This window comes from Chryseobacterium sp. Bi04, assembly GCF_918698085.1.
Taxonomy (GTDB): Bacteria; Bacteroidota; Bacteroidia; order Flavobacteriales; family Weeksellaceae; genus Chryseobacterium.
The window spans coordinates 230,686-346,028 of sequence record NZ_CAKKLP010000001.1 but is presented as its reverse complement, the minus strand read 5'-3'; the positions used below and the strand labels follow the sequence as shown (position 1 = coordinate 346,028).

Below are 115,343 nucleotides of genomic sequence, written 5' to 3'. Positions count from 1 at the left end.
GTATTATGTGACCAGAAGCTATGCAACAAGACATGGAAATGGCTGGATGAGTAATGAAAAAGAGCTGATCCTGAGAAATAATGAAGAGGAAACCTGTACCTTTAATGAGTATCAGAAAGGGCTTCGATTTGGCGGGTTAGATTATGACCTTTTAAACTATGCTTTGAAATTAGACGGAGCCTATGTGGAAGCAACAAAAAAGAATCTTGTAGTAACCTGTCTGGATCAGATAGATGAAAAGTTTAAACCTGAAAATCTGAATATTGATTTTGACACTGTGTATGGTTCCTATTCCCCATATTCACAGGATTTCAAAAAGTTTTCTGACGCTTAAAGAAAGAATCAGCAGATAATAGAGACATTAATTTTATTTTTAGGAAAGGAACAGGCAACATAAAAAGATACACATGAAAACAATACAATATATAAAAGGAGATGCAGCTGTTCCCAATACTGAAGGAAATAAAATAATTGCCCATATATGTAATGATATAGGAGGCTGGGGAAAAGGTTTTGTCACGGCTGTATCAAAAAGATGGAAACATCCGGAAAAAGAATACAGAGAATGGTTTAGAAGCAAAGAAAATTTTACCTTGGGAGAAATTCAGATGGTTCGGACGGAAGAAGATGTCTGGGTTTGCAATATGATTGCTCAGCATAAGATTATTACGCATTCAGAGGTTCCACCTATCAGATATATGGCAGCAGAGGAATGTCTATTGAAGCTTACCCATGAAGCTTTGCAAAGAAATGCTTCAGTACATATGCCGAGAATTGGATGTGGTTTGGCTGGCGGAAAATGGGAACAGATAGATGAAAAGTTTAAACCTGAAAATTTGAATATTGATTTTGACACTGTGTATGGTTCCTATTCCCCATATTCACAGGATTTCAAAAAGTTTTCTAACGCTTAAAGAAAGAATCAGCAGATAATAGAGACATTAATTTTATTTTTAGGGAAGGAAAAGATAACATAAAAAAAATACTGCTGAAAAATGAAGTGGAAGTCTATGTTTATGATTTTAATTAAAAATGTACAATGAAAGAATTTGAAATAAGAGCAGATTATACCCGTGATACTATTGTTGTATATCAGGCTTATAATAAAGCCATTGCAAAAGCAGCAGTAGAACATCAGAAGTTTAGCGCTCCTTTTTCATTCAGCAGGATGACATGGATTAAGCCTTCTTTTCTCTGGATGATGGAACGCAGCAATTATGGACAGAAATCCAATCAGGAATGTACTCTGGCAATACATATCAAAAGAGAGTCCTGGGAAAAAGCTTTGCGTATGGCTGTTTTAACCTCTCCTGAAAAGAGAGTCTATCCCAATCCTGAAAATTGGGAAAAAGAGTTTAGCAACGCCGAAGTGTATGTACAGTGGGATCCGGAAAGGAATATTAAAGGAAGTAAATTAGACTATCGTTCAATACAGGTAGGTATTAGCCGCCATTTGATAGAAGAATTTAATGAAGATTGGATTGTAAAAATAGAAGATTACACGCCGTTGGTAAAAAAGATATTGGAGTTTACAAAAGCAGGAGAATATGATAAGGCAAAAAAGATATTGCCGGTAGAAAAAACGTATCCTGTATCTGCTGAGCTTGCTCATACAATAGGATCAATGATGTAAAAAAAGAAATAATGACAAACAAAGGAATGGCAAAAGACACATTGAATATCTTAGCCAATACATATTATATAAATGAAGAAAACGAAAGAATAGATATAAAAAAAGAACTGGAAACCTGTAAAAAAGAAACAGTATTATTCAGTCCTGAACAACTTAATGTACTGACAGAAGCTCCAATCCTTGGCGTAAATTTTGAAACCCGGATTGAAGCCTGGAACTGCAGCTCTTTGAAAGCTATTTTACGATTAATAGAAGAAGAAAATCAGGAAAAACTGATGTGTCTTAACTTTGCTTCAGCAAAAAATCCGGGAGGTGGTTTTATGAGCGGAGCAGAAGCGCAGGAAGAAAGCCTGGCAAGAACTTCAGCATTGTATGAAACGCAATTAATGGCTGAAGATTTTTATAAAACACACCGTAATATGAAATCTTGTTTCTATACAGATAGTATGATTTATAGTCCCAAAGTTCCTGTTTTCAGAAAAGATAAGGGTGAATTGCTCAAAAAACCTGTTGTATGTAATTTTATCACTTCTGCGGCAGTTAATGCAGGAGTCGTAAAAAGACAGGAGCCAGAAAGAGTAGATGACATCATGAATGCAATGGAAATAAGAATGGGTAAAATGCTGTCTCTCGCAGTACATCAGAAAAATGAAGTCTTAATTTTAGGTGCATGGGGATGCGGAGTTTTCAGAAATGACCCAAAAGATATTGCCGGGCTTTTCAGAAAACATCTCCAGGGGAAATATAAAAATAAGTTTAAAAGAGTGGTTTTTGCGGTGTTGACCAAGAATGAAGAGGTGTTCAATCTATTTAAAGGAATATAATGAAACCAACTATTGAATTAATAAAAACAGACATTACAAAGATTGAAGCCGATGCCATTGTCAATGCAGCTAATTCTTCTTTATTGGGAGGTGGAGGCGTAGATGGAGCCATTCATCGTGCTGGAGGACCACAAATTCTGGAGGAATGCAGAGCGATAAGAAACAGGCAGGGCAAATGTAATACTGGAGAAGCGGTGGTAACTACTGCAGGAAATCTTCCTGCAAAATATGTTATTCACACTGTAGGCCCGGTTTGGAATGATGATGCAGAGAAATGCTCAAAACTGCTATCGAATTGCTATATCAATTCTTTACAGCTGGCAGAAAACCTTGGGGTGAAAACAATAGCTTTTCCTAATATCAGCACGGGAATTTATAGGTTTCCCAAAGAACTGGCGGGAGAAATTGCTGTACATGAGGCTAGAAAATTTCATTCAGAGACCATAGAAAAAATTATTTTTGTCTGTTTTGATGATGAAAATGCGATGATTTACAAAAAACTATTAGACTAAAAATAATGAAAAAACTAACCATATTAAGCGGTGCGGGAATCAGTGCCGAAAGCGGAATAAAAACCTTTAGAGACGGAGATGGTCTCTGGGAAAATCATAATGTAACCGATGTGGCCAGTCCGGAAGGATGGCGAAAAGACAGGGCTCTGGTATTAGAATTCTACAACCAGAGAAGACGCCAGCTTCATGAGGTACAGCCTAATGAAGCCCATAAGCTGCTGGCAGAGCTGGAAAAACATTTTGAGGTACAGATTATTACCCAGAATATTGACGATCTTCATGAAAGAGCAGGATCTTCCAATATCCTTCATATCCATGGAGAATTGTTCAAATCATGTTCATGCAACAATAAAGGCCTGATTTATGAACAAAAAGGCGATATCAACCTTGGAGATAAAGCCGAAGATGGCGCTCAGTTGAGGCCGTTTATCGTTTGGTTCGGGGAAGATGTTCCGTTGTATCAAACGGCGAGAGAAGTCGTAAAAGAAGCCGATATTTTAGTGGTGATCGGAACTTCTCTACAGGTATATCCTGCTGCCGGGCTGATTCATGAGATTAGCGACAATTGCCTTCTAATTGTTATCAACCCTAATGAAACAGAATTCGGATATGGAAAAAGAGCAGTGGTTATGAAGGAAACAGCTACACAGGGAATGAAACTGTTGTTTGATAAACTGGTTAATCTTGCCTGATGAAAAATGTAGTTAAAGCCGGAATTTTCGGCGTTTGTACGGGAGATGCTTTAGGTGTTCCTGTTGAATTTAAAAACAGAGAATATCTGAAAAGGTTTCCTGTTAAAGAAATGCAGGAATTTGGCTCGCATAATCAACCCAAAGGGACCTGGAGTGATGATAGTTCTCTAACACTGTGCCTTGCTGAAGAACTTACAAAAGGATACGATCTGGAAAAGATCGGCCAAAGCTTCGTAAAATGGGTGAGATATGGTCATTGGACTGCCCACGGAAGACTTTTCGATATTGGAGGGACTACACGGGAAGCGATTGCAAGACTAATTAAAGGAGAGAGTGCCAGATTTTCAGGAAATATTTTTGAAGAAGATAATGGGAATGGTTCTTTAATGAGGATTCTTCCTTTGGCTTTTTATCTTAAAGATGAAAATAATATTGATAAAATATATCAAACAGTAAAAGAAGTATCAACGGTTACCCATGGACATTTCCGTTCTGTTTTTGCCTGTTTCATTTATGTGTTTTATGCGATCCAGTTAATAAAAGGGAAAAACAAAGCAGAAGCTTATGAGTATATGCAAAAGATGGTTTTGGAATATGCAGAATTACAAGGTTTTAACCCAAGTGAGACTGAACTCTTCCAAAGAATATTAAAAAATGATATTTCAGGTTATTCCGAAGATGAAATCAGAGGAAGTGGCTACGTGCTACACAGTCTGGAAGCCTCTTTATGGTGTTTTTTTAATTCGGAAAGTTATTCAGAAGCTATTTTGAAAGCGGTGAATCTGGGAGAAGATACAGATACAACAGGGGCCATTACAGGAGGATTGGCAGGAATCTATTATGGTTTTGAAAATATTCCTAAGGAATGGATTGATGAACTGGTGAGAAAAGATGATATTGAAAAACTATGTGAAAAGCTAGACAATAAATACACTATAAACCAATGAAGTCCTTGCTAAAAATCCTTACCGAAATGTTTTCCAAATACGATCCTGATAATGATATTCCGGATACAGGTTTGCAGAAATATGAAGGAAGAATTGAAATTAATAAAGTGGTAGAAGTAGGAAATTGTCGTGTTCATTATTCTCCGGATTATTCATTTCAAACACCGGATGAAATATTGAAGATTTTAAATAACAATACTTCACTTTGGGTCGATAAAAGGAATAATTTGCTTGGGTTTTCAAATAATGAAAAAAGCTTAATAATCCCTTTGCGTGATGTGAAAGGATTTGAAATTCAAAACGTACTGAAGGGAAAAGGACCAGGTGAGTCTTATTTTTCAGTTTGCTTACCTAACAGTAAATATTTGATCCTTTCCATCGCTTCTTACACTTATAATTTTGATACATATGCGGCTAAAATCTCCGGAGCTTTAGGAGTAAAAGTAACCTTTGCTCCGGAATTTTATAATTGTTAATGAAACACACCTATGAACGAAATAGAAAAGAAAAAAATAAGTAAATTTTTAAGCCTTATTTTGAGGCACCAACCCGAAACTATCGGCCTGAAGCTGGATGAAAACGGCTGGGCTCACATAGATGAGTTGAGAGAGAAATCAGCAAAAAAAAGAATATATTTTACCCCTAAAGAATTAGATGAGGTAGTAGAAACCAATAATAAAAAGAGGTTTGCCCTTAATGAAGATAAAACCATGATCAGAGCAAGTCAGGGGCATTCTATTGATATAGATCTTGCATTGGAAACCCGCCAGCCTCCTGACTTTTTATACCATGGTACGGCGGAAGGCAATATTTCCTCCATTTTAGATAAAGGGATAGAAAAAAGAAGCCGTCAGCATGTTCATTTAAGTGCTGATAAAGAGACCGCTACAAAGGTAGGAATGCGACACGGAAAACCTGTTATTCTCACCATCAGAACCGGAAAAATGCATGAAGACGGATTATTTTTTTATCTTTCGGCTAATGGAGTCTGGCTGACAGATTTTGTAGAGGCAAAATACATTTCAAAATAAAAATGGGAAGAACATTAGTGATAGGGGATATCCACGGAGGACTTAAAGCATTACAGCAGGTTTTTGAAAGGGCAGAAGTCATGGATGATGATCAGCTGATCTTTCTGGGTGATTATGTTGACGGATGGAGTGAATCTTCACAAGTTATCCGGTTTTTAATTGAGCTTTCGAAAAAACAGGAATGTATTTTTATCAAAGGGAACCATGATGCCTGGGCTGAAGATTGGCTTTCTGCAGGAACCGGACCAGAGGTCTGGCTTTTCAATGGCGGACAAAGTACCGTAGAAAGCTACGCAGACTTTTCTCACCAGGATAAAGAAATTCATCTTGATTTCTTTCGGGAAATGAAAAATTACCATGTGGATAGTCGAAACCGTCTGTTTATTCATGCAGGATATTCTTCTATGCACGGGCCTGAAAAGGAAGTGTATTCCAGCAATTATAGATGGGACAGAACCCTGTGGGAGACTGCGGCAGCAATGGATAAAAAACTGTCAAAAAACTCAGAACTCTATCCTAAAAGACTGCTTTTATATCATGAAATATTTATAGGACATACTCCAACACTTTATATTGGAAGTAAAACACCTGTCAATAAAGCCAACATATGGAATATGGATACCGGAGCCGCTTTTACAGGGGCTCTGTCTGTTATGGATATTGAAACTAAAGAATGCTGGCAAAGTGATGCGCTTCCATTGCTATATCCTGATGAAAAAGGAAGAAATGTATAAAATTAAAAGATGAATAAGATGTTGTCTGCAATCTAACCTCACAGGTGTACAAAACCTATGAGGTTTTAATTTTTTATGGCTGTTTTTACATAATCAAGAGGGTCATTTTTGCCTTTTTACTATTTTGCTTTTCTGCCATAATCATATTTAACTAATTTTAGGCCAGAAAATAAAATATCAATGAAACTGAAATACCTTTTACTCACCTTAAGTTCCAGCTTAGTCTTTGCCCAGAAATCTTTTCAGACTCCTTTTGAAAAAGGAAATGGTAACCAAACGGCTACCTATGACGAAATGAATACCTATTATCAGAATCTGGCGAAGAATTTTAACACCATTCAATACCTTAAAAGAGGAGAAGATGACAATGGGAAACCTATTTATGTCGTGGTATACAATCCTTTTGCTGAAAAAGATGTTGAAAAACTGAGAAAAGATAAAGCAATTCTTTTTGTCAATAACGGAATTCATCCCGGAGAACCGGATGGTATAGATGCTACGATGATGCTGATGCGTGATTTGGCAACAAAGAAAATTAAAACACCACAAAATTTTATCATTGCCGCTATTTCTGCCTATAACATCAGTGGAATGCTGAACAGAGGCTCTTATTCCAGAGCCAATCAGAACGGCCCGGAACAGTATGGCTTTAGAGGAAATGCAAGAAACTATGATCTGAATAGAGACTTTATCAAGGCAGATTCTAAAAATGCAAGAAGCTTTCAGGAAATCTACCAGTGGCTGAAACCGGATGTATTTATCGATAATCATGTGAGTAACGGAGCAGACTATCAATATACATTTACCTATATCTCTACTTTTAAAGAACGCCTGGGAAATACCCTCGGAACTTATTTCTACAATGATTATCAGGCTAAAAACCTTAATGAGATGGAAAAGTTAGGCTATGAAAGCACTCCTTATGTGAATATTCACGGGGATGTTCCGGAAGTGGGCTTTGCTTCTTTTGAAGACTCTCCGAGATACTCAACGGGATATACCTCTTTGTTCAATTCATTGGGAACAGTTCCTGAAACCCATATGCTGAAGCCGTATGATAAAAGGGTAGATGCCACTTACAAATATATGCTGGTTAATCTGGAGAACCTGGATAAGGATTATAGTAAAATAAAACAACTCCGTTTGGAAAACCTGAAGCAGTATCAGGCAGGAAAACCATATGGAATCCGTTGGAAAATAGATTCTACAAAGTTTTCTACCATGGATTTTAAAGGGTATGAAGGAAAATATAAACCCAGCGAAATTTCAGGGAAACCAAGACTGTATTACGACAGGAATAAACCTTTTACAAAGAATATAAAGCTGTTTACCACAGCAGTTCCTACCGGTTACATTACAATTCCCAGATATTATGTGATTCCACAGACTCAATATAGAGTCATTGAGGAATTTAAAAGAAACGGAATTCAGATGAAGCCGCTTCAGAAAGACAGTACTATAGCAGTAGAGTCTTATAAGATTAAAGATTTTAAAACAGTTAAAAATCCTTACGAAGGGCATTATCTGCACTATGAAACGACTGTAGAAGCAGCAGAGAAAAAACATGTTTTTTCTAAAGGTGATTATTTAGTTTCTACTCATCAGCCTGGTGTAAAATATGTTATTGAAACCCTTGAACCTGAGGCTTTAGACTCGTTTTTCAACTGGAATTTTTTTGATGGAATCTTAGCTCAGAAAGAATACTATTCAGCCTATATATTTGAAGATACGGCTGCAGAGCTGTTAAAGAAAGATAAAAATCTGAAAGACGCTCTTGATAAGGCAAAATTATCAGATAAAAAACTTTCTGAAGATGGTGAAATGCAGTTAGACTGGGTCTATAGACATTCACCTTACTTTGAAGAAAAAACATTCAGACAGTATCCTGTATTTAGAGTCTTGTAATGTTTTGATAATGAATAAATAAGCTAAAAAAGACGTTTCAGCCAGAAACGTCTTTTTTTTTATTTTGGAAGACCTCTTTGTAAGGCCAGTTCTGCTCTTTTAACGGCTAACTTTTCTTTCCAGTCCATATATTCTTTTTTGAAATTGGACTTCATAATATCATCAAATTTACGCTGTACCGTAAGATTCCATAAAGAATGTGCCTTTACGGCCCATGATTTATCCCATGCTCTTAATGAAATAGAGAAACTGCCATCCAGATATTTCATCCAGTGCCACCATCCTGTAGGCATAAAGAGTGTGTCCCCATGCTCCAGGAAGCATTCAATACCTTCTACACCCTCCAGTGCCGGAAATTTGGTGAAGTCCGGATTTTCAATATCATAATCTTCCAGGGCATAAGTTGCATACGGAATTTGGTATAGCCTTTCTTTCCATTTATAATCGAAAAGAAGAATGTGTTTCCTTCCATTAAAGTGAGTATGGAAAATATGGGCCATATCAATATCGAAATGAAGAAAGGTTTCAGAACCTTTACCTCCAAAAAACATATTGGGATATTTATCTAAAAAACCACCCATTAGTTCTTTAGGTGAAATATAATCTTCAAGAAGGTTCGGGGCAAATTTTATCGGATCAAAAAGGAAAATTCTAAGGTCGGTAGGTTCCTTCTGAATAAGATCTATATAGTCTCCAAACTTCATCTTTGCGGCGGAAGAATTGATGGGGGCAGAAGGATCTGCTTTTGAACTGTCATATAGCGGAACTTCCACGTCTCCTACAACCTCCTTCATATATTCCATCGTCCATTTTTGGTACGCCGGCCATTTTTTTGCCATATTCTTGATGACAACGGGCCTTCTTGGCTTTAGATACTTTTCGTAGAATTCCTCTTTGGAAATGTCATCTACAATATCTATAGGCTTTAAATTTATTCCCATTATGTAAATTTTATATTACAAAATTATTAAATTAAAGTATAATGAGAAGACTAAGAAAATTATTTTTATCTATGATTGAAATTATTTCCAGCTGTTTAGACTAAATAAAAATAGCAAAATACCATTTAATACCTTTTTATTAACTTTTTTCAAAAGGCATAAATAAATTGCCCTATAAATAATCACAGGGCAATAAAACACAAATAAAATGAATAAGAGTTCATTCCTGCATCTAATGTATCTCTTTTATCTGACAAACAAAATGATATAAAAATTAATAAAATATTTCAAATTTTGTAATAATGTTATTTTAATTCTGATAATAGAAATTATAATTTACTTTTAATATTCAAATATGGATAAGAGTATAATTTTATTAATCCAAAAATTAAATGGATGGATTATTGAAATATTTATAATCTGTGGTTGGCTTATCTCTTTTTCTATCCATTTGATAATATAGTTTTAAGAATAGGGTATTTTTGCCCCAGCATTCTTATCCATGAATATCCGGATTTTAAATGCAAAGTATTTATCTTGTTAAAATATAACTATATTTGTAGTGATATTGATTTAACTTTTCGATTTAAAAATGATCTTTATGAAAAGTGTAACGAAATTCAACAATGATTAACTAATTGGGTAAATACATAAGTATGAAAAAAAATATTTCTTTATTTTTGATGATCTTTATTTCTGTGTTCACTTTTGCACAGAAAACGGTGTCAGGAAAAATTACCGATGATGATGGAGTAGCCATACCCAGCGCAAGTGTAACCATTGAAGAACCCGGTAAAGATGCTATTCTGGCATATGGGATCACCAATTCTAAGGGAGAATATAAAGTAACATTTACCTCTGCAGAATCTAATGTGGATCTTAAGGTGAAAGCGTTTAACCAAAAACCGGTTACCAAACAGATCAGCAATACCGACCAGAACCTGAGTTTTAAAATGCAGTCGGAGGCTACAGAAATCAAAGAAGTGCAGCTGAAGACAAAAATGATCACCGCCAGAGGAGATACCATTTCTTATGACCTTAAAGCTTTTAATAGCAAAAACGACAGAACGCTTGCGGATGTAATGAAAAAAATCCCGGGAATTGAAGTCAATAAAGATGGGACGATCCTTTATCAGGGAAATGCGATCAATAAATTTTACGTTAACGGAAAGGATTTAATGGAGGGTGGATATGGAACGATCAACAATTCACTTCCCAAAGATGCTGTACAGAAAGTAGAAGTTCTTGAAAATCACCAGCCGGTTAAAATTCTTCAGGATAAAGTCCCTTCAGATCAGGCAGCGATTAATATTAAGCTTAAAAATTCTGTAACCATGACCGGAAGAGGAGAAGTGGGAACAGGTTTTGGAGATCCCTGGCTTTGGAATGTAAAGCTGACTCCCATGTTTTTTGGTCAGAAAAGCCAGTGGGTAGTCAATTATAAAACCAATAATATGGGGGAACAGGTGGAAAATGAAGGTAATATTCTCGCTTTTGGAAGCGGATGGGAGGGAAGAAGAAGTAATATCTCACAAAATAACTGGTTAGATGTTGAAAATGCCAGCGTTCCTGATCTTCCGGTAAAAAGATATCTGATGAACAGTGTTCATTACCTCTCAGCGAACTACCTAACCAATATTGATAAAAAGAAGGAGTGGGAACTCAAAGCCAATGCAAACTATACTAACAATGCGGTGGAAAGAGAGTCCAATAGTACCATTACGGATATCCAGCAGGGAACGAAATACACTACAAAATTCCTGAACAACTTCTATACAGATAAAGTAAAAGGAGAATTGATATTTACTAAAAACGCTAAAAAAGGATTCTTTAAAAATACAACTACATTTTCTCAATTCTGGAATGCCGACAGAGCTTTGGCAGAAAGAAGAGGAAGCATTGGAAATGAAGCATTGGAATCTCCAACTTCATCTTTTCAAAACTCTTTAAGTACGATTATTCCATGGAAAGAAAAAATGGTCAATTTTAAGTCTTATATCAGTTATCAGGATGACAAGCAGATCTTAGAAATTTCTCCTGCTGAGTACCTGCAGTTTCCCTACAAAGTATCAGATACTGCTCAGTTAGCTACCATTAAATTTACTCCAGGAAGTACAGCTTTACAGTATTTTAGAATTAAATCTTTAGATACATCACATTCTGCAAACATCAGTTTTTCAACAAAAGGCTGGACTTTTACTCCACAGGTGGGAATTGATTTTTCAACAGATAGGCTGACTACAAACTTCGATGGAATTACTGATGATAATAAACCGGATTTTACAGGTTTTGCCTATGAAAATGATCTGAAATTCACGAAAATCAATCCAAATGCATCCGTGGGGATTAATTATAAATCTGAAGCCTGGAGCTTATTTGCTAATTTCCCTGTCAATTTCAATAATATTAAAGCTGAAGATGCATTCAGAAATGTTTCAAAATCATTAAATAAAACAACATTTACCCCTAATGTCTTTGCTCAATATTCTTTTGCTTCATTTTTTAAAGCAAGCCTGAACGGAAGTATCAGTAATAATTTTGGAGATATCCAAACCGCTTATGCAGGATATATTTTAACCAGCCCGGGTGGATTTAATGTAATGAATCCCAAAAACCCAATACCCCAAACGACGACAAAAAGTGCAGGAGCAAGATTAGAGTATAGAAATCCATTAAACAATATTTTCTTTAATGCAGGATACAGATTAAGTGATGCTAAGAACAACCTGTTGGCCTCAAGTGCAGTAAATGAATTCGGATTCAGTGTTATTGAATATATTGAAAGCGAGAACAAAAGAACGAGCAACAGTTACTATGCAGAAATTGGAAAGTATTTTCCTAAATTTAAAACAAATGCTTCCCTGAATTATAACAATACAAATTCAAAGTCTCAGTCAAGAAGAAATGAACAGGACATTAATACCAGAACTGACGGAAATACATTAGGGTTTAAATTAAACAACACCTATTTTTCGTGGATGAGTGTCGATTTTAATATGACAAAATCATGGAATAAACAATCCAATGGTATTATTCAGGATGATCTTGGAAAAACTGAAGGGTATACCCATAATTTAAATGTGTTTTTCTATCCGTTGGAAAATCATACCATAGGCTTCTATTGGGATCAGATTAACTCAAAATTAGGACAGACCAAATTAAATAATGGCTTTTTTGATGTCTCTTATCAGTTTAGCTGGGCAAAGAAAAAAGTAGACTTTGAACTAAAGTGGATGAATATTGGAGACAGAAAGGTATTTGAAAGGATCAATGTAGGGGATGCAACGATTACACAGACTACAATGCAGCTCCGCCCCAGCCAGGTAATGTTTACAGTAAAATTCAACTTTAAATAAAGTAAAAACCAATCCGAACCGGATTGGTTTTTTGTTGAGATATACTGAAGTATTAAAAGCTTTGCTGATCTGCAGACGGGCCATAGCTTCCGGGAAGAGGAATGTTATTGAGCCTGTAATAAACTCCCAATTGTGCCCGGTGATGAGTAATCTGGTTTAAAGCATGACGGATCGCTCCATACTTGCTCCAGCTTGCCAGTTCATGCCCGTCATTTTTAATCGTCCAGCTTGGATTTAACTGGTCTTCGGAGGCATTTTCTAAAGCTGCTTTTCCGGATTGATAATCGTGATCAAGTTTCTTTAAAAGATCCTCTTTTGTGGAAAGAACAGTGGGCTGGTATCCTCCCTTGGCAAAATCCAGTTCCGAAGTGTTTAAAATAGTATTCGGCCATTCGAAAACTTCCACAAGATGTGTAGCAAGAGGCATCATTTTCATACTTTTTTCATGAGGAGCATAATCATTTTTCCCTTCAGGAAAGAGTTCAATGAATTTTTTTGTTGTTTGAAATTCTCCCTCCAGTTCGGATTTTAATTGTGATAAAGTGTCCATAATATTTTGGTTTTTAGAATATTAAAGATACTTCTTTTAAAACTTGAAATGTTTTAACAAAATCATAATTTTTATAATTTGCCTTTCTGATCAGGCGAAAATTAACCCTCATGAAAATAAAAATGAAGAAAAACTGTAACAAAAGTTCACATCCGATTACTAATTAATAAACTTGATTAAAATGAAAAAGCTATTTTCCATATTCTTTATAGCTCTTTTTGCAGCAGCAAGTGCACAGGAAACAGCTAACCGGTTCTTTTATGAGCTTACCTTTAAGCCCAAGAAAGATTCTGCAAAAATGGATAAAGTGATTACTATCCTGGATATTACAGATAAAAACAGATCTGTTTATCAGGATTATACCGTTATTGCACAAGATTCTATTATGAAAATAGAAATAGAGGCAATGCAGAAGGCCGGGACTATGAAAGACCTTTCAAAAACCATTAAAACGCCAAAGATTTCAGCAAGGATATATAAAACGTATCCAGGTATGGGAATTCAGTATGTTGACAAAATTGCAAATGGTTTTACACCTACCAATATTGGATATAGTGAAAACTTAAAGTTCAACTGGAAGATTCTTGGCGACAAACAAAAGATAGGTGAGTACAATACCCAGAAGGCCACTACAGAATTTGGTGATAGAAAATGGACGGCATGGTTTACAACAGATATTCCTTTCCAGGACGGACCGTACAAGTTTTATGGTCTTCCAGGGCTTATTGTAAAAATAGAAGATTCAGAGAAAAATTATTCATGGGTATTACAGGGGAATAAAAAAGTGAAAGATTATACAGAGTTCTCTTACATTGAACATTTGATGCAGGCTTCAGGAGGAAAGGTTAAAGATCTGCCTAGAGAAAAGTTTGAAAAAACATTCAATGATTTTAAGAAGGATCCTTTTGCTTCTGTAAGGCCAATGATTACCCAGGAGATGATGTCTAAAACAATTCCGGGTATGGACGGGACTATTGGAGACATGATGAAAAAGCAGGAAAAACAGTATAAAGACTTTTATAACGCTAATGATAACCCTGTGGAGCCTCCTTACACCAAATTAAGCGTAGGAGCTGTAGAAAAAGCAGAAAAATAAAAATCAGAACAGACTTCATATCAACTAAATTATATTCAAATCAACCCAGATACAGCAATGTATTTGGGTTGATTTCTTTCATATCTGTTGTTATTTAGATTAAATTTAAATAACGTATATTTGCAACACTAAAAATCAGGCTTTGAAAGAGAAAGGATTACATAAATTAAGTGGATTTCCCAAAAACAAAATGGGGAAGATATTGGGCTATGATAATGACCATCTGAAAATGCCCAATAAAATCATTGAAATGGGGCTTCTTCCGGAGACTTTTTTCAGGATTTTGTATCAGGCTCCATTCAATGGGCCAATGTATGTAGAGTTTGGAGTAGAGAAAAGCCGGATTGCTCTTCGTGAGGAAGAAGGAGATTACATCATTGTTGAAGAATTGAATTAATGCAGGCAAACAAGAAAAAACAAATACTTTTAGTAGGAAACCCGAATGTAGGAAAATCTACGGTTTTCAATACACTTTGTAATAAAAAGCAGAAGACCGGAAATTATGCCGGGGTAACTGTTGCCAGTTATTCCGGGAATTATACCTATAAAAATGAAGATGTTGAGGTAGTAGATCTGCCCGGATCATACAGTGTGTATCCAAGTTCTGAAGATGAGGCTATTTTTTCAAAATATCTTATCGATGAACAGGAAAACTATGCCGGAGTTGTTTATATTCTTGAAGCATTAAGTCTGAAAAGAGGCCTTCTTTTGTTTCAGCAGATTCAGGATCTCGGCGTTCCCATGATTCTGATTGTCAATCAGATTGACCAGGCGGAAAGAAGAGGGATTAATATAGATATTCAACAGTTTTCCAAAGCCTTAGGTATTACGATCATTCAGACAAATGCCAAAGAACATATTGGTATAGATGAAGTAAGAGAAGCCGTTTACAATAACCAATTTGTAAAAGCAGATAAGATTTCATTTGAAACACCGAACGAACACAGGGATTTTATACGGAAACTGGCTTCACATAAAGGTTTTGATAACGAATATAAAGCATGGATGAGCCTTTCGTTAGGTACAGACCTGGGAAGAATAGAATCTGTAATGGATCAGCTTAATGAAGCAGATTCTAAAAGTTTGGTACCTAAAAGATTACAGGTTCAGGAAACAGTTAGGAGATATCAGAATGTAGATAAAATCTTAGAAAATGTAATTACTAAAAAACCTCAGTTCAAAGAATTGTTAACGGAAAAGCTGGATAAGGTTTTGGTTCACAAATTTTGGGGATATGTAGTATTTTTAGCCATTTTATTAGTTATTTTTCAAAGTGTATTTTTCCTGGCAGAATATCCTATGAGCTGGATTGAGGAATCTTTCTCATGGCTTGCAGCCTTTACAGCAGAGCATCTTCCGGAAGGACCTGTCAATTCACTGATTTCAAACGGAATTGTTCCGGGTATAGGAGGAATTGTTGTATTTGCACCCCAGATCGGAATTCTACTGTACTTCCTTTACCTACTGGAAGATTCAGGATATATGGCAAGGGTAGTATTCCTGATGGACAGGCTTCTGCGGCCATTCGGACTCAATGGGAAAAGTATTGTTCCTCTTGTTTCAGGAACGGCTTGTGCAATTCCTGCAGTGATCTCTACAAGGAATATTGAAAACGTTAAAGAAAGATTGCTGACTATCCTGGTGACTCCCTTTATGACGTGTTCTGCAAGGCTTCCGGTATACAGTATCATTATTGGGCTTATTATTTCTGAAGGAACATTTTTAGGGGTAAAATATAAGGCATTGGTGCTGATGGGGATGTATCTTCTGGGCTTTCTGGTAGCATTATTCTCTGCAGCCATTCTTAAAGGATTTATTAAGCATAAAGGTAAAACCTATCTGGTAATGGATTTGCCGGCTTATAAAAAACCGCTCTTCGGATATGATCTTAAGATGGTTTTAGGTAAAGTCTGGGACTTTATTACCGGAGCAGGTAAAATTATTTTCATTGTAAGTATCATTATATGGTTCCTGAGTTACTTCGGACCCAAGCAGCAGCCTGATGAATTTGTAGCAACCAATGTAGAGCTCGACCATTCTTACCTTGCAAAAATGGGTAAAGGAATAGAGCCTGTCATTGCTCCGCTTGGATATGACTGGAAAATGGGAGTTGGAATTCTTACCAGCTTCGTTGCACGAGAGGTTTTTGTGGGAACAATGTCTACACTATACAGTCTTGAAGATGATGCGCCGGAGGTAAAAGTAATTGATAAAATGAGACGGGATGTAAAGCCAAACGGAGAAAAAGTCTTTAGCTTTGCTACAGGAGTTTCAGTACTTTTATTTTATGCATTTGCAATGCAGTGTGTTTCTACACTGGCAGTAGTCTACAGAGAAACCAAAAGCTGGAAGTGGACCGGCTTTCAGGTAGTCATGATGACAGGTTTGGCATATTTTGTGTCGATGATAGCATATCAGATTTTAAAATAATGGATTCATCATTAGTTTTTCAATACGTCATTATCTTTGTAATAGTAGCATTTGCCTGTTATTCTTTATTTAAGATACTCAGAAAGAATTTTGCACCCAAAAAATTCAGTTCCAAAAGAACAAATTGTGATAAAGATTGCGGCTGTTCTTAATATTGAATTAAAATAATTAATTAAAAAAATGTAGTAAATTTATTTTTTTAATTTAGAAATTCAGTTTGAAGCTTTCAAAAGCAATCTTTGTTTTCTTATTTCTTTTCTTTGCGTTCTATGGAAGAGCACAAAGCGATACCACGAATATAAAATCCTATACAGATCAGGTGATGATCCGTGCCAATATTGATACCAATATTGAAAGTTATATTTTTTCGCAGGGAGAAGGAAAAAATGAAAACCAAATGACATTTTCAATCAACAACAAAACAAGGACTTCCTTCTCTGTTGACTATAAAATAATAAGTGCACCCTGTCTTTTTCACCCCATTTTATTTCAGGCAATAACGATGATGAGCTGAAAGGAAAGAGTTCTTATACAGACTTTAGCTTACGGCTATTTCCCAAAAAATTTATTCAGACCCTCTACTATAAAAACGTAAAAGGATTTTATCTGGAAAACATGAAAGATTTTCTTCCCGGCTGGCAGGAAGGGAAAGATGCATATATCCAGTTCCCGGACTTCAGGGTACAAAGTTTCGGAGGATCTACCGCATATGTTCTCAATGAAAATTTCTCAGCCAAAAGTATCTATACCCAGGGAGAATGGCAGAAAAAAAGCAGTGGCAGCTGGGTTCCTTTCCTGGACTATGATATAAGCCTTTTTACCAATATAACAGATGGGCAGAAGAGCAAAGAAATCCAATATAAAATCGGAGCCAATATGGGATATTTCTACAATTGGGTGATTGGTAAAAAGGTGCATATTGCTCCCTATTTAGCATTAGGCCTCGGTGGAAAATTCTCCAGTTATTATGAAAACCTGAGTGATAAATCGCGGGTCAATGCGCAGTATGTAACCATAAGGATGGAAGGAGGACTTCATATAGGATACAATACAGACCGCTTTTTATTCGGAGGAAAAATGAATTTCAGTGCCTATGCCTATGATCAGAAAAATAACCAGACTGTGGAAAATAATAACCTCTATGGTCTGCTGTATATAGGGTATCGTTTTGCCCCTCCGAAAGTTGTAAAAAATACCTATGATAAAATTCAAAAAAAGATTCCTGTTTTATAAGTTCAAGAGTCTTTTAAGTATCTTTGCGTAGAAAAATATAGAAAGAAAACAATCAAACAATCAAAATATAATGTCGTTAATTAAATCTATTTCAGGAATTAGAGGAACCATAGGAGGAAGAGTAAATGATAACCTGACTCCGCTTGATGTGGTGAAATTTGCTTCGGCTTTCGGAACCTGGCTTCAGAATAATAAAAATAAAAAAAATTTAACCCTTGTGATCGGTAGAGATGCAAGAATATCCGGTCAGATGGTTTCTTCTCTGGTTACCGCTACTTTACAGGGGCTGGGTATCAATGTGGTAGATTTAGGCCTTTCTACAACACCTACAGTAGAGATCATGGTACCGGAATTGAAAGCCGACGGAGGAATTATCCTTACCGCTTCTCACAATCCAAAACAATGGAATGCCCTGAAATTACTGAATGAAAAAGGAGAATTCATCAGTGGAGAAAACGGTGCAGATGTACTTGCTTTAGCAGAAAGTGAAGATTTCAACTATGCGGAGGTAGATGATCTTGGGAATTACGAAACAAGAGATGATGCTTTTGATATCCATATTCAGCAGATCCTGGAGCTGCCAATGGTAGATGTAGAGGCCATTAAAGCTAAAAAATTTAAAGTGGTACTGGATGCGGTAAATTCTACAGGTGGGATCGCTATTCCTATGTTATTAGATAAGCTTGGCTGTGAGACCGTTAAACTGTATTGTGAACCTACAGGACAGTTTCCACACAACCCGGAACCTTTAAAAGAACACTTGGGAGATATCTGCGAGCTGGTGATTAAAGAAAAAGCAGACCTGGGAGTTGTTGTAGATCCGGATGTAGACAGATTGGCCCTAATTGATGAAAAAGGAGAAATGTTCGGCGAAGAGTATACTTTGGTGGCTGTAGCAGATTACCTGTTGAAACATAAAAATGGAGTGGCAATTTCTAACCTTTCATCAAGTCGTGCCTTGAGAGACGTAGCTCAAACCCACCATTCAGAATACTTTGCAAGTGCCGTAGGAGAAGTAAATGTAGTTACTTTAATGAAGGATAAAAATGCAGTGATCGGAGGAGAAGGAAACGGAGGAATTATCTATCCTGAACTGCATTACGGAAGAGATTCTTTAGTGGGAGTAGCATTGTTTTTAACCCATCTGGCAAAAGAAAATAAAACAGTATCTGAATTGAGAGCAGGATATCCAAGTTATTTTATGGGGAAGAAGAAAATAGAACTTACACCGGAGATCAACGTAGATGATATTTTAAGCAAAATGGAGCTGGAATATAAAAACGAAGAAGTTTCTATAGTGGATGGTGTTAAAATAGACTTTGAAAACAATTGGGTTCACCTTAGAAAATCCAATACAGAACCGATTATCAGAATTTATACAGAAGCTAAATCTCAGGAGGAAGCCGATAAATTGGGAGATGATATCATCGCTAAGATCAAAAGTTTAATTTAAATAAAACCTAAAGAACGGATGCCATCTAGCTCCGTTCTTTTTTGTATCCCATGTTTGAGCATATAAAAGACAAATTTCCCTTCCCTAAAGAAAAATGGCGGAAGTCTCTGAACACTTTTGAAAGGATCGAAGTTCCGGTCAAAACGCTGTTATTACAAGAAAATGAAGTCTCCTGTAATGCATATTATCTTGAAAAAGGGGTTGTCCGGGCATGGTATAATAATGATGGTAAAGATGTTACCTTTCAGTTTTTTCTTGAAAATACAATGTTTTCTTCTCTTGAAAGCTTTAAAAAAGGACTTCCAAGCATGGTTTCTTTCGAAACAATAGAACCTTGTATTTTATATAAAATCGGAAAGCCTGATGTAGATGCTTTTCTGGAAGAAGTGTATGAATATCCTGAACTTAGGACCCTGTTGATGGACGCTTTTTTTGAAAGAATGTTTGATTATATGAAGCACTTCTTTTCATTTATTAAAGATACCCCACAGCAGCGTTATCTTAATCTGATGAAAGAAAAGCCTGAGATCATCAAAAGAGTGCCCCAGCATTATATTGCTTCATATCTCGGGATTACAACGGTTCATCTCAGCAGGATAAAAAGCAAAATACTGAAAGATAAACCTTTCTGAAAACTATTTTCAGGGATTATTTTAAAACAATAATTACCTCCGGCTCTCTGCGCAATTATTCCAATCTGATAACAAATGTTATTGCTCTAAGCCTTTCTTACGAGATAAATTTGTATAAAATTTAAAACAATGAAAGCAGCAGTAGTATTTGAAAAAGGAAGCATTCCTCAATACACAGATTTTCCGGAACCGGAAATCATAAAAGATAACGACGTTTTAGTTTCGGTGAAGGCTGCATCTATTAAAAACCTGGACAAAGCCAGAGCCAGTGGAAATCACTATTCTGCTGATAACGAGGTGTTCCATCCTAAAATTATTGGCTCAGATGGTGTAGGATATCTTGAAAACGGAACTAAAGTATATTTTTTCAGTAAAAAGGGGAGTGTGGCAGAGAAAGTTGTGGCAGACCGGCAATTGGTGGTGCCCATTCCGGAAAACCTTGATTTTTCTGTAGCTGCAGCATTGCCCAATGCAGTGATGGGTTCGGCAATGGGGTTAAAATGCAAAGCGGAAATGCAGCAAGGAGATACCATTTTAATTAATGGTGCAACCGGAATTACGGGAAGGATAGCCGTTCAGATTGCGAAGCTATACGGAGCAGGAAAAGTGATTGTTACCGGAAGAAACGAAGCCGCACTACAATCTCTGCTTGAGCTGGGAGCCGATGAAGCTGTTTCTTTACTGCGTGATGATGAAAGTTTTAAACAGAAAATTAAAGAGATCCACGCTGAAACCCCTATTGATGTCATCTTAGATTATATTTGGGGACAGTCTGTAGAAATGATCCTGACGGCTCTTAAAGGAGACGGAACATTTTCTCATAAGACAAAATTGGTTTCTGTAGGAGGAATGAGTGGAGACCATATTCAGTTATCTTCACAGATTTTAAGAGGAACAGACATTCAGATTTCAGGATCAGGGCTGGGAAGCTGGACAAAAGAAGAGTCCCAACTTTTATTTTCAGAAATAATTCCGGGAATGTTTCAGGCCGCTACTGAAGGAAAAATTAAAATAGAAACAGAAGTTATTGATTTAGAATATATTGAATCTGCCTGGAATAAAGAAATTCAAAATGGAAAGAGACTGGTGATAAGAATTTAATAACAATTTGATTTTTTTATCCACAATCCTTTTATCTGTTTTCTTTTTTTACTATTTTTATAATAGAAATTACGAAATGGAAAATTCAAAAAAAAATTGCAACTTTGCATAAATATTTGAATATCAGTTTCAGATGTATCATTAATTAATAAGTTTGCCGAGGTCTGTAAGTAAATTCAGGCATCGGACCGACAAAGAGGACACTATTGGAAGAGTATTTTGGAAATGAACTTGTAAAGAAGTTCGAGGAAATGATGGAAAATAATGATGAATTCTACTTTGACACAGAAGAGTTGGAAGACATTATTGTGTATTATTTGGAGCTGGGAGATTTTAATTACGCTGATATGGCGGTTAATTTTGGTCTCAAACTTCATCCCAATTCTTTAGATATCAAGATTAAAAAGCTTGAAATTCTGTTGGAGTGGGAAGAGTATACTACAGCTAAAGAGCTTATCAATGAGCTGAAAGGTTCCTCTATGGAGCATACAGACTTTTTGGTTTGCTATGCCAAATATTATTCGAACTTAGGAAATCCTAGAAAATCCATTGAAATTTGTAAGAAAGCACTTGAACTGGGGGAAGAAGAAAACTTCCTTCACAATTTTATTGCAGATGAATATGTGAATCTTGGAGACCCTTTTAACGCTCTTAAACACTACAGAAAAGCATTGAAAGAAGATCCTACTGATGAATATGCATTAGAAAACTGTATGGTGTGCTTCAGTGATTTGAATAAGAGCGAGGAGGCTATTGCCTTTCTTAATGAATATTTAGATGAGTTTTCCTATTCGGAAACCGCTTGGTTCGAATATGGTCAGTTCTATTTTAACAGAAAGAATTTCGAAGAAGCGATCAGGGGATATGATTACCTATTGGCAATCAATTCCAGTTCTGTGGGAGTATATGCAAATAAGGCTGCTTGTTATGAAGCATTGGGGCAATATCAGAAGTCAATTGAAGTATATGAGGAAATGCTTGAGCTGGAATATACAAAAGCATTCACCTTTTATAAGATCGGATTATGCCATAAAGCTTTAAAACAGCCTATTTTAGCATTAAATTCATTTCAGAAATCGCTAAGAGAAGACCCTCAGTTTTATCTTGCGATGATGGAGCAGTCTTATCTGTATGAAGAAATGGGAGGAATGTCCGAAGCGCTGCATTTTGCTAAAGAAGCGACTCAACTGAATGAAAATAACCTTGATTATCAAAAAAGATTGGCGTTTTTATTCATTGATTCAGGAAAATTCGAAGAGAGCCTTTCCTGTCTTAAGAAGCTGGTAGCGGATGAACCTTCAAGATTTTACAACTGGTATGCATATTCGGAAGTATTGATGCTTTTAGGTGAATATGAAGAAGCAGTAACCATTTTAAACAATGCGATTAAAAAACACTACAGAGCTGAATTATTTTATCAGTTAAGTAATTGTTTTTTCAATCTGAAAGAAAAGGATAAAGGAATGGAATCCCTTCAGAAAGCATTAGACCTGGACCCAAGTCTGGCAAAGGATATGCAGAAAAAATATCCATTCATTAAAGACGAAGTGAAAAAAGTGAAAGCCAGTAAGGTTAAGAAGAATTAAACGAAAAGAATCAGGGATACCCCGGGTTCGGTTGAATAATCTTTACATTTAATCTTAATATAAACAGAAATCCTGCAGCAATGCGGGATTTTTTATGAACGGCCGTATTCGTAAATACGTTTGTCAGAAGAAGTATTGAGGAAATTTTCGTTCAAATCTAATACTGTTTTCCGTTGTAAATTATTTTTTGGGGATAGTTCTCAGGAATATCAATCCGGCAATAATTATCCCTGCTCCTATAAACTGCATATAAGTCAGCTGTTCACCATCTATAATTCCCCAGATAATAGCAACAATTGGCATTACCAAGGTAACCGTAGATGCAAAAAGAGGAGTAGAAACTTTCAGTAAACGATAGTTCATCATCATGGCCAGTCCTGTTCCGAAGACAGATAAGAGACTGACAAATAATAACCCGAGCATATTGTCCTTCGAAAAAGTAAATTCAGAAAAGAATCCTGTACTTGTTAAAGCAATAAGGGAAGGGAAAAATAAGACAAATGAAAAAACAAAAGCCGACAAGATGGTGGAAGATACTTCCATGAGCTTTGATTTTACAGTGGTGGTACTTACGGCGTAGCATAAAGTAGCCAGTAATAACAGCAAAATAGGAATTATTTTTAATTCTCCACTGCTGCCACCTCCAAAAGCCAGAATACAAACTCCTGTGAAGCTTATCAATGTTCCGAAGATCTGTTTTTTAGTCGTTTCAAACTTCCATATCAGTGCACCCACAATAATAACGAAAATAGGCATCATGGAATTGATAATTCCTGCAATACTGCTGCTTACCTCTGTTTCTGCAATCGGAAATAAGAACATAGGAATAAAATTTCCTGTAAAAGCAGCAAGAATAAGCCATTTTAGGTGCTTTTTCGGGAAAAGTTTATAATTGGAAATAGCAACAGGAAGTAGAATAAGGCCTGCAATAAGAACTCTTAATGATCCTACCTGAAACGGATTGAAATGTTCCAGCGATTTTTTAATCAGAATAAATGACGACCCCCAAATAATACTCAGGATAACCAGAAGAACCCATTTTTCTTTATCTGCGTTCATTATTTTTGTGTAAAATTTTTAAAAATTCTTTTTTAGAAATCATACGGGCTCCTAAGCTTTCCAGGTGGTCTGTATGCGTTTGGCAGTCAATTAATTCAATAGTATCTTTATGGTTATGAACAAAGTGAATAAAGCCCGCCTTTGAAGCATTGCTTACCTTGGCAAACATGCTTTCACCACAAAATAAATTCCCGATCTGTAATCCGTAAAACCCACCTACAAGTTCGTCATTCTGCCAGACTTCTATGCTTTTGGCGAGGCCATATTCATGAAGTTTAATGAAAGATTCCATCAGTTCGTCAGAAAGCCAGGTTCCGTCCTGTCCTTTTCGACTGGTTTGCTGACAGCCTTTAATGACACCTCTGAAGTCCCGGTTCTCTGAAAACGTAAAAACATTTCTGTTCAGTATCTTCCGCATAGATTGAGACACTTTTATCTCATCAGGAAATAACACAAACCTTGGATCAGGGCTCCACCATAGAATTTCTTCTCCGGGGTTATACCATGGGAAAATCCCCAATTGGTAAGCAAACCATATCCGTTCCACAGACAGATCGCCCCCAAAGGCAATTAACCCATCCTGACCGTCATACGTTTCAGGGTCAGGAAATGAAATCTCATTTTCGTCTAATCGAACCATTGTAGAAAAAAATCCCACTTAAAAAGCAGGATTTATAGTTGATCTTTATTTCTTAATTAAAAAGGTAAATCATCATCGTCATCTCCGGCAAACGGATTCTCGTTAGAAACAGGAGAAGCTGACTGCTGAGGCATAGCCTGAGTAGGCTCTGATCCATTATCAAAAACTTTTTCTATTTTCCATCCCGTAATAGAGTTGAAGTATTTAGTCTCACCTTGAGGAGAAACCCATTCTCTACCTCTGATGTTGATTCCTACCTTTACGTTCTCTCCTTCTTTAAGATTATCTAATAAACTAATTTTATCAGACAAAAACTCTATGTTTATCGGCTGTGGATACTGTTCTTGAGTTAAAATAACCATTTCTCTTTTTTGAAATCCGCTCGCAAATGTTTGAGCATCAAAAAGTTTCTTTACCGTTCCTTGTAATTCCATATCGTAAATATTAACGATGTAAAAATAAGAAAATGAATCGTAATAATAGCTGCCGGGGAAAAAAAATGTAAAAAAAATATTTTTTTTTCCTGAAAAGTTTGGAGGTAAAGTAAATTGTCCTATATTTGCACTCACAAAAACGAAGCAAGCTCTTTAAAACTTACAATACAAAAAAACCAGCGGATGTGGTGTAATTGGTAGCCACGCCAGACTTAGGATCTGGTGCCGTGAGGCGTGGGGGTTCGAGTCCCTTCATCCGCACTATGCGAAAATAGCTCAGCTGGTAGAGCACAACCTTGCCAAGGTTGGGGTCGCGGGTTCGAATCCCGTTTTTCGCTCCACACCTGCCCTGGTGGTGGAACTGGTAGACACGCAGGACTTAAAATCCTGTGTTCGTAAGAACGTGCGGGTTCAAGTCCCGCCCGGGGTACAAAACCCTCTGTACTTTGTGACGGAGGGTTTTTTGTTTTTATAGAGACTCTTATGTAATTATAAAGTCTTATATTTGTAAGAAATAGAGTTTGTATCTGTGAAAACAGAGCAATACAACCAGCGGATGTGGTGTAATTGGTAGCCACGCCAGACTTAGGATCTGGTGCCGTGAGGCGTGGGGGTTCGAGTCCCTTCATCCGCACTATGCGAAATACTCAATAGGTTGTCTACAGCCTTTGAAAAGATTGGAACTTCAGGTTTGAATCTTTTTTTTCGCTCCACACCCGCCCTGGTGGTGGAACTGGTAGACACGCAGGACTTAAAATCCTGTGTTCGTAAGAACGTGCGGGTTCAAGTCCCGCCCGGGGTACTAAAACCCTCTGTAATATATACGGAGGGTTTTTTATTGTACTATTATTGATAGGGTTTTCCTCTGCAATACCAATCATGAGTGATAATTGTATCTTTTTTATGGATGGTAAGTGGCAATTCTCCCCTTCTTTTTAGTATAATATCACCGTAATCTATTTCATCCGTACCAACACCCCAGTTGTTGTGAACCATAACGCTTGCCCGCCCATTGGTTTCCGGAACATACCCCTCCAGTTTTATCCATGTAAGATCTACCTTTGATTGTGTGACGAAAATATAATATTCATCAGGATAGTATACTTTTTTTACTTGATTACAATCTGCTTCTCGACAGGAATAGAAGAAAAGCATAAGGAGTATATTGAAGAGTCTTTTCATAGTTTTTAATTAATTGTTCGGCTTCATTCTCACCTCATAATTGTGGTATATTCCTTTCCAGTTTTTCCAGTCTCTCAAAAATACTCTCAAAAATATTCTTTTCAGCAGTGGAAACATAGCCCACAATCTTATAAAGCTCCTGTTTGCCTCTATGGTCTGGATTGTTTCCAACAGCATATTGTAAACAGCCATTGGTATGTACTAATAAACGGCTGTTCAAATCACTTTTTACATCTGCTTTATTCAGGAATAAAATATCTCCATACTGATAGGGTGATAACACCTGATTTTCAGTCGTAAATTCATACAGCCAATCTACCGATGCTAATATTTTTTGCAAAACCGTTGTATTTTGAATATTGTTTTCCGGTGCTTTTGTTTCATCGCTATCCTCTATAGCTAATTCCGGGAAAAGCATCAGCTGATTGATATCTGAAACATTGGCTAACTGATGTACCTGTACGGCTTCGATGAGAAGCTTATCAAGACTAAGGTTAAAATGGTTGGCAACCTTTAGTATCGTTTCTATTTTAGGCTCAGCGCGGCCTTCTTCATAAGAGCTTATTACCCCTCTGCTTAAATCAAATAAATCGGCAAATGCCTTTTGGCTTAATCCTTTTGCCTGTCTGATTTTCTTTACATTACTTCCAAAAAAACTCAAATTGTCTAATTTTTTTTGCAAAAATAGAGCATTTTAAAATATATGATGGATAAAAACATTTGCATTTGGAGATTTGCAGCATATCTGTACCCGTAATATTCCATTCTTCTGTATCTGTATCCAAAGGTAAATCCTCCATAATTTTGTTTCATTAAATCATGATATTATGGAAACAACCGTTCAACATCACGGGCAGCTTCAATATGCTGAAGTTTATATTTCAGATATGTTGGCGCTGAAAAAAATATTTCTACAGACACAGAACACTTCAAAGATAAGTCCGGATTTTGGAGTTCCGTTTTTCCTGGCAAAAAAGGGTGATGAAATTGTTTCATTTGCCAGTCTTATTATAAATACAAAAGGAGAAATTGCCTTTAAAATCTATGATAAAAAGGGAATCTCCGAGGCAGAAAAGAAAAGATTTTCTTTAAAAGTGGAAGCTTATTTCAAAAAGAATACAACGCCCAATTTTCGAAATCCGGAACAGTTAAAAAGCAGCATTAAAAGCATGATTAGCTGGCTGGATTTTTAATAAAGCATAGATAAAAGTGTACTTTTACGTAAAACCCTGATCAATGTCTAAAGATGTTTTGTATCTAAAAATAGCCAATGCTGTTACCGAACAGATTAAAACCGAAACCTTGCAGTTTGGAGACAGGCTGCCATCGCTAAGAAGTGCCCAGAAATTGCATAATGTTAGCTTAAACACTGTAAAACAGGCGTATATGGAGCTGGAGAGCCGGTCTCTGGTGGAATCACGCCCAAAATATGGTTATTACGTAAGCCAGACTTCCCAGCGAAAACTGGCCTTACCTTCTATTGCAAAAATGAAAGTTTCAGAAGGACAAAAAACACCGGAAGACCTTATTGGCAAAGTATTCGGAACCATCGCCGGAACAGATGTTACTCAGTTTGCACTGGGTATTCCCGGAAAAAGCCTTCTTCCTGTGGCTAAAATGAAGAAGTGTATGATTAACGTAATGAAGAAGAGCAGTGATAGCGGGACCAATTATGAACCGGTACAGGGAAGTGAAAATCTTCGCCGGGAAATTGCCAAATGGTCGATTGTAATGGAAGGGAAAATTACAGAGGACGACCTTGTCATCACTTCCGGAGCGATGAACGGAGTCTATAACTGTCTGATGGCGGTTACCCAGCCCGGGGATTCCGTAGCCATTGAAAGTCCCGTATATTTTGGAATACTGCAGGCGATTCATCTGCTGGGATTGAAGGCGGTGGAAATTCCAACGCATCCTATCACCGGAGTAGATCTGGATGCTTTAAAAAAAGTACTGCCAAAGATTTCTGCTTGCTGCTTTGTCGTTAATTATAATAATCCGCTGGGATTTCAGATGCCTGATGAGAACAAAAAGGAACTGGTAAGAATGCTTACCGAATATAATGTTCCTTTGGTGGAAGATGATGTTTACGGAAATATTTACTTTGGAGCAGGAAGACCCAAGCCCTGTAAATTCTATGATGAAGCCGGAATTGTAATGTGGGTGGGATCTGTTTCTAAAACGTTGGCCCCGGGATATCGTGTAGGCTGGGTAGCCCCGGGGAAATTTAAAGATAAGATTATCCGTCAGAAACTGGTTCAGACAGTTTCCAGTCCGTCTTTATTTTCAGATGTCATTGCTGATTTCCTTGAACATGGGCGGTACGACCATCATTTGAGAATGTTCAGGAAAAAACTGTATGCCAATTACCTGCAGATTCAGAAATCTGTTACCCAATATTTTCCGGATAACACCAAAATTTCAGAACCGAAAGGAGGTTTTATGCTGTGGCTGGAACTGGATCAGAGGATCTGTACGGAAGACCTTTATGATAAGGCATTAAGCCAGAAAGTAAACTTTGCCCCTGGCAGAATGTTTTCACAATATAACCAGTATCAGAACTGTATGAGGCTGAATTATGCCCTGGAATGGACAGACCGTGTAGAAAGTGACCTGGAGAAACTTGGTAAAATGATAAAAAATAAAATTTAATACACCCATAGAGATGAATGATAATAATAAAGTACAAATTATAGCCTATGAATCTCAATATAAAGAAGCTTTCAGAGCTTTAAATGAAGAATGGATCAGTAATTTCTTTGTGATGGAGCCCGGTGATTATAAACTGTTGGATCATCCTGAAGAACATATCTTGCAGAAAGGAGGTCATATTGCTTTTGCTCTGCTTAATGGAGAAGCCGTGGGAACATGTGCATTAGTAAGAAACAGTAATGAGCTCCTTATTTTTGAACTTTCAAAAATGGCAGTAAGTCCAAAAGCACAGGGAAAGAAAATTGGATATCTGCTGGGAAATACTTTAATAGAGAAAGCTAGGGAGCTAAAGGCTGAGAAAGTGTTTCTGGAAACTAATTCAATTCTGGTTCCAGCCATAAAACTGTATGAAAAACTTGGATTTAAGCATATGCCGGTTACCAATGCAGGATATGACCGTGTGGATGTACAGATGGAATTAGATCTTAAAAACTGATTATAAAAAAATATTAGAACAAGGACATTATATCCGAGTTCTAATATCAAAACTAAATCTAATTGCTTTACTGTTATTTCTTAATGAAGGCCTTTGTCAGTGAGTTTTTACTTCCGCTAAGTTTAATGAAGTATATACCAGCCGGAAGGGGTTCAATATTTATTTTTTCGTTGTAATACCCATTGGAAGATTTCAAATGAAGACTTGAAATAATCATCCCTTTAGCATCAATGATTTCTGCCTTAGATTCCTTATTTTCAGAGGTGTATAGGATGGTTATGCTTGCTGAAGCAGGATTGGGATAGATGGTGAAATCACCAGTATTTCTCCTTATTTCTTTAGCTCCTAAAACACCGTTTGAACAAACTGGAATTCTGTTTATCCCATCAATTCCCCAAGTGGATTGTACCGGAATACACAACCAGTTCAGTACCGTTGGAAAATGATCTGTTTCTCTTGTTGTAGAGGTGTAGTCAAAGATTTTAAAACTGGCGGAGGTATTGACACTATAAGCCGGAGATCCTGTTATGGTCATGTGATTGGAATTGGGACCTGAATCTGTGATGGTATTTCCTGAGGTATGATCACACTTCCAGTTGGCCAGCAGCTGAGAATAATAAGGATGTGAAGGGGTAATATCCTGATGGGCCCAGTTAACGATTACATTATTCGGAAGAGCAGATTTCCAGATTCTGATGTCTTTATAAGATGCGGGAAGGTTGAGTCCATACGTGTTGGTTCCATCCTGATTTAACGTTAATGGAAGACCGGAATCAATATTTCCGATGGTATTCATATTGGCAAAAGTGACCGGAACACCATCTTCATATAAAGTGACAAGGCCATCTCTATCAAAACTGGCGGCAATATGCTTCCACTTATTGGTTTCTACCTTTCCTCCTACCAGGTCAATTCTGTTTGTTCCGTCACCGATATTCATTTTAAATGTCTGTCCGGAATATCCTGAGACCACAAGCCCTTTGTTTTTTCCGCTGGCCCAGTTTTTATTCCCAATCATGACAGGATCGCTGGAATAGGCAGCATTGGGTTTCACCCAAAATTCAATGGTAAAATCCTGGTTTGCTCCAAAGTTGAAAAGATTCTGATTTGTTGGCTTTGCATAAGTTCCAGCCGGGAAACTCAGCTGATTGAAAGTTTTATTGGACTCTAAAATTGTTTTACTGATCTGTCGAGGAGTAAATCCTGGATTGGAATACACGGTAAAAATATTTCTCTCCGAAAGGTTTCCCCCGCCATGCGAGCTATCTACCGCACCGTGATCTGTAGTTAAAACAACCAGCCAATCTTCGTTTTGATAACCGGCTCTGTTTTTCATTGCATTCACTATCTCTCCGATATATGAGTCTGTGGTCTGAATAGAAGATACATATTGCGGAACAGCTGAAGAAAAGCCATAAGAATGCCCTGCATGGTCTACATCATCAAAATCTACAAACAGAATATCAGGGTTGTCATTTTGCAGCGCATTAACTGCTGCGTTTTTCACAGCAAGATCCGTTGCCAGATTAGACTTCACATCTGCATTCTGAATAATTTTATCATTAATAGGCGCCCAATGTGCGAGGGAAATTGTTCTTAAATTAGGGTTGTGGCTTTCTGCTCTCGTCAAAAAGTCAGGATAATTTACATAATTGGGATTGGTAAAATTATTATCCTGCACATTATGTTTGGGGTGCCAAACGCCAGTAAGCATGGTGCTCCATCCGTTTCCGCTCCATGTAGTAGCAGCGCAAAGCCCGTCAAGAGAATAAATAGACTGGTTGATGAGGCTCTTGATGTTTGGAGTATTGGCAGACATCATGACGTCTGCCCGACATCCGTCGATACCAATAAAAAGAACTTTTTGGTCTGAGCTCCAAGGAAGCAGCTCATCACAACAGCCATTGAGAATAGTTTTGTTTTCATGGGATAAGGATTTAATGAAAAGTTTACAAATAGTAATTTATTTTTAACTATTGTAAAATTAGTTTACTATTTGTAAATATATGTAAACGGAAAATTAATTAATTGATAAGTAAATAGTTTATAAAATGTAATCTCAATAAGTAGAAAAATCAAACATTTTTTATAAATAGCCAATCGAAGGAACTAAAATTCCCCCTTTTCCGGAGTGATGACGGAGCGGTTCACTTTTTACTTATTAAAAAACAAACGACACAAAACACTTGTGTCATTTGTATTACATAAAGTTGAAAAAGAAGTTGTTAAAGAATATGTTCAGCTTCAGAGATTGTATTTAGGATATAATCGGGTTTTGCTTTCTCCAGCTCTGTTCTGCTTTGGGCACCGGAAAGCACGGCGATGGTTAGCCCGCATCCTGCATTTTTTCCTTCTTCAATATCAATCACGGAATCACCAGCTTTTAAGACCTTTTTGGGTTCCGTGATATTGAATTTTTTCATAGCCAGATTGATCATCTCCGGACTCGGTCTGCTTTCTGAAACATCATCAGCAGTGATCAGAGCATCAAAATGTACGTTTTCTTTCCACTGCAATTTGTCTAGGAGCTGTTGGGCAATTTCAGCGGTATATCCTGTATTGAGAACCACTTTTTTGTTTTGGGCTTTCATGGCAAGAAGAAAATTTTCTGTACCGTTGATGGGTTTTACATCAAGATCACGGTAAGCTTCCTTTAATTTTTCGGAAAAGTTTTCAAAAATAAAAGGGGCATCATTTCCACTACCCTTAATATCCTTCAAAAGACTTGTGATGGCCTCCAGCTTTTCCATTCCGGCGCAGGTTCTAAGAACTTTTTCCAGGCTCACAGAATAACCGTGGCTGTTGACAGCCTCTGTTAAGGTTTTATACACTACATTGTCCTCATCAATTGTTGTTCCGGCCATATCCAGAACCAGTAATTCTATATTTTTCATTGAATTTTATGCGTAAATTTTTTCTATGTTAAACTTGGAGAATCCTCCGCTTCCGGTCATTCCTTTTCCTCCGATACCCGTTATAATGTGGATATTCGGAGAGGGGCTGTATTCGAAAATATCTTTCGTCTTGCACTGGGAATACACTCCAAACCATCTTCTCTGAATTTCATACGTAGGAAGGTCAATTATTTTTTTTGCTTCATGGATCATGAATTCATCAATTTCCATATTGAGATCATATCCAAGGTCGTCCGCATTTTTAGCATCAGCATACTCATGGGAATCACCAAGAATGATAGAGCCGTCAAGAGCTTGCTTAAAAAGAATATGAACGCCATATTTCTTCTCAAATGAATGAGGATCTTCCAATGATTTGATTTTTTGGAAAGAAGGACATTCACTGAATGATTCATACCTTCTGACGGAAAGTCCGGTAAGAATATTTCCCTGAAGAGAATAAATTCCCTGGGGTTTGGTTTGCAGCATCTGCAGTTTGCTTACTTCCAGGTCGCTTTCATTGAATACTTTAGGGTATAATGTTTTAAATTCATGTCCCCCGCAGATGATAATCCGGGAAGCAGAAAATTCTGTTCCTTCAGCAGTGATCACAGTACATTTCCGGTCATCTTCACCTGTTTCAATAACTGTGGTGTTGTAGAAGATCTCCAGCCCCATTTTTTCCTGTAAAAGCTTGTGAAGGTTTACAATCATATCTGCAGAGTCTACAGAAAGCTCCTGGGGAAAGAACAACCCTCCTTTGCAATAATCCGAGCGTAGGCCGTCAAACTTCTTGATACAGTCATTTTTAGATAATAAAACAGATTCATAATCGTTGTTTCTGTTGATTTCATAGAGTTCTTCAATAAGCTGAAGCTCTTCAGCATCAGAAGCAATGTATACAGAGCCGTTTTGCCTGATAGTAAGGTCTGCCTGAGCATGAAGTTCATTATATATAGCAAGGCTTTCTCTCCCGAAATTCTGCCATTTAAGATCCATTCCGGACGGTACTACCTGTCCAAAGTTTCTTACCGTTGCACCCTGGGGCAGCGCATTTCTTTCCAGTAAAGCTACTTTCAGATTTTTCTTCAGGGCATGATAGGCATGGAATGTTCCTAAGATTCCGCCTCCCACAATGAGTAAATCAAATTTTGTTTTCATTTTACTATAATTTATAAGATTTTCGAAGTATCGAAATTGATGTATTGATTAGAATTAGAATTGGGTTTTGCCTTTTTTTTAAAAGCCAGAAAGGCAATAACCGAAAGAATTAAAACGCTGACCGTAATGATATAATTCAGACTGATATAAAAGCTTAGCCATGAAGTCTGTGCAGAACCGAAATTCTTATACAGTAAGATCAGAACACTTCCCAGATACCCAAAGGAATCTACCATATAGATCAGAAAGCCTACATTGCCCTTAATATCAAATGCGGCAATCATCCTGTCAAAATAAATTCCATTAAAAGGAATATAGCAGATATACATTCCAAATCCGGAGATCGTCATCCATAAAAACGGCGATAATAAATTCTGCTGGAAGAGATAGGTGGAAAGCCCCACCGTTAAAATTCCGGCAAAGAGGATATAGTGATAATAAGCAAAAGCCTTTTTGTTGTTTTTAACCTTTACCATACAGCTTAAAATCAAAAGAACCATGATGGCAATGGGGATTTCTGTCAATGTAAATACAGAACTGTCAAATGTAAAGTGAAGACCGTCCCAGATCTCGCGGTTAAAATTATCTCTGAAATCCCTTAGGACCGTTAAACAGATATAGAGAAAAATTATGCAGACAACAGGGATAAAAAACTGGCGGATAAGTTCTTTCCTTTCTTTTCCGTTAAGAGGCTTTCTTTTACTTTTAAGCTGAATATCTTCTTCAGTAGGTTTCGGAATCTTTTCCAGAAGAATTCCTGAAATAAGCAAAGGGACAATAAAAATCAGCCCGGCAGAAAAAGGCATCCAGAATTCTGAAATAGTAAAAGTATCCATCAAAAACTTTCCTACAGACTTTGTAAACCCCGAAGAAACCACAAAGCTTGAGCACAGAAATAATCCGATAATTTCAGTTGTTTTACGGCCTTCTATGTAGGAAAAAACAATACCCCAGATCATTCCCAGTGGAATACCATTGAGAAACATGAAAAGGATATTATAGGGAGCGGGAATGACCGCGAACCCTAATAATGATAATTCTGCGATGGCAATAAAGGAAAATAAATAATGTAGCCTTTTTACAGGTTTTAATTCGGAAATGAATTTAATTCCAATAAATTTCGAAATGAAATACCCTACAGCCTGTGCAATGATGATCAGGATTTTATAATCTACTCCGAAGTAGGATAGTCCTTCGAAAGAGGCTACGGTAAAAGGTTTTCTGAAACCGTACATGCAGAAGTAAACACCAAAAGCGGCAAAAGCAGCTTTCAGTGTTACCAGTGTTTTTGGATTGATTGTTCTGGCCATTGTTTGGGTTTAGAAGTTCAGTTTTATTCCAAGGTTACATCTTACCCCATAATATTCCACCTGTTCAGGACGGTCTTCATTTTCTCCAAAGTGATAGATCAGGGGTTTATTGAGGATGTTGTTGATATCCGCATACAGACTTAGATGTTTGGTAAACTGGTAAGAACCTCCGAAGTCCAGGCTGCTGTATTTACCATAATAAGAGTCATTAGTATCATCTTCAGCATATTCTACAGCGTACTTTCCTTTATAATTATAAGCAAGTCTTGCATTGAAGCCTTTTTTCTCAAAGAAGAGCTGTATGTTATAAAGTTCTTTGGCCTGGTAAGGAAGTTTTACCTTTCTTCCGCTTGGCTTCTCCATTTCTGAGGTCATAAAAGTGGCATTCACCTGGGCTCCAAAATACTGAAGGAAGCCCGGAAGGAAATCAAACCTCTTGTTGATTCCCAGTTCAATACCTCCCAGCCATGCTGTATTTCCATTGTTTGGGGCTGTAAACTGGACCCCATTGATCCCGTTATAATTTCCAATGAATGAATCCTGGAAAATAGGATCTGTAATGGATTTATAGAAAACACCCCCGCTCAGGATCCCTACATTGGAGAAATAATATTCTCCCATCAGGTCAAAGTTTAATGAATATGTTGGATTAAGGTTGGGATTTCCTCCCTTGAATTCATTATCCGCTTCACTATACGTTCCTCCCGGCGTAAGATCTCCGAAGTTAGGTCTGGAGAAAGTTCTTGTGGCAGCAAAACGAAGATTCGTTTTATCGTTTAATGTATACTTTACATGGATCATGGGAAGAACTGCCAGGTAATTTTTAGTATTTTCAACAGGGGTCAGTACATCATCGATCACGCTATAGCCTTTTACCTTGGTATTGGTGTTGGAAAATCTTATTCCTCCTAAAACTGTAATCTTATCATTCACTTTATAGGTTGCCATTCCAAATGCATCAGCATGTTTCTCCAGAACATCAAAGTTTCTTCCTAACGCTTTATTATATTCTAAAGCCTCGGAATCAGCAGTGTTGATCTTCAGGTTTTTTTGATTGTCAAACCAGAACTGGTTCATTCCTGAGGTAGAAAGTACCGGACCGAAAGTGTTTCCGATGTGTGCGTTCATTTCACTGAGATACTTGGTTCCGTTCGGTTGTGAAGTAATGAATTGGGAATACTCTGATAAAAGAGGAGCCGCTCCGCTGTTCCAGGTGTAAAAAATATCTGAAAACCTTGCATTACGCTCTTTATCCCTGTACTTAAAACCATATTTCAGGGTCAGTTTATCAGAAGCATTAATCTCATGGTTAAAGGCCGCAACAATCTTATCTTTTTCCTGAACAAAGACTTTGTAAAATTCAAGGTCTGTAAATTTCATTTGTGAAGCATCCATTTTAAAATTAGGATCGCTGTAGAAGCCAAATAAGGCATCAGGGTTTTTGTAATCCAATTTTCCGCCATCGGCTTTCCAGTAGGCTCTTGGACCATTCCCATGATCAGAAATATAATCAGGATTGATTCCTACTCCGGATTGGGTATACTTGATGACATAATAAGAATTGTTCTGCTTGTCAGGGATATTCCCATACTTGAACTGATTGTCGTAATAAGAAAGATCCCAGTCGATTTTTCCTTTATTTAACTTATGAATTCCCCCTAATGAAACAGAAGTAAGCTCTGTGATCAGTAAGTTATGGATATTCTGAAGTTCTACTCTTGCCGTATTATTGGTACTGCTGAATTTGTCAAAGCGAACCCTGTGTTTATAATGGGTTTCATCATCAGACAAGGTGCCGTACATTCCTTTTACATAGATGGTATTTTTGGCGGAAAGAACATATTCAAAGGCAGCATTAATTCCGGTTGTCTTCCTTACACCGTTGTAATCGCGAAGCTCCATTCTGAAGACCCCTTCGTCACCACTTCTTCTCGCTTCAAAATTGTCAGTAGACCAGTTTCTGATGAAATGGGCAAAATTGAATAAGTATCCGAATTTTTTATCCTTTGTTCTTCCGCCATACAAAAGGCCGATATTATAAACTCCTTTATCCGCTTTGGCATTATAACCGCTTCCCAATGTTGCTTTAAACTCTGTTTTCATGGGAGGAGTTTTGGTAATGAAATTAACACCACCACCAATTCCATCCGCTTCCATATCCGGGGTAAATGACTTATTGACATGTACATAAGAGATCAGCTCTGTTGGGAAAAAATCAAATGCCGTAGCTCTGGAAGTTGTTTCTTCCTCTGCGGTGGGAAGCCTGTTTCCGTTGATGGTTGTGGAGGCCCAGAAAGGAGGAAGTCCTCTTAATGAAACAAACCTTCCTTCTCCCTGATCTCTTTCGATAGAGACACCCTGTACACGCTGTACGGTTTCTGCAGCATTTCTGTCCGGAAGTTTTCCAATTCCGTCTGATGCAATGACATTGGTGATATTGATGGCATTTTTCTGAAGATTTAAAGCTCTTGCTTCTGTATTTTTCAAAGTACCGGTAACCACAACTTCATCAATATTTTTTCGGGGCTGAGAAAGCATAACGGTTCCTAGATCTACAGTTTGATCAGGCTTTAGCGTAATAATGATATCTGCTGTTTCATATCCTATGTAGGTAATTTGTAAATTGTACTGACCTTCTTTAATATCATTGATCGTAAATTTTCCGTCAATATCAGTCGTTATATTTTTAGATAAACCTTTTATTTTTACAGTGGCGCCGGGAAGGGGCTGGCTGTTATCAAGAACAGTTCCTATAATGAGCTGCTTTTGTGCTGCAACAGAAGTGACAATACAGACAGAAGCAAGGGTTAGTAATTTCTCTAAGTTTGTTCTCATTTTTACATATATTAAATTTTTTATGCAAATCACGCTAATAATTTTAATATATATAAATATTTGATGTTAAGTATTGTTTAATAAATCAAGGCTGTTTGTTACTTTTATTTTACCTTAAAAATATTTGTATAAAAGAATATTTTGATTTAGTCTTTATATTAAACTATTTATTTTAATGTATTTATGAGGTTGCTTTGATGTTTTTATTTAATTTTTAAATGGAATATGAGAAGGGTGTTTTTGATTAACATTACGTTCATTTTATCCAAAATAAGAAAATTAGAAGTTTACAAATAGTAAACTTTTGCTTGTCAACTTTAGAAGTTGAAAGAACAAAACGGAGAACAGGTTAGGGTACAAGCTTATATAACCTCGTAAGAAATGGAGGATGGGAAGTAAAGAGAAAATATTTCCACCTTCACTTCTTTATAATATTAGAAACAGAAGGTAAGGTTTTGTGTTACATGAAGTTGTGAAAATCTATGCAGTATAAAAATAAAGAACCAGCATTACACAGCTTTCATTGCTGATGCTTACGGGTACATGTGGAAACTTTCCGTTAAAATATAAAGAATCGCCTTCTTTTAAAATGATTTCTTCATTATCAATAACATATTTTACTTCACCTTTCAGGACGAATTTGAACTCCCAGGCATCTGTGATCACTTTTTCTCTTTTAGAATTAGGTTCAAGAGTCAGCAATACCGCTTCAAAGCCTAAAGAATGAAGACTTTTACTGAAGATATGCATGTATTTAAAACCTTCAGCTTCCACTTCTTTTTCTATGAGCTGCTGGCTTTCTTTCGGCACGTAAATGAATTTTGCATGGGATTTTTTCTCTACCCCTTCAAAGAAATAGCTTGCATCAATTTCCAAAGACTGGATGAGGTCAAGTAACACCGGAAGAGAAGGTATTGTTCTGCCGTTTTCGATTCTGGAAACAAGGCCATTGCTTACATTGGCTTTGAATGCCAGTTCATTAATGGTTAAATTATTCTTTTTTCTAATATCCTTTAATCGCTTGCCGATACCTATTAAAAAGTCATTCATGCTGTATTCAATTTAACCTAAATTATTTTCGTCATTATATGAAAAACAAAGGTAGTATTATTCTATGTAGGTTGGATAAGGAAGGGTCTCAATTCATTTAAAATTATTATTGAGGGGAGAAGAGCAATTTTGTTCATCCCAAAATTTCCCTATTTTTGTAAAACTCGTTATTTCATTTATGAAAAAAATTATTCTTATCGAAGACGAAACCAGCGTGGTGTCTTTTATTAAAAAGGGACTTCAGGAAAACGGATATGAAATTTCTGTCGCTTTTGACGGGCGTACCGGAGTACAGCTGGTTCAGGCAAATGATTTCGATTTGGTGATTTTAGATATTATGCTTCCGGAAATGAATGGGCTGGATGTCTGTAAGGAGATCCGGAAAACCAATCAGAGCGTTCCTATTCTGTTTTTAACGGCATTGGGAACTTCTGAAAATATTGTGCTGGGGTTAGAAAGCGGAGGGGATGATTACCTGGTAAAGCCGTTTAAATTCATTGAGCTGGTAGCCCGTGTGAAATCTCTGTTAAGAAGAAGCAATAACAATGGGCCGCAGGAAACAGTTGAACCGGAACCGGATAATGAGCATGTTTTTCAGTTTTCTGATCTTATCGTGAACGACTATACAAAAAAAGTAACCCGTGGAGGGGAGGAAATTACGCTTACCTCTACTGAATATAAATTATTAGTCTATTTCCTTACGAATCCCGAAAAGGTGATCTCCAGAGCGGAAATTCTGGATGCAGTATGGGGCGTCAATTATGAGTTGGGAACCAATGTGGTAGATGTCTACGTAAATTACTTAAGGAAGAAACTGGATAGCCAGGATGATAATAAGTTGATTCATACAGTAATAGGAATGGGCTACGTCCTGAAAAAATCGTAATGAATGTTTAATAAAGTGATCACAAATCAGACCAAAACGATGGTGCTTTTAATGCTGGTTTTTACTGTCATTATATTGCTTTTCAGTGGATTGGTTTATTTTTCGATCGTTAATTTTTCACATCAGAGATTTTATGAACTGCTGAAGATCCGTACAGCAACTATTGTGCAGATAGAAAAAAGCAAAGACCATCTTGATCTTCCGGAAAACTATGTCCTCAGTAGCCTGAATGATGAAGAGCTTCCCATGGAAAAAGATTATGTTTTTGCAGTCCCTACAGATTCCAATTTCAAGAAGATATCCCAGGAAGTTCATATTCCATCTTATTTTTTTAAAAATATTATCAAGCAGGGAGAGGCTAATTATAATGATAAGGAATTCTATTATATCGGGCAGACTTTCAGATATGAAGATAAAGACTATATCGCTATTGCTTCTGCCAAGAACCATTATGTGGTCTATTATCTTGGTTTTTTAAAAAGAACACTGCTCACCTGTATTGTGCTTTCTTTGTTCTTCAGTATGATTTTTTCTTTTTATTTATCCAAGACACTGTTCCGGCCGATCTTAAAAATTACGGGAAAAGTAAAAGAAATCAGTTCTGAAAACCTTCACTTAAGATTGGAGTCTCAACCGGATAACAAGGAACTGAATGAACTGGTAGACACTTTCAATGATATGCTCAACCGGATTGAAACCTCTTTTGAGACCCAGAACCATTTGATTGGCAATGTCTCCCATGAACTGAGAACTCCACTTACTTCCATTATGGGAGAGGCGGATGTAGCACTTTCCATCAACAGAACCGCTGAAGAATATAAAGAAACGCTGGAAATCATCCTTGATGAGGCAGAAAAACTGGATAAAAAGATCAAAGCTTTATTAATGATTGCCCAAACCGGGTTTGACGGTAAGATCCAGAAAATGGATAAGGTAAGAATTGACCAGCTGCTGTGGGATGTGATTGAAACGCTAAGAAGAATAGATTCCAGGAATAATATCTATCTCGATATCAGTATGCTTCCTGATAATCCAAAGAAGCTAAAAGTACAGGGGAATGAGCAGCTGCTGCATCTTGCGGTTGCCAATATCATCAGTAATGGCTGTAAATATTCTAATTTCCAGCAGGTAAAAGTCTCTTTAGGAGCCACGGATACAGATGTCTATATCATTGTAAAGGACAATGGAATCGGGATTCCGGAGGTAGAAATGAATAAAATCTACGATCCGTTCTTCAGGGCTTCCAATACCAACAATTATGAAGGCTATGGAATTGGGCTTCCATTGGCGAGAAATATCGTAAGAATGCATCACGGTGAGCTGATTGTAAGCTCGCACGAAAATCAGGGAACTACGGTTCAGATGCGTTTCCCTAATTTCTACAGCACACAGCAGGAGGGCGCTTAATCCCTCAAATTATTCAAAGTATACAGGTTGGATATATAATAGACTGAATATCATTTATTTATGCAAAATTACTGTTTTGTTTTTTCCCCACATTAATTTCTCTTAACAATTTTCTAATCTCATTTTAATCTCTTTAATCACATTTTAATTCCGTTCCAAAGGTCTTCTAATTTGGTCGTTCTAGTTTTGTATCATCAAAAAAGATAAACACAAAACAAAATAAAAGAACATGGCTAAAACAATTTTAATTGCAACGGATTACTCTCTTGAGTCATTAAACATATTGAAAAAAGTGCTAAAAGAGAAAGAAGCTGCGAATGACGAAAACCAATATGATATCCTGCTTACATCAGGATATGATTCCGGAGATTCTATCAGAGATCTTTTATTCAATACCAAAACATCCATTTTCAATAAGATCAGGCCGGCGGAGTTTTGCGATGCTTACGGAATCGTGAAGAATAAATATCCTCATCTGGTCAATAAGATTATTTGTGATGTTTTTACAGGAAGCTTTCAGAGAACATTCAATCAGTACGTGAGCGCAGAGAATATAGAAGAAGCTTATTATTCTTCGTCTATTAAAAGTAAGGGTAAAGGAAAGTTTGATCTTATTCCTTATATCAAGAATTGCAAAGAGCTGAAGTCTCATGAAATTGCCGTTGAGGTTAGAGAAAGGCTTCCGGAAAGAGGAAGGCTTGCAGAGATCTTTGTAGAGGTCTAAAATAAACACAAACTAAAAAAATAAAAAAATGTTAAGAAATTATAGTAACAGCAGGACACTGGGGGATAATATCAGATTGGGGACGCTGACTGCATTTACAGCAGGTACTATAAATATAGCATCCCTATTAATATTTCTCTCTTTTACATCGAATGTAACGGGACATTACGCTGTTTTGGCAGCAGAAATCAGCAAGGCCAACTGGGCACAGGTGGGAGTGGTGGCTGGATGGATCTTTTTGTTCTTCTTCGGAAGCTTTCTATCCAATTTTATTGTCATTAATTTCAATAAAAAAAGCAAATATTTTGCCCATTCCATGCCTATTGTATTGGAGATTATATGTCTTCTCTTCGTAGGTGTATACGGACAGTTTTATTATCAGAAAACTTTGGAAGAAACAGAATATCTGGTAGCATTAATGCTTTTTGCTACAGGTCTTCAGAATGGCTTAACGGCCAGTATATCAAACTTTTCAGTAAAAACAACTCACCTTACCGGAACAACTACCGACCTGGGAATTCTGGTTTCTATGTTTACCCAAAAAAAATATAGAAAAAACGGCGAGCTGATCGGAAGGGCAAAATTACTCTTGAGTATCATGATTGCCTATGTCTTAGGAGCAGTATTCTCGGGGCTTACTTATTATTATCTGGAATTCAGAGTGTTTTATGTGATCAGCCTGTGTCTTTTAATTGTGATAGGATACGATGCTTATAAAATTCATATGAGACATTTTAATACCAAATACAGATACAACAGGATTTATAAAAAACCCAATCTTCTGGCTTATCTGTATGAGAAGATCCACGGAATTCCAGAAAGAGAAAAGAAAAGAAAACTGGCCTTTGAAGACTGAATGTGGAATGATAAATAAATATCACTATTAATTTTTTTTGTATAAACTAGCTGTGAATCAATCCTCTATTTGTGTAAGAACAATAGGGGATTGATCTTTATATAAAACTGCTGTAGTGAATGGTTTGAGGCTCAGTCTGTAAAAAGCTGCATTGTTGAAATGTTGATAATTAAATATTAATTCCCTCTTTTAATGTTTTAATTCCCAATTTCATTGTCTATTTTTGTAAGTTGATTTACGTTTTTTATGTTAGATATTATTCAACTTTTACCGGATCATGTAGCTAACCAGATTGCAGCAGGAGAAGTGGTGCAGAGGCCTGCATCCATTGTGAAGGAGCTTTTGGAGAACGCTATTGATGCAGATGCGTCTAAGGTCGAACTGATTCTCAGGGACGCCGGGAAAAACCTGATTCAAGTAGTGGATGATGGAAAAGGAATGTCTGAAACAGACGCCAGAATGGCATTTGAAAGACATGCTACATCCAAAATCAGGGGAACGGAAGATATCTTTAAAATTGTTACAAAAGGATTTCGGGGTGAAGCGCTGGCTTCCATCGCGGCCGTTTCACAGGTTGAATTGAGAACAAAGCAGAAAAACGCATCCATTGGAACCAATATTTACCTTGAAGGTGGAGTTTTTCAGTTTCAGGACCCGATACAAACGGCGGACGGATCCAATTTTTTAGTGAAGAATCTATTTTATAACGTCCCTGCCAGAAGAAAATTTCTGAAAAATAATAATATTGAATTCAGGCACGTAATCGATGAATTTCAGCGTATTGCATTGGCACATGAAGGTTTGGAGTTTTCGTTGTTTCATGATGATGAACCGGTTTTCAAGCTCAGAAAAGGGAGCCAGATGCAGCGTATTGTAGATATTTTCGGAAGAAAACTGCAGCCCCAGCTTATTCCTATCAAAGAAGATATTATCTGGTGTAAGCTTCATGGGTTTGTAGCAAAACCGGAAGGAGCCAAGAAAAACAGAGGCGAACAGTTTCTTTTTGTGAATGGAAGATATTTCAAGAGTCCGTACTTCAATAAAGCAGTTCAGGAAGCTTTTGAAGGGCTCCTGCTACCGGGATATGTCCCATCATTTTTCCTTTATCTGGAGCTGGACCCTGAAAAAATAGATGTTAATATACATCCACAGAAAACTGAGGTGAAGTTTGAAGATGAGCATCTTATTTTTGCGTTGCTTCGTTCCACGATAAAAAGATCGTTGGGAATTTATAATGTTTCTCCAAGTCTTGATTTTGACAGAGATCCGGATTTAGACGAAATGATGAATAAACCTATTCCCAGTAAAGGAAACGGCGGCGGAGGAATTATAAAAATGCCTGAAATTATTGTTGATAAAGACTATAATCCGTTTTTGGAAGAAAAAAATATTGTACTTCCGGAGGAGATTCAGAATCTTACAGAAATGTACAGCCAGAATATCACAGCAGAACCTTCCAAAATCAATTTATTTGAAGATGAAGATTTTGATGAAGACCTGATGAGGCTTCCCAACGGATACTGGGTGTTCAATAAAGGAGATATGACTCTGATGCTGGATCTTGGAAGAATGCACAGGCTTGTGGTTTCTGAAAACAATAATAAATCTGCATCAAAGAAATCCAATACCAACAGCCATGCCCTCCTGTTTTCCCTGGAGTATCACATGAACGAAATAGAAAAGAATAAATATAATTCTATCAAAAAATATCTTCCGGAACTCGGGTTTGACATGAAAATTGCTCATGAAAGTGTACTGAGAATAGATTCACTTCCCGAAGGACTGAAAGAAACACAGGCTATGAAGTTTCTGGAGAACCTTTTTGAGATCCTGGAGTATAAGACAGAAGAAGAATTTATGCAGTATTATCAGAATCAATGGGCCAAAATGCATTCGAAGTCAAGATTTGACTTCCTTTATAAAAAAGATGCGGAGCAGCTTATTAAAGATTTTACAGCATTAGGATTCCCAGAATTTTTACCGGACGGAAAAAGATGTTTCTATGAAGTTCCGTTTAATGATTTTAAAAACAAATTTTAAAAAATATGTTTAACAATATACCACCGATTACAAGAAATCTTATCATTATTAATGTGATAGTATTTGCTGTGACGTATTTTATGGGAAATCAGGTGATTGGCTATCTTGCCGGCTTTTATCCGTTTTCTCCATTTTTCCATTCATGGCAGATCATTACCCATATGTTTATGCATGGAAGTCTTATGCACATTTTGTTTAATATGTTCACCCTGTATAGTTTCGGACCTATTCTCGAGCAGACATTAGGGGATAAAAAATATTTGATACTATACTTTTTGAGCGGATTAGGTGCTTTTTTTCTCTTTAATTTATGGAATTTTGTAGAAGTTCAGCAGATTTCTAATGAATTACAGCAACTAGGCTTTAATGTAAGCTCATATTTGTCCGGAGCAAATGTAGAATTTGCTGGAAGTGGAGATACTGTTGTCAGACAAAAAGAATTACTGGAAAGCCTGAAGGGTATTGTAGCAACTCCTATGGTGGGGGCTTCTGGTGCAATTTTTGGAGTAGTAGCAGCTTTTGCCGCATTGTATCCTGATTCAAAAATTGGAATAATGTTTATTCCGGTTCCTATGAAAGTGAAGTACCTTATGCCCATTATTATTGTAGTTTCGGTATATCTTGGTGTTTCAGGAAATGGGGGAGGTATTGCCCATTTAGCTCACGTTGGAGGAGCTTTGGTAGGATGGTTATTGGCCAGAAACTGGAGAAAACATTTATACAGATTTAATTAAAGCTGCTTTGTGAAGATTTTTCGACTTATCATCCTGATTCTGCACGTAGGAATTTTGTTCCTTTTATTGGCTTCTTTACTGAATGCCTATGTTCCGCCTAAGATATTTCCATGGTTTAATTTGCTCTCGTTAGGGTTTCCTATCCTGATGATTGCTTATATTCTGATGACTGTTTTTTGGATATTCAGCTGGAAAAAGAGGGCTTTTGTATTCATGCTGATGGGATTGGTTTTTATCAGTCCGATACAAAGGATCATTAATTTTTCTTCTGATAAAAAAGAGAAGGCAGATATTAAAATAGTTTCCTTTAACGTGAAGGGAGGAATTATGGGGAAAGAGGAGATCGGAAAGTATCTAAAATCGCAGGAAGCAGATGTCATACTTTTACAGGAAGGCAGAGGAGGAGATTTTCCACACCTTGAAGATTATAAAAGAGTGAATTTTTCGGGAGTGGGAACGATCCTTACACAACATAAGGTGTTGGATAGTAAAGAACTCGATTTTCCGGAAAAAAGTGAAATTCCCCCGGCAATACAGGCTGATATTGAGATAAAAGGAAAGATATACCGGTTTGTGGATGTTTATCTTCATCCTTTTAAGTTTGAAAGAGAGATGGTGACCCTTAACGGAAATTCTGATGCCAATGAGCAAAAGATGAAGGATATTGTAAAAAGGCTTATTCCTACTTTTAAAATCCATCAAAAACAGGTTGAGCTTATTAAAAATGCTGTTGAAAGCTCACCATATCCTGTGATCCTGGCTGGAGATTTTAATTCGGTTCCCAATTCTTATGAGTATTACCACCTGTCATCCGGACTTGAAGATGCATTTGTGAATGCCGGAAAAGGAAGTGCTACCAGCTTCCATGATTATAAATTTCCTATAAGGATTGATTACATTTTTTCTTCTCCGTCTGTGAAGGCTGTTTCCTATGCAGTGGACCGTTCTGTCAGTTTTTCAGACCATTATCCTGTCATTTCTGAGTTTTCTTCAGGTAGTAAATAATCATAAAAAAAGTTAAATATGGGTGCTTGGTAGGGTTTTTGCTTAAAAAAATACGTACCAAGACCATTTTTTCATGAAGCCGAACCAGATACTGCTATTTATACATATTGTTATTGCTGTTTTATTGCTATGCACGTTGGGAAATGCATGGGTTCCTCCAAATATTTTTGGGAACCTTAATCTTCTTTCTCTGGGTTTCCCATATCTGATGTTCGCGTATATTATTCTTACAGTAGTATGGATTTTTAAGAAGCAAAAAGTGGCAATAGCTTTTGCTTTAGGAATTTTTCTATTCTATAACCCAATAAGAAGATGGGTTAATTTTTCTCCAAAAGTAGAGAATGTAAAGACCATAAGAGATATCAAAGTTTTAACCTTTAATGTAAAATATGGAGATTATGGATGGGATAAAGTGAAAAATTATATTAAAGAGCAAAATGCAGATATTATCCTGGTTCAGGAGAAAGATACCAACCGTGAATTAAGACAGGATCTTGTAAAATATCCTTCGGTTATCCTTAAAACGAAACATAAAATCGTACGTCAGGCTGAAATTATTGAAGAGAAAGCAAGAGGCAATTCTTTCTATGCAGATATAGATATCAATGGAAAAATTGTACGGATTGTCAATGTATACCTGGAACCCTTCCGGCTTCATAAATCAATGTTTACGAAGCTTGATGCTTTTGGTGCCGGAAATATATCCGCTCTTCTATCCCACATGATTCCTACTTTTCAAGCCCATGAAGATCAGGTTAAGAAAATAAGAAAGATAATAGATTTATCTCCTTATCCTGTTATTTTAGCAGGAGATTTTAACTCTGTTCCCAATTCTTATGAATATTATAATTTAGGGAAAGATCTTCAGGATGCCTTTTTGGTGGCGGGAAAAGGAAGTGCAAGTAGCTTTCATGATTATAAGGTACCTTTGCGAATAGATTATATCTTTACTTCAAAATCAATTATTCCTCTAAGCTATAAAGTGGATCAATCTGTGAAATTATCGGATCATTATCCTGTAATTGCAGAATTTCTGCTAAATTAGTTCCATGAAAAATTTAGGGTTTGCTGCTTTTATTTTTATCATTCTGTTCATCGCATGTTCCAAAAAAGAATCTGCGGGCTTTAGTAATGAACAGGAAGTTAAAATACAGTATGATACAACGGCAATAGATTCATTTTCTACGGGTGCTGTTTCTGTAGATATTGCCAGAAAGATAAGAATGTCTTCTCCACAGTATCTGGACTCCGTAAAACAGGTTAAAAAGCTTCAGGAAGAAGAAAAGAAACTTAAAGAAGAGCTGGATAAGGAGGCCAAAAAGAAGCAGGAAGAAGATAAGAAAAAAACAGATGCTGAAAAGAAACAGAAAGTTTCAGAAGCATCATCTGCACCCGATACCAAAACCAAAACCGAATAATAATATCATTTATTTAAAGTATACAATATGAAAAAAAGTATCTTAGCAGCATTAGTGATTTCAGTATTCACAATAGCATGCACAAAATCGACAAAGAAAACTGAACAGGTAGAAAATCCTGACGGATCAGTTACCACCACTACAACTACCACCACAGAGACCCCTTCTGATATTGTTGACAGTTCAAAAGTCAATAAGACAAAAGAAGACATTAAAACAAAGGTGGATGAAGCTGGAAATAAGATTGATAACGCAGCTCAGAAAGCGAAAGATAAGATTGATGCAACAGCTGACAAGACCAAACAGGACCTTAATAAGGTAGGAAAGGATATAAAAAGCGGGGTGCAGGAAGCAGGAAAAGATGCAAAAGATGCCGCAAGACAAGGAGCCTCAAAAGTTGAAGACGCTGCCAAAAAAGTAAAAGAAGATTTAAGTAAATAATAAAAACCGCAGGAAACTGCGGTTTTTTTATGCTGAGTCTTGTGTCCTGAAAAAAAATCTACTTATTAAGTTCCAGTAACGGATCTATATATTCTCTGTCATTGCTCAGTCTTGGTACTTTATTCTGTCCTCCAAGCTTTCCTTTAGATTCCAGCCAGTGATAAAATAAGTTGTGCTTGGCAATGTGAACTACCGGTCTTTTCAGGGTTATATTGTTGTATCTTTTAGCCTCATAATCCGAATTGATGGTCTTCAGATGCTGATCAAAAGCATCAATAAACAGGTCTAAGTTATCGGGATAGTGGCTGAACTCAAAGATCCATTCATGAGCGCCGCTTTCATTTTCTTTCATGAAAACAGGAGCGCCTGTAAAATCGGTAACCTGAGCGCCTGTAGCTTCACAGGCCTTCGAAAGCGCAGATTCCACATTCGTAATCATCAGTTCTTCGCCAAACGCATTGATATAATGTTTCGTTCGTCCCGTTATTTTTATTCTGAAAGGATTAACAGAAGTGAAGACTACCGTATCGCCAATCAAATATCTCCATAATCCACCATTGGTTGTAATCACCATAGCATAGTTTTTACCAATTTCAACATCTTCCAGGTTCACTACTTTCGGATTGGAAAAATGGAATTGGTCCATTGGAATAAACTCATAAAAAATGCCATAATCAAGCATAAGAAGCATTTCATCACTATCGGATCTGTCCTGGATACCAAAGAAGCCTTCAGAAGCATTGTAAATTTCGTAGTAATTGATGTTTTTTCCGATGATATTGCGGTATTGCTCCCGATAGGGCTTGAAACTGATTCCGCCGTGAAAAAACACCTCCAAATTAGGCCATAGTTCCGAGATACTGCCGACCTCCGTTTCCTTCAATACTCTCTGCAGAAGAACCATCATCCAGCTCGGTACTCCAAGAATGCTGCCTACATCTTCATTTTTCACTTCTGAGGTAATGGCTTTTAATTTACTTTCCCATTCAGACATCAGAGAAACTTTCTTACTTGGGGTGGTTGTAATTTCAACCCAAAAAGGAAGATTGTCAATAAGAATGGCAGACAGATCCCCAAACTTGGTGTTAAAATCAGCATAGAGCTCTGAGCTTCCCCCCAAACGAAGGTTTTTATTGGTGAAAAGCTGGTTTTCAGGATGGTTGTTTGCGTAAATAGAAACCATATCTTTTCCTGCTTTCATATGGCAGTACTCAAGACTTTCCGCTGAAATAGGAATAAATTTACTCTTGGCGTTGGTGGTTCCTGAGGACTTGGCAAAATGTTTAATAAGGCCTGGCCAGCTTACGTCTTTATATCCCTGTCTTGCTTTTTCAATATAAGGTTCAAAATCTTCGTAGGTGACAATCGGAACTTTATTCTTAAAGTCCTGATAACTCGAAATAGAATTGAATCCATGTAGTTTACCGTATTCCGTATCTTCTGCATGAAACAGTTGGGAAAATAATATGCCCTTCTGTGTTTCAATGGGATGATCCATGAAATTTTGTATCTGATCTATCCTTTGACGGATAAACCAGTTGACTACAGTATTAAAAAGTGCCTTGGTTGCCATTCCAACAAATATAATAATATTTGATTTTTCAGAGAATTTTTTATGATGTTAAATAAAAAAACCGTTACATATTTTGTAACGGTTTGCTTTTTAGCTTATTTGTTTCTTAGCAATACTCATCATAAGCAGCCTGAAGGTTAGCGGCAATAGCCCCTGCAGGGTTCCCTTCGATGTGGTGTCTTTCCAGCATATGAACTAATTCTCCGTCTTTGAAAAGAGCAACACAAGGAGAGCTTGGAGGAAACGGAGCAAGGTGTTTTCTTGCTTCTGCTACAGCTTCAGTATCAAATCCCGCAAAAACAGTTGTTAAGTGGTCGGGCTTTTTATCTCCTGTCAAAGAGTATACCACGCCAGGTCTTGCTGCTCCTGCAGCACATCCACATACTGAATTGATTACCAATAGTGTAGTTCCCGATTGCTTTAAAGCTTCTTCTACTTGAGAAGGAGAAGTTAAATCCTGGAAACCTTTATCTGTAAGTTCAGCCTTCATAGGCATTACTAAATCTGTTGGATACATATATTTTGTTTTTTATCGCTACAAAGTTAAACAATTCTTTACGTTTGATCAATATATAATAACTATCGCTGGATTAGTCATATAAAATTAATGTAATATTAATATTTTAACAATATTTAAAAATAATTGAATTTAAAATAGGAATAATAAAATATATTTATTAAATTTGAAATGATTCTGAAAAAACAAACGACCATGAAAAAAACAATTGCAGCTTTCCCTCAGGCTAACAAATTATTTAACTCGGCATAAACCGCAGTTAAATATTCTTTTTTTCAGTTTAATTTGAACTGAATAATAAACTTAAATATCCAAAAATGAATCCCGGGACTTTACAGTCCCGGGATTCTTTAATCAAATCGATATGCAAAGGTTGAATATCCTTTAGTTGTGAGAAAACGTTTGCGAGATCGGGATAAACCGAAACCCGAAACCGATCCCGTTATGAAAGAAGCTTTTTAACCATCTCGGAAATACTTTTTCCGTCAGATTTTCCGGCTAATGCTTTTGAAGCAGTTCCCATTACCTTTCCTAAATCCTTAATAGACTCGGCTCCGGTTTCAGAAATAATAGTTTTAATTTCTGCTTCTAATTCTTCAGGAGAAAGTTGTTTAGGTAAAAATTTCTCTATGACCTTCATCTGTGCTTCCTCTACTTCTGCCAGATCCTGTCTGTTCTGAGCAGTAAACTGTTCAAAAGAATCTTTACGCTGTTTGATCATTCTCTGAAGAATCGCAATTTCCTGTTCTGCAGAAACTTCAGCACCTCTGGCTTCAGTTTTCAGAAGAAGAATTTGAGATTTTACAGCACGGAGAGAATCCAAAGCGACTCTGTCTTTCTCTCTCATAGCTGTTTTTATAGCTTCGCTAATTATATTTTCTAAACTCATGGTTTCAAATTTAACAATGTATCAATGTAACAGTTTACCAATAATTGATAGCGGTAAAGATTGTTACATTGGTACACTTCTATATTGTTATATTATTTAGTCTACGTCTTTATTTAAAAACCTGTTTTCTTTAATCTGCATAGAGCCATTGTTATCAGACAGGTATGTATTGATATTCTGGTCTGATGCATTGGTTCCGTCAATAGAAATATTTTTTCTTTTGAAAGCTGGAATAGATTCAAATTCACTGGTGCTGTCAAAACTTTGATAACGGGAATTGAATTCTTTTAATTTATTTCTTCTTTCAAAAACTCTTTCCTGATCTACAGCTTTATTCACGAAAGTGAATTCTGATTCTTCAGATTTTGGAGTTTCAATTTCTGCCTTGCTTTCAAATGCAGGCTTTGTTTCTGCTTTGGTTTCTTCTTTCTGGAAGAACGTTTCAATTTTCTGTGCAGGCTCAGCTACAGCACTGGCAGGTGCGTTAAATTCCGCTTTAGGCTGTCCAAAATCTGTCTTCGGCTCCGTTCTGTTGGATTCATTGACAAAGAAATTGAACTCAACAGGTTTTTCCTCTGAAAAAGAATTGTTAAACGTACTTCCAGACTGAGGCTCTTCTTTTTTATTTTCAAAATCAAAAGAGAAAGACTGGATTTCCAAATCGTTTGGATCTTCATTCTCGTCATCAATTGAAAATAAGCTGAAGCCATCCTGATCATTTTCCTCTTCATTTCTCCAGTTTTGCTCAGGAGTGTTCAGCGTTTCTTGCTGTCTGTCAGTAAATTTTATCTCTGTTTTAATTTCCTCTTCTTCAATAATCATTTTTTTTTCAATAGATGTAGCCCCGAACTGTGGAGTATCATGGTCTTCATCATCTAATCTAAAAAGATTTTTTCTGCTGAAATCATGAGACGCTTCTGGAGCAGATTCTCTTTCTTCTCTTGTTTTAAAAGGAGAAGATTTTTGAGATTCATAATTGTCATTAAGACTGATTCTGATCTTTTCTGTAGGACCTGCAAATTTCTTGTTGTCATTAGAAAACCCTGTAGCAATCACAAGAACACTTACAGCATCGCCTAATTCTTCGTCAGCACCCACCCCAAAGATGATATCAGCTGTGTTTCCGGCTTCTTTCTGGATATGGTCCATAATGATTCCTATTTCATCCATGGTAACTTCTTCTGCACCACTTCTGATCAGCAATAATACATTTTTGGCACCGGTAATCTTATTGTCATTTAATAACGGAGAATCAAGGGCTTTTCTTACCGCTTCTTCAGCTTTGTTTTCACCTGAAGCTGTACCCGTAGACATAAGAGCCGTACCGGAGTTTTGAAGCACTGATTTAGCATCTCTAAAGTCAATGTTTACATCAAAATAACCGGTAATAACTTCTGCCATTCCTTTTGCGGCATTGGCTAACACTTCATCAGCTTTTGAGAACCCCTGTTTGAATCCAAGGTTTCCGAACTGCTGTCTTAGTTTATCATTGTTGATCACAATTAATGAGTCAACGTTATTTTTTAATTTGTCAAGACCGTTTTCAGCCTGGTCCAGCCTTCTTTTTCCTTCAAAGCTAAAAGGAACCGTAACGATACCTACCGTAAGAATCCCCATATCTTTTGCTACTTTAGCAATGACAGGAGCTGCCCCGGTACCTGTACCACCGCCCATTCCGGCAGTAATAAACACCATTTTAGTGTTCTGTCCCATAGCTGCTTTGATGTCTTCAATACTTTCTATTGCAGACTTTTCTCCAACCTCAGGGTCAGCACCGGCTCCGAGACCTTCTGTAATGGTAGTTCCTAGCTGAACTTTATTAGCAACAGGGTTATTATCTAGAGTTTGAGCATCCGTATTACAGACCACGAAATCTACCCCGTGAATTCCTTTTTCGTACATGTGTTTCAGGGCGTTGTTTCCTCCGCCTCCTACACCGATTACTTTTATGATCGATGAATTTCCTTTTGGTAAATCAAATGAAAATCCTTGTGTACCTATATTTTCCATAACTATTTTTTTTACAATTGATGAATGATGAGTGATGGTTGATAAATCATTTATCATTATCATCTATCATTGATAACTTATTCTACTTCTTCAAAGAATTTTTTTACTTTTTCCATAAGCGACTGTCCAAAAGTCAGTTTTGCCCTTCTGTTTTCCCGCTGTTCGTTGGCTACAGCCTGCTCCTGAATGCTTGCTGCCTGAGGCTGAACCTGTTGAACAGTTTCTGCCTGGGGAGCTGCTTTTTCAGCCTGAGGCTGTTCATGGGCAACTTCTTCCATTTCGTCAGCGGTCTGTTTTTTATCCCTGATTTTTAAACTTTCCATCAATAACCCGATAGAAGTAGCAAATTCAGGGCCTTTCAGATACTGATTTTTATCGTTCGCAATATATTCATTGGCAAAACCGATTCTGCTGTCGAAACCTGTGGTATAATTGGCAAGCTGACGAAGGTGTTTCAAATTGGAACCACCACCTGTAAGAACAATTCCGGCAATCAGCTTTTTCTTTTGTTCAAAAGCACCATAAGCCTTCAGCTCTGTGTTTACCATTTCCAGGACTTCTTCCACTCTTGCATTGATAATCTGTGCCAAAGTTTTTAAAGAAATTTCTTTATCCGGTCTTCCGTGAAGCCCGGGAATAGTTACAAAAGTACTGTCTTTTTCCAATTCGGGAACAGCCGAACCGAATTTTACTTTCAGTTGTTCTGCATGTTTTTCAATAATTGAACAGCCTTCTTTGATATCTTCTGTAATAATTCCGCCTCCGTAAGGAATAACACATGTATGGCGAATGATATTATCTTTAAAAATAGCAATATCGGTAGTACCACCACCAATGTCAACAATGGCTACACCAGCTTCTTTTTCTTCTTTGGTAAGAACAGCTTCTGACGATGCTAGTGGCTCCAAAGTAAGGGCTTCCATTTCCAGCCCGGCTTCACGGACGCATCTTGCAATATTTCGGATGCTTCCCATCTGACCTACTACAACATGGAAGTTCGCTTCTAAACGTTTTCCGTGCATACCGACAGGTTCCTGAATTTCACCTTCGGAATCCACTTTATATTCTTGAGGAAGTACATGGATTATTTCTTCTCCAGGAAGCATTACCAGCTTCTTGACCTGATCTTTTAATGCTTCAATGTCATCATCTGTAATAAATTTATCCGGATGTTCACGCATAATATAATCGGAGTGCTGCAGAGAACGTATGTGTTTTCCTGCAATACCTACCGTTACTTTACGGATAGGCACCCCTGCACTGGATTGTGCTTCGGATACTGCAGCCTTGATTGAATTAATGGTTTGTGAAATATTATTCACAATTCCTTTATGAACACCAAGACTTTTAGCTTTTCCTACACCGAGAACTTCTATTTTCCCATGTGCATTCCGTCTTCCGACAATCGCAACAATCTTTGTTGTTCCGATGTCCAGACCTACTGAATACTCTTGATTTTCCATTTTTATATCGATTTGATTTTTTCTACTTTTTTCCATTATAGGATATCTCCTATTTTGTGTTAAAATGTCTTTTGGGGGACTTTTATTCTATTTTCACCTTTGATTTGGGCTTAGGCTTGGACGGTACCGGAGCCTGTGTTTTTTTCTCTGTTTTTTTCTTTTCTTTTGCCTGTGTTTTAGGTTTTGTGCTTTCCTTTGGTTTTGTTGAGCTTGTTTTTTTTAGTTCAGCTATTTTGGGTTTAGCGTCCGTTTTTTTAGCGATAGCCGTTAGCGACGGTGCTTTTGCCAGTTCAAGTTTTCCTGCTTTCAGAAGACTGTCGTTTTCTTTGAAATAAGGATTTAAAGTGGTCACAATCTGGTTCTGGTATTTTACAGAAACCATGCTGTATTTTTGAGGGTCCTGATATACCAGGTATTTTTCCACAAAAGTTTTAAATCCTTTTACTTTAAAATCTATATTATCTAAATCACCAATTTCCACTCTATAATTCCCCTCACTTGTCAGGAGATTATAGCTGTCCTTATATTTTGAAATTCCAATAAAATACTTCTTACTGAAATCATCTTTATCAATTTTTTCCACCAGCTCTGCCAGTTTTTCATATTCATCGGGCTGAATATTACCTGTTACCAGCATGCAGGGATGAGAATAGGTTCTTGAAATAGGAAACTCGATTCCTTTTTCATCTACATAAAAGTCTTTTCCATCTTTATTTAGCCTGAAGACAGGAACTCTCTGCTTGATATCCAGATTAAGCTTCCCATTTAAGTTTAAATAAACATTGGCGCTGTCTACGGCTGGCAGAGCATTGATCTTTTTTTCCAGTGAAGGAATATTAAGTTCACCTACCTTTCCCGATGGGTTTTCTTTTTTTACAATCTCCCGGATATCTTTTTCGTCAACAAAGTAAACCGGAGTTTTTTCACTCATTTTTACAGAAATTTTACTGTCGGTAATCTGCTGATTTCCGAATCTCTTCAATGAGAAACTCAGTAACAACCCAAGGATGATTACGGTGACAACAATTTTTAATATTCTGTACTTATTTTTCATATTTTATGTACAATGTAAAAAGTACAATGTACTTACGTATTTTATTTACTAATCTCTTTACCAATAATTCTATACATTATACTTTTTACATTGTACTTTGTACAGAGGACAACCACTCACAGATAGGGTCATACAGGGTATCAATATTTCCTGCGCCTACTGTAAGAAGGATATCAAAATCCTTTTCTTTTATTTTTTCAAAAGCAGCGGATAAGGCCGATACTTCTTTCTTTTCTAAATGTACTTTTTCCAGCAGCCAGTTTGACGTGACACCTTCAAAGTTTTCCTGAAGTTCTCTTGCAGGATAAATATCCAGCAAAATCAATTCATCTGCCTGGCTCAGGCTTTCCGCAAATCCGTCTGCAAAATCTCTTGTTCTGCTGAACAGGTGCGGCTGGAAGACAACCAATAGCTTTTTATCAGGGTAAAATGTTCTGATAGAGCTTATTACAGCATTTGTTTCTGTAGGGTGGTGGGCATAATCATCAATATATATTTTGCCGTTTTGATAAAAATGTTTGGTATATCTTCTCTTAATTCCTTTAAAATTGGCAATTGCCTTTTTCAGCGTATCAAAATCTGCGCCCAAATTGTGAAGAATAGCCAATGCTACAGTAGCATTTTCCACATTATGGATGCCCGGGATTTCCCAGACGAAATCTTTTACTGTTTCTGTTGGGGTATGAAAATCAAAATAGATCTTATCATGATCCATACGCAGGTTGTCTGAATAATAATCAGCAGGTTCATTCACAGCATAAGTCTGATGTCCTCTGCCGATTTCTATCCCTTTTCTTACAAAGAGTTTTTTATCTTCGGGAACCAATGCTGCAAACTGTCTGAAGCCTTCTTCAATATGGCTTTTATCTCCATAAATATCCAGATGGTCTGCATCTGTAGAGGTTACTACGGCCCAGTCCGGAGACAGGTTCAGGAAGCTTCTGTCATATTCATCGGCTTCTACTACAGAATAGGTAGAGCCATTGTACAGGAAGTTGGATTTAAAATTTTCAGAAATTCCTCCTAAAAAGCATGAGAAAGGCAGATCTGCTTCTTTGCACAAATGTGCCACAAGGGTAGATGTTGTGGTCTTTCCGTGTGTGCCTGCTACTGCAATACAATCTGTATTTTCTGTAATCAACCCCAAAACTTTAGCCCGTTTCAATACTTCAAACTGATTTTGGTTGAAATAATCCAAAATTCCAAGTGTTTTAATAGCCGGAGTATAGATAACCAGTGTATCTTCTTTTTTAAGGGTGGTTATTCGTTCATCAGTAAGGTCTTCAAAAACAATATCAATACCTTCATTCATCAGATTCTGAGTAAGTTTGGTATTGGTTTTATCATATCCCAGTACCTTTTTACCGGATGCATGGAAATAGCGTGCGAGAGCACTCATTCCGATCCCTCCGATCCCAACGAAGTAAAAATTCTGATATGTTTCTAATTTCTTCATTTCCTTTTCTCAATTATCCTGTTATCACATTAAAGATTTCGTCTACAATCTCTTTTGCAGCATTAGGTTTTGCAAAATATTTCATATTGTCAGACATTTCTTTTCTCAAGCTTTCATTTTCGCAGATCTCTGATAAAACATTCCAGAATTTTTCCTGCATTTCTGAGTCTTTTACCATTCTGGCGGCATTTTTTTCAACCAGGTTCATGGCATTTTTTGTTTGATGGTCTTCCGCTGCAAAAGGGAAAGGAACCAACAGCACCGGTTTTTGTGCTACCGCCAGTTCTGATATGGCGATTGCTCCGGCCCTGGAAACAATAATGTCTGCTGCAGAATAGGCCAGCTCCATATCTTTGATAAATTCAAGGATCTGAATATTTCTGGTGTCCACATTCTTTGTTTCTTCTATAATATTTTTATAATCAAGCTTACCTGTCTGCCAGATCAGCTGATAATCTTTGTTTACAATTTCATTTAAATGAGATTTCCAGGCATTATTTAATGTTCTGGATCCTAAAGAACCTCCTACAGACAGAATGGTAAGTTTGTCTGTATTCAATCCCATTTTTTCTTTTGCCTGAGCTGTTTCCTGCATTCCTGAAATAATAGCTGAGCGGATTGGATTGCCCAGGAATTTTATTTTTTCTGCCGGAAAACCTTCTACTTTTGGATAGGCTGTAAAAACGGCTTTGACTTTCTTGCTTAAAATTTTATTGGTTACTCCAGCGTGGGCATTCTGTTCCTGTATGAAGATGGGAATTCCCATTTTACTTGCTTCATAAAGGGCAGGGCCGCTGGCAAATCCTCCGGTTCCCACTGCAAAATCAGGAGCAAAGGCTTTGATTATTTTTTTGGAGCGGGATAAGCTTTTCAGAATTTTGAAAGGCAGTCCCAAATTGGATAACAGGTTTCCTCTGTCGATTCCGGCGATATCAATTCCTTCTATTTTGTAGCCAGCCTGCGGCACTTTTTCCATTTCCATTTTTCCGTTGGCCCCAATGAACAAAAATTCTGCATCAGGAAATCTTTTTTTGATTTCATCAGCAATAGCGATAGCCGGGAAGATGTGTCCTCCTGTTCCTCCGCCTGATAATACTATTTTTAATTTTTTGTTCATTTATATAAATTTTGAGATTGCTTCGTCGCTTTCGCTCCTCGCAATGACATTACGCAATATCGTTTATTTCTGCTATGCTTTGTTTTTTGCCCATTCCTTCCTCATCATAAATCTGTATTCTTGAGCTTATATTCAGAATAATTCCTAGCTGCAGGTAGGTAACGAGCATGGAGGTTCCTCCGTAGCTTATTAGTGGCAGAGGCTGTCCTGTTACGGGGATCAGATTCACAGCTACGGCAATATTTACGGCGAGCTGTATAAAAATCATTACTCCGAGACTGAGGACCAGCAATGATCCGAAGAATGCCGGCATCTTGCTGGCTATCATTACAATCCTTATCATCATGATGAGATAAAGGCTGATCAGGAAAGCGGCCCCAATGACACCATATTCTTCTACAATAACGGCAAAGATAAAGTCGGAAGCAGACTGTGGTAGCATTTGTTTTAATGCACTTTTTCCAGGTCCCATTCCGGTAATTCCACCGTGTACGATGGCTGCCTTTGCCTGCATTACCTGATAATTTTTGGCTTTTACACTTTCATCATCGGTATCTGTTGATTTTGCCTTGCTTGATGTAAAGGTCTCTACACGGCTCATCCATGTATGAACACGGTTTCCTCCAATCATATTGGTATTTAAGGCAATCAGCAGAAATAATACTATAGCCACAAATGAAGCTGAAATAAAGCCTGCAATATACTTCCAGTGAAGCTGTCCGATGACCAGAACAACTACAGAAACCATTAAGATCATTAATGCTGTAGATCCGTTATCTTTCGCAACGAGTACAAAAACAAGAAGAATAGGTCCGAAAATATACATGATATTTTCTATGGGCAGTCTTTCTCTTGTTATCTTTTTTGTTAAATACCGGCACAAATAGATAATCAGCATTAAAAAGGCAAATGATGACGGCTGGAATGAGATAGGTGTTCCGGGAATTTTCAGCCATCTTGAGGCACTGGCTCCATCAATGGTCTGACCGGTAAACATGGTGACAACCAATAAAACAACCATCAGGCCGAGTAAAATACTGCTGAGCTTTCCGATGTATTCATATTTTACGGTTCCTGCCAGTCTCATGATTCCTAATCCTAAGACTACAAAGAACATATGTTTGATAACGTGGCCTGTAGTGGTCCCGTTATTAACGATATATTCCAGATTTGAACTAGCAGAGTATACGGGGAAAATAGAGAAAATGGAGATCACAAGAATGACCATCCAAAGTACTTTATCGCCCTTTAGAAATTCAAATCTGCTTTCTGTGTTCTGTTCGTCCATAATATTGTCTTGATGTATAAAGTACCATGTATTTTGTACTGCCTACATTTTATTTTAATACCTGCTCTTTAAACTGGTTTCCTCTGTCTTCATAGCTTTTGAACAAATCAAAGCTTGCGCAACATGGAGACAGAAGGACGGTATCGCCTTTTTTGGCCAGTGATTTTGATATTTCCACTGCTTTTTCCATGCTTGAAGTATCATAAATAAATTCTTTTTTATCTTTAAAGAAATCTATAATCTTCTTATTGTCGATTCCTAAGCAAACAATTGCTTTTACTTTTTTCTTAACTAAATCCTCAATTTCGGTATAGTCATTTCCTTTATCCAATCCGCCCACAATCCATACGGTTGGGGTTTTCATACTTTCCAAAGCGTAGTATGTGGCATTGACGTTGGTTGCCTTACTGTCATTGATGTATTTAACACCATCAATTTCAGAAACAAACTCCAGTCTGTGCTCTACCGCCTGGAAAGTCATTAATGAGTTTCTTATACTTTCATTGTTGATTTTCAATATCTTACCGGCAATTGATGCTGCTAAGCTGTTGGCAACGTTATGGTTTCCCATCAGAGATAATTCTTCAATTTTCATTGAGAAATCATCTTTTACTTTTACTACAATGCTGTCATCATTGATGAATCCCCCTTCCGTTAGTTTTTCTTTTGTTGAGAAAGGAATCATCTTGGCTTTTATTTCAAGCTTTTCAAGAAGGTTTTTGCTCATTTCATCATCTTTATTATAGATGAAGAAATTGTCATTTTCCTGATTTTCAGCAATTCTGAATTTTGCCAATGCATATTCTTCATAATTGTAGTTATACTGATCCAGGTGGTCCTGGGATAAATTCAGCAATAAAGAAATATAAGGTCTGAAGTTCTGGATATCATCCAACTGGAAAGAACTTACTTCCAGAACATAATATTCATAATTTTCATCGGCCACCTGTTTGGCAAAACTGTACCCGATATTTCCTCCCAATCCTACATTTAATCCGTCATTTTTCAGGATATAGTAGATCAGAGAGGTAGTAGTTGTTTTTCCGTTGCTTCCGGTAATAGCAATGATCTTAGCGTCTGTAAATTCAGAAGCAAATTCAATTTCAGAAGAAAGTCTTATTCCTTTCTCATGAATTTTATAGATAATCTCAGCCTTTTTAGGAATTCCCGGGCTTTTTACAATCCAGTCTGCATTGAGAATTCTTTCTTCGTCGTGCGATCCTTCTTCAAATTCAATTTCATTTTCGGTAAGAAACTGCTTGTAATTATCTTTAATGACTCCTTTGTCTGAAAGAAACACTTCCAAACCTTTCTTTTTAGCCAAATATGCAGCTCCACATCCGCTTTCTCCTCCTCCTAAAACAACTATTTTCATATTCTTTTTTTGTAAAATGTACAATGTAAAAATGTATTAATGTAATCTGGTTTTTTAAGATTAATACTTTCTACGCTTGACAATATTTATCTCATTTTTAAGGTGATCAGACATACAATAGCCAGTATTACACCGATGATGATCATTCTGTTCACGATTTTGCTTTCGTGGAAGCCATCTTTCTGATAATGGTGGTGTAATGGTGACATTTTGAATAGTCTATTGTTTTGGGCATATTCCAGCCCATATTTTTTCTTTCTGTATTTGAAAACAACTACCTGAAGCATAACAGACAGATTTTCAATTAAGAAGATTCCACATAATACGGGAATCAATAATTCTTTTCTTAAAATAATAGCTAAAACGGCAATAACTCCGCCCAGCATTAAGCTTCCGGTATCTCCCATAAAGACCTGTGCGGGGTAAGTATTGTACCAGAAAAATCCAATAACCGCTCCTACCATTGCAACGGCAAAAATGGTGGTTTCACCCATATTCGGGAGGAACATGATATTGAGATAATCTGCAAAGATGATGTTCCCGGAAAGGTAGGCAAAAAGGGCCAGCGTGAGGAGTATGACCACACTTGTTCCTGCTGCGAGACCATCTATTCCGTCAGTGATGTTGGCTCCGTTTGAAACGGCGGTTACAATGAAGATGACGATAGGGATAAAGACAACCCATGCCCATTCGTGGGCATCTTTATCATTCATCCAAAACAAAATTCCGCTGTAATCGAACTCGTTGTTTTTTGCAAAAGGTACGGTGGAAACAGTAATTTTTTCAGTAGGCATAAAGTTTTGCTCTACATTGTTTCTGTTGACTACTTTTGCATCAGCGTATTTTCTTTTAACGGTGATATCAGGGTGGAAATACATGGTAACCCCCACAATTAATCCTAATCCAACCTGGCCTACAATTTTGAACTTACCGCTCAGCCCGTCTTTATTTTTCTTGATTTTCTTTAAATAATCATCGAGGAAACCAATGGCTCCCATCCAGAACATTGAAACCAATAACAGGACAATATAAACATTGGTAATTCTTGTAAACAGTAATACGGGAATAATGGTTGCCAGAATGATGATAAGACCTCCCATGGTAGGAGTACCTTCTTTTTGTTTCTGGCCATCTAACCCAAGGTCACGTACCAGTTCTCCCATCTGTTTTGTTCTCAGGTAGTTGATGACCCTTTTTCCATAAACAAGAGCAATAATCAGAGACAAAAGTACAGCCATTCCGGCACGGAAGGAGATGTATTTCAACATTCCTAATCCCGGAACATGGATTCCATGGTTGGTTAAATATTCGTATAGATAGTATAGCATGTTTCTGTTTTTTATTATTTAAAAATTTAATTTATTTAAAGATTTAAAGATTGGGCTTCTCAATATTTTCACTTAAATACTTAATGAATTTTGATATGTTTGAAGAAACTTCTCTTGAAAGGGCAATAATTTCTTCAGCTTTACTTTCGTCACCTAATTTTAATCTTTTACTTACAATCAGCATGCTTTTAACTTCAGCACAGCTGCCTTTTGCAATTTTTAAATATCTAATAAATTGTCTGTTGTTATTATATTCAGAGCCTTCCGCAATATTATTACTAATAGAAAAACTCGCTCTTTTTATCTGGTTGTTAAATTCAAATTCTTTTTCAAAACTTTGATTTTGAAGGAATATATAGACTTTTTCAATAAGATCTAAACTTTTGATATATACAGGGAAATTTTCAAAATTCTTTGTCATTATCAAATTTTTAAATTTTTAAATAAATTCAATCTTTCAATTTATTTACTCATTAATTTCCAAAGCTCATTAATTACTTCTTTGTCATCAAAATGATGTTTTACACCATTGATCTCCTGATAATTTTCGTGGCCTTTTCCGGCAACTAAAATAATATCTTTAGGTTCTGCAAACTTTATAGCCATTTTTATAGCTTCTCTTCTGTCGGGAATTGAAGTGTATTTGCTGAAGTTTTGAGATTCAACACCTGCTTCAATTTCTTTTATAATCTGTCCTGGCTCTTCAGTCCTCGGATTGTCTGAGGTGATGATAGCCAATGTTGATTTTTTAGTCGCGATATTTCCCATTTCAGGTCTTTTGGAGTGATCTCTGTCACCACCACAGCCAAAAACAGTGATTAATCTTTCATTTTTTGTTCTGATATCGTTAATGCTGTCCAGAATATTTTCCAATGCATCCGGAGTGTGAGCATAATCTACGATAAAGAAGATTCCACCATCTGATTTGAAGGTTTCAAATCTTCCGGAAACTCTTTTTAATGTACTGATCGCCTGAAGGATCTCATCCTGTTCAAAACCAAGCTCTTGTACAATTCCGAAAACAAGCAGCAGATTGTAGACATTGAATTTTCCAGTCAGGGTTGTCCAGAATTCTTTTCCGTTAAAATTCAGCAGCATTCCGTTGAAATCAACTTCTAAGATTTTTCCGTGATAGTCTGCCATTGTTTTCAAAGCATAAGATTTCTTCTGTGCCTTTGTATTCTGAAGCATTACAGAGCCATTCTTGTCATCTACATTTGTGATGGCAATAGCGGTATCTTCTAATTGATCGAAGAATCTTTTTTTTGTTTTTAAATATTCTTCGAACGTTTTATGGTAATCTAAATGATCATGGGTAAGATTAGTAAAGCCTGCTACTTTGAAATGTAGGCCTTCAATTCTGTTTTGAGCAATTCCGTGGGAACTTACTTCCATAAAGGCAAATTCACATCCTTTTTCAACAGCATCGGCTAAAATTTTATTAATAGTAATCACATCCGGGGTCGTATGGGTTGCCGGAATGATTTCTTCTCCAATTCTGATCTCAACAGTTGACAATAAAGCAGCATCATAACCCAGGTTTTTGAAAACATCAAAAAGAAGGGTGGAAACAGAAGTTTTACCATTGGTTCCTGTAACGCCTACCAGTTTCAGTTTCTGAGAAGGATTTCCATAGAAATTAGAAGCAAAGTGACCTAAAGCTTTAGAAGCGTCTTTTACTTTTATATAAGTTACATTTTCAGCCAATACTTCAGGAAACTCCTCGCAGACGATTGTGGTGGCCCCTTTTTCAATAGCGGATGTGATGAATGAGTGACCATCCACCACTGTTCCTCTTATAGCTATGTAAAGAGCGTTTTCTGTAATCTTTCTGCTGTCGAACACCAATTCCTTAACCTCACGGTTGTTATCACCGTGGATTTCTATTACTGGGATTCTGTTTACTAATTCTGTTACTGTCATTTTTTATCAACAGGATTTCATCCTATCTTTTGTTAAATCGTCCCTTTGGGACTCTGTTTCTATTTAATGTTGCAGAGACAAATAAATTCTCTGGTTCTTACTGATTGTTGTGCCTTCTAATGGGAATTGTTCTTTTATCCTTCCCACTCCCTTATAGTCTACACGGTATCCTAAATTCTCCAGTTGCGGGATTATATTTTTACCAATTAATCCGACTACATTGGGCATTTGTTTATTATTTACGGCTACTTTTACATTAGGCTCCACCATTTTATTAAGGTTAACCTTTTTGTCCACCAGCATTTCTTTTTCAATATTTTGAGGTGTTTTCAGGAATGTTTTTCCTGCAATTTCTTTAAACACCGGTGCGGCTACAGGTCCTCCGTAAAATCCTATGGAGGTATTGGGCTCACTTACCATTACATAGCATGTATATTTTGGTGCGTCTGCGGGATAGAATCCTGCGAATGAAGCCCTGTATTTCATAGGTCCCGGAAGCCAGTATTCAAACCTTGCGGTTCCTGTTTTTCCGGCCATTTTAAGGTTCGGGGTGAAGATACTTCTACCTGTTCCTTTTTCTACCGCTTTGGTTAGGGCATTGGTCATCATTTTAATCGCTTTTTCTGAAGCCATTTTATTGACCATTACTTCGGGTTTTGCATTATACATTACCTTTCCATCTTTCATAATTTTGTCGATGAATAAAGGTTTAAGCATTTTACCACCATTGGCAACCCCGTTATAGAAAGTGGTTAACTGCAGCAGGTTGATGTTTGAAGAGTATCCGTAAGAGATAGAAGCTAATGTTGCGGCATTCCATCTTTTGTTTTGTGGCGTTACAATTTTCGGTTTTGTGATTCCCGGAAGTTCAATGTCCATTTTGTCGAATAATTTCCAACGTTTTAAATGATCAAGGAAAATCTGCGGCTTTTCAGCATAGTATTTTGTAATCAGTTTTGAGGTTCCCACGTTACTGGATTTAGCTAAAACATCACTAATGTCATAAGTTCCTCCACCATGCCCGTCTGAAATTCTTTGTTTTGCATACGTCCAGACTCCGTTTCCTACGTTTACAGTTGTATTTTCATCAATAAAGCCGTCATCCATTGCGGCTAGAAGAGAAATGGTCTTAAAGGTAGACCCCGGTTCGATATTGTCTTTCAGTGCATAGTTGTAAGAATCCTCATACTCTCCTGATTCTGTTCTTCTTAAATTAACGAGTGCACGTACTTTTCCTGTTTCCACTTCCATGACGATTACGGTGCCATGTTTAGCCTCAAAGTGAATCAACTGTTTCTCCAGTGCAGAGTGTGCAATATCTTGAATTCTAAGATCTAAAGTAGTGTAAACATCTTCGCCGTCTACGGGTTCCTGAACTTTCCAGAAGTCAATCGGTTTCCACTGGGAAGAATTAATTCTTTGCTCCAGCCTCTTTCCGTCAGTTCCTGTTAAATATTTTGAGAAGGCTCCTTCAAGTCCGGATTTAAGTTCTCCGTTATCCATACCAATCGTTCCTGAACCGATTTCTGAGGTAGCAAGTTCCCTTTTGTAGTTTCTGTCAACGATAAAGCCCCCTTTATTTTTACCTCTTTTGAAGATCGGGAAGTTTCTGATCCTGTCGTACTGGTCAAAATCAAGCCCCTTTACCAAGGTATAATATTGGTTTTTCTTTTTCTTCTGTTCGTCAAATTTCTGTCTGAATTCTCCTCTGGACTTTCCGAACATTTTGCTTAAAGAATCTGTGAGTGCCCCGATATTGTTGCTGTAGATAGTATCTTTCATCGTTTTGAAGTCAAGATAAATATCATAACGCATTACAGTTGTAGCGAGGATAGAGCCGTCGGAGGCAAATAGATTTCCGCGTGCCGCTTTTAAAGTGGCTTCACGGTAGTTTTTATTGATGTAATCGTCTTTAATTTCCTGAACATTAGTATTTTGGAGGATTACGATCCTTGCCAAGAACATTACAAACACGCACAAAGCCACCACTGCGAAGAGGTAGCCCCATCTTAACGTTTTTTTACGTTTATTGTCGTATTCATTTTGCTTTTGCATCTGTACTGTCCAGTTTTATTAGCAATTTATGAGGATGATTTTCGAGGGTCATTAATGAGTCCCTTGCGACTTCTTTCCCCAGTTCCGATTCCATTTTTACTTTGATCAGCTTACTCTGGGCGTAAGCATTTCTCGATTTATATTCTTCTGTTTCTTCCTTTAAGGCATTGACAATCTTAATTTTCTTGTTGACGAGATGATTGCTGTAAATCATGGCCATCATCAGCACAAACAACAATAAGAAATACCGGTAATGTATTTTTATTTCATCACGGTTGAGGAAGTTTCCTTTTATAATATCTATAAAGGTGAGCTTCTTCTGTGGGCGATTTGTTGTTCTTTTTGCCAAATTATTATTATGTCAATTTGCTTCGCAGTGAATCCACTTTGTTTGTTAATGGCTGAATGTTTATTTTATTAAAACTGACCATTAACCATTCACTATTTTTATACTTTTATTCCAGTTCTCATTTTTGCACTTCTTGCTCTTGAGTTTTCTTCAATCTCCTTTTCATCGGGGATAATCGCTTTACTCTTGATCAGTTCAAATGCCTTTTTATAATTTCCGTAGATATCTCTTGCCGGTTCTCCTTCAAACATTCCATTTTTCAGGAATCTTTTTACCAGACGGTCTTCCAAAGAATGGTAAGAAATAACAACTAGTCTTCCTTCCGGTTTTAAAACATTGTAAGCCTGAACCAGCATTTCTTTTAAAACCTCCAGTTCCTGGTTTACTTCAATTCTTATCGCCTGAAAAAGTTGTGCATAGAATTTATTGACCTTATGAGGAGGGATATAGCTGAAAAGCTTTTTCAGATCCTCTGTGGTTTCTATGGTTTTTGTTTTTCTGTGATGAACGATTTCTCTTGCCAGTTTTCTGGCTTCTCTTAATTCTCCGTAATGGTAAAAAAGATCGGCAAGCTCTGCTTCTTCATATTCATTGATCACTCTTTTGGCATCCAGATTCTGCATAACATTCATTCTCATGTCCAAAGGAGCATTACTTCTGGTAGAAAATCCTCTGTCTGCTTCATCGAATTGGTGAGATGAAACACCTAAGTCTGCCAAAACACCATCAACCTGAGGAGCTCCATACATTAATAATGAGTTTTCCAGAAATCTGAAATTCTGATTCACTAATGTAAATCTTGGGTCATCAATTGTATTTTTAAGTGCATCCAGGTCCTGGTCAAAACTAAACAGTTTTCCTTTTTCAGAAAGTCTGCTTAGGATTTCCCTTGAGTGGCCACCTCCTCCAAAGGTGCAGTCTACATAGATTCCGTCAGGATTCGTCACCAAATCATCTACACTCTGCTTCAACAAAACGGGGTTATGATACATGCTTAATTGTGTTTTATTAAAATATACTAATAACCATCACAGCTATTCTTCATCGAAAGAGCCCATTACATCCTCAGCAAGGCTTGCAAAATCAGTTTCGTTGGTGACTATTACCTTTTCATAAGCCTCTTTATCCCAAATTTCAAAAAGCTCTCCGGCGCTGGTAATCACAATATCTTTCTGAAGATTTGCGAAATGGGTCAGGTCTTTTGAAATTTGTAATCTTCCAGCATTATCCAACTCTACTGTTTTTACGCCTGCTGTAAACATTCGTATGAAATCAGCATTCTTTTTTATGAATCTGTTCAGTTTATTAATTTTGCCCATCAGTTTATCCCATGCATTCATAGGGTAGACTTCCAGACAAGGTTGAAACACAGATCTTTTGACTACAAACGCCTTATCGTCGAAGTTTTCCATCTGTTTGATTAAAGATGAAGGAACTTTTAGGCGGCCTTTGTCGTCAATTTTACACTCATATGTTCCAATGAAACTTTTCATTTGGGACAAATTTATATAATAATTTCCAAAATTTCCCACTTTTCCCCACTTTTTGACTCAATGTTAATAAGTTTTATTAAAGATTGAATTTCGATTGTATAAATGCCTGACCTGGAATGGGTTGCTAAATGTGTTATTCAGGCCATAATAAAGAGGTTTCGAAAAAAAAAGTTAAAAAGGAGAATATTATATTATTTTTATCTTAAATTAGGATAATCAAAATATTTTTGAGGTTTAATTTGTATTTTTGCAAAGCTTCATTAAAGCGTTTTATGATATTTAGTACAAAAAAAGAAAAGAAATATTCCTATGTAGAGGCGGGAGAAGGACATCCATTGGTGCTGTTGCACGGATTAATGGGTGGTTTGAGTAATTTCGATAAAATGGTAGATTTTTTTTCGGACAGGGGTTTTAAGGTGTACGTGCCTCAATTGCCTATCTACGATCTGCCGGTACTCAATACGAATCTTACCACCATAGCAAAATATATTATCAAGTTTATAGAAAGCCATATTTCGGGACCGGTAACTATTGTAGGAAACTCAATGGGAGGTCATGTAGGGCTTATTTTAACATTGGCAAGACCGGATCTGGTGAAAAATCTTGTTCTGACTGGAAGTTCAGGATTGTATGAAAGGACATTCGGGGATAGTTTTCCCAGAAAAAATGACCGTTCTTATATCAGAAAGAAAACGGAAGAAGTTTTTTATGATCCTAAAATTGCCACTGAAGATCTTGTAGACGAGGTATTCGGGGTAGTTAATGACAGAATGAAGGGAATAAAAACCGTCATGCTGGCCAGAAGTGCTATTAAACACAATATGTTGAATGATCTTCCCAAGATAGTGACACCTACCTGTCTGATCTGGGGAAAACAGGATAACGTAACTCCTCCGGAAGTAGCCGAAGACATGCACAAGTTTATCCCAAATTCAGATTTATTTTGGATAGATCAGTGTGGGCATGCTGCCATGATGGAAAAGCCAGATGAATTCAACGAAATTCTCTATAGCTGGGTAAAAGATAAAGTTTAAATACATAAATAACCATTAAGAACTTCTTAATGGTTTATTTTTCTAAAATATATTCAAAATGATTATTAAGACAGCAGATTTTGTAAAGAGTAGTGGAAAATGGCAGGAATGCCCTGAACCGAATATTCCGGAATATGCTTTTATCGGAAGATCTAATGTAGGAAAATCCTCATTGATCAATGCCATGATGAATCATAAAGATCTGGCTAAAACTTCACAGACTCCGGGAAAAACCCAGCTTATCAATCATTTTCTTGTGAATGAAAACTGGTATCTTACGGATTTACCGGGGTATGGTTATGCTAAAGTTTCAAAATCTCTGCGAAAAGATTTTGAAAAGCTGATTACCAATTATATTTTAAACAGAAGAAATCTTGTTAATCTTTTTGTATTGGTAGACTCCAGACACAGCCCTCAAAAGATTGATTTGGAATTCATCCAATGGTGCGGAGAGAGCGGAGTTCCGTTTTCTATTGTTTTTACAAAGGTTGATAAGCTGAAACCTAATGTAGCCATTCAGAATGTAGAGAACTATAAAAATGAGCTGTATAAAACATGGGCAGATTTACCGGAACTTTATGTGACTTCTGCGGAAAAGAAATCAGGCTGCGATGAGATTCTGAATTTCATCCAAAAAACGAATGAATTTTTAATAAATAATCATGTAAGTTTCGATGAGTAATATAATCTGGAAAATTAAAACTTTTGAAGAGTTTACGGTTCCTGAGTTGTATTCAGTATTAAAAGCACGCATCGATGTTTTTGTTATTGAGCAGAACTGCCCTTATCCTGACCTGGATAATTATGATCAAAAAGCAGTGCATATCTGGGCCGAAGAAGAAGGCTAGGTCCTTGCATACTGCCGTGTTTTTGATAAAGGGATCAAGTATGATGAGACTTCATTTGGACGGGTTTTAACCACAGAACAGGCCAGAGGAAAGAGCCTTGGGAAACTGCTGATAAAATATGCTGTAGAAACCATAGAAAACCGTTTTCATACCTCTGAAATTAAAATTTCAGCTCAGGATTACCTGTTGAGATTTTATTCTGAATTCGGGTTTGTGGATACGGGAAAAAAATATCTTGAAGATGATATTCCGCACACGGAAATGATTAGAAAATAAATAAAAGCGGAGAAATTTATTCTTCGCTTTTTTAGATAATTAACTATATAGGCGTGTTTTTAATTTCCTGAAATAATCTTTAAGATAATGGGTTCAAGATTGGACGGAAGGTCGGCAGATTTGATCTGGTATTTTTTGATTTTCATTTCTTTAAACCAATTTTCCCAGTATTCTTTAATCACTCCTTCTTCAAATGGATTGCCTTTCTTTGGATTGATGCCGAGAACAATTACTTCTAAGTTTTTAAGATTATCATTTGCTTTTACAAAGCCATACTCATTTTTCTCAATGACAGTTTTGTAATCAGAAGCAGTAAGCTTCTGTGACCTTATTAAGTTAGGTGTTAAATAAGAGGTTTTTGACTTTTCCGAAAATTTAGAATCATCATGATACATATATCCGTCAGTCAGTATAAACAGAATGTTTCTGTGATCATCTTTAATACAGTAATCGCTGATCTTGTTTTTGAAAAACTCCCAAATATCAGAACCTACAAATGATTTGTCTTTTATAGCCGACTGATAAATGTTTAAGGGTAGCTCTGCATACTTTTTCTCTACGGAATCAAAATAACTTCTTGGAATATCCCTGTTGAAAGAAACTTTTAAGTCTTTTGTGAAGTCATTCATTTTCGGGTCAGAAGGTTCCGGGTTAAAGAAAACCTGCATCTGATCATCATAAGTAATTATTTTTTTTGATTTAATATGATTTAAAAATCCCCTTTCAATAGCTTTAATATATTCCGTGTCGCGTTGGTAATATTCCATTGTAGGGTTCGGATTTGTTTCAGGATCAATTCTATCTGACAAATCAATTAATATACTGACATTGATATTGTTTGAATCAACAATAATAGAATTCTTCTTTTCTTCATTTGTCCCAATTTTTTTCTCTTTACAGCAGGAAACCAAAGAAATAATCATTAATAAATAGAATATCTTTTTCATATTTTACGATTATAAAGATGATAAATAAACTAAATTTTGATTGTCGGAATTAGCACCCACAGTTTCCAGATTGGTATTGTAAGCTGCAATGCAGTCATCAATCATTATTTGTTTCTCCGTTCTTGATACTGCGATTTTTTCACCAATAAAAGTTATCCAGCCTTGAACATACTCTGAAGCATACAGTTTGTAGTCTTTAGTTGGAATAATGACTCCGTCAATGATATTCTGTAGTTCTTCAATTCTACCCCGTGTTTTGATAACAGATTCTTTTATACTTCCGATGTTGGCAAGAATTTCTTCAATTTCCTTCTTCAAAACACTGATCTTCTCCTGAAAGAATTCAACTTTTTTCTGTCTGATTTCCTGTTCGTTTTTGATCTTGTCTTTTTCACGGTGTTCTTTCATTACAAAATCGAAAACGACTCCCCAGATAATATATACAATGAATCCTGCGAAAATGATCCCCCAAAACTGAATTTTGGTAAAAGCTATAGTAAGATCGAAAGGTGGAGAATTAAAAGTTTTATTTAATTCATATAATTTTGATTCAATTTCATAGGCTAAAATGGAGTCGAAAACAAAAGTAACAATGAATAATAATCCCAATTTGATGTAATTGGCCGTTGTTTTATTTTCACCGAACATATGAACCAAAAAACCTAATCCCAAAAATACAAACGGAATTAATGTAACAAATGCTCCTTCAATAACTCCTTCATTCCATGCTTTGCTGAAAGCCTGTGCATCCAAAACACTTTGGATTACGGTACTTTTGGCATCAAAATTTTTAAAAAAAGCGGAATAGGAAGTTGAAATATAAAACGTGAACAAATACAAACTAATAGGAAACAGAAGAATTGCTCCAATCCAAAACTTTGTGGAGGCACCTCTTGTTGCTTTTACATTGTATTTTTCGGGATTTCTCAGAAGATCAAGGATTTCTGACTTTAAGGCTTCAATGGTGTGCTGATGATTTTCAATGTCTATGTTTTTTGTTTTCAGCTGTTCCTCTTTTGTCTCTTGTGATACGCTTAATGCCTTGATTTCTGTTTCTCTGTTTTTTTGTTCGTTGACATAAGATTCTTTCAGTTTTTGTTGTTTTTCAACCATTTCTTTTTCCTCATTCTGAAATTTTGAGTAAACGGCGTCAAGACAGATGGATAGAGTAGAGTGGTTTCCGCTGGTCCGCGAACTGTCTCTGTACCCGGATTCATGATAGGTTCTTTTCCTGCTTTCTTCGGAAGATTCTTCGTTCAGAGCGGCTTCGTTTTTAGAAAACAGTTCCTCCTTAGGCTCTATGGGAACAGACTTTAATTTAAATAAATTTTTTATACTGATGGTATCCATGATGAGTTAATTTTTTAATTCATATAAAATTTCACTTTTATTCTTTCCGATTTTTACGGCTTCAATGAGATAATCTACAATTGCCGTTACGTTTTCTTCCAAAAAACCAAACATCAGAACATACTTTTGCATTGCAGAATATTCGTTCGGAGAAACACTTCCGTCCGCCCATATCATTACTGTGAGATCATACAGATAATCTACTTTTTCTTCAATAGTTTTCGGAATTAATGATTTTAAATTGATCGGGTTTAAAAGGATTTCGTCCAGATTTTTTGATGAAATTCCTCTTTCTTCCGCGCATTTGTATAGCATTTTTAATTCTAAAGCACTGAAATCATCATCACAGATGGCCATTTGATATAACCTTAAGAAGTGAGCTTTGAGGTTTTCCGTTATTTGATTGTTTTCCATGATGGTTATTCTTCTTTTGTTTTTTTAGGATTAATGATTCTGTCTCTTGAAACAGTTCTTTGATGTATTGGCGCCGATTGTTCTGAGATTTCTTCGGTAGCTTCTTCTTCCTCTGTGTGTTCTGCTTTTTTCACGAAATTGATCAATAAAAATAAAACTCCCGTTATAACATCAAGCGGTATCCAAATGTTTTTCCGATACAGATAAATCGGAAACACAGGATTGAAAAGAATGAGAATGACAAGAAAAATTATACTGAAATAATGCTGCTTAAGGCTTAAAGTATTGTATAAAACCAGTAAAGCTCCGATGGAAACAAGAATTCTGAGGAAAGTATAATATTCTATAGGAAGTCTGAAAATACCGATGAAACAACAAAGCGCACAGAAGGTGAGAAATGGTTTCATATTTAAAATCCTGTTTTGAGATTATATTTAGAATTAAACCGGTTTTCAGACATAAAAATAAAAATGAAGAAATCGAAAAATGCAATTAATGCGGGAATGAAAGTCCAGCAAAATACCAGATAAAGTAATCCCATAACAGTTTGGCCTAAGTAAAATCTGTGAATGCCTAATCCTCCCAGGAAAAATGCAAGTAATGCGGTGGTAGATTTCATAATTTAAACTCTTGCTAAAATTTCGTTCTTTTTTATTTCAAACTCTTCAGGAGAAATTATTCCGTTCTCCTTTAAATCTTTTAATTTCTGCAATAAGGCAAAAGGATCTTCATTCTCTATCAGCAATGTCTTTTTTTCCTGCTGAAATTGTGGAGATGGTGTGATAATAGGAGTGACATTGTTTACGGTTACGCCTCCTGCAGAAGCTCTCAAAGTTTCAATATTTTTTTCTCTTCGTAAACCGCGCATTCTTTCTTCCACTTCCTGTGCAAACTGATACAGTTTTCTGGCTTGATTTTTTGGAAGATAATCCATCGTATTGGTATAGTTTGTTGTTGTTCTCATGATAAATGTAGAACCAACAATTCCTTCTTTGATGTGGCAATCCGCTACATCTACCCAGCTGTAATCCTGAAAATCCATTGATAAGCCGAAGGTTTTTGGCCTGCAGAAAATAATTCTTCTGTTAGTTAAGGCAATACAATCAGGAGATAAATTGATAACAGGTTTCTTTTGAACAGCTATATATTCTACAGCTTCCTGTAAGGTGAGAAGGCTGTTGATTCTTCCTAAAAGCTTTTCAACAGCTTGAGGATCCTGTTCTTCATTTAAGAATTTCTTTAAGTTCATATTATTTTGTTTTTTGATTATTGTATGTTTTTATTGAAGATGTACCCTTTTTTTTCACTTGATTTTACCTGCACCCTGTACCAAGAGCCTTCTTTTGCAAGCTGAATCAATTGGGTGTTTTTGGGAACAGTTGTTATTACTTTAGATTTAAATGATGGTCTTTCGTAAATATTTATCGCTTCAATTCCCGCCATATATCTGTTGCTGGAGCTAATATTAACCTTATCAATAAATACTTTTGGCGGCTTACCAGATTCAATTTTTGAGGATTTATAAGAATCTGAAGATTTGTGTTTTTTATATTTACTTTTAGTGGAGCTGCCTGAAGATGAGTTTCTTCCAGAAGATTCGCCACGACAGACACCACAAGTTCCACCACTGTTGCAGTGCCCGCACCCTGAACAATTTGAACAGGCGGTGCAATAGGCCGAACCCGTACATCTTCCAAAGTGTCCTATGTTGTCATTGGCTTTAAAGCAAGCATTTAAAAGAAATAAGCTGAAAGAAAGTACGATGAATGGGATTAATTTTTTCATGGGTATCATTTTTTAGGAATAATTTTCTAATGTCTGATGAAGTTGGCTCCTATAATTGTAGATTTCATCAAGAGTATTTAATAGAACCTTTTCTCCCGCCTCCTTTCCGTTGTGAAAAGTTTCTAAATATTTATTCGTTGTATTAAAATGTAATCTGCAAAGTGGCTTTCTGTTGTTATCATCCAACAGAATCCCGAAGTAGGATAAAGTATCTCTGTAAGCAATTCTCGAAGACGGAATTTTTTCTCTCAGAATGGCTTTTACAATTTGAAATCCTTCCAGTTCTTCTTCTGTGGTGACAATTTTAGAATCATTATTCTCATCGATAGGCTGTGATGTTTTTATATCATCTTCTCTTTTTTCTATTTGTTCATTAATGCTCAATGCGGATTTTAACCGAAAACTGATGGATTCATTAATAGAAGTCATTAAAGCTTTTTTAGCATATTCTTTGAAAGAAACCATTCTATTTGCTGTTAAAGGCTTTTCAAAAAAACGGTTCACTAAAAGCTTTACCATTTCATCAGACGGATTTTCGATCTCTTTTTCGAATTCTTTTCTGATGGCTTTGATGTATTTTAATGCTTCTGCAGAATCGAGAATGCTTTCCAGATTATAATCTTTCTTTGTGAAGCTTTCCAGAATTTTAATGGAACTGTCTTTTAGGTCTTCAATATTAATAGTGAAAAACGGTTTTTCATCCATGATATTGGGCTTCTCCAAATCTGTATAAAAGTTGTAAACTATTCCATTGGTTAAAACTCCAAATCTGGTTTTCGAAACGTGATAATACCTATGGAGCTGAGAATTATGGGCATCAGCACTTTCTTTCCAATGTTTACATTCAATAATGAAAATGGGTTCATCATTATTTTTGATTACATAATCTACCTTTTCTCCTTTCTTTGTTCCGATATCACAAACATGTTCGGGGACAACTTCAGTAGGATTGAAAATATCATAACCCAGGATCTGTATGAAAGGCATCACAAAGGCATTTTTTGTAGCTTCTTCAGTACCAATTTGCTCCTTTAGGCCTGTTACTTTTTGATGTAACTGTTCCAGTTTTATTTTAAGATCCATGGTTTTAATTTTTTAAAGTTTCATCAATGATTTCTGCGTTAGCTGCATTATTTTTTACAGAAGTAATTCCGTTTTCCATACCAGATTTTGTACTATACAACGGGCTTTTACCAATAATTTCTCCATTTCTGGCTTTAAGAACAAAATAATCTTTGTTGTTTACGGCCTCGCGTCTGTCATATCTTGAATCTTCCTGTGAATTGACTTTTACAGATTCTATTCCTTTTTGGCATGACGCCTTCTGGACATATCCTTCGCTGGTTAAAATAATTTCTCCGTTTCCGGCTTTCATATTGAATTGATACTCGTTGTTGACTCTTTGTGTGATTACAAATTTTCCCATGATTACTATTTTTTATTTTTAATGAATCTTTCTGAAACTTCCGTTTCATTAAGAACTTCTTGATTAGGTAAAATGATTTGAATTTCTCCAGAAAGATTTTCTATGATGTAAGCACCAGATCTGCAGTTTTTAAAACGATATTTGAACGCTTTTAAACCTGAAATAAATCCATCATTGATTGTTCTTTCGTAGACGTATTTGGAACAGCTGGTTCTGAAAATGCATTTCCTTCTTTTTGCTGGAGGAATTACCATCCAATACATTTTAATAAGAAGAATTAGCAGGCTTTTCATTTTCTTCCTTTGTAAAAACAGCCATTTGATATGAAGTCATATAGCCTGGTTTCTGACCAAGACCAAAGCAGCCATCAACAGGTTGTATATAGGTAGATACACTTTCCAACCTTACATATTCCCAGCCGTTATTGGTATGAATTTTTATTAAATTGTCAAGTTGCTCTGCAATATTTTTTGCACTCATATTTTGTTGATTGGCAGTTGCAACAAATGGTATTACTTTGTATTCCATAATTGTTTATTGTTTTAACACTTCAAAAATATGAGCATTACATCTTGATCCATTACGGAAAACCATAAACTGAAATTACTTCATAAAAAAACCTTCCAGAAATGCTGAAAGGTTGGTTTTTAGTTTTTAATAAATAACAAGTTATATAATGCCAATGTCTTTGCATATAACGATCAATTCAATATTGTTTTTGGCTCCAAGTTCAAAGCGGAGATCATTTAACCTTTTTTCTATGGCACTTCTGCTGTCAGGGGTTATTTTATTTTCTTTAAAATATATTTCAATTTCACTTTGTTTCCACCCCTTAGAAAGAAGCTCAATAAGGGTTACATCATATTCTGTAAACCCAAAGGATGTGTTTCGGATAGAATTTAAAATCTCTTGTGGAATAACGGTTTCACCGGAAAAAACCTTCTTAATTGTATTTCTTAGATCTTTACCGTCATTTCTTCCCTTGCTTACAAAACCATTGATATTCTGTATTTTAAAAAGATCATCAATGATTTTAGGTTTCTTTTCTATCGAAAATGCAATAATCTTCAAACCAGGTTGAATTTTTTTTACCTCTTCGATCAACCTCTGACCGGAATTGATTGTTTGCTCTATATGATCTTTATCAAAAGATAAGTCTGTAATTAACAGATCGTAAGGAATATTGTTTGTAGCTGCTGTTTTTATTTTTTGTAAGGCATCGTCACAATAATTTACAAAATCAAAATTCTGAATCTGTAATTCTGTAAGTGTATTTACAACTCCTAGATTCCTGACTTCGTGATCTTCGGCTATAAGGATTTTTTTAAACATATTTTGGTTGTATTGGAATGGTTATTCGAACAATTAATCCACCTGTAGGATTTTTTTCAAAAATAATATCTCCTCCTATGCTTTCAATACGGTTTTCCGTATTATGGATTCCCGTCCCTTTTTGATAGTTTAAATCATTGATTCCTATGCCGTTATCTGTGTATCTTATTTTTAAGCAATGATTGTCTTTCTCAAATTTTACAGAAGCTAGTTTTGCGTGGCTGTGTTTTTTCATATTTACAAGAATCTCTCTCAAAATATAGTAAACCTCAAGCTGTGTATTATATGAAATATTCTCCCAGATGCTCTCTTTGTATCCTACGGGTAAAACTTTCTGCACATCAGAAGAATAGGAGGTCATCATATTGATAAAGCGTAATGCAAAATCTTTCTCTGCCATATTCTCATGAGAAATATCTCTGGATTCTTCATACATTTTTTCAATATCGTTAAGAATTCTTGTTTTGTCCATGTTAGGGTTATTCTGAACATCAATCATCATGTGGTAAAGCCCGTTGGCTACCACATCGTGAACCTTTTTAGACATCTTCAGTTGCGTGTTTTTTACTTCAAGCTCCTTTTCCTGCTGAAGCCTTTTTTTCCTCCTTCTATACCAAAATAAGCCACCAATTAAGGATAAAGACAAAGCACCTATACCAATATTTTGATAGAGGAGCTGAACTTCTTTCTCTGCTTTCTGGAATTTTAATGTTTGATTCTCTGTATTCTTTTTTTCTACATCGTACCTTATTGTTGCAAATTGATTTTTTGCCTTATTTCTTGCAATTTGTACACTATCATTTAATTTTTGGAACTCTTCAAAATAGACCAAATTATTATTAGGAGTTAGATTTATTATTTTTTGTAATGCCTGGAGCTGATCCTCGAAACTCTTATTTTTTTTAGCAGTATTCAGCATTTGCTGAGCATAGTACAACGCTTTCTTTTTGTCAGAATAAAAATAATAATTAGCTAATGTAGCATAGCTTGAATTCTCATCTATGCTGCTATTATTTCTTTTCCTTATTTCCAGCGCTCTATTAAATTCAAAAAGAGGATTGTAGTTTTTATCATCATAATATTTTGCTCTTGCTAAGTTATTGATGACCATTGCGTATTTTAGACTGTCTGTCGTTGGCAGCGCTAGCTGTATGTTTTTAATCGCTTCTTTATATTTTTTTAAAGTGATCAAAGCTGCTCCGAGATTATTTTGAAACATATACTTATCTTCTTTAATATTGGTATATTGAATAGCCTTTTTATAATATTTGATGCAGTTATCAAAGTCATAAAGATAAGAGGAACAGATCGCCATGTTATTAAAATTTGAAGCTGATGTTCGCAAACTTATATTGTCTGTTTTATTTTCTAAATAACGATCGGCTTCAAGAGAGGTTTCAATACTTCCATAGTAATCTCCTTTTTGTTCTTGTAATATTGCCATGTTTACCAATGCTCTAGCAACTCCGGTTGAGTCTTTTGCCTCAAAATACAAGTTTTTAGCCATGTTAAAGTAATAGAATGGGTTACCAGTTGTGTCACTTTTAGCTATTTTATAATAAACTTCAGCATCTGTAATACTTTCTTTTTCTGATTTTTTGCTATTACAGGAGAGTAATAGGATTGATAAGGAGATAGTAAAGAGTTTTTTCATGGAGATTACTTTGTAGTATCCAAAGTAAAGAAAAAGAACAGATTGTACAATCTGTTCTTTCATAATGATTAAGGTTGGCTATAAGGGGGTGGAACTTGTCCTGTATTTCCTCCTGTGTTTCCTCCGTTTCCGTGACCATTTCCGTTTCCGCCTCCGTCTGTAATTGGGTCTTCTGTTATTGACATTATTACTGTTGCGTCATTATCACCTGTTGCTGTATGTGCATTATTATTTGAGAATGCTAAACCGAATAGCATTAGTATAATCTGGATCATTTCCTTAAAATTTTTGAAGTTGAAATTGTTTTTCTTCCTCCTGAGAAATCTTGATCTCAGGCTGTACACATTAAAATTTCGAAGCGCTTCTTAATTTTTTGGGAAGTGAACCTTCAAAAACGGAGGAGAAACATCTGCTTCCCAACCCGGAGTTTTCCTCCGTTTTATCTGGTGATTTTGAAATCAGTTTTGTAAATTTGTTTTTGTAATGTTTTGTTTATCACTGATTTTCTGAAGCAAAGATGCGACAAGAAGTGAAGCAGGTGTTAGACAAGACATAGACATCGATAGACAGAAAATGGACAGGATAGACTTACGGAAATCCGTAATGTGGTATGATGGGAAATCATCTATTTTGTAAAGACTGATAAAAACTATATATGTCCAAAATAAAACTACTAATTCATGAGGTATTCAGGCAGGGGGAAGAGGATTCCGGAAAGGAAAAGAAAAATGGAATAGCTCTTTTTTTAAGCGTACACCTGGAGGAAACACTCTATTTTACGATTGCAGATAAAACTCTTGTAAGGTATTATGATGCCTATGTGGCAGAAATTAAGGATAAAATAAATATTGAGTCCTTTAAGCTTGACAAGCTCAGTCAGTACCTGGGGTATAAAGATTTTGCAGACTTCTCCCGGACTTTCACGAAAGAAGATGAACAGGCTAATAAAACCACGATAAAGATTAAGGTGGATGAAGATGAAGAATCTATATCGGAACAAATTTCCAAGCTTGTCATCAATATTACCAATGAACAGCATTTTAAAATACCTGAGTATATCAAGCAGAATGGGTTGGGAATTATGGAAATTGCCCTATTATTATGTCTTGTTACGGGAAGTGTTGTTTTTTCTAATAACAAAAAGGCAGGGCTCTCATTTTTAGCTCCTGTAAAACCGGGTATTGAGAAAAAATATATGTATTGGGATGGAGAAAGATATATGGGAACGGACAGCAGCTATATCAGGCCGGGGCTTACTATTGTAGCAATGAATGAGCATAAATTCCAGTATTTTAAAAAAATCACCAGAAAGGATACCCTGACGGAATTCAACGCACTTGGGAAAACATGGTATTCCAAATACAATAATGGGGTTGAGTTTTTTACGGAGGATGGTATAGACCCCGATAATGGGAGAGAGTTGAGAAAATCTACTCCTTTCATCATCTATAAATATGCAGGTGAGCATAAAGATTCTATAGAGGTATTGGAATAGTTTTTACAGATATTTTACACAAAAAAAGCGAAGATTTCTCTCCGCTCTGTTTTGGTTACTCGATATTCAGCATTCCCAGTTCTCCGAAATGTTTTTTAAATTTCTGTATTTTAGGACCTACCACAGCACTGCAGTAAGGTTGATTAGGGTTGACGTTATAATATCCCTGGTGATACTGTTCTGCCGGCCAGAATTTCTCGAATGGGGCCAGTTCAGTAACATAGGTTCCTGGCCATCTTCCTGATCCCTGAGATATTTTGATCGCTTCTTCAGCTTTAGCCTTTTCAGCATCATCTTTATAGAAAATCACCGAACGGTACTGGGTTCCGATATCATTCCCCTGACGGTTCAGCTGGGTAGGGTCGTGAAGGAAAAAGAAAACATCCATCAGTTGCTCATAAGAGATAATGGCAGGGTCGTAAGTAATCTGTACTACTTCAGCATGATCAGTTGTTCCGGTACATACTTCTTCATAAGTGGGATTTTCCTTGTGTCCGCCGGAATATCCTGAAATAGCAGACTCAACACCCTTCAGCATATTGAAGCAGCTTTCTACACACCAGAAACATCCGCCACCAAAGATGATCTGTTCTAAATTATTGTTGTCCATTGTTAGGGTAATTATGTCATTTAAATATTCTTTTCTTTACCCGTGAAGGGCGTTAAAAAAGCAAATCAAAATTATGAAAAAGTTTTTCATTTGAGCGTAATTTAACGTCTTAAACTCAAATTACAACTATAGATATAGCAAATGATTTTAAGTCTCATTGACCCCAACGAGTACAAAAAATAAACCTCAATCATGTGTAAGAATCAGTGTCATCTATGGTTCCTAAAAAAGAAAAAGCAGCCCATTTGGACTGCTTGTATGATAAAATGTTTGTTCAGTTATTTTTCCCAAACCAAAGCACTTGCCCCTAAGATGGCTGCATCTGCTTCGTCCAGTTCACTGAATACCAATTTTACTTTATTTCTAAAAATAGGAAGAAGGTTTCTTTCCATATGAAGCTTTGCGGGCTTTAAAATAAAGTCTCCTGCCTTAATTACCCCTCCGAATAAAAGGATGGCCTGTGGTGAAGAGAACATCACAAAATTGGCCAAAGCTTCACCTAATTTTTGTCCTGTATATCTGAAGACTTCAATAGCAATAGGGTCTTCTTTTAATGCACATTCGTATACTGTTTTAGAATTAATTTCCTCTTCAGGATACTGGTTCAGCATAGACTCTGCAAATTCTGCCCTCATTTTTTTAGCCGTGATGGTAATTCCTGTGGCAGAGGCATAGGCTTCCAGACTTCCTTCGGAACCTGTACTCCAATGTTTTCTTCCACCTGGTTTTACAATGGTGTGTCCCAATTCCCCGGCAAAGCCATCATGTCCGTAGATTAAGCTTCCATTGGCAATGATTCCGCTTCCTACACCTGTTCCCAGCGTGATCATGATAAAATCTTTCATTCCCCTTGCTGCTCCGAAAAGCATTTCACCTAACGCTGCTGCATTAGCATCATTGGTAACTGTACAGGGTAAATTGAACTTGGCTGTCATCAGCTCAGCAAAAGGAATAACTCCTTTCCAGGGTAGATTGGGAGCCAGTTCTATGGTGCCTTTGTAATAGTTCGCATTAGGTGCGCCTACTCCGATTCCGTCGAAATTTTTTTCCGTCCCGTGTTTTTCCATTAAAGGATAAACGTGTTCATATAAAGCATCGATAAAATCTTCCACTCTGTCATAGGCATCGGTTTTAAGGTTTCCTTTGTCCAGAACTTCTCCACGATGATTGACTACTCCAAATTTGGTATTGGTTCCGCCGATATCAACTCCCAGGGCAACTTGTTTTGATAAATCTATTAATGACATCTCTATTATTAAATTCTAGGGGCTAAAATTATAAAAAAGATTGTATTAATGGATTAAGAACTCAATTTTATTTAAAAATTTAGACTGTTTTTAACGGTTTTTTCTTTTTCCGGCCCCACCATATCATAAATCCTGTTACCGGAAGTGATGCGCAGATAAGACTGACAATAAATGCAATAATCTTGGTAGGAAGACCTAAAATGGATCCCACGTGAATATCATAGTTGGATCCCACTACTTTTTCACCGAAGTTTTTATCTTGTTGATCATGGGTATGGAGCAATTCTCCGGAGTTTTCATCAAAGATCAGACTGCTGCTTTTGTGGTAAGAATAACTAAGGTGTTTTACGTATACCTCAAAGTTGGGATGCTCATGGTCATCCATATGTTCGTGGCCAAGATCTATAGCAAATCCATAAGAATCCGGATATTTCTGTTGTACAGTGCTGATGATTTTATCCAAAGTTCCCTCTGTTCTCAGCTCAATAGGCGCTTTTGTTTTGATGTGTGAAAAATCAGGATATTTTGTCTCCCCTCCGGAGAATAGTACGTAGATCATAGCCTGAACCACAAAGAAAGCATAAAATAAGCCGGTTATAGAAAAAATTAAAGCAAAGATGGAAGCATAAAATCCTAAGACATTATGAAGATCGTAGTTCTTTCTTTTCCAGCTCTTGATGTTCTTCCACTTCAATGCAAAACGTTGTTTTCTTGCTGCTTTATTCTTTGGCCACCACAGGATAATCCCACTGATCAGCATTATGATAAAGATAATAACCGGTATTCCTACCACATAAGTTCCCCAGTCCTGTTTTAAAAGGTAGCTCCAGTGGATCATTTTTACAATATTGAAAAAGCCGTTTTTTTCGTCATATACCCTCAGTACCTTTCCTGTATAAGGATTGACATAGGCTGCTTTATAGACGGGAAATTCATCAAAATAATTCCAGGCATCCGTGTTGTGTTCATACCAGTAGAACACATAAGACAGCTTTTTATCGATAGGAATATTGACCCAATGGACAGGATATTTTTCTTGTACCTGTTCTGCAACAGATTTTTCCATCACTCTGATGGGAAGAACCTGCTTTTGCTCAATATTTTGTTCCTGATGGTAAATGACATCTTTACGGGTAAAATTTTCCACTTCATCTTTAAAGACATACAATGCGCCGGTAATGGAGATAATAAAAATCAAAAACCCTATTCCGAGTCCAAACCACAGATGCAGTTTTGCAGACCATTTTTTAAAGAATCCCGGTTTTTTTTTATGATGATGCTTTTTATTCATATCGCAATGGAAAACTAAAGCAAAGATATGTTTTAGTTTTATTTAGTTTAATTAAAATTTATATTCAATCATGAGAGTTCCTCTTGCTCCCAAAGAATTGGTGAAATCACTGTCTCTGGCTGCCCACCAGGCAATTGATGGCTGGTAAACTCTGTTGAGAATATTTTCAACCCCTAAAGATACCTTCCAGTTGTTGTTTACCTCGTAGCTTGATTTTAAGTTAAAAACAGTGTAGTCCGGAACATATCCTTCCCCATAAGCATATAGCCCTGTTTTTACATTAGGATCAAATCTGTTCTGCGTGAATGAATGTAGCATATCTACCCCGACAGATAATGTCGGAATAGGCCTTACCTGAGCATACGCCAGTACTTTAGGTGCTGAAATTCTACTGTTGTTGATTTTTGCAGAATAATCTCCATTGTCGTCCGGAGAAGTGATGCCTTCCATCCAGCTGTAGCTTCCTCCGAACTGAAGCCATTTGACAGGCGTAAAATGTAAAAAACCTTCCACCCCATAAATTACTTCGGGAGCCCTTTTAATAGTTAGAGCTCTGTCCGCACTCTGTACAAAGGTTGCTCCCAGTTTTGATGTACTTACGTAGGACGTAAGCTCATAGTGAAGCCAGCTGGAAAGCTGTCCTGTTGCCCCCAGCTCGTAATTATTAACAATGATGGGTTTTGTTTCAAGATTTTGAATCGTCTCGGAAGTTGAGGTTCTTAGAATTCTTCCCAGCTCATTGATAGAGTAGGCCTGTGAAAAGCTTCCGAAAAGATTGATATAAGGTTCAATATTATATCGGAGACCTATATTTCCCACTAAGGCATTATAGCTTAGTTTTCCTCCGTTTACAGGAATACTTTTGGTAAATGTTCCATCGTTTTTAATAACAGAAAGGGTATTGAAATCATCTACATTAACTTTGATGTTTTCATAGCGGAGACCTCCTTTAATGGTTAGCTTTTTAAGAAGGTCAATTTTCACCAAAAGGAAAGGCGCAATATTGGTCATACTCATATTGGGAGTCCAGAAACGTCCGTCTTCCAGCTTTTGTACGGTCTGATCATTTAAAATATCAGCCCCATATATAATCTCTCCCTGAGAATTTTGAGAATTCCAAAGCTGGGTATCAAAATTAAACCGGGCGCCTGCTTTTTTAGAAATAACATTGGATTGCCCTCCATTAAAAAAAGTATCGCTGTATCCGTAAACCGTTTTAAAATCCTGGTAATAAAAATTAATATTTAAGGCTGTTCCGGCAAATAAGTTCTTATTGTCATAACTTACCCTGATATTATGATTTTTTGGTGTCCCCTGAGGAGTTGTTTCAAGGCTTTTTCCTTCTCCTTGTCCAATGGTAGGCTCAATTCCGTAAACACCGGTATTTAATCCTAAATTAAGATTTGATCTTGATGAATATCCGATATATGATGCTTCAATTCTCTGATTGTCATTGATATCATAGCCTAGCTTCAGCATTCCGTTATAGTTATCCATTTTTGCGGTACTGTAAGTCGGACTTAGCATAACACCGTCCCCGTCTTTCATATAACCCGTTCTTTCATAGGCCAGTGATAGAGTGTAATCAAATTTGCTGACTTTTCCGGTTAAAAGCTGGCTGGCTCTTACGCCTAAAGTCCCTCCATAAGGCTGTCCCGTAATACCGATCTGCGAGATTCCGGAAATTTTTTTATCCGTTTTACTTCTTTTCGTAATATAATTGATGATACCACCGTCTGCACCATTTCCATAGATGGAGGATGCCCCTTTTATCACTTCAATTCTTTCAATAGCTGACGGATCAATCACTCTTAAATCTCTTGCACCATTCCGGAGTGGGGTAGACTGTGGAATTCCGTCGATTAATACCAATACCTGGCGCCCTCTTAATGTCTGTCCTGTGTTGGAAGTTTGCCCCGAATTAGTTCCTAAACTTGGAACGGTATACTGAAGGATACTTGTAATATCTGAATTGACGGTCAGCTGAGACTGGATCTGCTTTTCTGCAACAACAGTAATGGAGCTGGGAACTTCTTTAATGTTCTCCTTCTTCCTTGAAGCAGTCATCACGACCTCATCAACGTTTTTGGTTTGTAAACTATCTTTAACCTGGGCAAAAACGGTTGTCGTTCCTAGGCAAGCAGCAGATAAAAGCGCTTTTTTCATTATATTTTCTTTCCTTGTTTCTTTCTTTTTCCCCACCATACCAGAAATCCGGTAACTGGGAGTGATGTACACATGAGCCCGGCAATAAACCAGATAATTTTTCCAACGATTCCGAAATAAGATCCGGTATGAATATCATAATTGGCATTGGAATATTTTTCGGCGATGGTCAGTTTTTGATGAGATCTATCGGCTAATAGTTTTCCGGAGTATTTATCAAAGGTGAGCAGGCTCCTTTCACTAAACCGTCCCTCTTGCCCGTAAATGGTAACGGGTAAGTTTTTAAGTTCTTTTCCTTTTTTGTTTTTTCCGTTTAAAGAAATTCTGAAGCTGGCTGATCCTGAATATAATTTTTCTGTTTGTGCTGCTGCAAGATCAAAAATATTCTCATTTTTCACCATTAACGAATCCGGAGACTTGATTTCTTTTTCTTTAGGCAGGTTCACTGATCCGGATAACGCGAAATTAAAAACGTTTTTTACGTAAGGATAGGCAAAGTAAATTCCGGTAACGCTCAGTAATAATGCAATGAATGAAGCATAGAATCCCAATACATTGTGAAGGTCGTAGTTCTTTCGTTTCCAGGTTTTTATATTTTTCCAGTTGAACCAAAAGCGTCCTTTTCTTGCGTTTTTGTTTTTAGGCCACCATAAAATGATTCCTGTAATCAGCATAATGATGAAAAGTACAGTGGGAATTCCTACCACATACGGGCCCCATTCAGAATTGAGCAAAAGACTCCAGTGAATGTATTTCAGAATGGTTAAGACATCATATTTTTCATTATATACCGCAAGAATTTGCCCGGTGTACTGATTGATATAGACCTGCTTGCTGATGAGAACCTGCTGGAAATAGTTCCATCCTTTTTTACTTTTCTCATAATAGAAAAAACGGTAGGATTTATTTTTGTCCAGGGGAATTTCAACAGCACTTATGGGGTATTTTTCATTGAGTTCTAAGCTCAGTTTCTCGCGAAGAAGATTAATTGATAAAGGTTTTTTTCCGGCATCAACATTCTTCACATAAATGGCTTCCCTGCGGAGGCTATTCTGAATTTCATCCTTAAAAACATATAATGTTCCCGAGAGAGAAACAATGAAAACAATAATACCAACGGATAAGCCAAACCACAAATGCAGTTTGGCAGACCATTTCTTTGTTGAAGAAACCTTCTTTTTATGATGCTTTTTCTTCATAGCAAAAAGTTAACCCTCCAGAGGGTTAACCTTAATTTTTAAAATTTATATCCTATTGATAGTCTCCAGTTACGAGGAGCATTGTAGATCCAAGCATATTCGCCGGCATCTCCTCTGTATCCACTGTAAAGCTTTTTGTTAAGGACATTATTCAATATTAGGTTGACATCGAATTTTTTGGCAACATAGGAAACTCCGAAGTTGGTATCAAAATAATCCGGAAGGCTTTGATCTTTTGTTGCTCCTACTCCAAACCAGGATTGTCTTCCTCCCTGATACTGATAACCAGCTGAAATTCCGAATCCTTTCATAGGGCCATTTTCAAACCTGTAGCTTACCCAAGTATTTTGTACATTTTTCGCATTTCCCGGAGACTGAATTCCAATTCTTGTAGGGTCTGTGTCTTTGATGGTTTTTGCATCTGTATAAGCATAGTTGATAACAATGTTCATCCCTTTGATGATTTCTCCTTTGATATCAGTTTCAAAACCTCTTGCTCTTTGTTCACCGGTGGGAACTTGAAAAGCTACACCACCGTTTTCATTTGAATTTCCGGCAACAAGAATATTTTGCCTTCTGATTTCGTACACAGCGAAAGTCGTGTTCCATTTTCCACCGAACCAGTCTTTCTTCAATCCGAATTCAATATTCTGACCTCTGAAAGGATCTGTAATCTTAGTTTGGTTAATCCCAGTTCCGGACTGTGGTGTAAAAGTTTTGTCATAGATACCATAGGCCGAGAAATCTTCATCAATAGAGTAGCTTACTCCCACTCTTGGTGTAAACTCTCCTGCTGTATCAGGTACAATAGGAGTTCCAGGACTCAGGTTAGGATATGCCGAATAGGTTTTACCGCTTGTGTATCTTCCCGCTAATGTTATTCTTAGCTTATTGTTAAACATTTCAATCTGATCCTGAGCGTAATAAGAAGTATATTTTACTCCCTGGTCATTATAAAATGGAGCAGAAGTGTTTAAGGTATAAAAATCTGAGGAAGGAAGTTTTGAAGGATCCACTCCGTAATTCACATTATAAATATTGATTGGGAAAGGCCCTCCTGCAAAAGATGAAAAGTCAGCATTGTATTTTCTGTCTCCGTAATCGAATCCTGCAATAATTTTGTGAACAATATTTCCTGTAGTAAGCTTTCCTCTTACATAGGTCTGGAAAATGTGATTTTTTCCTTTCGCCTGCCAGTTGCTTAACGTTCTGTTTAAAACATCCTTATTTTTCGGATCAAAGGTTCCCCACCATGATCCTCCGTCATAGTTCAGGTCCATATAAGCGTATTGTGTGCTCCAAACCCAGTCTTTAGAAAGCTTCTGGTCTAAGCTTAAAAATAAACTCTGATCTTTTACTTCAGTTTTCTTGAAGTTTGGATCATTAAAGTTAGTATGTACATTCAGCGAAGCATATCCGTCATTAGACATCAGGTAGGCTCCCGGCTGGTTGAATTTTAAATACTGATAATTGTACTGTGCAGTAAATGTAGTGGTCTTTGTTGGTCTGAAAGTAATGGACGGAGCAACAATAATTTTGCTTGTTTTATCATTTTCAACCCAGGAATTGTTAGAACTTCCCATTAAATTAATACGGTAATCTAAAACACCGTCTTTCACAAGAACTCCATCCAGATCCGCTTCACCTCTGAAAAGGTTATAGCTTCCGGTAGTGAAACGTACACTGTTGGCAAATTTCCCGGTTGGTTTTTTGGTTACCACATTATAAAATCCGGCAGGATCTCCCATAGAACCCATAAATCCGGCAGGTCCTTTTACAAACTCTATTCTGTCAATAATAGATGCATCAGGGTTAATAGGTCCCCATGTAGAAGAAACGTTCATTCCGTTCATGAAAGTGGAAATACTTGCTCCTCTCATAAAAACATTGGAATACACATTATCCCAGTGTTCTACTTTTCTTGCACCACTCACATTACGAACAATGCCCTCAGACATATTCAATGTAAGCTGATCGGCAAGAACCTGTGAGCTTATAGATTGTACATTCTGTGGAAGCTCAAGGATGGGAGTCTGGATTCTCAATGAACCAGAAACTTCGTTGAGTTTGTATTTCTGATAATATCTTCCGTTAACAACTACTTCTTCAATATCGTTGGATTTGATAGTGTCTTTTTTTTGGGATAAGACCAGCATCGAGCCCAGCATAGAAGCACAGATCAGTACATTTTTCATGAAAGTCAAATTTTCTGCAAATATATTATTTTTAACTGTTCTAAATAAATTAAATGATTGATATTTGTCATATAATGATAATATTCACATAAAAAAACCCGCTCCAGACAAAGCTGAAGCGGATTTTTTATAATAGTATGAATTATTTCTTACGCTGGAATTTCTCCTTTGTATAAGAACGAAATAATTTCTTTGTTTAATTTGTCAATCATCTCACTGAATAAGTGGAAGGACTCTTGCTTATAAATTACAAGCGGATCTTTCTGCTCATAAACAGCTCCTTGTGAAGATCTTCTTAAATCATCCATCTCACGAAGGTGAAGTTTCCAGTTTTCATCAATAAGAGACAGGGTAATGTTCTTCTCAAAATCAGTAACCAGGCTTTCACACTGAGTATCATAAGCTTCTTTAAGATCAGCTACAATAGTCATTGTTTTATGACCGTCTGTGAAAGGAACCTGAATCATTTTAAACATTGAACCCTGATTTTGATATACATTCTCAATAATAGGGAATGATTTTTCTTTCAATAGGTTCAGTTTCATCTGGTAATCTTCCTGAGCAGCTTTAAATAAGATATTCGTTAAATCCTGAATGTTTTTGTTACCAAATTCGCTTTCAGAAACAGGAGATTCCATCGTGAACGTTTTGATGATCTCATATTCAAAATCCTTATAACTTCCATTTGCTTTTCCTTTCGTAACGATAGAATTGGCAACATCGAAAATCATATTGGTGATGTCATATTTCAGGTGATCTCCGAATAAAGCATTCTTTCTTCTCTTATAGATTACGTCACGCTGTTTGTTCATTACGTCATCATATTCAAGAAGCCTCTTTCTTGTACCGAAGTTATTTTCTTCTACTTTTTTCTGAGCTCTTTCGATAGATTTACTGATCATAGAGTGCTGAATCACTTCACCATCTTTATGACCCATTCTGTCCATCATTTTAGCAATTCTTTCTGATCCGAATAAACGCATCAGATTATCTTCAAGAGATACATAGAACTGAGAACTTCCCGGATCTCCCTGACGTCCCGCTCTACCTCTTAGCTGTCTGTCAACACGTCTTGAGTCGTGTCTTTCAGTACCGATAATTGCTAAACCTCCAGCTTCTTTTACTTCTTTAGTAAGCTTGATATCCGTACCACGACCTGCCATGTTGGTTGCAATGGTTACAACTCCCGGCTGTCCTGCTCCTGCAACAATCTCAGCTTCTTTCTTATGAAGTTTCGCGTTCAGTACCTGGTGCGGAATTTTTCTTAGCTGAAGTGCTTTTGAAAGCAACTGAGAAATTTCAACAGAAGTTGTACCTACCAGTACAGGTCTTCTTGCTGCGGTTAATTTTTCAATTTCTTCAATGACAGCATTGTATTTTTCTCTGTTAGTTTTGAAAACTAAATCCTGTTTGTCATTTCTTAAAATAGGACGGTTGGTAGGAATGACCACAACATCTAATTTATAGATTTCCCAAAGTTCACCCGCCTCTGTTTCAGCAGTACCCGTCATCCCCGTAAGCTTGTTGTACATACGGAAATAGTTTTGAAGCGTAATGGTTGCAAAAGTTTGGGTTGCTGCCTCAATTTTTACATTTTCTTTTGCTTCAATGGCCTGGTGAAGACCGTCTGAATAACGACGTCCCTCCATGATACGGCCTGTCTGCTCGTCAACGATTTTTACCTCACCATCAATCACCACATATTCATCATCTTTTTCAAATAATGTATAGGCTTTCAGTAGCTGGCTCATCGTGTGTACACGTTCTGATTTTTCGGCAAAATCAGAGAAAAGTTGTTCTTTAGCTTCAAACTCTTCTTCTTTAGACAAGTTTTTAGCTTCTACTTCAGCAATTTCAGTCCCGATATCAGGAAGTACGAAGAAGTTGGCATCAGAGTTCCCCTGAGACATGTATTCAACACCTTTGTCTGTAAGGTCTACCTGATTGTTCTTCTCTTCAATAACAAAGTAAAGATCTTTATCTACGATCGGCATGTCACGGTTGTTATCCTGCATGTACTGAGCTTCCACTTTCTGAAGCAATGCTCTGTTTCCGCTTTCCGATAAGAATTTGATTAACTGTCTGTTTTTAGGAAGACCCCTGTAAGCCTGAAGCAATTTGAATCCTCCTTCTTTGGTATTTCCTGCAGCAATTAATTTTTTTGCTTCATTAAAAATAGCAGAAACCGTTTTCTTTTGCACTTCAACAATTCTGTCAATAGAAGGCTTTAAAACATCAAATTCCTGTCTGTCTCCTTGTGGAACAGGTCCGGAAATAATCAATGGTGTTCTGGCATCATCTACCAATACAGAGTCTACCTCATCCACGATAGCAAAGTTAAGTTCTCTTTGTACCAATTCTGAAGGTGAAGCCACCATATTATCTCTCAGGTAATCGAAACCGAATTCATTATTGGTTCCGTAGGTAATATCTGAGTTGTATGCTTTTCTTCTTCCGTCTGAGTTCGGCTGGTGGTTGTCTATACAGTCGATAGACATTCCGTGGAACTGGTAAAGAGGCCCCATCCATGCGGAGTCTCTTTTAGCAAGATAGTCATTCACGGTTACTACGTGAACCCCTCTTTCAGGAAGCGAATTTAAATAAATAGGTAATGTTCCTACCAGGGTTTTACCTTCACCGGTTGCCATTTCGGCAATCTTACCTCCGTGAAGAATAATACCTCCGATAAACTGAACATCATAGTGGACCATATCCCAAACTACAGGAGTTCCGGCAGCATCCCATGAGTTTTTCCAAACAGCTGTGTCTCCCTGAATTTCTACAAAATCTTTTCCTGCAGCAGCCAGTTCTCTATCCCAGTCATTGGCTGTTACACGAATTTCTCCATTCTCAGCCCATCTTCTTGCCGTTTCTTTTACCAATGCAAAAGCCTCCGGAAGGATCTGAGCAAGAACTTTCTCTTCAATTTCGTATGATTCTTTCTTTAAAGACTCAATTTTTGAGAAAAGAGCTTCTTTCTCGTCAACATTTGTTGAATTCTTTATCTGCTCTTTTATCTGTTCTATTTGAGCTGTAATCTTACTGGTTGCAGATTTTATATTCTCTTTAAACTCAGCAGTTTTTTGTCTCAACCCATCATCCGTTAATTGTTGGATGTTAGGTTCTACAGCTTTGATTTTTGTTACAACTTTTTTTACTTCTTTTAGGTCCTGCGCTTTTTTGTCTCCCAAAAACCCTTTAAGAACTTTGTTTAAAAAACTCATAAATTTTTTGCTTTATGCTTAATACAAGATGTCTTAAGCGTTTTAAATGACACGCTTATCGTGTTACTATATAAAAAGGGCAAAAAAGCTCTAAGCACGCGGCCTAAAGCTTATCGCTTTATTAATATTCGTCCTCGTTCCAAAGGAAATCTTCATCAGTAGGATAGTCACTCCAGACTTCCTCGATAGATTCATAAATTTCTCCTTCGTCCTCAATGGCCTGAAGGTTTTCTACTACTTCCATAGGTGCACCAGTTCTGATTGCGTAGTCAATAAGCTCTGCTTTTGTCATTGGCCAAGGTGCGTCACTTAGATAGGAGGCTAATTCTAATGTCCAGTACATAATTTTCTAATTTTTTGCAAAAGTATAAAAATAGGTTATATAATAAGCTTTTTTATACTTGATTTTCAATTCTTTTTATAATTTTTTTGATGATTGCCTGTCATAAACTGTGTTACAGTGATGTCAGCAATTTACTAATGTCGTTTTCTCAAAAACCATTCCACAAATTTTTTTATGCCATTTTGGAAGTCTGTGCTTGGCTGATAGCCTATTAAAGCCCTGGCTTTGGTAATATCTGCATTTGTTTTTGTGACATCCCCCGGCTGCATTGGCAGATTTTTTTTTATGGCAGTCATTCCCAGTGCTCCTTCTATGCTAGCAACCATTTCAGATAAAGTGATCACCTGGTTTTCTCCCAGGTTAATGATCTCATAAACATCAGAGTGGTTTTCCAGATAAAAGACAGACTTTGTAATCCCATCAATAATATCGTCAATATACGTATAATCTCTTGCCGTATTTCCGTCACCATAAAAAGGAATTTCCTGATTTTCCACAATAAGTTTTGTAAACTTGTGTATAGCAAGATCCGGTCTTTGTCTTGGTCCGTAAACGGTAAAAAACCTAAGCTGAATCATATCAATCTGATAAAGGTCATGGTAAACATGGCCTAAAACCTCGCCGCATTTCTTCGTAGCAGCGTAAGGCGAAATAGGGCAGTCTACATTGTCTGTTTCTGCAAAAGGAATTTTAACATTATTTCCATACACACTTGAAGAGGATGCACAAATGATTTTTTTAATATTGAAGTCTTTACACAGCTCCCAAAGATTCATACTTCCCCGGACGTTGACTTCCTCATATTCCAGAGGTTTTTCAATGGAAGGACGAACACCTGCAAGTGCCGCCAGGTGGATTACCATGTCAATTGTATGATCTTTAAAGATGTTTTCAAGTCCTTTTTTATCTCTAATATCCTGATGGTAAAGCGAATAGGTGTCAGAATGAGAGAGGCTGATCAAACGCTGAATATCGGTCTCTTTGTCAGAAAACTCAAAATCAGAAATTACACCAATAGACTCTAAAGTATTTTTGATTTTAACATGATAACTGTAGAAATCATCAAAATTGTCAATGTTTATGACAGAATGTCCATTTCTTAATAATTGTTCAATTAAATGAGAACCAATAAAGCCGCTTCCTCCTGTTACAAGATAAATCATCCTTTGTTTTTTATTTGTCAAATTTATTAATAATACTTGAATGCTGTTTTTATACTTTTGTCTGAAAATAAAAATAATGATTAATTTCCAAAAACTATTTGTTCTTCCCAAAGAAGAAGAGGAAGAATTTACCTTCCAGGAAATAGAAGAGGGAATTTATTTTCGTGGACACAATCTGTGGCTTCTTGTCATTTCTATGGGAATTGCATGTATTGGACTGAATATCAACAGCCCGGCCGCAGTGATTGGTGCTATGCTTATTTCACCCTTAATGGGACCAATTGTGGGAATGTCATTTGGTTTTTCGATAGGAAATAAGAAACTTATAAAATTAGGGGTTATTAATTGGGCTTTAATGATTGTTGTTGCACTGTGCTCTTCTGCTTTATATTTTTTTATTTCACCTTTTCATGCCGAAACATCACAACTGGAAAGCTTTAAAACAGCTACTATTTTTGATTGTTTTTTGGCATTTCTGGGAGGATTGGCCTGGTTTCTGGGGATTATAAGAAAAGAAGCAATAAAGGTTATTGCTGGTGTTGCAGTCTCTACAGCATGTATTCCGCCTCTTTGTACAGCGGGATTTGGAATAGCCAATGCAAACTGGGAATATTTTTGGGGTGGCTTTTACTTTTATCTGATCAACTGCTTTTTTATAGCAGTTGGAACATGGGTGCTAAGCCTGATGCTAGGTTATCCCCAATATTATAGGAAAAAAGATAAGGTTCAGAGTCGTAAAATTTCCGGATTGATCAGCTTAATTTCAATCATTATTTTGTTACCGAGTATTGTGCTTACAAAAAAGAAATGGGAAAAAGAAAAATTGAAAGAACGTTCAGAGCATTATATTAAAAGTATCAAAGAAAATCATCCTGAGCTGGCTATTATTAATTATGAATCTTTTAAAAAAGATGAAAAGGATTTTTTAAAAATCACGCTTCTGAATGACAGCGTCACAATCAGTAAGAAAAGGCTTGAAGAGCATAACGATCTGATTAGGGACATTCATTTAATATGGCAATATTCACCCCATATACAAAACGCGGAGCATACCGAAATTCAAAAACTTCAAAGCCAGATAACAGCCTTGAAAGAAGAGATGGTCCAATTAAAAACTCAAAATAAAATTAAATAAATTAAAATCTTTATATTTACTTATAAACTTAACAAGTATGCAGTTTCAAGGGCAAATTTTAAAAATGACAAGCTATGATGCAAAACCAATCCAATACTACCTCAATCTTTCGGGGGATCTCATCCATATGAATGAGTTGTTTGGAAAAGAGGTAAGCATCAAACATATCGGATTCCAGTGTGTAAATTGTGGCAAGGATAAGGCGATTTATAGAATGGGATTCTGCAAGAATTGTTTTTTTGAAAGTCCTTATGCCAGTGATACCATTATCCGGCCGGAGCTTTCTACAGCGCATTTGGGAGTAGCAGAACGTGATCTGGAGGTAGAAAAAGAAATTCAGCTGCAGCCCCATACGGTGTATCTTGCTTACACTGGAGATGTAAAAGTAGGAGTGACAAGAAATACTCAGATCCCGACAAGATGGATTGATCAGGGAGCTACTTTTGCTTTACCCATTGCAAGAACAGAGAACCGTTATGAAGCCGGAATGATAGAAGTTGCCTTAAAAGATCATCTGGCAGACAAGACGAATTGGCGAAAAATGCTTCAGGATGATTTTGAAGATGAGATAGATCTTGCTGATTTCAGAGAGAAAATTAAAGAATATTTCCCCGAAGACTTTCAAAAATTCTATAGCGAAGGCGAAAATCTCTGGAGATTCGATTACCCTTTTGAAAAACCTGAAAAAGTAACTTCGTTTACATTGGATAAAAAGCCGGAGTTTGCAGGGAAGCTTACAGGAATAAAAGGGCAGTATCTGGGATTTGAAGGAGGTAATTTTATAAATATAAGAGGACACGAGGGATATGTAATTGAACTCGGAATATAAATAGTATTGAAACTCTTTCCAGCAAAACCGCTAAGGGTTTCAATATAAATTTTGTCTGGTCTTAAGAATCTATAGGTAAATGGTTTGTGTTTCTGAATCAAGGATTAATTATTATAAGCACAGGAATTCAAAAAAGAGAGCAGATGCATCAATAAGTCTTATCTTTAAGCTAGGCTAAAACTAAAATCACAATATGGAAAGATGGATTAAAAAGTTATTAATAAGTCTGGGGATTTTGGCGGGAGTTCTTCTTGTCGCGAATTTTGGACTGAACATATGGCTTAAGACCCAGCTTCCCGATTATATTAAAAAGAATACGGACTATAAGGTATCCTACAAGACGCTGGATGTAGATCTCAGTACAGGAAATATTTTAGCGACAGCTCTTTCCGTAAACAGTAAGAATCCACAAAACACTGATGTTATAGGGCTACAGGGAACTATTGATACTTTAAAAATAAGCCGTTTTGGTATTTATGATGCTATTTTCAATAAAAAGATAAGTTCCTCAGATCTGCTGTTGGCAAAACCTAATTTGAATGTGGTTCTTGCAAAACCTGTTGAACAAAACACAGGGAAAAAGAGAAATCCGTTTTTATTTGAAAACATCAGAATTAATGATGGAACAATAGCTATTTTCAGACCTACCAAGCAAAAATTTTTATCGGTACAGCATCTGGATCTTTTTGTAGAAAACTTACAGCTGACAGAAGAATCCGTAGAGAGCAAGCTACCCGTGGTTTTTGACCGCTACAGTATTAAAGGGCAAAAATTCTTTTTCCGGCCAGATGAAGTATATGCTATTACCATTGATTCTATTAATACAGCAGACGGCCAGATGTCGGTAGAAGACTTTAAACTGATTCCGCTTCTGTCTTTTGATCAGTTTAAAAAGTTCTACCCCAGGAAAACGCGGTTGTTTGAATTTACCATTCCCAGGATGGATTTTAAAGATGTCGTTTTAAATAAAAATAAGGTTTCTCTTGCCAATGCTGATTTCCAAAATCCTGTTTTAACAGTTTATAATACAGGAATAAAGACTCATAAGACTGAAAAGAAATCAAACTTTGAAGTTGACTTAGAAAATATAAAACTTAATAATGCTGTGGTTAAGATTAATAAACCGGACGGAAAAAATCTTCTGTCTGCCGGAAATCTTAATTTAAGCATTAATCAGCTGGTATTCACCAAAGAAACTTCTGAAAAGGTTATTCCTCTCGGATATAAAGATTTCACATTTTCCGGAAAAAATATTGTCTATTCTAATCATCAGAATATTAAGATAGGAAGCGTAGCCTTAAAGCCAACAAGCGGAGAAATCAGAAATGTTGTTTTAACACCGGCAGCTCCTGTAAATGAGCGGATAACAATGGACGTAACAACCAAGCATATTGCATTTAATATTAATAAATTTAATTTTATTGATAGAAAGCTGATGCTGGATCTTAAAGATGTCCTTATAGAAAATGTAAACGGAACAATTAAGGCAGGAAGTCATACAAAACCTGGAAATCCCAGGCCAGGGATTATCCATTCTGTAATTGTAAGAAAAGTTTCTTTAAAAAACTCCGAGATTATTTATGATAAAGGAAAACAGCCGCTGGCATTTCATGACCTGAACGCTACGGTAAATGGTATCGAAATTACTCCTAAGCCCAATAATCAGGGACTTTCTTTGAATGTAAAAGATTATTTTCTGACGACCCGTAATTTGGCTTATAAAACTCAGTTCTACCATATCAGTCTCGGACTTTTGAAATTAAATAAAAATAAAATCCAGGTTAATAATTTTGCTATGAAGCCTCTCATTTCGAGAGCCCAGTTTATCAAAATGATTCCTGTAGAAAGAGACCTTTATGATTTGAAAGCAGGGCAGATTATTGCAGAAGGCAGCTGGGATCTTTTCTCTCACCAAAAATTTATCAATGCATCCCATGTAACCATTCATTCTGCTGATGCTAATATTTTCAGAAGTAAGATTCCAAAAGATGACCCTAAAGTGAAAGCTTTATATTCCAGGATGTTGCGGTCCGTTAAAATTCCGATGAATATTGCCAATCTGGACCTGAAGAACTCTGTTTTGGTGTATGAAGAAGATACTCCCGAAAGTATGGGGCCGGGGAAACTGATATTCAGTAATTTCAATATGAACGTCAAAAACCTGAACTCTGCCAAAGCAAAAGGAAAACCTACCAAAGTTGATATTAAAATCAATTGTTCATTTATGAATCTGGCACCGCTTGCTGTGAACTGGAACTTTGATGTTGCTGATCAGAATGATGGATTTGTGATTTCGGGCAGGACGGCGAATCTTCCTGCAAGTGGAATCAATCCGTTTATCAGGCCTTATCTTCATGTAACGGCTACTGCTGGAACAATTCAGGAAATGCTCTTCAGTTTTAAGGGAAATCCGGCTGGATTACACGGAACATTTAATTTAAAACATAAAGACCTGAAGATTGCTGTTCTTACCAAAGATAATCATGAGAAGAAAGGTTTCCTCACGGCTGTAGCAAATGTTTTCTTAAAATCCAATTCCGGAAGCTTCCCAGAGGCGGTGACGGTAGAAAATGTAGAAAGAGATCCTACGAAGTCGTTTTTTAATCTTTTTTGGAAAGGAATTGAGCTGGGTTTGAAAAAAACATTGATTGGTAAGAATGTTGAAAAAACGGAAAAAACAGTGAAGGATGCCGTTTCTTCTGTGAAAGACGTGAAGCAGTCTGTTAAAGAAATAAAAAATAAAATCAAAGATTCAAAAGACAAACAGCCGGATCCTAAACCGCAACGTGAGAAAAAGAAAGGCTTTTTACATAATGTCTTTAAAAAGAAGGATAGTTCTGGAACGGAATAATTTTTTAAACCATTACGATATCATCAGGATTAAAATAGAATTTTCCCATTAATGAAAGAAAATTTTTTTCATCAAAATGGCTGTAATGGTTTAAAAAATAATATTTAGCTCAATATGTTTTAAAAATTAAATTCGTCACTTTCCAGCACAGGAATATCTCTCAAAAATTTATCAAATTCTTCCCCGGGATAATTGCTGTCTGCACCATAGGAATCAATGATCATTCCACGGTTTCCGTTACTGTCTTTCAGGACGTAAAGAACGGCGCTGTCATCAGGATTGCTGTCTCCTTCGAAACGGTATGTTTTTAAGATGGTTAATTCAGATGGCTGATAGATTTTATCAGAATTTTCAAACTTCATTTCGCAATTTTCATTCATTCTGAATTCCCTATGTATTCCTCTTTCAGAGAGTGTTTTCATGACTTGGCTTAAAGTGGTCATTCTGTCGATGTTTTCCGGATTTTCCATAATAATATTTTCCTTAATTAATACAATAATTAAACCATTACATTTCTAAATATAAGAAAAATAACGAATTATAATTTCCTTAAAAATAAAGTTTAATGTTAACAAAATTTATAATTCAGAAAATTCAAATAGGTATACTTTTTGCAATGGTAAAAGCAATAAATCAAAGAAAATATGAAAAAAGAAGTTGGAGTTTTACTGGCAGGGGGAGTTGGTCTTTTGGCAGTATTAAGCTTTATAAGCATTAAAAAAATATTAACGAAGAAAGATAAAAAATATAGTGATAGTTATTCAGATTATCACAGACACTTTGATGAAAAAAACCAGGATGATGAAAATCATGGAGTAGAATTATTCGCGCTGAAGTAGTAAAATAATATATTTAATTATGTTTAAATCCAACGCTTTTGAAAGTGTTGGATTTTCTTTGTGGAAAACTTTAGTGTTAAAACTCATTATTTTATGTCAATTCCATTTTAATTTTACATCAGAATGCAAAACGAAAATTTCAAAAAAGGTCAGGGCGCGCAGCGAAACGTTATCAACCGTTTCGACAGGTATACCTATGAGCCTGAAGATGAAGATTTCGAGGCAGTGAAGACTTCTTTTACTGAAGTTTTTCCCAAAACTATTGTGAATCAGGTTAAAAGCGAGGATCTTCCGATGGAATATTCCATGAATCCTTATCAGGGTTGTGAGCATGGCTGTTCTTACTGTTTTGCAAGACCTACCCACGAGTATTGGGGATACAGTGCCGGGATTGATTTTGAAAGAAAAATCATGGTAAAAAAGAATGCTCCGGACCTGCTGGAGAAATTTTTCCAAAAAAGAGGATACAAAGCTGCTCCGATTCTGCTTTCCGGAAATACAGATTGTTACCAGCCTGCTGAAAGGCAATTTGAAATTACCCGGAAACTGCTGCAAATTTGTCTTGACTACAGACATCCTGTCAATATCCTTACAAAAAATGCATTGGTATTGAGGGATCTGGATATTTTAGAGCCCATGGCAGAACAGAATCTGGTATCTGTGTCATTAAGTATTCCGACTATCAATGAAGATCTTAGGCGAAAAATGGAGCCCAGAACGAGCTCTGCCCCTAATAAACTGAAAGCGATAGAAGTTCTTTCTGAACATAAAATTCCGGTACATATAATGGTAGCACCTATTATTCCCGGATTAAACAGTGACGAACCTTTATCTATATTGAAATCGATTTCTGATGCCGGGGCATTGGGATTCGGATATACTTTGGTACGTTTAAATGATACGGTAGAACCGGTTTTTGTCAACTGGATTGAAGCACATTTTCCGGACAGAGCTCAAAAGGTTTTGAATTTGATCCGTTCTATGCGTGGGGGGAAGCTGGGAGATAAAAGATATTTTGAAAGGCAGCGGGGAGAAGGAAATATTGCTGAAATGATTCATAATACCTTTAAAATTGGCCGGAAAAAGTTTTTTGATGGAAAAAAGGAGTTTCCAAAACTCTCTACAGCAAACTTTACCGGAAGCAGAGATCAGCAATTACGGCTGTTTGATTAATTTTAAATTGATTTTAATGGAAATAAAAAACCGCCCAAATTAAGAACGGTTTTTGTAAGGTACAGGTTGTTGCTAATAGATAACAGGTTGTTCACCATCCGGACAGATAAACTCTGCCCTGCACAATTCCTTATACGTTATTCCGTCGCTACATACATAGAAGCAGTCTCCGGGAAAAGGATAGCTTATTCCTCCAGAAATACTTTTCAGTTTCTCTTTACTCAGTTTTTTTAAATTTTTCATATTATTTTAGTTTGATGTTAGCCTAAAGATAATCAAAATACTTATAAATCAGCCATGATGGAATTATTTTTTTTTATTGCAAAAATTTTGTTAAGGATTTGATTCATAGTATTATAAGAAAGGTGTGGAAATTAAAAACCACTCGGGAAAGAGTGGTTTCAGTTTCTAATTATGTTTGAACTTCAATTTTACATTGAGTCGTCCGGACATTTGAAATCATCACTGCAGCCTGCACAGATGACAGTACCATTACAGTAATACATACAAAATTCAGGCTCCGGAAGTTTGATTCCTGCTCCGGAAATACTTTTCAGCTGGTCTTTTCTTAGTTTTTTTAAATTTTTCATACTGTTTTAATTAAAAATTTGATAGTAATGTAAATTTATACAAAATATTTTTAACTAATATCGATGTGGTATGTAAAAAAATAAAAAATAGTTGAAGGGCTTAAGCATGGCATTCTGTTTTCGTGAAAAGCAGGCAACCAGGAAGGGAAAATAGTTGGAGATCTATAGTATAGAAAAAAAATAGTCAATAATTAACCTGCTGTTATACAAAAAGATAACATTCAAAACAAATCAATTATTGACTATTATAGTATTATTTTTTAATCAAGCCCAGCTCGATCAGTCTTTCATGTAAAAATTCCCCTGCTGTTGTATCTTCATACAATTTTGGATTGTTTTCATCTACGCAGTTTTCAAGTGCATTTAAAGACATGGCACTTATAGGGTGCATAAAGAAAGGAATTGAATACCTTGAAGTACTCCATAATTCTCTTGGGGGGTTTACCACTCTGTGAATAGTAGACTTCAATTTGTTGTTGGTATGTCTTGAAAGCATATCTCCAACATTGATCATCAATTCATCCGGCTCTGCAATAGCATCAATCCATTCCCCGTTGTGGTTCTGAACCTGAAGACCTTTACCCTGTGCTCCCATTAAAAGAGTAATAAGGTTGATATCTCCGTGTGCTGCTGCTCTTACTGCATCATCCGGCTCTTCAGTGATCGGCGGATAATGGATAGGTCTTAAGATAGAATTTCCTTCTGCAATTTTATCATCAAAATAAAATTCATCCAGACCCAGGTGAATAGCTAAAGCTCTTAGCACATACTGGCCTGTTTTTTCAAGCATCTGGAATGCTTCTTTACCTACTTCATTGAATTTTGGAAGTTCTTCAACGATCACATTGTCAGGATACTCTTTTTTGTATTTTGAATCATCAGACAGGTATTGTCCGAAATGCCAAAACTCTTTTAAGTCTCCTCTTTTGAAACCTTTAGCCGTTTCTTTACCGAATCCAACATAGCCTCTTTGGCCACCAATTCCAGGAATCTCGTACTTGTGTTTCGTTTCCACTGGCTGTTCAAAAAAGTTTTTTACCTCTCCATACAATTCATCTACCAGGTTGTCATCAAGAAAGTGGCCTTTTAAGGCAACAAAACCAATTTCTTCATAAGCTTTTCCGATTTCATTTACAAATTTCTGTTTGCGTTCCGGGTTGTCCGAAAGGAAATCACGCAGGTCTACACTAGGTATTTTATCCATTTTTAGAAATTTACGAACAGCAAAATTACATTTTTTTTAAATTAAATGATTTTAAAATCATTTTTTATAAGTTAAATTTGCGGTATGAAAAAATATTCTTCTAAGAGAAGTATTCAGATACTTGCACATCTTCTTCAGCAGTATGGAATTTCAGATATTGTCATCTCGCCGGGATCACGAAATGCTCCCTTAGCGATTCACTTTTCAGAAGTGGATGGCTTCAACTGTTTCAGTATTGTAGATGAAAGGAGTGCAGCATTTGTAGCAATGGGGATGGCTAAAAGTGAGAGGAAACCGGTAGCAATTACCTGTACCAGCGGCTCTGCAGTAGTCAATTATTACCCGGCAGTTACAGAAGCTTTTTATCAGAATATTCCACTTTTGGTATTAACTGCTGACCGGCCAACGGATTTTATTGATATTTTCGATGGGCAGACGATCAGGCAGAAAGATGTTTTTCATCAGCATTCCTACGGTGATTTCCAGCTTTTGGAAGACAGTAAGGAAAATGCAGAAGATATTAATTTCGATATTATTAAAAAAGCTATCGAGCTTTGCTTTGAAAAGCAGGGCCCGGTGCATATCAATATACCTTTAGAAGAGCCTTTGTATGAACTGGTTTCAGAACTTCCGGCTTTTCCTTCTGTTGAAAAAACAATCAGACATAAAGAGTATGAAATTCCCTCCCATCTGATTGCCGGATGGCATACCTCGCAAAGAATTATGTTGTTGGTTGGGACACGAGATTACAGTCCTGAATTGGAAAACCAACTGTCTCAGTTGGTGAAAAACCATTCGGTAGTTGTTTTAAGTGAAGCCAATTCGAATTTGCATCATGAAAAATTCTTCAGACATATTGACCGGCTGATCTTTAATTTTACAGAAGAAGACTATAAGACCTATGCTCCGGACCTGTTGATTACTGTGGGGCAAAATGTAGTTTCTAAAAAAGTAAAACAATTTTTGAGAAGCGCACGTCCAAAACAGCATTGGCACCTGGATGAAGTGTGGCAGCCGGATACCTATTTCTCTCTGACAGAAAAAATTGAGGTTAAGCCTGAGGTTTTCTTCTCTAAACTTTTAAATTTCATTAATCTGGAGCCCAGACCTTACTTCAACCTATGGGATGTGCTGAGAGATAAAAAAGATGCAAAACATCAGCAGTTTTTAAATACTGTCGGATTTTCTGACTTTTACTTTTTCAATAAAGCTTCACAGTCGATTCCTGAGAACTATAATATTCATTTCAGTAACTCTTCAGCCATAAGATATGCTCAGCTGTTTGATTTTGGCAAAAGGAAAATGTTTTGCAACAGGGGAACCAGCGGAATTGACGGATCTACCTCTACAGCAATGGGTTTTGCAATCAAAAATGAGAATCCTACATTGTTGATTACCGGAGATTTAGGATTCTTCTATGATATCAATGGCCTGTGGAATCAATATATTCCACCGTTTGTAAGAATTATGATCTTTAATAACGGGGAAGGGAATATCTTTAAAATTATTCCAGGTCCGGGAAATGCCAATCCCAATACTTTGGATGAGTTTATTGCTACAAAGCACCGTAAAAATGCGGAACATTTAGCGAAACACTTTGGTTTCTCGTATATCAGAGTGGAAGATGAACTGACCTTAGACCGTGTATTGGAGAATTTCTTCAAACCGGATGCACAGCCAAAAATCCTGGAAGTAAATACCCACGGGAAAAACAGTGCAGATGTATTAAAGGACTATTTTAGTTTTCTTAAATAAAATTAAAGATCCAAGTATTCTTCATTTCCCGGCAGATTCATAATTCTGTCGATAGGATAAATAAACATATCATCGAAATCATTTAAAGCATTAATGATTTGAAAATGTGTGAATTGCTTTATGTTTTGTAGGGTAATTTCCGCTTCTTTGATTTTTTTGTGCTTTAAAAGATGTTGTCTCTGTACACCATTTAAAAGATAGGTATTTGGGGTAAACCATTCCTTACCTTTTAAAAATAAAAGATTGGAAAAAGAAGTATCGGTGATATGGTTGTTTTTAACGATAATGATTTCCTCAGCTTTAGACTTCATCTTCATTTTATCCAGCTCTTTCCGGTCCTCAAACTTAAAAGAATAATCAAAGCTGTTATTTTCTACCAGCTGAAAATCATGTATTTCAGGAATTGCATAGGGAATCATTTGAGTCCGGACCTTTTTATCCAGATCATAGGAAACTCTTAGCTTAAACAGGCCGTCTTCATCATGATGCAGATTTTTGTAAATTTTAACCAAATCAATAGGATCTTCTTTCCCAAAGTGAGAAAAAGTCTGATTGACACGTTTTTGATGTAAATCCGGCAGGAAAATTTCCTGATCTTCTATTTTAATGCTTTCAATGAATTGGGACATAAATTTTATTTTTCATTTCCTGATATTCGTCTTCTAATTTACTCATGTGTGTGATGCCTCCTCCGCTCTTGAAATAAAGTTGCTCGCCTTCTTTTTCAATAAAACGTATCATCACACAGCTGTCGACATTTTTGCCGTCAAACCAACCGCAGACTCCTGTATAATACCCTCTGTCATATCCTTCTGCTTCCAGTATGATTTCCAGGGTTTTGGGCTTTGGAGCTCCCAGAATTGATCCTGCAGGAAGTAATTTTTGCATTACACTTCCCAGCTTCCCGTTAAATTCAGGTTTTAATATACCTGAAATTTCAGAACTCATGGCGTACAGATCTTTTTGCTGAGTTTTAATAAAATCAATTTGCTGAAACTGATCTACTTTTACATCATCTGCTACCATGCTCAGATCATTCCGGAGAAGATCTACAACGGTATAGTGCTCTGCTTTTTCCTTTTTGTCATTCTTCAGAATTTCTGCTGCATTTTCCACTGAGGCATCAATAGTGCCTTTCATGGGATAAGTCAAAATTTTACCATCGATGATCCTGACAAAAGTTTCTGGAGAAAAAAATACAAAAAAATCTTTATAAAAAACTTTATACTTTGCATTTGAATGATAAAAAATTTCTTTTAGGCTTAAATTGGTCTGAATTTTAGTTTTTCTGGTATAATTTACCAAATAAGAATTTCCCAGATGAATATTTTTCTGAACTTTTTCAAAACCTAATTTAAAGCTTTCCAGCGTTTCCGGAAATGATTTCCATTCAATTTTTTCAAGTAATTCCTGGTTACTTTTTATGGTTGAAAAACTTTGAAAATCAATAAGTAAGCCTGATTTTTCTATTTCGTCTTCTTTGTATATTTCGACATTCTCGGATAGGAAGTCGATAACGAAAAAGTAAGGAACCTTCTGAAGAGAAAGCTCATCCATTTCTAGAAATTTTTGATGATTCACTGAAAACATTCGGCAAAAATACTTATTGATGTTTACTTTTGCATAAAATTTTTATGATGCAGAATAAATATCCTCAGAAACCGGGACTAGATTTTATATTGAAGCAGGCTTTTTTTTATTGGAATAAAACGCTTTTATTCCAGCTGATGTTTTCGATCTTTTATTTTGGAATTTTCCTTTCGGTACTTTTTTTCTTTGATTCAAGATATGCTATTCTAAGCCAATATGCAGAGGCTGCACAATATGCAAAAGACGGAATGGAGGTGTATTCCGCACAGTTAGCGAAAATGATGTTCAATGATGGATTTCAAAAATTTTCCTGGGCTATTATAGGAACTACCATTTTTCTCTACCCCCTGAACCTTGGATTTTATCAGATATACAGAAAGCTGGATCTTAATGAAAAACCGGAGTTAAAGGATTTGCTTGTTGGATATAACGGGATTAATTTTTTCAAATATATAGGATATTATATATTCTGGGTTTTTGTATTTGCCTATACATTTCAGACCATTATTTTGGGTATCGTCTGGGTGCTGGTTACTCTGTTTGTGGCCCCGATAATGTTCTTTACTGATAAAAGAATTTTTGAAGCGATTTCTTTAAACTTTAAAGCACTGAGAATATATTTTCTTGAAATATTTGTTTGTGCTATAGTGGCTGTCTTTTTCAAATACATCGGTTTTGCGTTGTTTTTTGTAGGAGGTCTTTTTACTTTTCCTTTTTGGAATGCAATGATTTATTCTCTTTATAAAACAGCTTTTTCCGAACAAAAATAAATTTCAATAGGGTTTAGTGTGTTTTTTACCAAAATAAGTTAAATTTGGTAAAACCATTAAAATATTAAACTATGTCTGAATTTAACGAATTTGATCAACAGGGTTCTGTACCTAACAAAGATACAGGATCAATAATTTCACATGCATTTGACATGTATAAGGGTGTTTTCGGTTATGGAATTGTTGCCATGATAATTTATCTTATCGGAGGATACATTATACAAACACTTACAGGATTTAATTCTGCTTCCATGATGGAGGAAATAAGAGATTCAGGAGGTGACTTTAATTACTGGAATGCTCCCGGATTTCCGATGTATATGACATTCTCCGGTCTTTTTGGTATTTTATTAGCTCCTTTATATGTAGGATTAATCTACATTGTTAATAAATTCAATACGAAAAGTCAGATTGAGTTTTCGGATCTGTTTATAGGATATCGTCAGAATTTTGTAAATATATTGATCTACAGTATCCTTTCAGGGATTATTTCTTCTATTGCAGCAGCATTATGCTTTTTCCCACTTATTTTTGTGTATCCGTTTCTTTTATTAGGATATCCAATTCTATTATTTGAAAATGCTTCAGCCACTGAGGCTTTAGGAAAGTCTTTTAATATCGCAAAAGAAAACTATGCTGTTTTCTTATTGGTAACACTTTTAGGAGGTATTATTTCTATTGCGGGAATTATTCTTTGTGGAATTGGAATTATTTTGACTGCTCCATTTATGATGATTGTCATGTACTCTACCTACTGTGCATTCCTGGGAAAGCCGAGACAAATCATGTATAAGCAATAAAAACAGCAGTAATAAATGATGAATAAAGACAAACAAATAAGCGGTGTTGCTATAAAGCAGGTTTTTCTGCTTGTTATTATATTGGTATTGGCAGGGCTGATTTGTTTTAACCTGGCACTTTTTATACCTTCGGTATTGGGTGCTATCACAATTTATGTAGTATGCCGCAAGTATAATTTTTATTTACAGGAAGTTAAAAAATGGAAGCCCTGGTTGGCATCATTTGTTTTAATGTTGGCCAGTTTGGTGATTTTAATTTTGCCAATTTATTTTATAGCCGACCTTCTGATAGATAAAATAGGGAATGCACAGGCATATATGGCTAAGTTCAATGTATTTCTGGAAAAAATACATACTTATATCGATACTAAATTTGGGTTTGATATCCTTAGCAAAGAAAATATGGACAAAGTAAAAGGATCAGTAGGGAAAATCTCTACGGTTGCTGTAAGTGGAACTTTTAATACCCTTACGGTGATTATGTCCATGTACTTTATTCTTTATTTTATGCTTGAGAAGCCGAGGTTATTTGAGAAAATACTTACCTCATCAGCACCTTTAAAGAGAGCGAACGTTTCTTTGATTGGCGACAAGATGAGAAAGCTTATTATTGCCAATGCAATAGGAATTCCTGTTGTAGCCATCGGACAAGGAGTTGTAGCCTTAATTGGTTATTTTATTTTTGGTGCGCCAAGCCCTGTTTTGCTTTTTGCACTCACTGCCGCCGGGTCGATGATTCCTGTAGTAGGAGCAGCCATAGTGTATATTCCTGTTTGTATTTATATGATCGCCGTAGGAGATACCGGACAAGGGGTTGGATTGGCAGTTTACTGTATCGTTGTCGTTGGTTTAACGGATAATTTACTGCGGTTTACATTGCTGAAAAAACTGGAAAATATTCATCCTTTAAATACAGTATTTGGAATTATTATGGGAATGAATCTCTTCGGCTTTATGGGGCTTATTTTTGGGCCGATTCTGATTTCGCTTACCTTACTTTTGGTTCAGGTGTACAGAAATGAATTTTCGGATGAAGATGCCCCTCCGGATCTGGAAATACCTGATCAGGAAATAGGAGAGAATAAATTAATTTAATAAGTTAAAATTGGAAGGAGTAAATTCAGAAATACTAAAAGAAATCTGTGTGGTTAAAATGCCTTTCGGTAAATACGAGGGGACCACTTTAGCCGATCTTCCTATAAGCTATCTTGAATGGTTTAACCGGACAGGGATGCCTAAAGGAAAACTAGGGATGCAGCTTTCAACCGTTTATGAGATCAAGCTGAATGGATTGACGGATCTTTTGATTCCGATCAGAGCCGCGGTGAGAAATGGAAAATAATACTCGTAAATTGTAAGATAAACTTAAGGCGGCATCGAAGATGCCGCCTTAAGTTTTTATATTTATTCTCTATTAACTCAGATTGTTAACTTTTCAAAGCTGCAATTTCATCCCTTAATTTGGCTGCTTTTATAAAGTCAAGATTCTTAGCTGCTGCTTCCATTTCTTTTTGTTTTTGCGTGATCATTTTCTCTATATCTTCCCCGGCATAGCTGGCTTTTACTTCAGCTACTTTCTGCAGGATTTCTTTCTGGGTATATTTTTCGTCCGGGAAGTCTTTGCTCCTTCCTACAAGGTTTTCAGATATTTTTTTGTTTAAGGCTGTTGGTTTAAGACCGTGTTCATCATTGTACTGCATTTGTTTTGCACGGCGGTATTCGGTTTCATCTAAAGTGGCCTGCATAGATTTGGTGATTTTATCAGCGTACATAATGGCCTTTCCATTAATATTTCTTGCAGCACGCCCAACGGTTTGTATCATTGATCTTCGGCTTCTCAGCATTCCTTCTTTATCGGCATCAAGAATAGCTACCAATGAAACTTCGGGTAAATCTAAACCTTCTCTTAATAAATTAACACCAATCAAAACATCAAAAAGACCTAAACGCAGATCCTGCATGATCTGAATACGCTCCAGGGTTTCAACATCAGAGTGGATATATCGTGTTCTGATTCCGAATTTTACAAAGTATTTGGTAAGTTCCTCAGCCATTTTTTTGGTGAGAGTAGTCACCAGTACCCTTTCATCAGCGTCAGCTCTTTTCCGGATTTCCTCCATTAAGTCGTCGATTTGGTTGAGGCTGGGTCTTACTTCGATAATAGGATCAAGAAGCCCGGTAGGACGGATGATCTGTTCAATATAGGCTCCTCCTGTTTTTTCTAATTCATAGTCTGCAGGAGTTGCAGAAACATAAATTACCTGATTCTGTATCGCTTCAAATTCCTCAAATTTCAACGGCCTGTTATCCATTGCTGCAGGTAACCTGAAGCCATATTCTACTAATGCTTCTTTTCTGCTACGGTCACCCCCGTACATAGCATGAACTTGTGGTACGGTAACGTGGCTTTCATCAATAACCATTAAAAAGTCTTTCGGAAAATAATCAATCAGGCAGAAAGGTCTCGTGCCCGGAAGCCTGCCATCCAGATATCTTGAGTAATTTTCGATTCCCGAACAATAGCCAAGTTCTTTAATCATTTCAAGATCCAGCTCTGTTCTTTCCTGAAGTCTCTTAGCTTCTAAAGGTTTTCCAATGGAACTGAAAAAGTCTACCTGCTTTACCATATCATCCTGAATATCCTTGATGGCTCCATTCAGTGTTTCTTTAGAAGTAACAAAAAGATTGGCAGGATAGATCTGAATCTGCTCAAAGTTGGAATCTACATTTCCGGTTACAGGATCAAAACTTTGGATTTTTTCAATTTCATCTCCAAAAAACTGTATCCTGAGTGCATTGTCGGCATAAGCAGGAAAAACATCTATAACATCACCCTTTACCCGGAATGTTCCCCTTTGAAATTCATTTAAGGTTCTGGCATATAGCGCGCTCACCAAAGAATGTAAAAGGGCCGTTCGGGTTACTTTTTCACCAATTGCAATGGAAATTAATGACTTGTGGAATTCCGTGGGGTTTCCAATACCGTAAATACAGGAAACCGATGCTACAATTAAAACATCCCTTCTTCCCGAAAGCAGACTGGCCGTGGCAGAAAGACGTAATTTTTCAACTTCCTCATTAATACTCAGGTCTTTTTCAATATATGTTCCGGTGGTCGCAATATAGGCTTCCGGCTGATAGTAGTCGTAGTAGCTGACAAAATATTCAACAGCATTTTCGGGAAAGAATTCTTTAAATTCCATGAAAAGCTGAGCTGCCAACGTTTTGTTATGAGCTAGTACTAAAGTGGGTCTTTGTACGTTTTGTACCAGATTGGCTACTGTAAAGGTCTTTCCTGAACCTGTTACCCCGAGAAGAGTTTGGTATTTCTCGCCGATATTGATTCCCTCAGTAAGTTTTTCAATAGCCTGTGGCTGGTCTCCGGTAGGTTTATATTCTGATTGAAGCTTAAAATCCATAGAAAAGAATGTATACAACAAAAATACGAAAGAAATTATTAGACAGTATAAAGTTTTGAAGACGAATATCCTGATTGTGAAATTTTAACTTATTGATGATCTTTCGTTTCTTTCTTATTTGTGGAGCTGCTGCTTTTGAGTTTTCTGATCATTTGTGTGCCTTATGATTTCCGAAAAAAAAGCGCTATATATTTAGCGCTTGTATGTTATGGTTTTTAAAAAGAGAGTGCGGCGGGGAGTTTCACTACTGCTGCTATAGCCTTTCCATTTTGAGTGCCGGGCGTCCATGTTACTTCATTACCTAAGGCCGTGAGGGTTTTAAGAAGCTCACTGTTAAATATTTCATTGTCACCTGACGTGGTTACTTTGGTTGTTTTTCCATTTTCATCAATGTAAATATAGGCAACTGACTTAATGACTCCTTTGAAAGCTTTCATTTTGCTTACATCCATGGTGTTGGCAATTTTTGAGCGAAGGGCCTGACTTCCACCAGGATATTGTGGCTCAATAGTATGATCATTGGAATTTAAAGTTTTCTCGGTTAGTGTGTTTTTACCCTCATTGGCTTCTGTTATTGTTTTCTTTTTAGGAGATAGTGTGTCTGTTGTGGTTTTGAAATTTTCCTTCAGACGTAATGTTACCGGAATCTGTTCCTCATTTTTAATACTTTTCTCAGAAGAATATATTACTTTAGTTATCTGTTGTGGCTGCACTTTTTTTGATGGCTGTAGCGGTTGTGTTTCTGTATTTGCCTGGATGGGATTATTGGCATAGGTTTTCGAAGCAAATACCATAAAGGCAGCGATAAAAACAGGTACACTTGCAGCCTTTTTTAAGACAATAAATTTTGATTTTTTGGTGGTCATCATAATAAAACGTTTTTTGGTGTTGTTAAAATTAAATGAGTGGGTCAGTGTTGGATTTTGGCTGTTGATAATTTCGTCTAAAATTAAAGACTGATAACTTTTAACATTAAAATTATTCTTTAAAACGGCCTCGTCCGCGAGAAATTCATGATTGGTAACCATGGCTTTTTTGTATAGAAAAAGAACAGGATTAAACCATGTGAAGATTTTTAATACTTCTATGAATGCAATATCAATACTGTGTTTCTGGTCAATATGACTCTTTTCGTGCAAAAAGATCCTTGAATCAATGACATTGTTGGTAATATAATTTTTTCCCAAATAAATCGTATTCCAGAAGCTAAATGGAGAAATTCTTTTTTCTGTTGATATAATATGGTAATTCAGATAGATGATTCTTTCACCTTCTATTTTCTTTATCGTCCGGATAGCCAGAATGCTTTTGACCAGTAGAAAAATACTGATAGCTGCATAAAGAATCCACATCATATTCATCCAGTCAAAAGAGCTTTGTCCGGAAGGTGTCATGATCATCTGCTGTGCCGTTTCTTCAATAGTCAGCTGAGCAGTTTTTTCTGGTTTTTGAAAGGAGGTTGTAATTGAAACAAAAGGTACCGTATAAGAAAATACAAGGGAGAACAGTAAATAGAACCTGTTAAATCCATACATTTTCTCTTTTTCCAAAAACAAGTGGTATATCGCGATCAATAGTGAAGAGCAGATCATTATTTTTAGAACAATAGCAACCATTTTTTTAGTCTTTTATCTGTTGATCTATTATTTCACGAAGTTCTTTCAGCTGTTTTTGACTCAGTTTGGCATTAGAAGTAAAAAAAGAGGCAAACTGTGTCACCGAGCTGTTGAAAAAACGGTCAATCATGGAAGTCATTTCTTCCTTGAAATATTCCCCTTTCTCTACCTTTGGATAGTATTCGCGGGAATTTCCATACAATGTATATCCTACCAGATCTTTATTCTGCATTCTTTTCAGCAGTGTGGCGACCGTAGTTGCGGCCGGTTTTGGCTCAGGATAAGAATCTAAAATTTCTTTCATGAAAATTTTCTTTTTTTCCCAAAGAATTTCCATAAGAGCTTTTTCTGAATCAGTTAGTTTTATTTCTTTCATTCTACAATATCGCAATTAGTTCTACAAATGTAGAATAAAAGTTTTACTATGCAAATTTTATGGCATTATTTTTCCATTCATTTTAATACCTAATCCATAATGCTATGAATATCAATCAATTTTACATCCCATTATTGAGTGTTTTCTTTGTTTTGTCTTCGTGTAAGAAAGCTCATGTGAATGCTCAGCAGGTGGGAGCAGATGGCAGTGTAGAAACAGAATCCCCCAATTCTGACTATAAGCCTGCATTTAAAGGACAGACAAGAATTAAAGCTGTAAAGACAGTAACTCCCTATCAAGCAGAGGTTATCAACAAAGATCTCGGAAAACCATGGGGTATTATTAATCTGCCGGACGGGAGATTTCTTATTACGGATAAAAGAGGACATATGAATCTTGTATCCCAGGATGGAAAGCAGGTTTCTAAGATAGAAGGGTTTCCGAATGTAGATTCAAAAGGGCAGGGAGGCATGCTGGATGTTGCACTTGACCCGGATTTTAAAACCAATACTATCATTTACTTCAGTTTTTCGGAACCTTTCGGAAAGGGAAATCTTACTTCTGTAGCAAAAGGCAGGCTGTCTGGGGATTTTAAGACTATTTCAGATGTTAAGGTGATTTTCAGAGCAGAACCATCCTATGATGGTGACAAGCATTATGGAAGCAGGCTGGCATTTGATAAAGATGGATTTTTATTTGTAAGTACAGGAGAAAGATCAGATAAGGTAACAAGGGTCTTCGCTCAAAAAACAGATAATTATTTAGGTAAAATACTAAAAATCACAAAAGACGGAAAGCCTGCTCCCGGCAACCCTTTTATCGGCAAACAGGGATATAAACCTGAAATTTATGCCTATGGTATCCGAAATCCGCAGGGAATGGCTATTGATCCGAACGGAACACTTTGGGATGTGGAAATGGGCCCACGCGGTGGAGATGAAATTAATCTTATACAGCCCGGCAAGAACTACGGATGGGGAGATGTAACCTATGGAATTGAGTATTCCGGGCAAAAAGTAGGTGAAGGAATTACACAAAGAGAAGATACAGAGCAGCCTGTTTATTATTGGGATCCTGTGATCTCTCCCAGTGGAATCACCTTTTATACAGGAAATGTTGACGAATGGAAAGGAAACTTATTTATAGGATGTCTGAGTGGAGAACACATCAACAGAATTGTAATGAAAGATAATAAAGTGGTAGGTGAAGAACGCCTTCTGGCAGATCAAAAAGAACGGTTCAGGGATGTTTTAAACGGAATGGATGGTAATCTGTACGCAGTGACAGACAGTGGAAAGCTCTATAAAATTTCAAAAAAATAAACCACAACTCCTGAACTCATTTCAGGAGTTGTTGGTTGTAAGAATCAAAAGAGGAAAATTATGAGGGCTTATTCCATTTAAGTTTCATTAAAACTTAAAGTTTAGTCGGGCAAAAACCTGTCTTCCTCCAAACCCCATTTGTACAGGATCAAAAATACCTCCGGATTCTGTATTTCCATCTACATGTGCTGTCTGCAAAGTTGGATAGCGGTTAAATAAATTTTTGCTTCCGATTGTAATGTTGAAATTTTTAGAGAGTTCATAGCCAAAAGAAATGTCGGTTGTCACTTTTGCACCATAAGACTGATTGTCATCTGCGCCGTTATAACCAATCAGTTTTACTTTGTCAAATCTTACAAGTTGGACATTAGCATTGAACTTACTGATCTTATAATTTAAATTCAGATTTATTTTCGTTTTAGGAGCAGAAGCCAAAATAAAAGCTCTTTCTCTAGGGCTTAAATAGGTTTCTTCTTTTCCCTTCAGTTTTTCCGAAGTATTTACTTTGGTAATTTCCATTTCATTATAATTTCCAGCTAATGTTACAGAAAGTTTTCCTGAACCAATATTTTCAGTATAATTTAAGATAATATCAATACCTTTTGTTCTTGTGTCTATCGCATTGGTGAAAAACTGTGCCTGGTCAATATGATTATCAATTAGAATTCCACCTATAGCATCATCATCCTGATTAAAGTTTCCAGTCAGGACAATCCTATCTTTTACCTTAATATAATAACCATCTACTGTTGCTGTAAATTTTCCGGTATTAAAAGTAAACCCGGCACTTCCATTTAATGAAGTTTCCTGTTTCAATTGTGGAATTCCCACGGTTTTTGCAAGATCACTGTCATTAGATGCCAGCTGGATTGTGACCAAATTCCCCCCTTGGAAATTTGTAAACTGTAGGCTATAATATTTTTGTGCTAAAGACGGTGCTCTAAATCCCGTGGAAACAGATCCTCTAAGTGCAAGTTGAGGAGTAATAGCGTATCGTGTAGCGAATTTACCATTCAGGGTACTTCCAAAATCATTGTAATTTTCAAATCTTCCGGCAACACTTATCATCCAGTTTTTGGTAATATCCAATTCAGTGTCTATATAAGCGGCAAAATTATTTCTGTTTTTATTGACCTCTTGTGAATAGCCTGGAAATCCTTGTGAGCCTCCGGGTCTAATATTATTTGTAATGGGGTTCTTTACTAATAAGTTATCAGGTGTACTTGAGTTAACAATATTTCCATTGATATCATACATAGTATAAGATGCTTCTTCGCCTTTAATGATTTCAAATTTTTCATATCT

At 36.5% G+C, this 115,343-nt stretch carries 112 protein-coding genes, 5 tRNA genes and 1 pseudogene (2 of these 118 only partly in view); 55 read left to right on the top strand and 63 right to left on the bottom strand.

What is annotated here, in order from left to right; genetic code table 11:
* From LQV47_RS01640 to LQV47_RS01590, 11 genes are all read left to right on the top strand, one after another.
* Positions 1 to 334, top strand: the 3' portion of a protein-coding gene (locus LQV47_RS01640) for an adenylosuccinate synthetase (protein ID WP_230033071.1). Its footprint begins 743 nt before the window's first position; only the last 334 of its 1,077 coding nucleotides appear in the window; its start codon lies off the left edge, out of view; it ends in the stop codon at positions 332 to 334.
* A 73-nt stretch (positions 335 to 407) separates the two neighbouring features.
* Entirely contained in the window at positions 408 to 914 is a 507-nt protein-coding gene (locus LQV47_RS01635) for an Appr-1-p processing protein (protein WP_230033070.1), read from the top strand.
* 125 nt (positions 915 to 1,039) lie between these two features.
* Positions 1,040 to 1,633: a DUF4291 domain-containing protein gene (locus tag LQV47_RS01630; protein ID WP_230033068.1), complete on the top strand. Its 594-nt coding sequence runs from the start codon at positions 1,040 to 1,042 to the stop codon at positions 1,631 to 1,633.
* 11 nt (positions 1,634 to 1,644) lie between these two features.
* Complete coding sequence (locus tag LQV47_RS01625) at positions 1,645 to 2,457, top strand: TIGR02452 family protein (protein WP_230033066.1); 813 nt, start codon at positions 1,645 to 1,647, stop codon at positions 2,455 to 2,457.
* Positions 2,457 to 2,969 (top strand): O-acetyl-ADP-ribose deacetylase, encoded by a 513-nt coding sequence (locus LQV47_RS01620; RefSeq protein WP_230033065.1) that lies wholly within the window; start codon positions 2,457 to 2,459, stop codon positions 2,967 to 2,969. The genes LQV47_RS01625 and LQV47_RS01620 overlap by 1 nt, the downstream gene beginning before the upstream one ends.
* A gap of 5 nt (positions 2,970 to 2,974) precedes the next feature.
* Positions 2,975 to 3,661, top strand: coding sequence for an NAD-dependent deacylase (locus LQV47_RS01615; RefSeq protein ID WP_230033063.1), 687 nt, complete (start codon positions 2,975 to 2,977; stop codon positions 3,659 to 3,661).
* Positions 3,661 to 4,608: an ADP-ribosylglycohydrolase family protein gene (locus tag LQV47_RS01610; protein ID WP_230033061.1), complete on the top strand. Its 948-nt coding sequence runs from the start codon at positions 3,661 to 3,663 to the stop codon at positions 4,606 to 4,608. The genes LQV47_RS01615 and LQV47_RS01610 overlap by 1 nt, the downstream gene beginning before the upstream one ends.
* The gene (locus tag LQV47_RS01605) at positions 4,605 to 5,084 is read left to right on the top strand and encodes a hypothetical protein (RefSeq protein WP_230033059.1); all 480 of its coding nucleotides are present in this window, start codon (positions 4,605 to 4,607) and stop codon (positions 5,082 to 5,084) included. The genes LQV47_RS01610 and LQV47_RS01605 overlap by 4 nt, the downstream gene beginning before the upstream one ends.
* Before the next feature lie 12 nt (positions 5,085 to 5,096).
* Positions 5,097 to 5,639, top strand: coding sequence for an RNA 2'-phosphotransferase (locus LQV47_RS01600; RefSeq protein ID WP_230033058.1), 543 nt, complete (start codon positions 5,097 to 5,099; stop codon positions 5,637 to 5,639).
* 2 nt (positions 5,640 to 5,641) lie between these two features.
* Positions 5,642 to 6,373 (top strand): metallophosphoesterase, encoded by a 732-nt coding sequence (locus LQV47_RS01595; protein ID WP_230033056.1) that lies wholly within the window; start codon positions 5,642 to 5,644, stop codon positions 6,371 to 6,373.
* A 180-nt stretch (positions 6,374 to 6,553) separates the two neighbouring features.
* The gene (locus LQV47_RS01590) at positions 6,554 to 8,278 is read left to right on the top strand and encodes a hypothetical protein (RefSeq protein ID WP_230033054.1); all 1,725 of its coding nucleotides are present in this window, start codon (positions 6,554 to 6,556) and stop codon (positions 8,276 to 8,278) included.
* A 59-nt stretch (positions 8,279 to 8,337) separates the two neighbouring features.
* On the opposite strand, the gene LQV47_RS01585 is transcribed toward LQV47_RS01590, so the two are convergent.
* Entirely contained in the window at positions 8,338 to 9,219 is an 882-nt protein-coding gene (locus LQV47_RS01585) for a cupin-like domain-containing protein (RefSeq protein ID WP_230033053.1), read from the bottom strand.
* Between the two features lie 656 nt (positions 9,220 to 9,875).
* Between LQV47_RS01585 and LQV47_RS01580 the strand changes: the two genes are divergently transcribed.
* On the top strand, positions 9,876 to 12,575 hold the full coding sequence (locus LQV47_RS01580) for a carboxypeptidase-like regulatory domain-containing protein (protein WP_230033051.1): 2,700 nt from the start codon (positions 9,876 to 9,878) through the stop codon (positions 12,573 to 12,575).
* Positions 12,576 to 12,627: 52 nt separating this feature from the next.
* Here LQV47_RS01580 and LQV47_RS01575 read toward each other — a convergent pair whose 3' ends face one another.
* On the bottom strand, positions 12,628 to 13,125 hold the full coding sequence (locus LQV47_RS01575; protein WP_230033049.1) for a DinB family protein: 498 nt from the start codon (positions 13,123 to 13,125) through the stop codon (positions 12,628 to 12,630).
* 181 nt (positions 13,126 to 13,306) lie between these two features.
* Between LQV47_RS01575 and LQV47_RS01570 the strand changes: the two genes are divergently transcribed.
* From LQV47_RS01570 to LQV47_RS01530, 9 genes are all read left to right on the top strand, one after another.
* The gene (locus tag LQV47_RS01570) at positions 13,307 to 14,221 is read left to right on the top strand and encodes a GLPGLI family protein (protein WP_230033047.1); all 915 of its coding nucleotides are present in this window, start codon (positions 13,307 to 13,309) and stop codon (positions 14,219 to 14,221) included.
* A 142-nt stretch (positions 14,222 to 14,363) separates the two neighbouring features.
* Entirely contained in the window at positions 14,364 to 14,618 is a 255-nt protein-coding gene (locus LQV47_RS01565) for a FeoA family protein (protein WP_257189515.1), read from the top strand.
* The gene (feoB, locus tag LQV47_RS01560; RefSeq protein ID WP_230033045.1) at positions 14,618 to 16,651 is read left to right on the top strand and encodes a ferrous iron transport protein B; all 2,034 of its coding nucleotides are present in this window, start codon (positions 14,618 to 14,620) and stop codon (positions 16,649 to 16,651) included. The genes LQV47_RS01565 and feoB overlap by 1 nt, the downstream gene beginning before the upstream one ends.
* Before the next feature lie 217 nt (positions 16,652 to 16,868).
* Positions 16,869 to 17,165: a hypothetical protein gene (locus LQV47_RS01555; protein WP_230033043.1), complete on the top strand. Its 297-nt coding sequence runs from the start codon at positions 16,869 to 16,871 to the stop codon at positions 17,163 to 17,165.
* Entirely contained in the window at positions 17,117 to 17,884 is a 768-nt protein-coding gene (locus LQV47_RS01550) for a DUF4421 family protein (RefSeq protein WP_354960278.1), read from the top strand. Before LQV47_RS01555 ends, LQV47_RS01550 begins: the two co-directional genes overlap by 49 nt.
* A gap of 70 nt (positions 17,885 to 17,954) precedes the next feature.
* On the top strand, positions 17,955 to 19,337 hold the full coding sequence (gene glmM, locus LQV47_RS01545; RefSeq protein WP_230033041.1) for a phosphoglucosamine mutase: 1,383 nt from the start codon (positions 17,955 to 17,957) through the stop codon (positions 19,335 to 19,337).
* 50 nt (positions 19,338 to 19,387) lie between these two features.
* Entirely contained in the window at positions 19,388 to 19,969 is a 582-nt protein-coding gene (locus LQV47_RS01540) for a Crp/Fnr family transcriptional regulator (RefSeq protein ID WP_230033038.1), read from the top strand.
* A 129-nt stretch (positions 19,970 to 20,098) separates the two neighbouring features.
* Positions 20,099 to 21,070, top strand: coding sequence for a zinc-binding alcohol dehydrogenase family protein (locus tag LQV47_RS01535; RefSeq protein ID WP_230033036.1), 972 nt, complete (start codon positions 20,099 to 20,101; stop codon positions 21,068 to 21,070).
* Positions 21,071 to 21,276: 206 nt separating this feature from the next.
* The gene (locus tag LQV47_RS01530; RefSeq protein ID WP_230033034.1) at positions 21,277 to 22,656 is read left to right on the top strand and encodes a tetratricopeptide repeat protein; all 1,380 of its coding nucleotides are present in this window, start codon (positions 21,277 to 21,279) and stop codon (positions 22,654 to 22,656) included.
* Between the two features lie 180 nt (positions 22,657 to 22,836).
* Here LQV47_RS01530 and LQV47_RS01525 read toward each other — a convergent pair whose 3' ends face one another.
* Genes LQV47_RS01525 through LQV47_RS01515 form a run of 3 tightly spaced genes read right to left on the bottom strand, consistent with a single transcriptional unit; the run spans position 22,837 to position 24,789 of the window.
* Positions 22,837 to 23,715 carry a DMT family transporter gene (locus LQV47_RS01525; RefSeq protein WP_230033031.1) on the bottom strand — a complete coding sequence of 293 codons (879 nt, stop codon included), beginning with the start codon at positions 23,713 to 23,715 and terminating at the stop codon, positions 22,837 to 22,839.
* Positions 23,702 to 24,355: a leucyl/phenylalanyl-tRNA--protein transferase gene (aat, locus tag LQV47_RS01520; protein ID WP_230033029.1), complete on the bottom strand. Its 654-nt coding sequence runs from the start codon at positions 24,353 to 24,355 to the stop codon at positions 23,702 to 23,704. The genes LQV47_RS01525 and aat overlap by 14 nt, the downstream gene beginning before the upstream one ends.
* A gap of 56 nt (positions 24,356 to 24,411) precedes the next feature.
* Positions 24,412 to 24,789 (bottom strand): DUF3127 domain-containing protein, encoded by a 378-nt coding sequence (locus LQV47_RS01515; protein WP_230033019.1) that lies wholly within the window; start codon positions 24,787 to 24,789, stop codon positions 24,412 to 24,414.
* A gap of 179 nt (positions 24,790 to 24,968) precedes the next feature.
* Between LQV47_RS01515 and LQV47_RS01510 the strand changes: the two genes are divergently transcribed.
* From LQV47_RS01510 to LQV47_RS01490, 5 genes are all read left to right on the top strand, one after another.
* Positions 24,969 to 25,050 (top strand) — tRNA-Leu (locus LQV47_RS01510).
* Between the two features lie 4 nt (positions 25,051 to 25,054).
* Positions 25,055 to 25,130: transfer RNA gene (locus LQV47_RS01505), tRNA-Gly, on the top strand.
* A gap of 5 nt (positions 25,131 to 25,135) precedes the next feature.
* Positions 25,136 to 25,219: transfer RNA gene (locus LQV47_RS01500), tRNA-Leu, on the top strand.
* A 122-nt stretch (positions 25,220 to 25,341) separates the two neighbouring features.
* A tRNA-Leu gene (locus LQV47_RS01495) sits at positions 25,342 to 25,423 on the top strand.
* 84 nt (positions 25,424 to 25,507) lie between these two features.
* Positions 25,508 to 25,591, top strand: a tRNA-Leu gene (locus LQV47_RS01490).
* Positions 25,592 to 25,635: 44 nt separating this feature from the next.
* On the opposite strand, the gene LQV47_RS01485 is transcribed toward LQV47_RS01490, so the two are convergent.
* Together LQV47_RS01485 and LQV47_RS01480 are read right to left on the bottom strand one after the other, a co-directional pair.
* Positions 25,636 to 25,971 carry a hypothetical protein gene (locus LQV47_RS01485; protein ID WP_230033018.1) on the bottom strand — a complete coding sequence of 112 codons (336 nt, stop codon included), beginning with the start codon at positions 25,969 to 25,971 and terminating at the stop codon, positions 25,636 to 25,638.
* Between the two features lie 34 nt (positions 25,972 to 26,005).
* Positions 26,006 to 26,653, bottom strand: a complete 648-nt coding sequence (locus tag LQV47_RS01480) for a helix-turn-helix transcriptional regulator (RefSeq protein ID WP_230033016.1) — start codon at positions 26,651 to 26,653, stop codon at positions 26,006 to 26,008.
* Positions 26,654 to 26,798: 145 nt separating this feature from the next.
* On the opposite strand from LQV47_RS01480, the gene LQV47_RS01475 reads away from it, so the two are divergent.
* Genes LQV47_RS01475 through LQV47_RS01465 form a run of 3 tightly spaced genes read left to right on the top strand, consistent with a single transcriptional unit; the run spans position 26,799 to position 29,119 of the window.
* Positions 26,799 to 27,164 (top strand): hypothetical protein, encoded by a 366-nt coding sequence (locus tag LQV47_RS01475; protein ID WP_230033014.1) that lies wholly within the window; start codon positions 26,799 to 26,801, stop codon positions 27,162 to 27,164.
* 43 nt (positions 27,165 to 27,207) lie between these two features.
* A complete protein-coding gene (locus LQV47_RS01470) occupies positions 27,208 to 28,623 on the top strand; it encodes a PLP-dependent aminotransferase family protein (protein WP_230033012.1) in 1,416 nt (471 codons plus the stop codon).
* Between the two features lie 13 nt (positions 28,624 to 28,636).
* Positions 28,637 to 29,119, top strand: a complete 483-nt coding sequence (locus tag LQV47_RS01465; RefSeq protein ID WP_230033010.1) for a GNAT family N-acetyltransferase — start codon at positions 28,637 to 28,639, stop codon at positions 29,117 to 29,119.
* Between the two features lie 73 nt (positions 29,120 to 29,192).
* On the opposite strand, the gene LQV47_RS01460 is transcribed toward LQV47_RS01465, so the two are convergent.
* From LQV47_RS01460 to LQV47_RS01435, 6 genes are all read right to left on the bottom strand, one after another.
* Positions 29,193 to 30,941, bottom strand: coding sequence for a LamG-like jellyroll fold domain-containing protein (locus LQV47_RS01460; protein ID WP_230033008.1), 1,749 nt, complete (start codon positions 30,939 to 30,941; stop codon positions 29,193 to 29,195).
* A 403-nt stretch (positions 30,942 to 31,344) separates the two neighbouring features.
* A complete protein-coding gene (locus LQV47_RS01455; RefSeq protein ID WP_230032999.1) occupies positions 31,345 to 32,013 on the bottom strand; it encodes an HAD-IA family hydrolase in 669 nt (222 codons plus the stop codon).
* 6 nt (positions 32,014 to 32,019) lie between these two features.
* Positions 32,020 to 33,174, bottom strand: coding sequence for a TIGR03364 family FAD-dependent oxidoreductase (locus LQV47_RS01450; RefSeq protein WP_230032998.1), 1,155 nt, complete (start codon positions 33,172 to 33,174; stop codon positions 32,020 to 32,022).
* Between the two features lie 11 nt (positions 33,175 to 33,185).
* Positions 33,186 to 34,484, bottom strand: a complete 1,299-nt coding sequence (locus LQV47_RS01445; RefSeq protein ID WP_230032996.1) for a DUF5690 family protein — start codon at positions 34,482 to 34,484, stop codon at positions 33,186 to 33,188.
* A 9-nt stretch (positions 34,485 to 34,493) separates the two neighbouring features.
* Positions 34,494 to 37,319, bottom strand: coding sequence for a TonB-dependent receptor (locus LQV47_RS01440; protein WP_230032994.1), 2,826 nt, complete (start codon positions 37,317 to 37,319; stop codon positions 34,494 to 34,496).
* Between the two features lie 480 nt (positions 37,320 to 37,799).
* Positions 37,800 to 38,369: an XRE family transcriptional regulator gene (locus LQV47_RS01435; protein WP_047489807.1), complete on the bottom strand. Its 570-nt coding sequence runs from the start codon at positions 38,367 to 38,369 to the stop codon at positions 37,800 to 37,802.
* Between the two features lie 178 nt (positions 38,370 to 38,547).
* Between LQV47_RS01435 and LQV47_RS01430 the strand changes: the two genes are divergently transcribed.
* From LQV47_RS01430 to LQV47_RS01385, 10 genes are all read left to right on the top strand, one after another.
* The gene (locus tag LQV47_RS01430) at positions 38,548 to 39,255 is read left to right on the top strand and encodes a response regulator transcription factor (RefSeq protein ID WP_230032992.1); all 708 of its coding nucleotides are present in this window, start codon (positions 38,548 to 38,550) and stop codon (positions 39,253 to 39,255) included.
* A 3-nt stretch (positions 39,256 to 39,258) separates the two neighbouring features.
* The gene (locus tag LQV47_RS01425) at positions 39,259 to 40,662 is read left to right on the top strand and encodes a HAMP domain-containing sensor histidine kinase (RefSeq protein ID WP_230032990.1); all 1,404 of its coding nucleotides are present in this window, start codon (positions 39,259 to 39,261) and stop codon (positions 40,660 to 40,662) included.
* A 229-nt stretch (positions 40,663 to 40,891) separates the two neighbouring features.
* On the top strand, positions 40,892 to 41,386 hold the full coding sequence (locus tag LQV47_RS01420; protein WP_230032988.1) for a hypothetical protein: 495 nt from the start codon (positions 40,892 to 40,894) through the stop codon (positions 41,384 to 41,386).
* A gap of 28 nt (positions 41,387 to 41,414) precedes the next feature.
* A complete protein-coding gene (locus tag LQV47_RS01415) occupies positions 41,415 to 42,242 on the top strand; it encodes a YoaK family protein (RefSeq protein WP_230032986.1) in 828 nt (275 codons plus the stop codon).
* Positions 42,243 to 42,488: 246 nt separating this feature from the next.
* On the top strand, positions 42,489 to 44,282 hold the full coding sequence (mutL, locus tag LQV47_RS01410; RefSeq protein ID WP_230032984.1) for a DNA mismatch repair endonuclease MutL: 1,794 nt from the start codon (positions 42,489 to 42,491) through the stop codon (positions 44,280 to 44,282).
* Positions 44,283 to 44,287: 5 nt separating this feature from the next.
* Positions 44,288 to 45,016 (top strand): rhomboid family intramembrane serine protease, encoded by a 729-nt coding sequence (locus LQV47_RS01405; protein ID WP_230032982.1) that lies wholly within the window; start codon positions 44,288 to 44,290, stop codon positions 45,014 to 45,016.
* Positions 45,017 to 45,025: 9 nt separating this feature from the next.
* Positions 45,026 to 46,021, top strand: coding sequence for an endonuclease/exonuclease/phosphatase family protein (locus tag LQV47_RS01400; RefSeq protein ID WP_230032980.1), 996 nt, complete (start codon positions 45,026 to 45,028; stop codon positions 46,019 to 46,021).
* A 73-nt stretch (positions 46,022 to 46,094) separates the two neighbouring features.
* Positions 46,095 to 47,066, top strand: a complete 972-nt coding sequence (locus LQV47_RS01395) for an endonuclease/exonuclease/phosphatase family protein (RefSeq protein ID WP_230032978.1) — start codon at positions 46,095 to 46,097, stop codon at positions 47,064 to 47,066.
* A 4-nt stretch (positions 47,067 to 47,070) separates the two neighbouring features.
* Positions 47,071 to 47,439 (top strand): hypothetical protein, encoded by a 369-nt coding sequence (locus LQV47_RS01390; protein WP_230032977.1) that lies wholly within the window; start codon positions 47,071 to 47,073, stop codon positions 47,437 to 47,439.
* Between the two features lie 27 nt (positions 47,440 to 47,466).
* Complete coding sequence (locus LQV47_RS01385; protein WP_230032976.1) at positions 47,467 to 47,880, top strand: hypothetical protein; 414 nt, start codon at positions 47,467 to 47,469, stop codon at positions 47,878 to 47,880.
* 58 nt (positions 47,881 to 47,938) lie between these two features.
* Here the strand turns inward: LQV47_RS01385 and LQV47_RS01380 are convergent, their stop codons facing one another.
* The 17 genes from LQV47_RS01380 to mraZ all read right to left on the bottom strand — a co-directional run bounded on the left by LQV47_RS01380 (position 47,939) and on the right by mraZ (position 67,770).
* A complete protein-coding gene (locus LQV47_RS01380; protein ID WP_230032975.1) occupies positions 47,939 to 49,453 on the bottom strand; it encodes a GH3 auxin-responsive promoter family protein in 1,515 nt (504 codons plus the stop codon).
* A gap of 106 nt (positions 49,454 to 49,559) precedes the next feature.
* Positions 49,560 to 49,970, bottom strand: a complete 411-nt coding sequence (locus tag LQV47_RS01375) for a BrxA/BrxB family bacilliredoxin (RefSeq protein ID WP_230032974.1) — start codon at positions 49,968 to 49,970, stop codon at positions 49,560 to 49,562.
* A gap of 442 nt (positions 49,971 to 50,412) precedes the next feature.
* Positions 50,413 to 50,859 (bottom strand): GatB/YqeY domain-containing protein, encoded by a 447-nt coding sequence (locus LQV47_RS01370; RefSeq protein ID WP_230032973.1) that lies wholly within the window; start codon positions 50,857 to 50,859, stop codon positions 50,413 to 50,415.
* Between the two features lie 96 nt (positions 50,860 to 50,955).
* Entirely contained in the window at positions 50,956 to 52,869 is a 1,914-nt protein-coding gene (gene ftsZ, locus LQV47_RS01365; RefSeq protein ID WP_230032972.1) for a cell division protein FtsZ, read from the bottom strand.
* 77 nt (positions 52,870 to 52,946) lie between these two features.
* Positions 52,947 to 54,332 (bottom strand): cell division protein FtsA, encoded by a 1,386-nt coding sequence (gene ftsA, locus LQV47_RS01360; RefSeq protein WP_230032971.1) that lies wholly within the window; start codon positions 54,330 to 54,332, stop codon positions 52,947 to 52,949.
* An 82-nt stretch (positions 54,333 to 54,414) separates the two neighbouring features.
* The gene (locus LQV47_RS01355; RefSeq protein ID WP_230032969.1) at positions 54,415 to 55,386 is read right to left on the bottom strand and encodes a cell division protein FtsQ; all 972 of its coding nucleotides are present in this window, start codon (positions 55,384 to 55,386) and stop codon (positions 54,415 to 54,417) included.
* An 85-nt stretch (positions 55,387 to 55,471) separates the two neighbouring features.
* Entirely contained in the window at positions 55,472 to 56,842 is a 1,371-nt protein-coding gene (murC, locus tag LQV47_RS01350; protein WP_230032967.1) for a UDP-N-acetylmuramate--L-alanine ligase, read from the bottom strand.
* A gap of 13 nt (positions 56,843 to 56,855) precedes the next feature.
* Complete coding sequence (gene murG, locus LQV47_RS01345; protein WP_230032959.1) at positions 56,856 to 57,959, bottom strand: undecaprenyldiphospho-muramoylpentapeptide beta-N-acetylglucosaminyltransferase; 1,104 nt, start codon at positions 57,957 to 57,959, stop codon at positions 56,856 to 56,858.
* Positions 57,960 to 58,008: 49 nt separating this feature from the next.
* Positions 58,009 to 59,247, bottom strand: a complete 1,239-nt coding sequence (locus tag LQV47_RS01340) for an FtsW/RodA/SpoVE family cell cycle protein (protein ID WP_230032957.1) — start codon at positions 59,245 to 59,247, stop codon at positions 58,009 to 58,011.
* Positions 59,248 to 59,296: 49 nt separating this feature from the next.
* The gene (murD, locus tag LQV47_RS01335) at positions 59,297 to 60,622 is read right to left on the bottom strand and encodes a UDP-N-acetylmuramoyl-L-alanine--D-glutamate ligase (protein WP_230032955.1); all 1,326 of its coding nucleotides are present in this window, start codon (positions 60,620 to 60,622) and stop codon (positions 59,297 to 59,299) included.
* An 86-nt stretch (positions 60,623 to 60,708) separates the two neighbouring features.
* Positions 60,709 to 61,950, bottom strand: a complete 1,242-nt coding sequence (gene mraY, locus LQV47_RS01330) for a phospho-N-acetylmuramoyl-pentapeptide-transferase (RefSeq protein WP_047489752.1) — start codon at positions 61,948 to 61,950, stop codon at positions 60,709 to 60,711.
* 43 nt (positions 61,951 to 61,993) lie between these two features.
* Positions 61,994 to 62,371 carry a four helix bundle protein gene (locus LQV47_RS01325; RefSeq protein WP_230032947.1) on the bottom strand — a complete coding sequence of 126 codons (378 nt, stop codon included), beginning with the start codon at positions 62,369 to 62,371 and terminating at the stop codon, positions 61,994 to 61,996.
* A 41-nt stretch (positions 62,372 to 62,412) separates the two neighbouring features.
* The gene (locus LQV47_RS01320; protein ID WP_230032945.1) at positions 62,413 to 63,873 is read right to left on the bottom strand and encodes a UDP-N-acetylmuramoyl-L-alanyl-D-glutamate--2,6-diaminopimelate ligase; all 1,461 of its coding nucleotides are present in this window, start codon (positions 63,871 to 63,873) and stop codon (positions 62,413 to 62,415) included.
* A 63-nt stretch (positions 63,874 to 63,936) separates the two neighbouring features.
* Complete coding sequence (locus tag LQV47_RS01315; RefSeq protein WP_230032943.1) at positions 63,937 to 65,928, bottom strand: penicillin-binding transpeptidase domain-containing protein; 1,992 nt, start codon at positions 65,926 to 65,928, stop codon at positions 63,937 to 63,939.
* Entirely contained in the window at positions 65,912 to 66,277 is a 366-nt protein-coding gene (locus LQV47_RS01310; RefSeq protein ID WP_230032932.1) for an FtsL-like putative cell division protein, read from the bottom strand. Before LQV47_RS01310 ends, LQV47_RS01315 begins: the two co-directional genes overlap by 17 nt.
* A 98-nt stretch (positions 66,278 to 66,375) precedes the next feature.
* The gene (gene rsmH / locus LQV47_RS01305; protein ID WP_230032930.1) at positions 66,376 to 67,269 is read right to left on the bottom strand and encodes a 16S rRNA (cytosine(1402)-N(4))-methyltransferase RsmH; all 894 of its coding nucleotides are present in this window, start codon (positions 67,267 to 67,269) and stop codon (positions 66,376 to 66,378) included.
* 42 nt (positions 67,270 to 67,311) lie between these two features.
* Positions 67,312 to 67,770, bottom strand: a complete 459-nt coding sequence (gene mraZ / locus LQV47_RS01300) for a division/cell wall cluster transcriptional repressor MraZ (RefSeq protein WP_230032928.1) — start codon at positions 67,768 to 67,770, stop codon at positions 67,312 to 67,314.
* A gap of 272 nt (positions 67,771 to 68,042) precedes the next feature.
* Here mraZ and LQV47_RS01295 point away from each other — a divergent pair, with 272 nt between their 5' ends.
* The 4 genes and pseudogenes from LQV47_RS01295 to LQV47_RS01280 form a co-directional block, all read left to right on the top strand.
* Complete coding sequence (locus LQV47_RS01295) at positions 68,043 to 68,804, top strand: alpha/beta hydrolase (protein WP_230032924.1); 762 nt, start codon at positions 68,043 to 68,045, stop codon at positions 68,802 to 68,804.
* A gap of 58 nt (positions 68,805 to 68,862) precedes the next feature.
* Complete coding sequence (gene yihA / locus LQV47_RS01290; protein ID WP_230032918.1) at positions 68,863 to 69,486, top strand: ribosome biogenesis GTP-binding protein YihA/YsxC; 624 nt, start codon at positions 68,863 to 68,865, stop codon at positions 69,484 to 69,486.
* Positions 69,479 to 69,652 carry a hypothetical protein gene (locus tag LQV47_RS01285; protein WP_230032914.1) on the top strand — a complete coding sequence of 58 codons (174 nt, stop codon included), beginning with the start codon at positions 69,479 to 69,481 and terminating at the stop codon, positions 69,650 to 69,652. The genes yihA and LQV47_RS01285 overlap by 8 nt, the downstream gene beginning before the upstream one ends.
* 30 nt (positions 69,653 to 69,682) lie before the next feature.
* A pseudogene (locus LQV47_RS01280) lies at positions 69,683 to 69,928 on the top strand (GNAT family N-acetyltransferase); the annotation flags it as partial.
* A 59-nt stretch (positions 69,929 to 69,987) separates the two neighbouring features.
* Here LQV47_RS01280 and LQV47_RS01275 read toward each other — a convergent pair.
* The 14 genes from LQV47_RS01275 to LQV47_RS01210 form a co-directional block, all read right to left on the bottom strand.
* Positions 69,988 to 70,875, bottom strand: a complete 888-nt coding sequence (locus LQV47_RS01275) for a hypothetical protein (RefSeq protein ID WP_230032913.1) — start codon at positions 70,873 to 70,875, stop codon at positions 69,988 to 69,990.
* Positions 70,876 to 70,884: 9 nt separating this feature from the next.
* Positions 70,885 to 72,225: a beta-carotene 15,15'-monooxygenase gene (locus LQV47_RS01270; protein WP_230032911.1), complete on the bottom strand. Its 1,341-nt coding sequence runs from the start codon at positions 72,223 to 72,225 to the stop codon at positions 70,885 to 70,887.
* A gap of 6 nt (positions 72,226 to 72,231) precedes the next feature.
* The gene (locus tag LQV47_RS01265) at positions 72,232 to 72,639 is read right to left on the bottom strand and encodes a hypothetical protein (RefSeq protein WP_230032909.1); all 408 of its coding nucleotides are present in this window, start codon (positions 72,637 to 72,639) and stop codon (positions 72,232 to 72,234) included.
* Positions 72,640 to 72,644: 5 nt separating this feature from the next.
* Entirely contained in the window at positions 72,645 to 73,046 is a 402-nt protein-coding gene (locus LQV47_RS01260) for a DUF6804 family protein (protein WP_230032907.1), read from the bottom strand.
* A 2-nt stretch (positions 73,047 to 73,048) separates the two neighbouring features.
* A complete protein-coding gene (locus tag LQV47_RS01255; protein ID WP_230032905.1) occupies positions 73,049 to 73,258 on the bottom strand; it encodes a TM2 domain-containing protein in 210 nt (69 codons plus the stop codon).
* 3 nt (positions 73,259 to 73,261) lie between these two features.
* Positions 73,262 to 73,888: a PH domain-containing protein gene (locus LQV47_RS01250; protein WP_230032903.1), complete on the bottom strand. Its 627-nt coding sequence runs from the start codon at positions 73,886 to 73,888 to the stop codon at positions 73,262 to 73,264.
* A 17-nt stretch (positions 73,889 to 73,905) separates the two neighbouring features.
* Positions 73,906 to 74,424 (bottom strand): SH3 domain-containing protein, encoded by a 519-nt coding sequence (locus tag LQV47_RS01245; RefSeq protein ID WP_230032902.1) that lies wholly within the window; start codon positions 74,422 to 74,424, stop codon positions 73,906 to 73,908.
* A 12-nt stretch (positions 74,425 to 74,436) separates the two neighbouring features.
* Entirely contained in the window at positions 74,437 to 75,507 is a 1,071-nt protein-coding gene (locus LQV47_RS01240; RefSeq protein WP_230032901.1) for a type I restriction endonuclease, read from the bottom strand.
* 4 nt (positions 75,508 to 75,511) lie between these two features.
* Positions 75,512 to 75,850 (bottom strand): YegP family protein, encoded by a 339-nt coding sequence (locus LQV47_RS01235; protein ID WP_230032898.1) that lies wholly within the window; start codon positions 75,848 to 75,850, stop codon positions 75,512 to 75,514.
* Positions 75,851 to 75,855: 5 nt separating this feature from the next.
* Positions 75,856 to 76,143, bottom strand: coding sequence for a membrane protein insertion efficiency factor YidD (gene yidD / locus LQV47_RS01230; protein WP_230032896.1), 288 nt, complete (start codon positions 76,141 to 76,143; stop codon positions 75,856 to 75,858).
* Positions 76,115 to 76,378 (bottom strand): hypothetical protein, encoded by a 264-nt coding sequence (locus LQV47_RS01225; protein WP_230032894.1) that lies wholly within the window; start codon positions 76,376 to 76,378, stop codon positions 76,115 to 76,117. Before LQV47_RS01225 ends, yidD begins: the two co-directional genes overlap by 29 nt.
* Positions 76,379 to 76,519: 141 nt before the next feature.
* A complete protein-coding gene (locus LQV47_RS01220) occupies positions 76,520 to 77,182 on the bottom strand; it encodes a response regulator (RefSeq protein WP_230032892.1) in 663 nt (220 codons plus the stop codon).
* Positions 77,175 to 78,836 (bottom strand): tetratricopeptide repeat-containing sensor histidine kinase, encoded by a 1,662-nt coding sequence (locus LQV47_RS01215; RefSeq protein WP_230032890.1) that lies wholly within the window; start codon positions 78,834 to 78,836, stop codon positions 77,175 to 77,177. The genes LQV47_RS01220 and LQV47_RS01215 overlap by 8 nt, the downstream gene beginning before the upstream one ends.
* A 68-nt stretch (positions 78,837 to 78,904) precedes the next feature.
* Positions 78,905 to 79,111 carry a hypothetical protein gene (locus LQV47_RS01210; RefSeq protein ID WP_230032889.1) on the bottom strand — a complete coding sequence of 69 codons (207 nt, stop codon included), beginning with the start codon at positions 79,109 to 79,111 and terminating at the stop codon, positions 78,905 to 78,907.
* A gap of 380 nt (positions 79,112 to 79,491) precedes the next feature.
* On the opposite strand from LQV47_RS01210, the gene LQV47_RS01205 reads away from it, so the two are divergent.
* Entirely contained in the window at positions 79,492 to 80,331 is an 840-nt protein-coding gene (locus tag LQV47_RS01205; protein WP_230032887.1) for a hypothetical protein, read from the top strand.
* A 55-nt stretch (positions 80,332 to 80,386) separates the two neighbouring features.
* Here the strand turns inward: LQV47_RS01205 and msrA are convergent, their stop codons facing one another.
* The 9 genes from msrA to LQV47_RS01160 form a co-directional block, all read right to left on the bottom strand.
* The gene (gene msrA, locus LQV47_RS01200; RefSeq protein WP_230032885.1) at positions 80,387 to 80,941 is read right to left on the bottom strand and encodes a peptide-methionine (S)-S-oxide reductase MsrA; all 555 of its coding nucleotides are present in this window, start codon (positions 80,939 to 80,941) and stop codon (positions 80,387 to 80,389) included.
* 278 nt (positions 80,942 to 81,219) lie between these two features.
* Complete coding sequence (locus LQV47_RS01195; RefSeq protein WP_230032879.1) at positions 81,220 to 82,188, bottom strand: ROK family protein; 969 nt, start codon at positions 82,186 to 82,188, stop codon at positions 81,220 to 81,222.
* Between the two features lie 79 nt (positions 82,189 to 82,267).
* Positions 82,268 to 83,479: a PepSY-associated TM helix domain-containing protein gene (locus tag LQV47_RS01190; protein WP_230032878.1), complete on the bottom strand. Its 1,212-nt coding sequence runs from the start codon at positions 83,477 to 83,479 to the stop codon at positions 82,268 to 82,270.
* A 51-nt stretch (positions 83,480 to 83,530) separates the two neighbouring features.
* Complete coding sequence (locus LQV47_RS01185; RefSeq protein ID WP_230032877.1) at positions 83,531 to 85,645, bottom strand: TonB-dependent receptor; 2,115 nt, start codon at positions 85,643 to 85,645, stop codon at positions 83,531 to 83,533.
* A complete protein-coding gene (locus LQV47_RS01180) occupies positions 85,645 to 86,844 on the bottom strand; it encodes a PepSY-associated TM helix domain-containing protein (RefSeq protein WP_230032876.1) in 1,200 nt (399 codons plus the stop codon). The genes LQV47_RS01185 and LQV47_RS01180 overlap by 1 nt, the downstream gene beginning before the upstream one ends.
* A 38-nt stretch (positions 86,845 to 86,882) precedes the next feature.
* On the bottom strand, positions 86,883 to 89,039 hold the full coding sequence (locus LQV47_RS01175; protein WP_230032875.1) for a TonB-dependent siderophore receptor: 2,157 nt from the start codon (positions 89,037 to 89,039) through the stop codon (positions 86,883 to 86,885).
* Between the two features lie 149 nt (positions 89,040 to 89,188).
* Complete coding sequence (gene secA / locus LQV47_RS01170) at positions 89,189 to 92,263, bottom strand: preprotein translocase subunit SecA (RefSeq protein ID WP_230032874.1); 3,075 nt, start codon at positions 92,261 to 92,263, stop codon at positions 89,189 to 89,191.
* A 121-nt stretch (positions 92,264 to 92,384) separates the two neighbouring features.
* Positions 92,385 to 92,606 (bottom strand): DUF2795 domain-containing protein, encoded by a 222-nt coding sequence (locus tag LQV47_RS01165; protein WP_002662059.1) that lies wholly within the window; start codon positions 92,604 to 92,606, stop codon positions 92,385 to 92,387.
* A gap of 134 nt (positions 92,607 to 92,740) precedes the next feature.
* On the bottom strand, positions 92,741 to 93,769 hold the full coding sequence (locus LQV47_RS01160; RefSeq protein ID WP_230032872.1) for a GDP-mannose 4,6-dehydratase: 1,029 nt from the start codon (positions 93,767 to 93,769) through the stop codon (positions 92,741 to 92,743).
* Positions 93,770 to 93,845: 76 nt separating this feature from the next.
* Here LQV47_RS01160 and LQV47_RS01155 point away from each other — a divergent pair, with 76 nt between their 5' ends.
* The 3 genes from LQV47_RS01155 to LQV47_RS01145 all read left to right on the top strand — a co-directional run bounded on the left by LQV47_RS01155 (position 93,846) and on the right by LQV47_RS01145 (position 98,584).
* On the top strand, positions 93,846 to 94,904 hold the full coding sequence (locus LQV47_RS01155; RefSeq protein WP_230032871.1) for a DUF389 domain-containing protein: 1,059 nt from the start codon (positions 93,846 to 93,848) through the stop codon (positions 94,902 to 94,904).
* A 37-nt stretch (positions 94,905 to 94,941) separates the two neighbouring features.
* A complete protein-coding gene (locus tag LQV47_RS01150) occupies positions 94,942 to 95,733 on the top strand; it encodes a DUF2797 domain-containing protein (RefSeq protein ID WP_230032869.1) in 792 nt (263 codons plus the stop codon).
* Between the two features lie 193 nt (positions 95,734 to 95,926).
* Entirely contained in the window at positions 95,927 to 98,584 is a 2,658-nt protein-coding gene (locus LQV47_RS01145) for a hypothetical protein (protein WP_230032867.1), read from the top strand.
* A 119-nt stretch (positions 98,585 to 98,703) separates the two neighbouring features.
* Here the strand turns inward: LQV47_RS01145 and LQV47_RS01140 are convergent, their stop codons facing one another.
* Complete coding sequence (locus LQV47_RS01140) at positions 98,704 to 99,054, bottom strand: hypothetical protein (RefSeq protein ID WP_230032865.1); 351 nt, start codon at positions 99,052 to 99,054, stop codon at positions 98,704 to 98,706.
* A 174-nt stretch (positions 99,055 to 99,228) separates the two neighbouring features.
* On the opposite strand from LQV47_RS01140, the gene LQV47_RS01135 reads away from it, so the two are divergent.
* Both LQV47_RS01135 and LQV47_RS01130 read left to right on the top strand, forming a co-directional pair.
* Positions 99,229 to 99,423 (top strand): hypothetical protein, encoded by a 195-nt coding sequence (locus LQV47_RS01135; protein WP_230032863.1) that lies wholly within the window; start codon positions 99,229 to 99,231, stop codon positions 99,421 to 99,423.
* Positions 99,424 to 99,546: 123 nt separating this feature from the next.
* Positions 99,547 to 100,596 (top strand): PA0069 family radical SAM protein, encoded by a 1,050-nt coding sequence (locus tag LQV47_RS01130; protein WP_230032861.1) that lies wholly within the window; start codon positions 99,547 to 99,549, stop codon positions 100,594 to 100,596.
* A gap of 72 nt (positions 100,597 to 100,668) precedes the next feature.
* On the opposite strand, the gene LQV47_RS01125 is transcribed toward LQV47_RS01130, so the two are convergent.
* The 3 genes from LQV47_RS01125 to LQV47_RS01115 form a co-directional block, all read right to left on the bottom strand.
* Positions 100,669 to 100,839 carry a bacteriocin gene (locus tag LQV47_RS01125; protein ID WP_230032859.1) on the bottom strand — a complete coding sequence of 57 codons (171 nt, stop codon included), beginning with the start codon at positions 100,837 to 100,839 and terminating at the stop codon, positions 100,669 to 100,671.
* Between the two features lie 188 nt (positions 100,840 to 101,027).
* A complete protein-coding gene (locus tag LQV47_RS01120; RefSeq protein ID WP_230032857.1) occupies positions 101,028 to 101,186 on the bottom strand; it encodes a hypothetical protein in 159 nt (52 codons plus the stop codon).
* A 253-nt stretch (positions 101,187 to 101,439) separates the two neighbouring features.
* A complete protein-coding gene (locus tag LQV47_RS01115; protein ID WP_230032856.1) occupies positions 101,440 to 102,390 on the bottom strand; it encodes a 2-oxoglutarate and iron-dependent oxygenase domain-containing protein in 951 nt (316 codons plus the stop codon).
* 84 nt (positions 102,391 to 102,474) lie between these two features.
* Between LQV47_RS01115 and menD the strand changes: the two genes are divergently transcribed.
* Positions 102,475 to 104,145 (top strand): 2-succinyl-5-enolpyruvyl-6-hydroxy-3-cyclohexene-1-carboxylic-acid synthase, encoded by a 1,671-nt coding sequence (gene menD / locus LQV47_RS01110; RefSeq protein WP_230032854.1) that lies wholly within the window; start codon positions 102,475 to 102,477, stop codon positions 104,143 to 104,145.
* A gap of 2 nt (positions 104,146 to 104,147) precedes the next feature.
* On the opposite strand, the gene LQV47_RS01105 is transcribed toward menD, so the two are convergent.
* Together LQV47_RS01105 and LQV47_RS01100 are read right to left on the bottom strand one after the other, a co-directional pair.
* Positions 104,148 to 104,774: an aminotransferase class IV gene (locus tag LQV47_RS01105; protein ID WP_230032846.1), complete on the bottom strand. Its 627-nt coding sequence runs from the start codon at positions 104,772 to 104,774 to the stop codon at positions 104,148 to 104,150.
* Positions 104,758 to 105,735: an aminodeoxychorismate synthase component I gene (locus LQV47_RS01100; RefSeq protein ID WP_230032842.1), complete on the bottom strand. Its 978-nt coding sequence runs from the start codon at positions 105,733 to 105,735 to the stop codon at positions 104,758 to 104,760. The genes LQV47_RS01105 and LQV47_RS01100 overlap by 17 nt, the downstream gene beginning before the upstream one ends.
* A gap of 44 nt (positions 105,736 to 105,779) precedes the next feature.
* Here LQV47_RS01100 and LQV47_RS01095 point away from each other — a divergent pair, with 44 nt between their 5' ends.
* The 4 genes from LQV47_RS01095 to LQV47_RS01080 all read left to right on the top strand — a co-directional run bounded on the left by LQV47_RS01095 (position 105,780) and on the right by LQV47_RS01080 (position 108,647).
* Positions 105,780 to 106,505, top strand: a complete 726-nt coding sequence (locus LQV47_RS01095; protein WP_230032840.1) for a hypothetical protein — start codon at positions 105,780 to 105,782, stop codon at positions 106,503 to 106,505.
* A gap of 71 nt (positions 106,506 to 106,576) precedes the next feature.
* Positions 106,577 to 107,305, top strand: coding sequence for a beta-carotene 15,15'-monooxygenase (locus tag LQV47_RS01090; protein WP_230032838.1), 729 nt, complete (start codon positions 106,577 to 106,579; stop codon positions 107,303 to 107,305).
* 15 nt (positions 107,306 to 107,320) lie between these two features.
* A complete protein-coding gene (locus LQV47_RS01085; protein ID WP_230032837.1) occupies positions 107,321 to 108,400 on the top strand; it encodes an AI-2E family transporter in 1,080 nt (359 codons plus the stop codon).
* 10 nt (positions 108,401 to 108,410) lie between these two features.
* Entirely contained in the window at positions 108,411 to 108,647 is a 237-nt protein-coding gene (locus LQV47_RS01080; RefSeq protein WP_257189586.1) for a DUF3820 family protein, read from the top strand.
* A gap of 85 nt (positions 108,648 to 108,732) precedes the next feature.
* Here the strand turns inward: LQV47_RS01080 and uvrB are convergent, their stop codons facing one another.
* The 3 genes from uvrB to LQV47_RS01065 all read right to left on the bottom strand — a co-directional run bounded on the left by uvrB (position 108,733) and on the right by LQV47_RS01065 (position 112,716).
* On the bottom strand, positions 108,733 to 110,724 hold the full coding sequence (gene uvrB, locus LQV47_RS01075; RefSeq protein WP_230032836.1) for an excinuclease ABC subunit UvrB: 1,992 nt from the start codon (positions 110,722 to 110,724) through the stop codon (positions 108,733 to 108,735).
* Positions 110,725 to 110,939: 215 nt separating this feature from the next.
* Positions 110,940 to 112,340 carry a M56 family metallopeptidase gene (locus tag LQV47_RS01070; RefSeq protein ID WP_230032834.1) on the bottom strand — a complete coding sequence of 467 codons (1,401 nt, stop codon included), beginning with the start codon at positions 112,338 to 112,340 and terminating at the stop codon, positions 110,940 to 110,942.
* A gap of 4 nt (positions 112,341 to 112,344) precedes the next feature.
* Complete coding sequence (locus LQV47_RS01065) at positions 112,345 to 112,716, bottom strand: BlaI/MecI/CopY family transcriptional regulator (protein ID WP_230032832.1); 372 nt, start codon at positions 112,714 to 112,716, stop codon at positions 112,345 to 112,347.
* A 104-nt stretch (positions 112,717 to 112,820) separates the two neighbouring features.
* Between LQV47_RS01065 and LQV47_RS01060 the strand changes: the two genes are divergently transcribed.
* On the top strand, positions 112,821 to 114,038 hold the full coding sequence (locus LQV47_RS01060; RefSeq protein WP_230032831.1) for a PQQ-dependent sugar dehydrogenase: 1,218 nt from the start codon (positions 112,821 to 112,823) through the stop codon (positions 114,036 to 114,038).
* A gap of 87 nt (positions 114,039 to 114,125) precedes the next feature.
* On the opposite strand, the gene LQV47_RS01055 is transcribed toward LQV47_RS01060, so the two are convergent.
* Positions 114,126 to 115,343: the 3' portion of a TonB-dependent receptor gene (locus LQV47_RS01055; RefSeq protein ID WP_230032830.1), read on the bottom strand. It continues 1,215 nt past the right edge of the window; only the last 1,218 of its 2,433 coding nucleotides appear in the window; its start codon lies off the right edge, out of view; its stop codon occupies positions 114,126 to 114,128.

Bases quoted from the DNA above. Each gene is read 5' to 3' on its own strand.
- LQV47_RS01440 (WP_230032994.1), bottom strand. From the start codon at position 37,319: ATGAGAACAAACTTAGAGAAATTACTAACCCTTGCTTCTGTCTGTATT.
- LQV47_RS01625 (WP_230033066.1), top strand. From the start codon at position 1,645: ATGACAAACAAAGGAATGGCAAAAGACACATTGAATATCTTAGCCAAT.
- LQV47_RS01135 (WP_230032863.1), top strand. From the start codon at position 99,229: ATGAAAAAAGAAGTTGGAGTTTTACTGGCAGGGGGAGTTGGTCTTTTG.
- uvrB (WP_230032836.1), bottom strand. From the start codon at position 110,724: ATGGATTTTAAGCTTCAATCAGAATATAAACCTACCGGAGACCAGCCA.
- ftsA (WP_230032971.1), bottom strand. From the start codon at position 54,332: ATGGAAAATCAAGAGTATTCAGTAGGTCTGGACATCGGAACAACAAAG.
- LQV47_RS01370 (WP_230032973.1), bottom strand. From the start codon at position 50,859: ATGAGTTTAGAAAATATAATTAGCGAAGCTATAAAAACAGCTATGAGA.
- LQV47_RS01100 (WP_230032842.1), bottom strand. From the start codon at position 105,735: ATGTTTTCAGTGAATCATCAAAAATTTCTAGAAATGGATGAGCTTTCT.
- mraY (WP_047489752.1), bottom strand. From the start codon at position 61,950: ATGCTATACTATCTATACGAATATTTAACCAACCATGGAATCCATGTT.
- LQV47_RS01620 (WP_230033065.1), top strand. From the start codon at position 2,457: ATGAAACCAACTATTGAATTAATAAAAACAGACATTACAAAGATTGAA.
- LQV47_RS01180 (WP_230032876.1), bottom strand. From the start codon at position 86,844: ATGAAGAAAAAGCATCATAAAAAGAAGGTTTCTTCAACAAAGAAATGG.
- LQV47_RS01610 (WP_230033061.1), top strand. From the start codon at position 3,661: ATGAAAAATGTAGTTAAAGCCGGAATTTTCGGCGTTTGTACGGGAGAT.
- LQV47_RS01450 (WP_230032998.1), bottom strand. From the start codon at position 33,174: ATGAAAACAAAATTTGATTTACTCATTGTGGGAGGCGGAATCTTAGGA.
- yidD (WP_230032896.1), bottom strand. From the start codon at position 76,143: ATGAAAAGCCTGCTAATTCTTCTTATTAAAATGTATTGGATGGTAATT.
- LQV47_RS01150 (WP_230032869.1), top strand. From the start codon at position 94,942: ATGCAGTTTCAAGGGCAAATTTTAAAAATGACAAGCTATGATGCAAAA.
- LQV47_RS01210 (WP_230032889.1), bottom strand. From the start codon at position 79,111: ATGATCCAGATTATACTAATGCTATTCGGTTTAGCATTCTCAAATAAT.
- LQV47_RS01240 (WP_230032901.1), bottom strand. From the start codon at position 75,507: ATGGATCTTAAAATAAAACTGGAACAGTTACATCAAAAAGTAACAGGC.
- LQV47_RS01165 (WP_002662059.1), bottom strand. From the start codon at position 92,606: ATGTACTGGACATTAGAATTAGCCTCCTATCTAAGTGACGCACCTTGG.
- msrA (WP_230032885.1), bottom strand. From the start codon at position 80,941: ATGGACAACAATAATTTAGAACAGATCATCTTTGGTGGCGGATGTTTC.
- LQV47_RS01130 (WP_230032861.1), top strand. From the start codon at position 99,547: ATGCAAAACGAAAATTTCAAAAAAGGTCAGGGCGCGCAGCGAAACGTT.
- LQV47_RS01205 (WP_230032887.1), top strand. From the start codon at position 79,492: ATGTCCAAAATAAAACTACTAATTCATGAGGTATTCAGGCAGGGGGAA.
- LQV47_RS01390 (WP_230032977.1), top strand. From the start codon at position 47,071: ATGAAAAATTTAGGGTTTGCTGCTTTTATTTTTATCATTCTGTTCATC.
- LQV47_RS01090 (WP_230032838.1), top strand. From the start codon at position 106,577: ATGTCTGAATTTAACGAATTTGATCAACAGGGTTCTGTACCTAACAAA.
- LQV47_RS01195 (WP_230032879.1), bottom strand. From the start codon at position 82,188: ATGTCATTAATAGATTTATCAAAACAAGTTGCCCTGGGAGTTGATATC.
- LQV47_RS01190 (WP_230032878.1), bottom strand. From the start codon at position 83,479: ATGAATAAAAAGCATCATCATAAAAAAAAACCGGGATTCTTTAAAAAA.
- LQV47_RS01250 (WP_230032903.1), bottom strand. From the start codon at position 73,888: ATGAACTTAAAGAAATTCTTAAATGAAGAACAGGATCCTCAAGCTGTT.
- LQV47_RS01485 (WP_230033018.1), bottom strand. From the start codon at position 25,971: ATGAAAAGACTCTTCAATATACTCCTTATGCTTTTCTTCTATTCCTGT.
- yihA (WP_230032918.1), top strand. From the start codon at position 68,863: ATGATTATTAAGACAGCAGATTTTGTAAAGAGTAGTGGAAAATGGCAG.
- LQV47_RS01380 (WP_230032975.1), bottom strand. From the start codon at position 49,453: ATGGCAACCAAGGCACTTTTTAATACTGTAGTCAACTGGTTTATCCGT.
- LQV47_RS01615 (WP_230033063.1), top strand. From the start codon at position 2,975: ATGAAAAAACTAACCATATTAAGCGGTGCGGGAATCAGTGCCGAAAGC.
- glmM (WP_230033041.1), top strand. From the start codon at position 17,955: ATGTCGTTAATTAAATCTATTTCAGGAATTAGAGGAACCATAGGAGGA.
- LQV47_RS01065 (WP_230032832.1), bottom strand. From the start codon at position 112,716: ATGAAAGAAATAAAACTAACTGATTCAGAAAAAGCTCTTATGGAAATT.
- LQV47_RS01405 (WP_230032982.1), top strand. From the start codon at position 44,288: ATGTTTAACAATATACCACCGATTACAAGAAATCTTATCATTATTAAT.
- rsmH (WP_230032930.1), bottom strand. From the start codon at position 67,269: ATGTATCATAACCCCGTTTTGTTGAAGCAGAGTGTAGATGATTTGGTG.
- LQV47_RS01445 (WP_230032996.1), bottom strand. From the start codon at position 34,484: ATGGCCAGAACAATCAATCCAAAAACACTGGTAACACTGAAAGCTGCT.
- LQV47_RS01120 (WP_230032857.1), bottom strand. From the start codon at position 101,186: ATGAAAAATTTAAAAAAACTAAGAAAAGACCAGCTGAAAAGTATTTCC.
- ftsZ (WP_230032972.1), bottom strand. From the start codon at position 52,869: ATGGAAAATATAGGTACACAAGGATTTTCATTTGATTTACCAAAAGGA.
- LQV47_RS01225 (WP_230032894.1), bottom strand. From the start codon at position 76,378: ATGGAATACAAAGTAATACCATTTGTTGCAACTGCCAATCAACAAAAT.
- LQV47_RS01285 (WP_230032914.1), top strand. From the start codon at position 69,479: ATGAGTAATATAATCTGGAAAATTAAAACTTTTGAAGAGTTTACGGTT.
- LQV47_RS01415 (WP_230032986.1), top strand. From the start codon at position 41,415: ATGTTAAGAAATTATAGTAACAGCAGGACACTGGGGGATAATATCAGA.
- LQV47_RS01145 (WP_230032867.1), top strand. From the start codon at position 95,927: ATGGAAAGATGGATTAAAAAGTTATTAATAAGTCTGGGGATTTTGGCG.
- murC (WP_230032967.1), bottom strand. From the start codon at position 56,842: ATGAAGAAATTAGAAACATATCAGAATTTTTACTTCGTTGGGATCGGA.
- LQV47_RS01160 (WP_230032872.1), bottom strand. From the start codon at position 93,769: ATGATTTATCTTGTAACAGGAGGAAGCGGCTTTATTGGTTCTCATTTA.
- LQV47_RS01085 (WP_230032837.1), top strand. From the start codon at position 107,321: ATGATGAATAAAGACAAACAAATAAGCGGTGTTGCTATAAAGCAGGTT.
- LQV47_RS01355 (WP_230032969.1), bottom strand. From the start codon at position 55,386: ATGAAAAATAAGTACAGAATATTAAAAATTGTTGTCACCGTAATCATC.
- LQV47_RS01315 (WP_230032943.1), bottom strand. From the start codon at position 65,928: ATGCAAAAGCAAAATGAATACGACAATAAACGTAAAAAAACGTTAAGA.
- LQV47_RS01515 (WP_230033019.1), bottom strand. From the start codon at position 24,789: ATGGAATTACAAGGAACGGTAAAGAAACTTTTTGATGCTCAAACATTT.
- LQV47_RS01125 (WP_230032859.1), bottom strand. From the start codon at position 100,839: ATGAAAAATTTAAAAAAACTGAGTAAAGAGAAACTGAAAAGTATTTCT.
- LQV47_RS01570 (WP_230033047.1), top strand. From the start codon at position 13,307: ATGAAAAAGCTATTTTCCATATTCTTTATAGCTCTTTTTGCAGCAGCA.
- LQV47_RS01635 (WP_230033070.1), top strand. From the start codon at position 408: ATGAAAACAATACAATATATAAAAGGAGATGCAGCTGTTCCCAATACT.
- secA (WP_230032874.1), bottom strand. From the start codon at position 92,263: ATGAGTTTTTTAAACAAAGTTCTTAAAGGGTTTTTGGGAGACAAAAAA.
- murD (WP_230032955.1), bottom strand. From the start codon at position 60,622: ATGAAAATAGTTGTTTTAGGAGGAGGAGAAAGCGGATGTGGAGCTGCA.
- LQV47_RS01070 (WP_230032834.1), bottom strand. From the start codon at position 112,340: ATGGTTGCTATTGTTCTAAAAATAATGATCTGCTCTTCACTATTGATC.
- LQV47_RS01060 (WP_230032831.1), top strand. From the start codon at position 112,821: ATGAATATCAATCAATTTTACATCCCATTATTGAGTGTTTTCTTTGTT.
- LQV47_RS01105 (WP_230032846.1), bottom strand. From the start codon at position 104,774: ATGTCCCAATTCATTGAAAGCATTAAAATAGAAGATCAGGAAATTTTC.
- LQV47_RS01630 (WP_230033068.1), top strand. From the start codon at position 1,040: ATGAAAGAATTTGAAATAAGAGCAGATTATACCCGTGATACTATTGTT.
- LQV47_RS01245 (WP_230032902.1), bottom strand. From the start codon at position 74,424: ATGAAAAAATTAATCCCATTCATCGTACTTTCTTTCAGCTTATTTCTT.
- LQV47_RS01600 (WP_230033058.1), top strand. From the start codon at position 5,097: ATGAACGAAATAGAAAAGAAAAAAATAAGTAAATTTTTAAGCCTTATT.
- LQV47_RS01260 (WP_230032907.1), bottom strand. From the start codon at position 73,046: ATGAAACCATTTCTCACCTTCTGTGCGCTTTGTTGTTTCATCGGTATT.
- LQV47_RS01460 (WP_230033008.1), bottom strand. From the start codon at position 30,941: ATGATGTCTGCCAATACTCCAAACATCAAGAGCCTCATCAACCAGTCT.
- LQV47_RS01115 (WP_230032856.1), bottom strand. From the start codon at position 102,390: ATGGATAAAATACCTAGTGTAGACCTGCGTGATTTCCTTTCGGACAAC.
- mraZ (WP_230032928.1), bottom strand. From the start codon at position 67,770: ATGAAAAGTTTCATTGGAACATATGAGTGTAAAATTGACGACAAAGGC.
- LQV47_RS01185 (WP_230032877.1), bottom strand. From the start codon at position 85,645: ATGAAAAAAGCGCTTTTATCTGCTGCTTGCCTAGGAACGACAACCGTT.
- LQV47_RS01255 (WP_230032905.1), bottom strand. From the start codon at position 73,258: ATGAAATCTACCACCGCATTACTTGCATTTTTCCTGGGAGGATTAGGC.
- LQV47_RS01435 (WP_047489807.1), bottom strand. From the start codon at position 38,369: ATGAATGACTTTTTAATAGGTATCGGCAAGCGATTAAAGGATATTAGA.
- LQV47_RS01465 (WP_230033010.1), top strand. From the start codon at position 28,637: ATGAATGATAATAATAAAGTACAAATTATAGCCTATGAATCTCAATAT.
- LQV47_RS01470 (WP_230033012.1), top strand. From the start codon at position 27,208: ATGTCTAAAGATGTTTTGTATCTAAAAATAGCCAATGCTGTTACCGAA.
- LQV47_RS01585 (WP_230033053.1), bottom strand. From the start codon at position 9,219: ATGGGAATAAATTTAAAGCCTATAGATATTGTAGATGACATTTCCAAA.
- murG (WP_230032959.1), bottom strand. From the start codon at position 57,959: ATGAACAAAAAATTAAAAATAGTATTATCAGGCGGAGGAACAGGAGGA.
- LQV47_RS01525 (WP_230033031.1), bottom strand. From the start codon at position 23,715: ATGAACGCAGATAAAGAAAAATGGGTTCTTCTGGTTATCCTGAGTATT.
- LQV47_RS01175 (WP_230032875.1), bottom strand. From the start codon at position 89,039: ATGAAAAATGTACTGATCTGTGCTTCTATGCTGGGCTCGATGCTGGTC.
- LQV47_RS01320 (WP_230032945.1), bottom strand. From the start codon at position 63,873: ATGACAGTAACAGAATTAGTAAACAGAATCCCAGTAATAGAAATCCAC.
- LQV47_RS01155 (WP_230032871.1), top strand. From the start codon at position 93,846: ATGATTAATTTCCAAAAACTATTTGTTCTTCCCAAAGAAGAAGAGGAA.
- LQV47_RS01270 (WP_230032911.1), bottom strand. From the start codon at position 72,225: ATGGATACCATCAGTATAAAAAATTTATTTAAATTAAAGTCTGTTCCC.
- LQV47_RS01295 (WP_230032924.1), top strand. From the start codon at position 68,043: ATGATATTTAGTACAAAAAAAGAAAAGAAATATTCCTATGTAGAGGCG.
- LQV47_RS01535 (WP_230033036.1), top strand. From the start codon at position 20,099: ATGAAAGCAGCAGTAGTATTTGAAAAAGGAAGCATTCCTCAATACACA.
- aat (WP_230033029.1), bottom strand. From the start codon at position 24,355: ATGGTTCGATTAGACGAAAATGAGATTTCATTTCCTGACCCTGAAACG.
- LQV47_RS01395 (WP_230032978.1), top strand. From the start codon at position 46,095: ATGAAGCCGAACCAGATACTGCTATTTATACATATTGTTATTGCTGTT.
- LQV47_RS01215 (WP_230032890.1), bottom strand. From the start codon at position 78,836: ATGAAAAAACTCTTTACTATCTCCTTATCAATCCTATTACTCTCCTGT.
- LQV47_RS01595 (WP_230033056.1), top strand. From the start codon at position 5,642: ATGGGAAGAACATTAGTGATAGGGGATATCCACGGAGGACTTAAAGCA.
- mutL (WP_230032984.1), top strand. From the start codon at position 42,489: ATGTTAGATATTATTCAACTTTTACCGGATCATGTAGCTAACCAGATT.
- LQV47_RS01140 (WP_230032865.1), bottom strand. From the start codon at position 99,054: ATGGAAAATCCGGAAAACATCGACAGAATGACCACTTTAAGCCAAGTC.
- LQV47_RS01095 (WP_230032840.1), top strand. From the start codon at position 105,780: ATGATGCAGAATAAATATCCTCAGAAACCGGGACTAGATTTTATATTG.
- LQV47_RS01375 (WP_230032974.1), bottom strand. From the start codon at position 49,970: ATGTATCCAACAGATTTAGTAATGCCTATGAAGGCTGAACTTACAGAT.
- LQV47_RS01420 (WP_230032988.1), top strand. From the start codon at position 40,892: ATGGCTAAAACAATTTTAATTGCAACGGATTACTCTCTTGAGTCATTA.
- menD (WP_230032854.1), top strand. From the start codon at position 102,475: ATGAAAAAATATTCTTCTAAGAGAAGTATTCAGATACTTGCACATCTT.
- LQV47_RS01590 (WP_230033054.1), top strand. From the start codon at position 6,554: ATGAAACTGAAATACCTTTTACTCACCTTAAGTTCCAGCTTAGTCTTT.
- LQV47_RS01220 (WP_230032892.1), bottom strand. From the start codon at position 77,182: ATGTTTAAAAAAATCCTTATAGCCGAAGATCACGAAGTCAGGAATCTA.
- LQV47_RS01580 (WP_230033051.1), top strand. From the start codon at position 9,876: ATGAAAAAAAATATTTCTTTATTTTTGATGATCTTTATTTCTGTGTTC.
- LQV47_RS01275 (WP_230032913.1), bottom strand. From the start codon at position 70,875: ATGAAAAAGATATTCTATTTATTAATGATTATTTCTTTGGTTTCCTGC.
- LQV47_RS01455 (WP_230032999.1), bottom strand. From the start codon at position 32,013: ATGAAAAATATAGAATTACTGGTTCTGGATATGGCCGGAACAACAATT.
- LQV47_RS01430 (WP_230032992.1), top strand. From the start codon at position 38,548: ATGAAAAAAATTATTCTTATCGAAGACGAAACCAGCGTGGTGTCTTTT.
- LQV47_RS01385 (WP_230032976.1), top strand. From the start codon at position 47,467: ATGAAAAAAAGTATCTTAGCAGCATTAGTGATTTCAGTATTCACAATA.
- LQV47_RS01540 (WP_230033038.1), top strand. From the start codon at position 19,388: ATGTTTGAGCATATAAAAGACAAATTTCCCTTCCCTAAAGAAAAATGG.
- LQV47_RS01475 (WP_230033014.1), top strand. From the start codon at position 26,799: ATGGAAACAACCGTTCAACATCACGGGCAGCTTCAATATGCTGAAGTT.
- LQV47_RS01325 (WP_230032947.1), bottom strand. From the start codon at position 62,371: ATGACAAAGAATTTTGAAAATTTCCCTGTATATATCAAAAGTTTAGAT.
- LQV47_RS01605 (WP_230033059.1), top strand. From the start codon at position 4,605: ATGAAGTCCTTGCTAAAAATCCTTACCGAAATGTTTTCCAAATACGAT.
- LQV47_RS01575 (WP_230033049.1), bottom strand. From the start codon at position 13,125: ATGGACACTTTATCACAATTAAAATCCGAACTGGAGGGAGAATTTCAA.
- LQV47_RS01235 (WP_230032898.1), bottom strand. From the start codon at position 75,850: ATGGGAAAATTTGTAATCACACAAAGAGTCAACAACGAGTATCAATTC.
- LQV47_RS01340 (WP_230032957.1), bottom strand. From the start codon at position 59,247: ATGGACGAACAGAACACAGAAAGCAGATTTGAATTTCTAAAGGGCGAT.
- LQV47_RS01265 (WP_230032909.1), bottom strand. From the start codon at position 72,639: ATGGAAAACAATCAAATAACGGAAAACCTCAAAGCTCACTTCTTAAGG.
- LQV47_RS01425 (WP_230032990.1), top strand. From the start codon at position 39,259: ATGTTTAATAAAGTGATCACAAATCAGACCAAAACGATGGTGCTTTTA.
- feoB (WP_230033045.1), top strand. From the start codon at position 14,618: ATGCAGGCAAACAAGAAAAAACAAATACTTTTAGTAGGAAACCCGAAT.